Below are 113,690 nucleotides of genomic sequence, written 5' to 3' on the forward strand. Positions count from 1 at the left end.
CTATCAGCAGGGGAAAGTCGTGCGCCTTCAGCAGTGGCTGGCAGCCCATCCCGACTATTCGGGCGAGATAACCTTCTACACCGATTCAATCAACGACCTGCCGCTGTGCCTGCATGCCGATCGCGTACGGCTGGTCAATCCGTGCCCGCAGCTGGCGGCGGCGAACGCGCAGCACCGGTGGCCGGTGCTGACGTGGCGGCTGTGATTTTCCCCCGGGCGGCGGCGTAAACGCCTTACCCGGGCTACTTTTTCGTGCCGGTTGGGTAGCCCGGACAAGTGCGCAGTACCGTTTCCGGGAAAAAACTAATCAGCTTTAAACAGCGGCACCGCGCTGCCGCCGATATAGCGGCGGCGCAGCCAGGCGGACAGCGTATCCATCGCCATCACCACCGCCACCAGCAGCAGGGTAATAAACATCACCACGTCCCAGTTCCACAAGCGCATATTTTCCGCATAAATCAGGCCGATGCCCCCCGCGCCGACAAAACCGAGTACGGCCGCGGAACGGGTATTCGATTCAATCTGATACAGGCTGAGCGCCAGAAATGTCGGAAAAGACTGGGTAAAAATGCTGAAGCGATGCTTCTGCAAACCGTTCGCCCCCACCGCCGTCAGGCCGCGTCCCGGCGAACGGTCAACCGCCTCATGCCCCTCGGCATACAGACGGCCCAGCAGCCCGGTATCCTGCATGATAATCGCCAGCACCCCGGCCAGCGGCCCGAGCCCTACGGCGCGGACGAAAATCAGCCCCCAGATAGCCATATCGATGCCGCGCAGCACGTCGAACAACCGGCGCATCAGCAGGGCGATGATCCCCGGAACAACGCCGCGCATAATGTTGCGCGCCGCGAGAAAAGAGAGCAGTAGGGCGATAACCGTCGCGGTAAGCGTCCCGGCGAAAACAATCGCCAGGGTAATGGCGATTTGCGTGAAGTAATAGCGAAACGGCCAGTTGAAAAAGTCGTGCCAGACGAACATCCGCAGTAGGTAGCGACCCATCTGCTGCAGCCCGGCGGCGAGCTGCCCGCCGCTGATGCCGAACTGCATAAAGAACCAGACATAATAGAGCACGCTGGCCAGCGCCAGCAGGCCGACATAGCGCAGATAGCGCCCCTGGGCCTGATATAAATGCCGATGCTGGCGGCGGCTGGCGGCGATATCCGGTTGTTTTTGCCACTGACTCATTTTTTCCCCTCCAGAACCCACTGCCGCAGGCGGCCGGACAGCATATCCAGCAGCGATACCACGATAATAATCAGCAGCAGCGTGATGCTGACCTGATCGTAACGATCCAGTTTGATGTTGGTCATCAGCTCCTGGCCGATGCCGCCCGCGCCTACCAGCCCGAGGATCGTCGAAGAGCGGAAGTTAATTTCGAGCCGCATAAAGCCGTAGGAGAGAAAAATGGGTTTCACCTGCGGCCACAGGGCGAAGCGAATACGCTGCAGATGCGACGCGCCGCAGGCGGCCAGACCGCGCACCGGTTTATCCTGGGCGCTCTCCACCGCTTCATAGAACAGCTTGGTCAGGCTGCCGATAGTGTGCAGCATCAATGCCAGAAAGCCCGGTATCGCCCCGATACCAAAAGCCATCACGAAAATGACCGCCCACGCCAGCTCCGGCATGGTGCGCAGAAAAGCCACCAGCACGCGGACGGCAACCCGCAGCGGGGCAGGGGACCAGGCGTTGCTGGCGGCAACGAACCCCAGCAGGGTGGCTATCGCCACCGCCACCAGCGTGGACGCCAGCGCCAGCTGCAGCGTCTCCCAGATCAGCGGCAGCTGTATCGGCAGACGATAGCCCCAGTAAGCCAGCGAACCTTTGGTATGCGAATCGGCAAACAGGTCGGCGACGCGCAGCGTCGGCAGCGTCTCAAACATGTAATCGAAAAAGTTGGGCAGCGAGTGCCAGATAGTAAAGAGATTAAACTCGGCCATGCTGCCGGCGGCAAAATAGAGCGCCAACAGCAGCAGGGATCCGCTCAAGGTATCGCGCTTTTGCCGCGAGCGGACCTGCTGGTAATAGCGTTCGAATTCGGTATGGGTGTTATTCATGCGTCGTGGTGTCTTCAACGAGTCGCCGCTGCCCGCGATAGCCAGCGGGCGACGGCGTCAGGGGCGGGATTAACGCGCGCTAACCAGTTCGCGTTTCATATCGATGATCTGCTGAAAATCAGCCACGCTTCCCGGGCCGATGTGCTGAGTACCGCCCATCGCCTTGATAAAGCAGGCGTGATCGTCAGTATCGAGCTTTTTAATCGCGGTAACGACTTTGGCCTTAAAGTCCGCCGGCAGGGCATTGCTGACGAGGATCGGACCGTTCGGGATCAGCGGCGATTGCCAGATAATGCGAATTTGCTTCATCAAATCCGGGTGATCCATGCGAATCAGGCGGTTAAAGGCGCCGACGCTGTAGCCGCTGTTATAGTCGCCGACCATGGAGGTCCAGGTCACCGCGCCGGCAAACTGGCCGTTCAGCACCCCCAGAATGTCCTGCTCGTGACCGCCGGAGAAGGTCACGCTGGAGAAGAAGTTATTGTATTTGTTATCCGAGGTGCCGCCGAACTGCTGTTTAAAAGCGTGGTTCGGAATTAAAAAGCCGGAAGTGGAGTCCGGGTCGGCGAAGCCAAAGGCTTTGCCCTTCAGATCTTCTAACTTTTTATACGGACTGTCGGCTTTGACAATCACCACCGAGTGATAGCCGCGGGACTGGTCTTTATCATCTACGGCAATCCCGACAATATCGACGGCCTTAGGATTGTTAATATAAACCGAAGCGTATGATGACGGCGACATGCTTAATACGACGTCAACTTTTCCGCCCAGCAATCCCTGAATTACACCGGAGTAGTCGGAAGAGTTACGCAACTTCGTATCGACGTTCAGTTCTTTATCGAGGAACTGTTTAACGCACTGGTTATCACCAATTTGCTGCGTTGCGTTTTGGCCGCCAAGGATGCCCAGATTTAATTCCTTCGGCTGTTCAGCAGCGCCTGCCTGCCACGCCATCATAATGCCTGCAACCGCTGCGGATAAACGAACTGCGCCAGTGATGTACTTTTTCATTATTTTGCCCGTGTGAGTGAAATTTAATGCAATTGGCTAATTTCATCGCCGTACAGCTGGTGCAGAATTTCCTGATTCAGCTGTGCGGGATGGTCGTCAAAAATAATCTTGCCCTTGGCCACGCCGATAACCCGCGTGCAATATTCACGCACCAGCTCCACCGAATGCAGGTTTACCATCACGCTGATGCCCTGTTCGCTAATTTCGCGCAGGACATTCATAATTCGCTGCGTATTTTTCGGGTCAAGAGACGCGACTGGTTCATCGGCCAGTAAAATACCGGGGTTTTGCATTAATGCCCGGCAAATGGCCACGCGCTGCATCTGGCCGCCGGAGAGGTTTTCCGCCCGCTGTAGCGCTTGCGGCAGCATATTCATCCACTCCAGCAGAGAGATCGCGCGGGCGCGGTCGGCGTCGGGGAAGACTTTGAATAAGGATTTCAGGGTTGAGGTCTGGCTCAGGCGCCCCAGCAGCACGTTGGTCAAAACGTCGAGGCGCGGGACCAGGCAGAAATCCTGAAAGATCATGCCGCACTGGCTGCGCCAGGCGTTTAACGCGCGGCCTGACAGCTTTGATACGTCCTGCGGCGTCCCCACTTCCGGGAAGCTCAGGATCTCGCCGCCGCTGGCGCTATGGGTGCCGTTCAGCAGGTGCAGAAGCGTCGATTTACCGGCGCCGGAACGGCCAATCACGCCAACCAGTTCGCCCGCATGAAGATCGAAACTGATGCTATCCAGAACGGTTTGCTGCGCGTTCCAGGATTTGCTCAGGTTACGTACGCTCAGGACCTTGCGCTGCCGGTCGGTATAGGGGGGCGTAAACGGTTGAAAATCGGTTTCTGCAACCGCAGCCAGAGAACTGTTCATAAATGCGTCCAGGTTCGTCAGTCAACTGGGCACTATTAATGGTGTTTTATATGACTGTCGGATGACAGTAAGACGAACAAATAGTGAACGGACGCAAGATTTGAGGTAGCGGGTGGCGAAAAAGTCCGACAGCGGTCACACTTTTGTATCCACAAGCGGGAATCCGGTCAGGGTCTGCTACCTTTAATACGCTTTGGCAATGAGATTAATAATGATACGTATTTCCTCTGATAAATATAATGCGGTGTATGCGATATTTGCAGGGGAAATTTACCGCCTCGGGCGCAAAGGCATCATTCAGGATGTTCGTGCCTGGCTTCTTTCTGAGTCGGTTTTACCGAATAGTTAATCTTTTCGTGCTTGATTACGATTGGCCTCGATAAATTTTTAGTCGGCGACCAGGCCTTTTGTGCGGAGTGTAATTTCATTATTTACGCTAGTTAATGGAATTAACCACTGATTTTGTGTTGTTTATTGGTATTATGTTCTTATTTTTTGAATTTGTTCGACTTTTTTGCATTTCCGAATGAAACCCTCGTTAAGAATAGTCTTAACCAGTAATGGCTAAGATCCTGGAACATATAATATTCACTTAAGAATCCCCGTACGCAATGCTAATAACCATATGAAAATAAATGCTTTTTGTGTTTAACTCAATATTCTTATTTTTATTGTTTTGGCTTAAATTGACCTGTTCGGTAATTAGCACTCTGAGCACTTATTGACACACATGGAGAAAAATCCTAAATTTGATAACACAAGAAACAAGCAAGTCATTTAGCGTTCTTTGTCTCAAGCAATACTATTTTGAGTTTTAGGTTAGATATATTAAAGAGGGAATTTGCTGACTTAGACTTTGCAGGCCTGGGCTATCAGCAGTGTTGTGATACGTTCAAGATTTCCAGGACTATGGGGTTTAACTTTATATGGATTATAAATATTCTTTGGATCAGTGCATCTGGCCAGCGCATGACAGTTATTTTCTTAAAGGACTCGCTGAGCTAATTATTGATATCGATAACTTAATTTACCTGTCACTTGAAAAGGTACGCCGGGAATTTGTATTTATTAATCTTAGCGCCAGTTCGCTGAACTATTTTATCCGCCGCGATAATGAGTGGCTGGCTGAAATGAAAGGAAAACAGATCGTATTAATTGCCGCAAGGCGCTCGGAAGCGTTGGCCAATTATTGGTATTACAATGGCTCTATTCGGGGCGTAGTTTATGTCGACTTAGCGAAAGATATTCGTCAGGAGCTGGCATACGTTATTAATGGTCGTTTTCTACGCAAAGATATAAAGAAAGACAAAATTACCAACAGGGAAATGCAGATAATTCGTATGACGGCGCAGGGAATGCATCCAAAATCTATCGCCAAAATTGAAAATTGTAGTGTGAAAACGGTTTATACCCATCGGCGAAATGCCGAGGCAAAACTGTATTCAAAGATATATAAGCTCGCGCTGTAATTAGTAATGGACGTAATTTTTAAAATTGTGCACCAGGTCGTAACCCCAAAATAATTTGTGCCGCAATAAATATTATGCGGCCTGAATTATGGCGGGAAATGCACACAGACGTGGGACATCAGGTCCCTTAATAAACTCAGGATGAAAAAGCTATGAAAAAAAAGGTTCTTGCAATTGCTCTGGTAACCGCGTTTGCCGGTATGGGTGTCGCTCAGGCAGCTGACGTTACTGCTCAGGCAGTCGCTACCTGGTCCGCAACCGCCAAAAAAGACACTACCAGCAAGCTGGTGGTGACTCCGCTGGGCAGCCTGGCTTTCCAGTATGCCGAAGGGATTAAAGGCTTTAACTCACAGAAAGGCCTGTTTGATGTGGCTATCGAAGGTGACACCACCGCGACCTCATTCAAACTGACTTCTCGTCTGATCACGAACACTCTGACTCAGTTGGATACCTCTGGTTCAACCCTGAGCGTGGGCGTTGACTACAACGGCGTTGCGGTCGAAAAAACGGCTGACACCACCATGATCGACACCGCTGCGGGCACCCTGGGCGGCAACCTCAGCGCGCTGTCTAACGGCTATAACACCGCTGGCCGCACCACCGCGCAGGACGGTTTCACGTTCTCCATCATCAGCGGCACCACCAATGGTTCTACGGCTGTCACTGACTACAGCGCCCTGCCGGAAGGTATCTGGAGCGGTGACGTCAGCGTACAGTTCGACGCGACCTGGACCAGCTGATCCTCTCGTAGCACAAGGCAGGGGGAACGTCCCCCTGCCTTATTTCACGGACTGAATTCATATGAAAAAACACATTCTGGCCATCAGCCTGTTGCTCAGCACAATGACGCCAGCCCTGGCGCTGGATGTGGGCGATATCTCTTCATTTATGAACAGCGAAAGCAGCACGCTGAGTAAAGAGATCAAGAACACGACCGACAGCGGTCGCTTAATCAACATCCATATGGAACGCCTCTCTTCGCCGCTGGATGGCGGTAAGGTGATCCCGATGGATAAGCAGGACGAGATTTTACTGACCCCGGCTAGTCTGCTGCTGCCCGCGAAGGCCAGCGACGTGATCCGCTTTTTCTACAAAGGCCCGGCGGATGATAAAGAGCGCTATTACCGCATCGTCTGGTTCGATCAGGCGCTCAGCGATGCCCAGCGCAATGGCTCGACCCGCAGCGCGGTCGCCACCGCCTCGGCACGCATCGGCACTATCCTGGTGGTGGCGCCAAGGAAAGCAAACTTTCGCTATCAGTACGCCAACGGCACGCTGGTCAATACCGGTAATGCGACGTTGCGCATTCTTGCCTACGGCCCGTGTCTGAAGCCGGCTGACGGTAAAGAGTGCAAGGAAAATTACTTCCTGATGCCGGGTAAAGAGCGTCGCTTCACGCGCGTGAACGTTGCGGACAAAAAAGGACGGGTTGCGCTCTGGCAGGGCGAGCAGTTTGTTCCCGTGAAATAGACATTTCTTATGACGGATCAACATCATGGCTCAACCAGGGATCGCTCCAGGATTAAAAACACTCTTTGCCTCCGGCATGGTCATTTTGCTGGTTCCATTTAGCGTCACTGCCGCCTCCGACAAAGTACAGCAAATCGGCGGCGTGATTATCCCCCAGGCCTTCAGCCAGGCGCTGCAGGACGGAATGAGCATTCCTCTGTTTATTCACCTTGAAGGCAGCACCGGCACCCAGGACGATCAGCGGATCGGCAATGCCTTTATCTGGCTGGATAACGGCGTGTTGCGCGTACGGCAAATTCAGCTGGAAGAAAACGATAATAACGCCACCGTCAGCGATCAGACCCGCAAACAGCTCACCGCGCTGGCCAATGAAGCTTTCAGCAAAGAACTCAACATTAGCCTCACAGATGATGCGCAGCTACAGCTCAGCCTGCGCCAGCTGCTGCTGCAGCTGGTGGTGAAAAAAGAGGCGCTGGGTACGGTACTCCGCTCGCGCAGCGAAGATATCGGTCAGTCCAGCGTCAATACCCTCAGCAGCACGATGAACTATAACCTCGGGGTCTATAACAACCAGATGCGTAACGGCGGCAATAATACCTCCAGCTATCTGTCGTTGAACAACGTCACCGCGCTGCGCGAGCACCACGTGGTGCTCGACGGCTCGCTGTACGGTATTGGCTCCGGCAATCAGGACAGCGAAGTCTATAAAGCGATGTATGAGCGCGACTTTGCCGGTCACCGTTTTGCGGGCGGGATGCTGGATACCTGGAATCTACAGTCCCTTGGCCCAATGACCGCCGTTTCGGCAGGGAAAATTTACGGCGCTTCCTGGGGCAACCAGGCCAGTTCGACGGTATTTGATAACAGCCAGTCGGCCACGCCGGTGGTCGCCTTTTTACCCGCCGCCGGGGAGGTCCATCTGACCCGCGACGGGCGCCTGATGAGCGTGCAGAACTTTGCCATGGGTAACCACGAAGTGGACACCCGCGGCCTGCCTTATGGGATTTATGATGTCGATGTTGAAGTGATTGTGAACGGCCGGGTGGTCAGCAAGCGTACCCAGCGGGTCAATAAATTGTTCAGCCGCGGACGCGGCGCCGGCGCGCCGCTGGCCTGGCAGTTCTGGGGCGGTAGCTTCCATATGGACCGCTGGTCCGAAAGCGGTAAAAAGACGCTGCCGGCAAAAGACAGCTGGCTGGCGGGCGCATCGGCCTCCGGGTCGCTCAGCACCTTAAGCTGGGCGGCGACCGGCTACGGTTACGATAACAACGCCGTCGCCGAGACGCGCCTGACCCTGCCGATCACCGAGTCCATTAACGTGAACCTGCAGAATATGCTGGCCAGCGACAGCTCCTGGAGCAGCATCGGCAGTATCAGCGCCACGCTGCCCGGCGGCTTTAGTTCGGTGTGGGTCAACCAGGAAAAAACGCAGATTGGCGACCGGATACGGCGCAGTAATGCCGACAACCGGGCTATCGGCGGCACGCTGAACCTCAATTCACTCTGGTCAAAGCTGGGTACCTTCAGCATCAGCTATAACGACGACCGCCGCTATGACAGCCACTACTACACGGCGGATTACTACCAGACGCTTTACACCGGCTCATGGGGATCGCTGGGCCTGCGCGCGGGCCTACAGCGCTTTAATAACGGCGACAGCAGCGCCAGCACCGGGAAATATATTGCGCTCGATTTCTCGTTGCCGCTCGGCAACTGGTTCAGCGCCGGGATGACGCACCAGAATGGCTACACCATGGCCAACCTGTTGGCGCGTAAACAGTTTGATGAAGGCACCATCCGTACCATCGGCGCCAACGTTTCGCGGGCGATTTCCGGCGACACAGGTGATGATAAAACCCTCAGCGGCGGCGCGTATGCTCAATTTGATACCCGCTACTCCACCGGCACGCTGAATGTGAACAGCGGCGTGGATGGCTATGTGAACACCAACCTGACCGCCAACGGCAGCGTGGGCTGGCAGGGGAAAAATATCGCCGCCAGCGGCCGCACCGACGGCAACGCCGGGGTGATTTTCAAAACCGGCCTTGAGGATGACGGCAAGCTGAGCGCTAAGGTGAACGGCCGTATTGTTCAGCTCTCCGGCAACCGTAATTACCTGCCGCTGTCGCCGTACAGCCGCTATGAAGTGGAGCTGCAGAACAGTAAAAACTCGCTCGACAGCTACGACATCGTGACCGGGCGTAAGAGCCAGCTGACCCTTTATCCGGGCAACGTGGCGGTGATTGAGCCGGAAGTGAAGCAGATGGTGACGGTCTCCGGGCGTATCCGCGCGGAAGACGGCACGCTGCTGGCCAACGCGCGCATTAATAACCATATCGGTCGTACCCGCACCGATGAGAACGGTGAGTTTGTGATGGACGTGGATAAAAAATATCCCACCATCGATTTCAGTTACGGTAAAAACCAGAGCTGCGAAGTGGCGCTGGAGCTGAGCCAGGCGCGCGGCGCGGTGTGGGTGGGCGATGTGGTCTGTAGCGGCCTCTCCACTTATGCCCGCACGCAGCAGACAGGAGAAGGTAATGAAAGCTAAATGGCTGGCATGTTTAGTGATGTTCACGGCATCGCTGAGCGTGACGCGGGTCAACGCAGCGGTCACCAAAACCACCTGGCCGGATGCGGCGGCCATGCAGTTTGTGTTTGTCGAAAACAACTCGGATGATAACTTCTTCGTCACCCCCGGTGGGGCGCTGGACCCGCGAATGACCGGGGCCAACCGCTGGACGGGGCTGAAATATAACGGCTCGGGCACTATTTATCAGCAGAGTCTGGGATACATCGATAACGGCTATAATACCGGTCTGATTGCCAACTGGAAGTTTGATATGTGGTTTGATAACTCCCCCACATCTCATCCGTTACAGGGGCTGCGCTGTATCAACTGGTATGCGGGCTGCGATATGGCCACCAGCCTGATTCAGCCGCAAACTACCGACGCCAGCGGTTTCTATGGCGCGACGGTAACCAGCGGCGGGCAAAAGTGGATGCATGGCATGATGTCCGATGCTTTCTACCAGTATCTGCAGCAGATGTCGGTGGGCAGCAGCTTCTCAATGACCATTAACTCCTGTCAAACTTCTGTTAACTATGACGCTACCAGCGGCGCGCGTTGCAAAGATCAGGCTTCAGGTAGCTGGTATGTACGTAAAGTCACCCATACCAAAGCGGCAAACCTGAAGCTGATTAACACCCATGCGCTGGCAGAAGTGTTTATCAACAGCGACGGGGTTCCGACGCTGGGCGAAGGCAACGCCGACTGCCGTACGCAGACGATTGGCCCCCGTTCCGGTCTGAGCTGCAAAATGGTGAACTACAATTTGCAGCATAATGGCCTGAGTAATACCTCAATTCATATTTTTCCGGCGATCAGCAACTCGGCGCTGGCCTCCGCGGTCGGAAGCTACGATATGCAGTTCAGCCTGAATGGGAATTCATGGAAACCGGTGAGCGGCATCTCTCAGTACTACACGTTTAATGAGATGAAATCATCTGACTCGGTTTATGTATTTTTCTCCAGTAACTTCTTTAAGCAGATGGTCACGCTGGGCATTAGCGATGTGAATACCAAAGACCTGTTTAATTTCCGTTTCTATAACACCACCTCGCCGGAGTCAGGCTGGTATGAGTTTTCCACGTCCAACACGCTGATTATTAAACCGCGCGACTTCAGCATCAGCATTATTTCCGATGAGTATATCGCAACGCCGACGCGCGAGGGCTACGTGGGCACCGGCGAGCCGTCGCTGGACTTTGGCTATATTGTCACCACCAGCGGCAAAACCGCCGCCGATGAAGTGCTCATTAAAGTGACCGGGCCAACGCAGGCGATCGGCGGACGTTCATACTGTATTTTCACTTCACCGGACGGTACGTCGAGAGTGCCGTTCCCGGCGACGCTGGCGTTTACCACCCAGACAGGGGCTATCAAAACGTATGACGCCGGATGTGATGATACCTGGCGCGATATGACCGATGCCCTGTGGTTAACCACGCCGTGGACGGATATTTCCGGCGACGTGGGACAGATGGACAAAACGACGGTGAAGTTTTCCATTCCGATGGATAACCCGATATCGTTGCGCACGGTGGAAGATAACGGCTGGTTTGGTGAAGTGAGTGCTTCAGGAGAAATTCATGTTCAGGCGACGTGGCGTAACATTAACTAATTTGCTGCGGATGCTTATCTGTCTGCTGTCGCTCGGATTGGCGACCGCGGCACAGGCCATCTCGGTCGGTAATTTAACTTTCTCGCTGGCGGCGGAAGATAATTTCGCGTCTAAACGGGTCATTAATAACAATAAAAGCGCCCGCTTGTATCGGGTCTCTATTGTCGCTATTGACCGTCCCGGCGGCAAAGAGGTGCGCTCCCGTCCGGCGGACGGCGAGCTGCTGTTTGCCCCGCGCCAGCTGACCCTTCAGGCGGGGGAGAGCGAATATTTTAAGTTTTACTACCACGGCCCGAAAGATAACCGTGAGCGCTATTACCGGGTCTCCTTTCGTGAAATACCCACCCGCAATTACGTGATGCGTAATCAAAGCGGGACGGAAGTGAGTATGGATCCAGTGGTGGTAGTGGACACAATCCTGGTAGTACGCCCGCGCCAGGTACAGTTTAAATGGGCCTACGATCGTGCGGCGGGTACCGTCAGCAATACCGGGAATACCTGGTTTAAGCTGCTGATTAAGCCCGGCTGTGATACGACGGAAGAGGAAGGAGACGCATGGTATTTACGGCCGGGGGACGTTGTCCGCCAGGCCACGCTGCGCCAACCGGGGAACCACTACATCATCTATAACGATAAATTTATTAAAATGACCAAAGACTGCCCGGTGAAGTAACCGGGCAGCTTTTTTCGCACTTCGTCGCTAAGCCGCGCGCCCGGCATACCGGCGATTCGCCAGCAGGCTCAGGCCGCAGCACAGCAAATAATAAACCGCGCCGGTAAAGACAAAAATCGCCAGTGGGTAAATCTGCACCCGGTTATTCACCTGTCCGGCGACGGTGGTCAGTTCAGGCACGTTGACGATAAACGCCAGCGAGGTGTCTTTGAGCAGGCCGATAAATATCCCAACCAGCGACGGCTGAACGTTGCGCAGAGCCTGCGGCAGCAGAATCAGGCGCAGCGTCTGTCCGGGGGCAAAACCCTGGGTCAGCGCCGCTTCGTACTGCCCGCGGGGCAGCGATTGCAGGCCCGCCAGCACCGAGTGCATCACCGACGCGGCGGTAAACCACGCCAGCGCCACCGTGACGGTGACAGCGCCCGGTAGATCGCTGCCGGTGAGCATGGGTAGCAGATACCACAGCCAGAAAATCACGAAAATCAGCGGGATGCCGCGAATAATCTCCGCCCACAGAAATAATAATCGCCGCACGATGCCGCCGTAGCGCCAGGCGATACCCGCCAACAGCACCCCGCCGGGCAGCGCCAGCGCGGCGGCGCCGATAGCCATCAGCAGCGTTAACACCACGCCGCCGGGAATACCGTCCGCCAGTCGTCCCCACAGCAGATAGTCGAGGTTATCGACAATCACCGCCAGATTAGCGTTCATACCCGGCTCTCCTTTGCTGATTTTTTCCCGGGCCGAGACGCGTCAGCGCCACGCCCATCACCACGCCAAGCGCCAGATACAGCGCGGTGCCGATGGCAAAGGCCTCCAGCGCATGCGCGTTGTAACTCTCAATTTGCCGCACCTGATAGGTGAGTTCGGCAAAGCCGATGCCGCTCGCCAGCGAAGAGAGCTTCATCAGATTCAAATACTGGCCGATAATCGGCTGCCAGGCGTTTGCCAGCCCCTGCGGCAGCAGAATGTGGCGCAACTCCTGCCAGGGGGTAAACCCCTGCGACAGCGCCGCTTCCCGCTGACCGTGGCTAACGGCGCGCAACCCGGAAGCGATCTCTTCGATCAGAAACGCCGAAGTAAAGACCCCAAGCCCCCACATGGAGCAGAGAAACTCCGGCGTTAGCCACCAGACGTTGCCCGGCAGAATCGACCAGCTGTGGTCGTCGTTAATAAAATCGCGCGCCCCCAGCGGCAGCAGATTCCAGGCGGCAAAATACCAGAACAGCAGTTGCACCAGCAGCGGCGTATTGCGGAACAGCGATACCCAGGCCGCCACCAGCCAGCGTCCGGGCCGGCCGCCCCCGAGACGCAGCGCCAGCAGCAGGATAGCCAGCACGGTCGCCAGAATCATCCCGGCGACGCTGACCCAGACGGTGGTGAGAAAGCCGGAGATTATCCATTGCAGCGGCTGTCCGCTCAGCACGCCATGCCAGTCAAGATGCGGGATCACGCCTCACTCTCCTGGTGCAGCGGGTCGAGCACCTTCTGCAGGAAACGGCGGGTGCGGGCGTGCTGCGGTCGGGCGAAAAACTCGGCCGGCGGCGCGACTTCGAGAATATCGCCGCCGTCGATAAACACCACCCGATCGGCAATTTCGCGGGCGAACTGCATTTCGTGGGTCACTACCACCATGGTGATCCCGCTGTGGGCCAGGGTTTTCATCACCTGCAGCACTTCGCCGATCATCTCCGGGTCCAGCGCCGACGTAGGTTCATCAAATAGAATAATCTGCGGCGAGGAGGCGAGGGCGCGGGCGATTGCCACCCGCTGCTGCTGGCCGCCGGAGAGCTGGGCCGGCATCTGCCCGGCTTTATCCGCGAGGCCAACCTGGCTGAGCAGCGCCAGCGAGCGCTCGCGGGCGGCGCTTTTGCCCCAGCCGTGGACGCGTTCCAGCGCGAGGGTGATATTCTCCTGCGCCGTCAGGTGGGCGTAGAGATTAAACTGCTGAAAGACGAAGCCGACCCGGCTGCGCAGTTGGCGCAGGGCGCTGCCGGTAAGCTGGCGCGTCGGTTTGCCGTCGATCAAAATCTCGCCGCCGCTGAGGGACTCCAGCTGGTTGATCAGGCGGATCAGGGTTGATTTACCCGAGCCCGAAGGACCGAGGATCGCCACCACTTCGCCGGGTTCAACCTGTAAATTTACGCCGTTCAGCACCCGATGATCGCCGTAGCTTTTGGCGACATCGCGGAACTCAATGCTGGCGCGCTGCAGATGCGAAAAATCCGCGGACGATGCCGCGGAGCGTGAAAATAGAGCCGATAACATAATCTTTTTTCTGCTTATTTAGCTTCGATAGTAAAGGCGCGCGGCTGCGGGGTTTTGGTGCTCAGGCCAAACCAGACGTCGTAAATTTTTGCCGCTTCACCGGATTTTTCCAGCTTAACCAGCTCGTCATTTACCGCTTTCAGCAGGGCCGGTTCGCCTTTCTTCACGCCGACGCCAATCTCTTCTTTGCTCAGCAGATCGGGGATGATTTTGAAGTTGGCCTTGTCCGGCGCTTCCGCCAGCAGTCCAGCGAGGATGGTGCTGTCCTGAGTAATGGCCTGCACGTTGCCGTTGCGCAGGGCGGTCAGCGCCAGCGGAATGTCGTCATAGGAGAGTACGCGCGATTGCGGGAAACGCTGATGCAGCGCCTGTTCGCCGGTGGTGCCTTTTACCGCGCCGATGCGCGCTTTGCTGTAATCATCAAGCTTATCCGGGGACTTCGCCGGGACGAGGAACTGCTGGCCGGTCACGAAGTAAGGCGTTGAGAAATCAATCACCTGGGCGCGCTCCGGGGTGATGGTGATATCGGCGACGATCAGGTCGGCCTTACCGGACTGCAGCAGCGGAATACGGTTGGCCGGGTTGGTGGCGACCAGCTCCAGCTTAACGCCGAGAGATTTCGCCAGCGCTTCGGCGAAGTCCACGTCGTAGCCGACGATTTTATGCGTTTTCGGGTCTACCGAGCCGAACGGCGGGTTGGCGTCGAAGGTGGCGACTTTGACCACGCCGGCGGCTTTGATATCGGCTAATTGATCGGCCTGAGCCTGCGCGGCGAGCACCAGCATGCCCAGCGCCAGCGCGATTTTTGTTTTTGCAATGCGCATGGTTATTCCCCTGAATCCCTGTTTTGTTTTGTGTTTATCACGCTCCCACAAATCGCCCGTCGGCGGCAAAGAAGAAAAAGTTCTTATCTATAACGAAAAAGAACTTAACAAAATTGTGGATATTGTTTACCCGTTCACGGGTAACGGTGAGGCATTTTCTGCGGATTGAGAGTGAACGGAACCCTTGCGCACAGAATTACAAATCAGGCTCCGGCAAACGCTGCGGGTCCTTCCCAGCCTGCGCTGCGCTTGGTTGGGCTACGGGGCCTCAGTCGTCTGGGGTCGTGTAGCCCGGATAAGACGTTTGCGTCGCAATCCGGGAAAGGCCGCAATATGCATCCCACAGAATTACAAATCCGGAATTGATATTTCCCGTCCGTCGTCAACTGTGGTTGAAATAGACCCAGGCAAAAATGCTTCCCGACGGAGGAGAAAAATGAAAGTGGCGCTGTGGCAACGCATAACGGGCTGGCTGGCTTCTTTATCTGGATCTGGCGGAGAAGCCGGGCAGCAGGATACCCAACGCATTATGGAGGCAATATTACCGGTCGCCAGTCTCTATGGAATTGAACTTGGCAACGTAGAAACAAGGTGGTTTCGCCATGATAAAACATACTGAGCGGCGCAGGACGCGTGAAGCCTACTGGAACGAGGTGTGCTTTGTGTAGCGCGAGGCTGTTTGCGGTTGCGGCGACGCAGGAAGCGATGCCGCAGCCCTGAACAGCTTTATCCTCCAAGATACATCCGCTTAATCTCCGGATTCGCCAGCACCTCCGCCGCCGGACCAGAGAGCATAATCTTCCCATTTTCCAGCACATAGGCGCGATCGGCGATGGTCAACGCCGCTGTGGCGTTTTGCTCCACCAGCAGCACGGTAATATTCTCCTCCCGGAGCTGCTTAATCGTCGCGAACAGCTCACCGACAATTTTCGGCGCCAGCCCGAGGCTTGGTTCATCGAGCATCAGCAGTACCGGCTCGCTCATCAACGCTCTGGCGATGGCCAGCATCTGCTGCTCGCCGCCGCTCATGGTCCCCGCCATCTGGGTACGCCGTTCTTTCAGCCGGGGAAACAGACTGTACATGCGATCGCGCAGGCGGGGAAAGCCGGCGAGATTGTTGTAGGCCCCCATGCGCAGGTTTTCTTCGATGGTCAGATTGGTGAAGATGCGTCGCCCCTCGGGCACCAGCGCCAACCCCTTACGCACAATCTGGTGCGTCTGGCTGCGGGAAATATCCTCGTTGAGAAAATTGACCCGCCCGGTAGAGCGCACCAGGTTGACGATCCCGTTGAGGGTGGAGGTTTTTCCCGCGCCGTTGCTGCCGATTAAGGTCACGATCTCCCGGTCGTGAATATCAATATCCACCCCTTTCAGCCCCTGAATCACGCCGTAAAATACTTTTAACTCGCGCGCGCTAAGCATAACGAACGTCCCCCAGGTAGGCGGAAATGACGTCCGGATCCTGAATGGCTTCGGACATCAGGCCGCTAAACAGCGGTTTGCCGTACTCCAGCACCATCACCCGCTCGCACAGCTTGTTAACGAACGGCATGTCGTGCTCAATCAACAGCACGCTGAGCTGGTAGTCGTCACGCATACGGAAGATCAGATCCGCCAGATCTTCCGTTTCTTTCGGGTTCATTCCGGCGGCGGGTTCGTCGAGCAGCAGTAATTTTGGCGACGTCGCCAGCGCGCGGGCGATCTCCACCTTACGTTGGTTGCCGTAGCTGAGGTTGGTGGCCTGCACGTCGGCGAAATGGGCGATGCCGATGTCGTCCAGAATCGCCATCGCTTTGGCCTTTGCCGCCCGCTCGGCGGGAAAATAGCGGCCAATATGCAGCGCTGCTTCCAGCAACGAGTAGCGGCTGGCGCTGTCGAGGCCGACCATCACGTTTTCTAATACCGTCATTGAGTTAAACAGGCGGATGTTCTGAAAGGTGCGGGCGATCCCGGCGTTGACCACCCGGTTCGGCTTCAGCCCTTTTAGCGATTTTCCCGCCAGGGTCACGCTGCCGCTGGTCGGTTTATAGTTGGCGGTAATCACGTTAAACATGGTGGTTTTACCCGCGCCGTTCGGGCCAATCAGACCAAAAATTTCCGCCTCGTCGACGTGGAAACTGACGCTGTCGATGGCCCGCAGGCCGCCGAACTGCATGGTCACGTCCTGTACCTCTAAAATGACCTTATTTTGCGCCATAGCCGCGACCTCTTTTTCCCACTTGCCAAATCTCTTTTTTGCCCAGCAGACCTTCGCGAGCGAACAGCATGATGATCAGCAGCAGCAGCGAGAACACCACCATCCGCAGGCCCGGATACGCGCCGAGATCGTGACCGAAGAACTGGAGCGGCTGGTCGAGAAAGCGCAGCCACTCGCCGCTGCCGACCACCAGCACGGTACCGAGCAACGCGCCGGTGGTGCTGCCCAGGCCGCCGAGCACGATAATAATCAGCAGCTGAAAGGTGAGCATAAAGTCGAACAGGCCCGGCGAAATGGTGGTCAACAGCGAGGCCAGCAGGCCGCCGCCGATCCCTTCGAAGAAGGCGCTGGTGGCGAAGGCGCAGGTTTTAATGCGAAACGTGTTCACCCCCATGGCGATGGCTGCGTCTTCGTCGTCGCGCACCGCTTTCATCATTCGCCCGTACTTCGACCACACCAGCTGCAGAATCATCCCGGTCGCCAGCAGGGCGAACAGCCCGCACCAGAACAGCAGATGCGGCTGTTGCGGGATGTCGTTGAGGCCAATCGCGCCGTTGGTGATCTGCGGGTTGTTGATAGCGAGGATTTTAATGATAAAGCCGAAGCCGAGGGTCACAATCGCCAGGTAGTCGCCGCGCACGCGGAAGACCGGCAGGGCCAGGCACACCGCCAGCGCTGCCGCGCACAGGCCGCTGATCAGCAAGGCGGGCAGGAAACCGGCGTGCAGCACGAGGATCCACGGGCTGGGCGCGGCCATCTCAAACATATCCAGCTTACTGTCGCTGGAGAGGATCAGCAGGGCGGTGACGTAAGCGCCGACCGCCACAAAGCCGTTGGGCTCCAGCGACAGCTGCCCGGTCACGCCGTTGATCAGGTTGTAGCTGACCGCGAGGATCATAAAGACAAAAATGGTACTGATGACGCGAATAATGTAGTCGTTGAAGACGACGTTGATCCCGGCCAGCAGCGCGATGCAGAGAACAATAATGACCAGGTTGCGCAGCTGCGCCCCGGCGGTAGTCGTAGCGTTGAGCATCAGAAACGGCTCCTTTCCAGACGTTCATCGCCCATAATGCCAACCGGGCGGAACAAGAGGACCAGAATCAAGAACATAAAGGCAAAGGCGTCTTTGTAGCCGCCCAGCTCGGGAAAGAGGGCGACCGCCACCACTTCGGTAAAGCCGAGGATAAAGCCGCCGAGCACCGCGCCGGTGACGCTGCCGATCCCGCCGAGTACTGCGGCGGCGAACGCCTTCAGGCCAATCAGCACCCCCATCAGCGGATCGATGGTGGGGTAGCTGATGGAGTAGAACACCCCGCCCAGCGCCGCGAGGCTGCTGCCGAGGGCGAACACCAACGAGATAATGCGGTTGGCGTCGATGCCCATCAGGCGCACGGTATTGACGTCGAAGGCCACCGCGCGTATCGCCATCCCGTAGCGGGTACGGTACAGCAGCCAGAGGATCGCCAGCAGCAGCAGGACGGTGATCAGCGGCACGATCCACGCCACGTTGGTGATAATCACGTCGCCAAAGGCGCGGGTGTTGTTGAAAAAGTCCGGTGCGGAAAAGAAACGCGAGCTGCCGCCAAACAGCACGTTGAACAGGTTTTCGAGGAAAAAGCTGACGCCGATGGCGGTGATCAGCATTGAGATTTTGGAGGCCTGGCGCAGCGGGCGATAGGCCACCCGGTCGATCAGCATCCCGAACAGGCCGCACAGCGCGAGGGTCAGGAAAACGGCTACCCCGAAGGGTAGCCCAATGGAAGAAAACAAAAACAGGGTGGTAAACGCCCCGACCATCATCACGTCCGCATGGGCGAAGTTGATCAGGCGCAGCACCCCATAAACCATCGTATAACCGATGGCAATCAGGGCGTACATGCCCCCAAGGCTCATTCCATTGACCACTTGCTGGAGAAAAATGGCACCATCCATCTGATATCTCTCTTATTTTCCCTAAATAATTCGAGTTGCAGGACAAAACGGTTAACCGTTTTGAACAGTGCTTGCGCTGGCCCCGTAGGGGCGAGGCTCATGGATGAGCCGAGTAACACAGCCAGCGCACATGCAACTTGAAGTATGACGGGGTTAAGGATTAACCACGGTACGAAACGCCAGCTTGCCATCCTTCACTTCGTTGATGACCGCGCTGCGGATAGCGTCGCCGTTTTGTAACGTCAGCGTACCGGTCACGCCCTGGAAGTCCTTAGTGGCGCGAATTTTTTCGTTAACGCAAACCCGGTCGTGCGGGTCGCTGCACTGGTTCATGGCGTTGATAATGACGTTATAGGCGTCCGCCGCCATCGCGCCCCAGGTGTGGGTCGGCTGCTGGTATTTGGCTTCCCAGGCTTTAATAAACACCTCGCCCGCTGGCGTTTGCTCTTTGGCGTTAGGTGAGTAGTAGTCGGTGGTCATATAGCCGTTGACCGCGTCTTTACCGACGTCAAAAAAGACCTGATCCGCCGCCAGTCCGTCGCCGCCGACCACCGGTTTGCTCAGCCCCAGCTGTTTAGCCTGTACGGCGATGAGCGCCCCTTCGGTGTAGTAAATCGGCATATAAATCATGTCGACGTTCTTCGCCTTCACGCTGGCCAGCTGGGCCTTAAAGTCTTTGCTGCCGCCGGGGGCCTGAACTTCGATAGGTATGGTGCCGCCATTTTTCAGGAACTGCGTGCGGAAGGCCTTCGCCAGACCGACGGAGTAGTCGTTGCTGCTGTCGAAAACGATGGCGGCGGTTTTGGCCTTCAGATCGCGCGAGGCGAGGTTAGCGCCGACCACGCCCTGGAAGCTGTCGGAGAAGCAGACCCGGCTGACGTAAGGATGGTTGCGGGTGACGCGGTCGTTGGTGGCGGTTGAGGAGACCAGCGGCGTTTTGCTGTCGTCGGCGATTTTGGTCATCGCCAGGGTATTGGAGGAGGTGACTTCGCCGATCACCGCGTCGACTTTATCGCTGGAGACCAGGCGCTGCATGGCGTTAGCGGCTTCGACCTTGTCGCTCTTATCGTCAATCACGATAAGCTTCACGGTGTCGCCGTTTTTTAACGTCGGCGTAATGCTCTGGATAATATCCAGTCCTTTTTGCGACGGCTGACCGTAGCCGCTCAGCGCGCCGCTCAGTGGCAATACCACGCCGATTTTAATTTCAGCCGCCTGCGCGCTGCTGGCACCGACCCACGCGGCAACCAGCGTGGCCATTAAAGACGCTTTCCCGGAAAACTTGTTCATTGCTACCTCACCGTCGGTCGATTATTTATCTTTAACCATCAATGACTGCATAACATTGAGACATAATTCACCAGGATATCCGGCGAATTATTGGCTGTTATGTTGAATAGATAACGAGATATATTTAATGCGCAGAATTACCTTACAACGTCCGTTTCGTTTTTACTCATGCAATATTCTTATTACCTGCAGGAAAGGGCATAAGGCTGATGAAAATACTGTTTTTAGTACGGTGAGCGCATTTTGCCAGGTGGCGGCTGACGCCTTACCCGGCCTGGAAAATCCGCAATTTCAGCGCGCGCCCGAATATAATATCCAGGTGCGCTCGATAATATTAAAAATCTATTCTGCTGTTCGCGTGACTTATTATTTTAACTGGCTCAACGGTTTTATTTTTCCATGCAGCGCCGGATTATCGCTTTCATCTTTCAGGCGCACTCCGGTAAGCCGCCGCAAAAAGGCCTGCTCCAGTAGCCAGGCCAGCTTAAAAGCGGCGGCATCAAAGCTCAGCCCTTCCGGACGGATATTAGAAATACAGTTGCGCTCCGACTCCAGCCGCTGGCGATGCGGCTGCCAGGTTAAATACACCCCGAGGCTGTCCGGCGAGGAGAGCCCGGGCCGTTCGCCAATCAATATCGCCACCGCTCTGGCCTTCAGCGTTTCGCCTATATCATCGCCCAGCGCGACCCGCGACTGGTGCGCCAGCACCACCGGGGCCAGGCTCAGGCCGAGGGTTTTCAGATAGGGCAGCAGGGCGCGAATCAGCGGTACCGCCTGGCGCTGCACGGCGTACGACGACAGCCCGTCGCCAATCACCAGCAGCAGGTCGGCGGGGCGCGCGCCGCTGGTGGCGAGGTCGGCGCGGCTCTCTTCGTTCAGCTGTCGCCCAAGATCCGGGCGATTCAGATAGACATGGCGATCGCTGGCGGCGCTGCGCACGGTCAGCGTCGACAGCCCCAGTTCCGCCAGCGGCTGGACTAACTGGTCGCTGGCGAAAGGCTGGTGAATCGCATCGCGCGCCCGGGCGTGGGCGAGGCCGAAATTCAGCACTTCGCGGGTCGGCAGGCTGGCGCCGCTGCGCCCCAGCGCAATCCGCGCATCGGTAAATTCACGCAGCGGGTTCCAGGCGTCGGGAGGATTCATACCGGTTCTCCTTGCGGCAGGACGGAAAGCAGCGGATGGCGGGCATCGGTCAGACGCAGCGCGCCGTGGCGGTCAATAATCTGCATCTTCGTCAGCCAGTCGGCGAACTCAGGCGCATGCTGCAAGCCCAGCAGTCGGCGGGCGTAAAGGGCATCGTGGAACGAGGTGCTTTGGTAGTTGAGCATAATATCGTCAGCCCCCGGAACGCCGATCAAAAAGGTCAGCCCGGCCGCGCAGAGCAGCGTCAGCAGGGTATCCATATCGTCCTGATCCGCTTCGGCGTGATTGGTGTAGCAAACGTCGCAGCCGATGGGCAGCCCCATCAGCTTGCCGCAGAAGTGATCTTCCAGCCCGGCGCGGATAATCTGCTTACCATCGTACAGATACTCCGGGCCGATAAAGCCCACCACCGTATTGACCAGCAGCGGCTCAAAATGGCGGGCGACGGCGTAGGCCCGGGCTTCGCAGGTCTGCTGATCAACGCCGTGATGGGCGTTGGCGGAAAGGCAGCTGCCCTGGCCGGTTTCAAAATACATTACGTTGTTGCCCAGCGTGCCGCGGTTCAGGCTAAGCGCCGCTTCCCGCGCTTCCTGCAGCAGCGCCAGATTAATGCCGAAACCGCTGTTGGCGGCTTCGGTACCAGCCACCGACTGGAACACCAGATCCACCGGCGCGCCGCGCTCAATCAGCTGCAGGGTGTTGGTGACGTGGGTCAAAATGCACGACTGAGTGGGGATGGCGAAGCGCTGAATAATATCGTCAAGCATATGGTTTAGCTGCGCCAGCACTGGCAGGCTGTCGCTGGCCGGGTTAATGCCGATCACCGCGTCCCCGGCGCCGTACAGCAGGCCGTCGAGCATGCTGGCGGCGATGCCTTTCATATCATCGGTCGGGTGATTGGGCTGCAGGCGCACGCTCAGGCGCCCCGGCAGGCCGATAGTGTTGCGAAAACGGGTCACCACCCGGCATTTGCTGGCGGCGAGGATCAGATCCTGGTTACGCATCAGCTTGCTGACCGCAGCTGCCATCTCCGGGGTGATAGCCCTTGCGACCTCGCGCAGCGCTGCCTCGTCGGTGGCGTCATCGAGCAGCCAGTCGCGAAAATCGCCGACCGTCAGATGGCGAATCGCCGCGAAGCCCCGACTGTCGTGGGTATCGAGGATCAGGCGGGTCACCTCATCCTGCTCGTAGGGAATCAGCGGATTATCGAGAATCTCGGTGAGCGGAACCTCCGCCAGCGCCATTTTGGCCGCCATCCGCTCTTCGGCGGAGCCGGCGATAACGCCCGCCAGCGCGTCGCCGGAACGCGCTGGGGAGGCCTTCGCCATCAAGGTTTTCAGACTATCAAAGCGCCATACCTGGCCCGATAGCGTGGTTTTATACATGTGTCGCCTCCTCAGGAGACCGTACGCAGCTGCGGATCCACCGCCGCGCGCTGGCGGGCCGCTGCGGTCTTGCGAAACCACAGGTAGCCGCCGAGCATCATGGCGGCGAAAATCAGCGCCAGCAGCGTGTTGTACCAGACCATCGCCACCAGGCAGAGTACCGCCATGGCCAGGGCGAAGGCCGGCGCCCACGGATAGAGCGGCGCGCGGAACGGTCGAATCAGCTTCGGCTCGCTGCGGCGCAGTTTAAACAGCGCCGCCATCGAGGTGATATACATAACAATAGCGCCAAATACCGACATCGTGACGATACAGGCGGTCAGCGGCATCCCGCTAATGGTGATCAGCGAATCGGAGAAAATGGCGGCGATGCCCACCACGCCCCCGGCGAGGATCGCCAGATGCGGCGTGCGGGTGCGGCGGTTCAGCGTCGCCAGGTTGGCGGGGAGATAGCCCGCGCGCGCCAGCGAGTAAATCTGCCGCGAGTAGCCCATGATAATCCCGTGGAACGAGGCCACCAGGCCGAAGAGCCCCAGCCACACCAGCATATGCAGCCAGCCGCTGCTGTTGCCGACCACCATTTTCATCGCCTGCGGCAGCGGATCGTTAATATTGGCCAGGGTTCGCCAGTCGCCCACGCCGCCGGCAAAGATCATCACGCCGATCGCCAGCACGGTCAGAGTCAGGATGCCGCCGCCCAGCGCCCGGGGAATGGTGCGCTGCGGATCTTTAGCCTCTTCGGCGGCCATCGATGCGCCTTCAATCGCCAGAAAAAACCAGATAGCAAACGGGATGGCGGCAAACATGCCCGGTAGCGCCAGGCCGCTGAAGCTCTCCGCGCCCGCCCAGCCGTTAGCGGTAAAGTGGCTCCAGGAGAAACCCGGCGCGACAACGCCCATAAACACCAGCAGTTCGAAAATCGCTAATAACGTCACCACCAGCTCAAAGGTGGCGGCAATGCCCACGCCGAGAATATTCAGCGTCATAAAGATGATGTAGGCGCCGCAGGCCACCCATTTGGGGTCGAGCGCCGGAAACTGCACGTTAAGGTAGGCGCCGATGGCCATGGCGATGGCGGGCGGGGCGAAGACGAATTCAATCAGGGTCGCGAAGCCGGCGATAAACCCGCCGGTCGGGCCAAAGGCGCGGTAGGCGTAGGCAAATGGACCGCCCGCATGCGGAATGGCGGTGGTCAGCTCGGTAAAGCTAAAAATAAAGGCGCAGTACATCGCAGCGATGGCCAGCGCGACGATCATAAAGCCCAGCGTCCCGGCCTGGGACCAGCCGTAGCTCCAGCCAAAATACTCTCCGGAAATAACCAGCCCAACGGCGATCCCCCATAAGCGGAAACTGCCGAGCGTTCTTTTTAGCGTTGTGGTTTGCTCTGTCATGTTCGTTGCCTCGCCAGATAAAGATATCGGGAGGGTTGCAAAGAGAATGCCAGGGCATACCACCGATAAACGCGGCGGTTTACGCCAACGAGGATCAAAAAAGGGGCAGACCGCAACCGGCGGGAGAGCCGCCGTGGTGCAGTTGCCCGCAAATGTGGCGTTGCTGGTGCACGATGGCGCCAGCATCTTTTTTACGCCATCGCGCCAGGTCGCTTTGCAATTTAGCAGTGGTCGCGGTATAAGGAATCTCTTACTTGGATGTTTAGATGTCTATACGCCCATGAGGTCAAATGCAAACAACACAACAACAAGGTGGGCAGCTTAAGCGCACCATGAAGACCCGCCACCTGATCATGCTGTCGCTGGGTGGCGTTATTGGCACAGGGTTATTCTTTAATACCGGCTATATCATCTCCACCACCGGAGCGGCGGGTACGCTGCTGGCCTATCTGATTGGCGCGCTGGTGGTCTGGCTGGTGATGCAGTGTCTGGGCGAACTCTCGGTGGCGATGCCGGAAACCGGGGCGTTTCACGTCTACGCCGCGCGCTATCTTGGCCCGGCGACGGGATATACCGTCGCCTGGCTTTACTGGCTGACCTGGACCGTGGCGCTTGGCTCCAGCTTCACCGCTGCCGGGTTCTGCATGCAGTACTGGTTTCCGCAGGTGCCGGTATGGGTCTGGTGCGTGGTGTTCTGCGCGGTTATTTTCGCCCTCAACGTTATCTCTACCCGCTTCTTTGCCGAAGGTGAATTCTGGTTCTCGCTGGTGAAAGTGATCACCATTATTGCTTTTATTATTCTCGGCGGGGCGGCGATCTTCGGCATTATTCCGATGCAGGATGGCTCGCCGGCGCCGGGGCTGCGCAATATCACCGCCGAAGGCTGGTTCCCGCACGGCGGTCTGCCGATCCTGATGACCATGGTGGCGGTCAACTTCGCCTTCTCCGGCACCGAGCTTATCGGCATTGCGGCCGGGGAAACGGAAAATCCGCATAAAGTGATTCCGGTGGCCATTCGCACCACCATCGCCCGGCTGATTATCTTTTTTATCGGCACCGTCTTCGTGCTGGCGGCGCTGATCCCGATGCAGCAGGCGGGGGTAGAGAAAAGCCCGTTTGTGCTGGTGTTCGAAAAGGTGGGGATCCCCTACGCGGCGGATATCTTTAACTTTGTGATCCTGACGGCGATTCTGTCAGCGGCCAACTCCGGCCTCTACGCCTCCGGGCGGATGCTGTGGTCGCTCTCCAATGAAAACACGCTGCCGGCCTGTTTTACCAAATTGACCAAAAACGGCGTGCCGCTGACGGCGATTTCGGTGAGCATGCTCGGCGGCGTGCTGGCGCTGTTCTCCAGCGTCGTGGCCCCGGATACGGTATTTGTCGCGCTGTCGGCGATTTCCGGCTTTGCGGTCGTGGCGGTATGGCTGAGCATCTGCGCCTCGCACTTTATGTTCCGCCGCCGCCATCTGCAGCAGGGGAAGGCGCTAAGCGAACTGCACTACCGCGCGCCGTGGTATCCGCTAGTGCCGGCGCTGGGATTTGTGCTTTGTCTGGTGGCCTGCGTGGGTCTGGCGTTTGACCCGAGTCAGAGGATTGCGCTGTGGTGCGGGATCCCGTTCGTGGCCCTGTGTTATGGTGCGTATTATCTGACTCGTTCACGGAAACTCACCCAGGAGCCTCAACATGTCGCAGAATAATCCGTTAACCGCCCTCCTTGACGCAAGGCCCTTTATCCTGCTGGACGGCGCGATGGCGACAGAGCTGGAAGGGCGCGGCTGTAATCTTGCCGACAGCCTGTGGTCGGCGAAAGTACTGGTCGACAATCCGGAGCTTATCCGCGAAGTTCATCTCGACTATTTCCGCGCCGGTGCGCAGGTGGCGATCACCGCCAGCTATCAGGCGACGCCGGCGGGCTTTGCCGCCCGCGGGCTGGATGAAGCGCAGTCGAAAGCGCTGATCGGCAAAAGCGTCGAGCTTGCCCGTAAGGCGCGGGAGGCGTATCTGGCGGAAAACCCGCAGGCGGGCGCGCTGCTGGTTGCCGGTTCGGTCGGGCCGTACGGCGCCTACCTGGCGGACGGCTCGGAGTATCGCGGCGATTATCTCCGCAGCCATGAAGAATTTCAGGCGTTTCATCGTCCGCGCGTTGAAGCGCTGCTCGACGCCGGGGCCGATCTGCTGGCCTGTGAAACCTTGCCCAACTTCGCCGAGATTAAGGCGCTGGCAGAGCTGCTGACCGCCTATCCGCGCGCGCGGGCATGGTTCTCGTTTACCCTGCGCGATGCGCAGCATCTCAGCGACGGCACGCCGCTGCGGGAAGTGATTGGGGTGCTGGCAAACTATCCGCAGGTGGTGGCGCTGGGGATTAACTGTATCGCGCTGGAAAGCACCACCGCCGCGCTGGCGCATCTGCATAGCCTGACGGCGCTGCCGCTGGTGGTTTATCCTAATTCCGGGGAGCACTATGATCCGGAGTCCAAGACCTGGCATCACCACGGCGAAGCCTGTGAAACGCTGGCGGGATATTTACCTCAGTGGCTGGCGGCGGGGGCGAAACTGATTGGCGGCTGCTGCCGCACGACGCCGAAGGATATTGCCGAACTGAACGCACGGCGTTGAGTTTGCGCCGGGTAGCGGCTGATGCTTTACCCGGCCTACAACGTGCACGAACCGTAGGCCGGGTAAGCGCTACCCGGCATCAATCACCCAGCATCCGCTAACACAAACATCCCGTACGGATGGATTTCGAGATAATAGTGCTCGCCGACGTCCGGCTGCAGACGGGTGGCGTTAACCTGCAATAAGATCTCCTGCCCGTGCCACTCTACCGTCACCTCATACTGCGGCCCCATATAGGCCACGTGGCGGATCGTGCAGCGCTGGCTCTCCTCGCCGCGATCGCTCAGGGTGATCGCCTCCGGGCGGACGCCGACGCTGCCCTCGCCGTAGGCGGCAAAATGCGGCGGCCTCGGCAGCCGATAGCCATAAATATCGACGAAACCCTCGCTGAAGGCGGCCGGGAACAGGTTGGCGTCGCCCATAAAGCTCGCCATAAAGCGCGATGCGGGTTGGCGGTAAAGATCCTGCGGCGAGCCGATCTGCATGATATGCCCCTTATTCATCACCAGCACGGTATCGGAAACCGCAAAGGCTTCGCTTTGATCGTGGGTCACGTACAGCGAGGTAATATCAAACTGCTTTTGCAGTTCGCGGATCTTGTCGCGCATGCTGCGCCGCAGGTTGGCGTCGAGGTTACTTAACGGCTCATCAAACAGCAGCACCTTCGGCTTGAGGATCAGGGCGCGCGCCAGCGCTACGCGCTGCTGCTGGCCGCCGGAGATCTGATCGACATAGCGGTCTTCGAATCCTTCCAGATCGACCATCGCCAGCGCCTCTTTCACCCGTGCTTTGACGTCGCCGCGCGGCACGCCGAGCATTTTCAGACCGTAGCCGACGTTGTCCCCCAGCGACATATGCGGGAACAGGGCATATGACTGAAACACCATACAGATATCGCGCTGCTGAATGGAGCGATGGGTGACGTCTTCACCGTCGATGTAAATCTGCCCTTCGCTCGGTTTTTCCAGCCCGGCGACCAGGCGCAGGATGGTGGTCTTGCCGCAGCCGGAAGGGCCGAGCAGCGTCACCATTTGCCCCTGTGGGATGGTGAGATTGATATTGTCGATAACCATGTTGCTGCCGAATCGCTTGGTGACGTTGCGCAGCTCAACAAAATTTTTCTGACTCATAGAGCGCTCCATTACGCCTGGTTTTTGGCTTTTGAACGGGAGATACGCGCTTCCCCGATCAGCCAGTCAAAGAGGAAAATAATCGCCAGCATCACTACGATCAGAATCGATCCGTAGGCGATCGCCACGCCGTATTCGCCGTCTTCCACCCGGTTGAGGATATAGGCGGTAGCGACGCGGGTGTCCGGCGTCACGAGGAACACAATGGCGCTGACGGTGGTAATGGCGCGCACAAAGCTGTAGATCAGCGCCGAGAGGATCGCCGGGCGCAGCAGCGGTAGCAGAATGTGCGTGATGGTGCGCAGAGAACCCGCGCGCAGGCTGAGCGAGGCTTCGTCGAGCGATTTGTCGATCTGGCCTAAACCGGCAATGCCTGCCCGAATGCCCACCGGCACGTTACGCATCACCATCGAGATAATCACTATCGCCGCCGTTCCGGTGAGGTACACCGGCGCGCTGTTAAAGGCGAGAATATAGGAGACGCCCGCCACGGTGCCCGGCACCGCGAAGCACAGCATGGTGGTGAACTCGATGGTCTTTTTGCCTTTAAACTGCTGACGCACCACGATCCAGGCGATCAGCAGGCCGAAGGCGGCGGTGATCGGCGCGGCGATCCCGGCATACAGCAGGGTATCAAGCAGCGAAGGCCACGCACCGTCGCTCATCCCCTGGCCGAACAGCTTGATGAAGTTATCCAGCGTCAGGGTGTAGTCCACGCCCCAGTTAACGGTAAAGCTGCCGTAGAAAATGCTGCCGTAGAGCAGGGCGTTAAAGGCGATCCACACCGCCAGAATGGCGATCACGCTCCACACCAGGGTCACCGGCAGCGGCTGCACGTCGCCGCGATAGGACTTGCCGGAAACCGTGACGTAAGAGCGCTTGCCGATCCACATATACTGAATGCAGAACACCAGCAGCGAGAACAGCAGCAGGAATGCGCCGAGGGTACTGGCGGCCTGATAATCGAGCTGCGAACCGGTGATATAGAAGTAGATTTGCGTCGCCAGCACGTCGAAGTTGCCGCCGAGCACCAGCGGGTTGCTGAAGTCGGCCAGCGACTGAACGATGACGATTAAAAACGCGTTCGCCAGCGCTGGTTTCAGCAGCGGGACGAAGACGCCATTGAAGGTCTGCCAGCGGCTGGCGCGCAGGGTGTACGACGCCTCCTCCAGCGACGGATGAATGGTCTTAATCGCGCCGTCGAGGATCATAAACGCCATCGGGGTGAACGCCAGCACCTGCGCCAGCCAGATGCCGGTAAATCCGTACAGCCAGTTGGTGTTGGTTAAGCCGAACCAGTCGACCATCAGTTCGGTGACGTAGCCGGAACGGCCCATCATCAGGGTAACGCCGAGGCCGACGACAAAGGGCGGGGTGACGATTGGCAGAATCGAGAAAATGCGGCCGATAATCGCGCTGCGCTTCGCGATGCGGGTGGTGTAAATCGCCAGCACCAGACCAAAGAAAGTGCAGCCGATGCCTACCGCAATCGACAGGGCGATGGAGTTGAGGATCACCTGGACAATATGCGCCTGCGACAGCACGGCCATAAACGCCAGCGGGGCAAACTCGCCGGCGTCGTTGGTGAACATCGGGATAAAAATGGCGATGCTCGGCCAGACGATAAAGACGCCGATTAACGCCACGATGGTGACCAGCGAACCAATCACAAAGCGGTCGCCGCCCAGCCATTCCAGGCGGGTGAGCGCCAGGGTCATGATGGCCCCCAGCGCGACAAACAGCACGATGGTGGCGTAGCCTAACCCGCGGCCTTCCACGGTGGCGCTGACGACAATAAACGCCATACATAAAAATGCCCAGCCGGCATCAAGATAGTGGCGGCTGCGCTGCTCTCGTCTGGCTTCCTGCCATGGACGAATCAGCAGCAGGCTCGGCAGCAGATACCACAGCCAGCTGATATTGAACTGTGACCAGCCGTAGGCCGCGAGAATTTCATCGCGCGTGGACTCCAGCAGACCGTAATCCAGGCTCCAGCTCGGCAGCAGGGCGAACGCCAGCCAGCCGAATAAAACCCAAAGGAATATCGCATCCCGCTTTTTCACGGGATGGAGTGCAAGTGTGTGTGACATAAGTTTTCCGGTGTTGTATGTAGGCCCGGTAAGCGTGAGCGCCACCGGGCATTAACCGCAAAATGTGGGCTTATTTACCCATCTTCACTTCGCTAACCCATTTATTGATGAGCGCTTTACGCACGTCCGTTGAGCCGTATTTATCCATGTCGTAGTTGATAAGCTTCAGGTCGTCGAGCTTCAGCGAGTTCGGCGAGGTTTCGGCGGTGGTGTTGGTCAGGATCTGATAAGACTTACCTTTCTTCCACGCCAGCTCCTGGGCCTCTTTCGACAGCACCCAGTCGACGAACAGCTTGGCGTTGTCGAGGTTGCGCGCGCCCTTCAGAATGCTCACGCCGCCAATTTCGTAGCCGGTGCCTTCGCACGGCGAGATCAGCTCCAGCGGCGCGCCCTGTTCTTTTTCCAGCGAATAGTCGTGCAGGAAGCCGATGCCGATGGCCGTTTCGCCGCGGGCGGCGTTGCGCGCCGGGGCGATCCCGGATTTCGTGTACTGGGAGACGTTAGCGTTGAGCTGTTTAAGATAATCGAAAGCCTGATCGTCCCCCCACAGCTGGGCGAAGGTCGCCAGCGCGGTGTAGGCGGTACCGGAGCTCTGCGGGTCGGCGATCTGGATTTCGCCTTTGTATTCCGGTTTGGTTAGATCCTTCCAGCATTTCGGCACCGGCAGGTTTTTCTCTTTCAGGCGCTGGGTGTTAACGCCGAAGCCGAGAATGCCGACGTATACCGCCGAGGAGTAGTTGCCTTTCAGCTTCGCCGGATCGCGGAACTGCTCCATGACCTGCGTAAGATTCGGCGATTTATAGGGCTGCAGCAGGCCCATTTCGCCGGCCTGGGACTGCGGATCGAGCGTGCCGCCGTACCAGACATCCGCCTGCGGGTTTTTCTTCTCGGCGTCAACCTTCGCCAGCGTGCTGCCGGAGCCATTGCGAATAAACGAGGTTTTTACGTCGTATTTTTCGCCGAAGGCTTTGGTTTCCGCCTCACACATTTCGTTGGTGGCGCTGCAATAGACCACCAGACGACCTTTGGCGTGCGCCGCGCCGCTTAACGTCGCCAGCGCAATGCCGGAAGCAATCAGGGTTGTGACCAGCGTTTTTTTCATTATTTTATCCTTTGAGCAGCAGAGGTAGTAATGCTCGCCATCAGCAGCGGCATCAGTAATAAACCCATCAGTACCGCGGCGACGGAGAGTAAACTGAACATCCCCGACCAGCCGTAGCGTTCAATGACCAGCGACAGAGGCCAGCCCGCCAGCGCTGCCCCCAGATAGGCGAACAGGCCGAGAAATCCGCTGATGGAGCCCGCCGCCGCTTTGTGTCCGCACTCCACTGCCGCGAGGCCAATCAGCATTTGCGGGCCGAAAACGAAGAAGCCCACCGTAAAGAAACAAACCGCCAGCAGCGCGTAGTGGTGCACCGGCGCCAGCCAGAGCGCGGCGACGGAGACCATCAGCCCCAGCGTGAACAGTAAAATCATCGGCGCCCGCTGGCCGCTGAACAGCAGATCCGAGCCCCATCCGGCGAACAGCGCCCCGAGCAGACCGCCCGCTTCAAACAGCATCACCGTGGCGTTGGCGCTGAGCAGATTGACGCCGTGGCTCTCCGTCAGCCAGATGTTGCCCCAGTCGTTGAGCGCGATGCGGATCAGGTAGACCAGCACATAAGAGACGCCCAGCAGCCAGATCATCGGATTCTTCAGCATCGTGGTGCGCAGCATTTGCCACAGCCCCATCGGCGGGCTTTGCCGCTCCTGGCGTAGCTCCAGCGGGTCGTTACGCCAGGCGCCCACCGACGGCAATCCCTCTTCGCGGGGCGTTCCTTTCAGCTGTAGCGTTAACCAGATGCCTGATGCCATGCTGATCATCCCCGGTGCCAGCATCGCCGCCTGCCAGCCCCACCAGTGGGCGGCAAAGGCGCTAATCAGCGGGATAATCGCTCCGCCGATATTGATCGACATATTCCAGCAGCCCCACCAGAAACCGCGTTCGTTGCGCGAGTACCAGTGGGTTAGCAGGCGGGCGCAGGGAGGCCAGCCCCAGCCCTGAAAAAATCCGTTCAGCGTCCAGACCGCCAGCAGCAGCGTCAGCGACTCGCCGAAGGCGAACACCACGTTCAGCAGACCGGTGGCGAACAGGCCCGCGCCCATAAACCAGCGCTGTCCGTGGCTGTCGTGCCACAGTCCGGCGGCAAACTTTGACAGGCCGTAGGTCAGATAAAACAGCGACCCCAGAAGGCCGATATCGCCTTTATCCAGCCCCAGATCCGTTTGCAGCGCCGGCAGAACGTAGTTGACGCTTTTGCGCGTCAGGTAAAACGCCGCATACCCGATGACCATGTACATCAGCAGCTGCGGACGCAGCGTTCGGTAATGGTGATTAATGTCGGTTGCTGAGCGTGCGTGCATAGCCGTCTCCGTTTTGCTGACTATATGAAAGTGAAATCGAAAGAGGATGAGAGAAAGTCCGGAGTGACTAAGACTTTTTCCTGGTTAGCCGGCTGTTTGTTGCAAATTTGTGGGCAAGTTAACAATTACGCGTGTGCCGCGCTGCGACTCCAGCGTCAGTTCTCCGCCGAGGGCGCTGACCCGTTCGCGCATGCCCTGAATGCCGAAGCCGGCCATTTGGTCGGCGCGAAGGCCGATGCCGTTGTCTTTTACCTCCAGGCGCAGCAGCGCGCCCTGCTGAAACAGGGCAATGGCGACCTCGCTGGCGTCGGCGTGCTTACAGACGTTGTTAAGCAGCTCCTGAAGCAGCCGATAGAGGGTGAAGCGCACCGTTTCGCTCTCCGGCGTGGCGGTGAGCCGGTAGTCAAAGCGGCAGCGGATACCGCGCTCGGCAAAGGCAAACTCATTGAGCAGATGGTGCAGCGCCTCTTTAAACGACAGCTCATCGAGGGCCGGAGGGCGTAGCTGGCGCAGCAGCTGGCGGGTGGAGTGGTGGATGCGTCGGGCGAGATCGTTAATCTGACTGGCGGCGGCCTGGGTTTGCGCCGGATCGCGCGCCCGCTTCACCAGCTGCGACTGGATCTGAATGGCGGTGATGTTCTGGCCGATTTCGTCGTGTAGCTCGCGCGCCAGGTTTTTGCGCGTATCCTCTTCGGTATGGATCAGCTTTTCGGCCAGCGCCCGCCGCGCCGCCAGCTCCGCTTCCAGCCGCTGGCGGTAGTGGTGCAGGTTTTGCGCCAGGTGCTGCTGGCGGCTGATGGCAATGCCCAGCCCGATGCCGAGCAGCGCCTGGGTGGCCAGAAAAATCTCCAGCTCCACCAGATTGCTGAATCCAACGCCAACCTGGCGGGCGATAGTAATCATCATGCTGCCCAGCAGGCCGGAGAGGACGCCGCCCTGCCAGCCGAACTTCCACGCCATCACCACGTTAGGCAGAAATACCACAATCAGCAGCAGGCGCTCGATTTCCGGCGACAGCACCATTTGTGTGCCGATACCGATGATAAAGAACAGGCTGCACCAGATGATCAGCGAGGTGCGCAGCGGCGGATTGTTGGTATCCAGCCCCAGCAGATGGTAGCGGTGCTGCTGGCGCAGGAATTCAAAGATCAGATAGACAAACGGCGTCAGCAGCACCCCGCCGGTAAACGAGGCCAGGCCGAGCATCATCGCCGGGCTTTTCACAAACGGCGACAGCAGGGCGGTGTTGAGCAATGCGCTGGCGGTAACCGTCGCCAGCAGCAGCGTCAGCCGCTGCCAGTAAAGGGGAAAGCGGTGCCAGAACTGTTGGGCGATGCCGGCGGGAAGCAGGCCGATCAACGGCGCGGCCAGCAGAAGATAGCCGTTCAGCAGCTGTTCGCCGTGCAGCCAGAGCAGCATCAGCACCGGAGGCAGCGCCAGCGCGGGCCAGTAGCGGCGAGAAAGCAGGATCAGCAGCGCCAGATAGACGCCGTGCGGCAGGAACAGCGCCGCCTGCTGGCCGTTCTGGGTCAGATAAAACCCGAGCGTCCACAGCATTAGCCAGCCGCTTCCCCAGGCCAGCACGATGAACAGCGAAATCACCCCGTGACGAAGGCTGCGCGACATTAATGACCCGCCAGCAGCTGGTGGTCGAGGGCGAAATGGACCAGATCAATGGTGCTGTGACACTGCAGTTTTCCCAGCACGTTGGCACGATGGACGTGTACCGTCTTGTGGCTGAGCTCGAGCTTAAAGGCGATCTCCTTGACGCTGTCGCCTTTAACCAGCAAATCAAACACTTCGCGTTCACGCGGGGTCAGCACTTCCAGCACCTGCGCCGGTTGTTCTCCGCCACGCAGCGCCCGCAGCGCATCGGCGCACAGGTAGTGTCCGCCCATACCGACGGAACGCACCGCCTGGACCAACTCTTCCGGGCCGCAGCGTTTGGTCAGATAGCCGCTGGCGCCGGCATCAAGCGCGCTCTGTACGAAGGTGGGGGTGTCGTAAATACTGAGAATAATGGCGCGGAATTGCGGCTTTTGCGCGCGCAGGCGCTTCAGCAGGCTCAGGCCGTTCTCATCCGGCATGGCGATATCCATGACCGCCACGTCGACGTCGTCACGCAATAATGCCGGCCAGGCTTGCGCCGCGCTGCTGAACTGGCCAGCCACCTCGAGATCTTCTTCGAGGCTGAGTAACTGCGCGAAGCCTGAACGCACCACCACATGGTCATCGACCAGCACCACTCGAATCATGTTTCTTCTCTCTTAGCGCATCATGGTTCTATGATGCCTGCCGCCGCTGCGCTGGCAATCAATCAGGCGCAGTTATGCAATGAATGTAACAAAATCGCAATACACTTCATCCTTCAAGCTGCCTCTTTGTTGGCTTCGTTTGCCCGCCCCGGTCACTGACTTATGTCAGCTCCCGGGGACGAACAACCTTGCCGCCTCGATGCAGCATGAATGATTTTGTGTATAAGCATTGCCGATTTTTTTCTAAAAACGCTTTGTTCTTAGCAAGAATTTTTAATTACTTCATCAAACGCATCGCGCCGGAAATACTGCACCCATAACAACTATGGGAAGCAGACACTATGGCACTATCATCGCGTATCACACTCATTGCCGCGCTGGCGCTGGCGGCATTTCAGGCCCAGGCGGTCAACGTTACCGTGGCGTATCAGACCTCCGCTGAGCCGGCGAAAGTCGCCCAGGCGGACAACACCTTCGCTAAAGCCAGCGGGGCGACCGTCGACTGGCGCAAGTTTGACAGCGGCGCGAGCATCGTGCGGGCGCTGGCTTCCGGTGACGTCCAGATCGGCAACCTCGGTTCCAGCCCGCTGGCGGTCGCCGCCACCCAGCAGGTGCCGATTGAGGTGTTTCTGCTGGCTTCAAAGCTCGGTAACTCCGAAGCGCTGGTGGTGAAGAAGAGCATCACCAAACCGCAGGACCTGATCGGCAAACGCATCGCCGTTCCTTTTATCTCCACCACCCACTACAGCCTGCTGTCGGCGCTGAAACACTGGGGGATTAAACCGGGCCAGGTACAGATCCTTAACCTGCAGCCGCCGGCGATTATCGCCGCCTGGCAGCGCGGTGACATTGACGGTGCCTACGTCTGGGCGCCAGCGGTTAACGCGCTGGAAAAAGATGGCACGGTTCTCACCGACTCGTCGCAGGTGGGCAAGTGGGGCGCGCCGACGCTGGACGTGTGGGTAGTACGCAAAGACTTTGCCGAAAAGCATCCTGACATCGTCAAAGCCTTCGCTAAAAGCGCCATTGACGCGCAGCAGCCCTATATCGCTAACCCGGACGAATGGCTGAAGCAGCCGGAAAACATCAGCAAGCTGGCGCGCTTAAGCGGCGTACCGGAAGCCGACGTGCCGGGGCTGGTGAAAGGCAATACCTACCTGACCGCCGCCCAGCAGGCGCAGGAGCTGAACGGGCCGGTGAATAAAGCCATCATCGATACCGCGAAGTTCCTTAAAGAGCAGGGCAAAGTGCCCGCCGCCGGCAGCGACTACAGCCAGTACGTCACCGACCGTTTTGTGAAGTAAAAGGAGGTCATGATGCTGCAAATCTCGCATCTTTCCGCCGATTACGGCGGTAAACCGGCGCTGGCGGATATCAACCTGACGCTGGACAGCGGCGAACTGCTGGTGGTCCTGGGGCCCTCCGGCTGCGGTAAAACCACGCTGCTGAACCTGATTGCCGGATTCGTGCCTTATCAGCACGGCAGCATCACCCTCGAAGGCCTGCGGGTTGAAGGGCCGGGCGCCGATCGCGGCGTGGTGTTTCAGCACGAAGGGCTGCTGCCGTGGCGCAACGTGCAGGATAACGTCGCGCTCGGGCTGCAGCTGGCCGGGGTCGACAAAACGCAGCGCCGGGCAACCGCCGCGCGGATGCTGAAAAAAGTGGGCCTTGAAGGGGCGGAGAAACGCTTTATCTGGCAGCTCTCCGGCGGCCAGCGTCAGCGGGTAGGCATTGCCCGCGCGCTGGCGGCAAATCCGCAGGTGCTGCTGCTCGACGAGCCCTTTGGCGCGCTGGATGCCTTTACCCGCGAGCAGATGCAAACCCTGTTGCTTAGCCTGTGGCATGAGACCGGTAAGAAGGTACTGCTGATCACCCACGATATCGAAGAGGCGGTGTTTATGGCCACCGAACTGGTACTGCTCTCGCCGGGGCCGGGGCGCGTGCTCGAACGGCTGCCGCTCGATTTTGGCCGCCGCTTCGTCGCCGGGGAATCCTGCCGCAGCATTAAATCGGACCCGCGGTTTATCGAACAGCGTGAATACGTCCTCAGCCGGGTGTTTGAACAACGGGAGGCTTTCTCATGAGCGTGGTCATTAATGACAAACCGCGTCAGCGGGGACTGAAGTGGCGCTGGCCGCTCTCGCGTCAGCTCAGTCTGAGCGTGGCGACCCTGGCGGTACTGCTGGCTATCTGGTGGGCCGTTGCCGCCCTGCAGCTGATTAGCCCGCTGTTTCTGCCGCCGCCGGGACAGGTATTGCAGAAACTGATCGCTATTGCCGGTCCGCAGGGCTTTATGGACGCCACCCTCTGGCAGCATCTGGCGGCGAGCCTGACGCGTATCGTTATCGCGCTGCTGGCAGCGGTGCTGCTCGGCGTACCGGTAGGGATCGCCATGGGGCTGAGCCCCACGGTACGCGGGATCCTCGACCCGCTGATCGAGCTTTATCGCCCGGTGCCGCCGCTGGCCTATTTACCGCTGATGGTGATCTGGTTCGGTATCGGCGAGACCTCCAAGATCCTGCTGATCTACCTGGCGATATTCGCGCCGGTGGCGATGTCGGCGCTGGCGGGCGTGAAGAGCGCCCAGCAGGTGCGTATTCGCGCCGCGCAAGCTTTAGGCGCCAGTAAAGCGCAGGTACTGTGGCTGGTGATCCTGCCCGGCGCGCTGCCGGAGATCCTCACCGGACTGCGCATCGGGCTTGGCGTGGGCTGGTCGACGCTGGTGGCCGCGGAGCTGATTGCCGCTACCCGCGGGTTAGGTTTTATGGTGCAGTCCGCCGGTGAATTCCTCGCCACCGACGTGGTGCTGGCCGGCATCGCGGTGATTGCCATCATCGCCTTTTTACTGGAACTGGGGCTGCGCGCGCTGCAGCGTCGCCTGACCCCCTGGCATGGAGAAGTACAATGAGCGAACGTTTAAGTATCACCCCGCTGGGGCCGTATATTGGCGCGCAGGTATCCGGCGTCGACATCACCCGCCCGCTGAGCGACAACCAGTTTGAACAGCTGTATCACGCGGTGCTGCGCCATCAGGTGGTGTTCCTGCGCGAGCAGAACATCACTCCCGAGCAGCAGCGCGATCTCGCCCTGCGCTTTGGCGACCTGCATATTCATCCGGTCTATCCGCACGCGCCCGGCGTGGATGAGATTATCGTGCTCGATACCCACGACGATAACCCGCCGGATAACGATAACTGGCACACCGATGTTACCTTTATTGAAACGCCGCCCGCCGGGGCGATACTCGCGGCAAAAGAGCTGCCTTCAACCGGCGGCGATACCCTGTGGACCAGCGGCATTGCCGCGTATGAGGCGCTCTCCGCGCCCTTGCGCCAGCTGTTAAGCGGCCTGCGCGCGGAGCATGATTTTCGCAAATCGTTTCAGGAGTATAAGTATCGCAAAAACGAAGAGGAGCATCAGCGCTGGCTAGAGGCGGTGGCGAAAAATCCACCGCTGCTGCATCCGGTGGTGCGCACCCATCCGGTGACCGGGAAGCAGGCGCTGTTTGTCAATGAGGGCTTTACGACCCGCATCGTCGACGTGACGGAGAAAGAGAGCGAGGCGCTGCTGAGCTTCCTGTTTGCCCACGTCACCAAACCGGACTTCCAGGTACGCTGGCGCTGGCAGCCGAACGATGTGGCGATTTGGGATAACCGCGTCACCCAGCACTACGCCAACGCCGATTACCTGCCGCAGCGGCGCATTATGCACCGGGCGACGATTCTCGGGGATAAACCCTATTACCGGGCGGGGTAATGCTTGTAGCCCGGCCGCGCGCCGTGGAGAACATAGGAAGCGGTATTGCACGTGGCTTCCCGGAGGCGGCGCTTAACGCGCCTTGTCCGGGCTACCGGTCCGCAGAAAGCTGTAAACCCGTAGCCCGGCTAAGACGCAATGCGCCGCAAGCCGGGAAAAGGCTTTTATGCCGATTTTTGCGCGTCCAGATGTACCCCAATATAGCGCTGATAGCGGTTGGCCTTCAGATAGGTCAAGTCCACCAACACTAGCCCATCCACGCAGTTGTTGAAATCCGGGTCGCTGCCAAAATCGATAAACTGTACGCCGCCCGGCTCGCAGACTTCCGAATACTGCTTATACAGCGGCGGGATCGCGCAGCCGAGGTTGCCGAGCAGAGACTTCAGCCGCGCCAGGTCGTCGTTGTAATCTTCTCCGCCAAACTGCGCCAGCACATCGGGCAGCGAGGCCGGATAAGGGCGGCGCGACTCCGCCAGCGGATGCGTCGCCGGGAACCACAGTCGATAGAACGCGACCAGCAGATCGCGCGCCGACGGCGGCAGCCCGCCGGAAATCGACACCGGGCCGAACAGATAGCGATAGTGCGGATAGCGCGCCAGATACGCGCCGATGCCGGACCACAGGTAGTCCAGCCCGCGGCGGCCCCAGTAGCGCGGCTGGATAAAGCTGCGCCCCAGCTCAATGCCGTGTTGCAGAATATCGTCCATCCGCGCGTCGTAATGAAACAGGCTATAGCTGTAGATACCTGTCAGTCCGCGCTTTGCCAGCTGCATTGCGGTTGGCATAAAACGGTAAGCGCCGACGATCTCAAGATCTTCCTCATCCCACAGAATCAGATGCAGATAGTCGTCGTCATAGCCGTCAACGTCGCGTCGTTTGCCGCTGCCTTCCCCCACCGCGCGAAAGGCGATTTCCCGCAGGCGACCCAGTTCGCGCAGTATCGGCGCATCTTCCTGGTCGCGGCGCTGCCAGAGATAAATCACTTTGCCATCCGCCGTGCGCCCCAGGGTTTCCGCCCGACCCAGTTCGCGCTTGAGCAGGGCGCGGTCTTCGGGACGGGCGATAGCGCTTTCGCTTGTAAATACGCCCGGCATGCCTTTTCCAAGCAGTTCCAGATGGTGATAGCAGCGCTCGGTCAGCTCGCGCGTAGAGCGCTGGGGATCGAACCAGCTTGACCAGGCAATTTGTTGGCCGAAATTAACCGGCAGGCTGCCGTTGCGGCGACGAAACATTTGTTGCATCAGCAGCAGCAGCGGCAGGCTATCGGAAATCAGCGTGCTGGCGTAAAACAGCGCGCTGTTGCGCGCGCGGATCCACGCCGGCAGCAGCGGGGCGCGATATTTCGCCGCCAGCTTAATAAACCCAGAGTGCCATTTTTTATCGCGAATGCCGCGCCGGGTGAGGCGTGAAACTTCACCCGCCGGGAAGAAAATCAGCACGCCGCCGTTTTGCAACTGCTGGTCCATCTGCTGCAGCGCCGCTTTGGCGGTTCGGCCATTGATATTATCGACCGGAATAAACAGCGAGCTCAGCGGTTCAAGGTGGGTCAGCATGCGGTTGGTGACCACTTTAACGTCGCGGCGCACGCGGGACACCGCGTAGAGCAGGGCCAGGCCGTCAAGCGTACCGGTGGGGTGGTTGGCGATAATGACCAGCGGGCCATATTCGGGGATTTGTTCGAGATCGTGCGCCGGGATAGCACAGCGGATATTAAGATGTTCGAGCACCTGTTCGACCGTATCCAGTCCTTTCAGGTGATGATGACGCGCGGCAAACTGCTGAAACTCTTCCTCATGCAGGAGCTTTTTCAGCACCTTTTTCTGCCAGGGGGCTGGCTTTGCCTGAGGCCACAGGTCATCGATAACATTGTCGAGACTAAACATAGCGGCACCTCCTCCGTCCTGCCCAGACAGTAGAAGGCGCAGATGTCGCTCAGATTACAGTTGAGTGAAGATTTGGGATTGGCGGGAGTGGGTAGCCCGGACAGGCGCGTAGCGCCGCCTCCGGGAAGGCCACAGGTGAAAAGTTGCGAACGCTTTTCCAGATTGATCTCCGGTTTCTTGCCTTTCGGTCTCTCCCTCTTTTAACCTGGGGAACAGGCAAATATCTTCGGCAGGGAGCATCCGATGGTCGATTATCGTCGTTATTACCTCAAGGGTGGGAGCTGGTTTTTTACCGTCAATTTACGCGACAGAGAGAGTCGATTTCTGGTTCAGCATATTGATGCGTTACGACAGGCGGTGGCAATAGTCCACAAACAGAAACCTTTTCATATTGATGCTTGGGTGGTGCTCCCCGAACACCTTCATTGCGTCTGGACCTTACCTGACAACGACAGCGATTTTCCATCGCGCTGGAGAGCAATTAAAAAGCATTTTTCAGGTTTAACAGGCGCGCATGACGTGTGGCAACCGAGATATTGGGAACACGCCATTCGCAACCAGAAGGATTACCGAAGCCATGTTGATTATATTTATATCAATCCGGTTAAGCACGGGTGGGTAAGGCAGGTACGGGATTGGCCCTATTCAACCTTTCATCGCGATGTAAGCCGTAGTTTGTATCCTGTTGATTGGGGTGGGGAGGTGAAGGAATTATTGTGCGGCGAGCGTTGTTAAAATGATTTCCCGGAGGCGGCGCGCTGCGCCTGTCCGGGCTACCAACCCACAGATAGCTGTGAGCCTGTAGCCCGGTCGTATAGCCGCGACCGGGGAACGGTAAGAGCCGAATTAACGCAGGATTTTCTTTTCGGCCAGATCGAGAGCGAAGTAGCTGAAGATCAGATCCGCGCCGGCGCGTTTGATCGCGCCGAGGCTTTCCAGCACCACTTTCTCTTCATCAATAGCGCCGGCCTGGGCGGCGAATTTAATCATCGCGTATTCACCGCTCACCTGGTACGCGCCGAGCGGCAGGTCGGTGCGCTCGCGCAGATCGCGCAGGATATCGAGATACGGACCGGCCGGTTTGACCATCAGGCAATCGGCGCCCTGTGCTTCGTCCAGCAGCGATTCGCGAATCGCTTCGCGGCGGTTCATCGGGCTCATCTGATAGGTTTTACGATCGCCTTTCAGCGCGGTACCCGCGGCTTCGCGGAAAGGGCCGTAGAACGATGAAGCGAACTTGGTGGAGTAAGACATAATCGCCGTATCGGTAAATCCGGCGGCGTCCAGCGCCTGGCGAATGGCCTGCACCTGGCCGTCCATCGCCGCGGAAGGGGCGATAAAATCCGCGCCAGCGGCAGCGGCGACCACCGCCTGCTTACCGAGGTTGGCAAGGGTTAAATCGTTATCGACGCCGTGGTCGCACAGCACGCCGCAGTGGCCGTGGGAGGTGTATTCGCAGAAGCAGGTGTCGGACATCACGATCATCTCCGGCACCGTCTCTTTACAGATACGGGACATGCGCGCCACCAGGCCGTTTTCATTCCAGGTATCGCTGCCAACGGCATCGGTATGATGGGAAATCCCGAAGGTCATCACCGAACGGATACCGGCGTTGGCAATGCGCTCGATTTCGCGCGCCAGGTGTCTTTCCGGAATACGCATCACGCCGGGCATGGCTTCGATGGCTTTGTAATCGTCGATTTCTTCTTCAACAAAGATCGGCAACACCAGGTCGTTCAAACTCAGTGTTGTCTCTTCAAACATGGCGCGTAGCGAAGCGGACTTGCGCAGGCGGCGTGGGCGAGTAATTAAATCTGTCATGGTTTGCCTGATTTTGTGAAATGAGAAAAGCGAGTTTACCTCAATTGGCGGCGGGATGTTTCGCCAAAACGATCCTTATCTATCGTCGGCAAAACATCCCACAAGGCTACTGGCTGGCGGTTTCAATCCCGGGACGGTCGCCGCTTAATTCGCTGACCAGCTCGTTGATCCCATCGCTCATGTTGTTGAAACGCGTCAATGAAGAGCGGGTCACCACCACGAAGGCGCCGACGTTAGCCTGCGGGTTCATCGCCATGTAGGTGATAAAACCGCCGCCGCCGCCGGTTTTCTGAATAATGCCCGGCTGGCCGTTCTTCGGCTTCATGTAGACCCAGCCGAGGCCCAGCGCATCGGCTTTGCCCGGCACGTCCATCCCGATCACCTTCGTTAGCTGGCTGCGTTGATAAATCAGCGTCTGCATCCGGTCCGCCTGCTGCCCGCGGGTGAAGAAATCGGAAGAGAGGAACTGCTGCATCCAGCGCATCATATCGCCAGGCGTGGAGTAAACGCCGCCGCTGCCGATGGCCGCCAGGGTATTGTTGCACGGGCTGGCCCCTTTCTCCGGGATCATCAGGCGCCGGCACTGATCGGGAGAAGGCGTAAAGGTGGTGTCTTTCATCCCTAGCGGGCGGGTGATCTGCTCTTCAAACAGCTGCGGCCAGGGCTTGCCTGCGGCGGTAGAGAGCGCATCGGCCAGTAAATCGAACGCCAGATTGGAATAGGCGGCCTGCGAACCCGGCGCGGTTTTTAACGTTGCCGTGGAGAGCCAGTTCCAGCGCTGCTGGCGCGTCGGCCAGACGAACACCGGACGATGCGCCGCGCCGCCGGGCTGTTCGCGCGGCAGGGCGCTGGTGTGCGTCGCCAGATTCACCAGCGTGATGGGTGCTCCCTGGTATGTCGGCACTCGCGCGCCCGGCGGGGCGTATTTGCTCAGCGGATCGTTGAGCTTCACCACGCCCTGGTCGAGAAGTTTGACCAACATTTCGCTGGTCATTAGCTTGCTCAGGGAGGCGATGCGAATCACTGAATCGAGCTGCGGGTGCTCATTATTGCCCGGGCGCGTTTCGCCGAAGCTGCGGAATACGCGCTGGTTACCATCGATAACCACCAGCGCCATACCGATCGCGCCGCTGCCGTAATAGATATGGTTAGCGTAACGGTCGACAACATCCGCAGCGAATTCCGGGTCGACGCTCGGCTGCGCGGCCTGGGCCGATGTCAACGACGCCGCGCACAGCGCAGCAAAAATGAGCAGACTACGTTTCAACGGGGGCATCCATCATGGTGAAGAAAAATATAGAGCGTATTTATACTACGAAGCGCCGCCGAGCAAAGCGCTAATAACGCCATTCTGTGCGGAAAAACGTAACCTGGCGTAAAAAAACCTTTTTTAAGCTTTCGGATAGCGGCTTTCGCCTGCGGGCGCGTATGATGATCGTTTTGGCTTAAGATGGGTGGCAAGAGACGATGGCGGCGAAACGGGTAGTGATGGTAGTGGATATGCAAAACGGCGTTTTCGCGACGCCGCGTATTGAGCGCGAGCGCTGCGCGGCGCAAATTAACCGCCTGATAGATGCCGCGGATACCGTTATCTTCATCCAGCACTGCGAAGAGGGTGGTCTGGAGGAGGGGAGCGAAGGTTTTGCGTTGCTGCCCGAACTGCATCAACCCGCTGGCGCACTGTTTGTGACCAAGACCGCCTGCGATGCCTTTTACCGCACCCGCCTGGAAGCGGTGCTGCGCGAGCATCACATCACGCAATTTGTCATTTGCGGCTGCGCCACCGACTACTGCGTAGATACCACCATCAAAAACGGCGCCAGCCGGGGCTATGCGATTACCGTCGCTGAAGATGCCCATACTACCGCCAACCGCCCGGCGGCGCAGGCCGTCACCCTGATCGCTCACTACAACGAGGTGTGGCGTACGCTGACCGTTCCGGGCAATCCTTTACAGGTGAAATCGACAGAAACAATTCTGAACGGATGGTCGGCGAACTAAGCCGCTGATATCCGGTCTCATCATCCGCCCACTTTGCTTCGCTGCGACGACTTTGCGGCGGGCGTTTTTGTGGTACACAGCACAGCAAAACGAGAAAGAAGTTAGCAGGAGAGCATGATGTTTAAATCCTTTTTCCCCAAACCGGGGCCGTTTTTTATTTCTGCCTTTATCTGGTCGCTGCTGGCGGTGATCTTTTGGCAGGCGGGCGGCGGCGACTGGCTGCTGCGGGTCACCGGCGCATCCCAGGATGTGGCGATTAGCGCGGCGCGCTTTTGGTCGCTCAATTACCTGGTGTTCTACGCGTTCTACATATTCTGCGTGGGCGTTTTCGCCCTTTTTTGGTTTATCTACAGCCCCCACCGTTGGCAATACTGGTCGATCCTCGGTACCTCGCTGATTATTTTCGTCACCTGGTTTCTGGTGGAGGTCGGGGTGGCGATCAACGCCTGGTACGCCCCGTTCTACGATCTTATTCAGGCCGCGCTGGCGACGCCACATAAGGTCAGCATTAACCAGTTTTATCAGGAGATTGGCATCTTTCTCGGTATCGCGCTTATCGCGGTGATTATCGGGGTGATGAACAACTTCTTCGTCAGTCACTACGTTTTCCGCTGGCGTACCGCCATGAACGAACACTATATGGCGCACTGGCAGCATCTGCGCCATATCGAAGGCGCCGCGCAGCGTGTGCAGGAAGATACTATGCGCTTTGCTTCCACCCTGGAGAGCATGGGCGTCAGCTTCCTTAACGCGGTGATGACGCTTATCGCCTTCCTGCCGGTGCTGGTGACGCTCTCCGCGCACGTCCCGGATTTACCGATTGTCGGCCACCTGCCTTACGGTCTGGTGATTGCCGCTATCGTCTGGTCGTTAATGGGCACCGGCCTGCTGGCGGTGGTGGGGATCAAGCTGCCCGGGCTGGAGTTTAAAAACCAGCGCGTCGAGGCCGCCTATCGTAAAGAGCTGGTGTACGGCGAGGATGACGCCAACCGCGCGACGCCGCCGACGGTGCGTGAGCTCTTTGGCGCCGTGCGCCGCAACTATTTCCGCCTCTATTTCCACTACATGTATTTCAATATCGCCCGTATTCTTTATCTGCAGGTGGATAACGTTTTCGGTTTGTTCCTGCTGTTTCCGTCGATTGTTGCCGGTACGATTACGCTGGGCCTGATGACCCAGATAACCAACGTCTTTGGCCAGGTACGCGGTTCGTTCCAGTATCTGATTAGCTCCTGGACTACGCTGGTTGAGCTGATGTCCATCTATAAACGTCTGCGCAGCTTTGAACGTGAACTGGATGGCAAAGAGCTGCTGGAAGTGACCCAAACATTAAGTTAACCATCGCAAGGAAGAAATATGGCCGTAGCATCATCTCGTTTCGTTTCGCTCACCCTGACGCTAGTGGCCGGGATGGTTCTCAGCGCCTGTTCCAGCAAGCCGGAGCCGGAGTTGAAAAAGGGGGAAAAGGCGATTGATGTTGCCGCGGTGGTGCGGCAGAAAATGCCCGCCAGCGTGAAAGATCGCGAGGCCTGGGCGCAGGCCATCGCCAAAACGTTTGCCAGCCAGAAGCTGGCGCCGACGGAAGAGAACGTCTGTTCGGTGCTGGCGGTGGCGCAGCAGGAGTCCAACTATCAGGCCGACCCGGCGGTGCCGGGGCTGAATAAAATCGCCTGGCAGGAGATAGACCGCCGGGCGGAGAAAATGCACATCCCGGTTTTTCTGGTGCATACCGCGCTGAAAATCAAATCGCCCAACGGCAAAAGCTATAGCGAACGCCTCGATAGCGTGAAAACCGAAAAGCAGCTGAGCGCGATTTTCGATGATTTTATCGGTATGGTGCCGATGGGGCAGAAGCTATTCGGCTCTCTGAACCCGGTGCATACCGGCGGCCCGATGCAGGTCAGCATCGCCTTCGCCGAGCAGCATACCGACGGCTATCCGTGGAAAATCGACGGTACCGTGCGCCAGGAGGTGTTCAGCCTGCGCGGCGGCCTGTGGTTTGGCACTTACCATCTGTTGAACTATCCGGCGAACTACAGCGTGCCGCTGTACCGTTTTGCTGATTTCAACGCCGGATGGTACGCCAGCCGCAACGCCGCGTTCCAGAACGCCGTCGCTAAAGCGACGGGCGTGAAGCTGGCGCTGGATGGCGATTTGATTCGCTACGATAGCGACGAGGCCGGAACCACCGAACTGGCGGTGCGCCGGTTATCCTCGCAGCTGGCGATGAGCGATGACGATATCCATCGTCAGTTAAAGAAGGGCGATACCCTGGCGTTTGAAGAGAGCGATCTTTATAAGCAGGTGTTTCGTATTGCCGATAAAAAAGCCGGTAAAACGCTACCGCGGGAAGTGCTGCCGGGCATTCAGCTTGAGAGCCCGAAAATCACCCGTAATCTGACGACCGCCTGGTTTGCTAAACGCGTTGATGACCGGCGGGCCAGCTGTATGGCGCGCCGTTAGCGGCGGCTGCGCCAGCGGAAAATCAGCCCTGGTATACCAATTAATACGCAGCCTGCCAGAAAGGGAATTAGCCCGAACAGGGTACCGACCGTCAGGCTAATCTCGACCCGCGGGCGGCTGCTGTCCTGCATTTGAATCAGATGCTCAAACACTCCCGGCGCGTGGATCAGCATACTCAGCATTTGCGCACCGGCCCAGAAGCAAAACAGCACAAACAGAGCATAAGCGATGTTGCTGCTGGTGATAGAGCCCCTCTTTTTGCCGCCGTTGACGGTCTTTGCAAAGGTGAACTCTGCCATATTGACCTCCATACTTCACCTGCCTGCCGTTTTTTCTACGGCTACATAGAGGTTTATTCTGGCAACGAAGGAGATATCTCAGTATCAGATTGCTGGTAATTTCCGCCCAGGAATATTCCTGATTTGATCGGGTTGTGAGTTTGCTACAAATTTGTGAAATTTAGACCGATATCGCAATGTGCGACAATTCTCAACGCAGCTACAGACCCGCGGTGGCGGCTATGCGAAGATGCTTTTTTTGTTGTCGGAGTGGTTATGAAGCTCACTGAAAAAATTCGCCGCGATTGGCACTACTACGCGGTTGCGCTGGGGTTAATTTTTATTATGAATGGCGTGGTCGGGCTGCTCGGCTATGAAACCGAAGGCTGGCGTTCTTACGCGGTTGGGCTGGTGACGTGGGTGATTAGCTTCTGGATCGCCGGGTTTATTATTCGCCGCCGCCCGGCAGAGGAAGTGTAAAGTGAGAGAGGCCGCGTGAGATGTGCTTTCCCGGCGGCGGCGCTGGCGCGCCTGTCCGGGCTACCCGACCGCAGGCCCTGGTGAACCCGTAGCCCGGCTAAGCGCAGCGCGAGCCGTGGAGTGTGGCGAGCTGATACATCAACCCCGCACACTCCCCGGATCGCGGTGTAAACGCCTTACCCGGGCTACCGCCGGCAGACGACGGTGAACCCGTTACCGGGATTAATTCATCGATGTTTTCAGCGCGCGATCGGCGGCGTGACGCTCCAGCGCCAGTTCAATCAAGCGGCTAATCAGGCTGGTGTAGTCCAGACCGCTGGCCTGCCACAGCTTCGGGTACATACTGATATTGGTGAAGCCCGGCAGGGTGTTGATTTCATTAATCACCACGTCGTTATCGGCGGTCAGGAAGACATCGACGCGCGCCATGCCGCTGCAGCCGAGGGTCTGGTAGGCGCGAACGGCGATCTGGCGAATTTTATCGTTGACTTCGCTGTCAATGGCCGCTGGAACCACCACCTTCGCCCCCTGATCGTCAATGTACTTGGTATCGTAGGCGTAAAATTCGCTGTTGAGGACGATTTCGCCACAGGTGCTGGCCTGCGGATTATCATTGCCCAGCACCGCACACTCGATCTCGCGCCCTTTAATCCCCTGCTCAACCACCACTTTATGGTCAAATTCGAAGGCCAGTGCGACCGCCTGCTGATACTGCTCTTCGTTGTTGACCTTGCTGACGCCTACCGAGGAACCCTGGTTCGCCGGTTTAACAAATAGCGGCAGGCCTAGCTTCGCCTGCACGTCTGCAAAACTCACCTGATGACGGTTGGCGCGGGTCAGGGTAATAAAAGGCGCAATCGACAGCCCGGCATCGCGCAGCAGACGTTTGGTGACGTCTTTGTCCATGCAGGCGGCTGAGCCGAGGACGTCGGAACCGACGAAGGGCAGGTTGGCCATCCGCAGCATGCCCTGCAGAGAACCATCTTCCCCAAGGGTGCCGTGAACAATCGGGAAGATCACGTCAATGGCCGCCAGCGGCTGGCCGCTATCGGCGTTAATCAGCTGCTGCGCTTCGCGTCCGGGAATTTGCGCCAGCGTAATATCGGACGGGCGCAGGGCAATATGGGCGGGGTCCTGCGGATTGAGCAGATAGTTGCTGGCGTCGTTGATATGCCATTGCCCCTGCTTATCAATCCCCAGTAAAACGACGTCGAAGCGCGTGTTATCGATCGCTTCCACGATATTTTTCGCTGACTGTAGCGATACTTCATGTTCTGCCGACTTACCGCCGAAAACGATCCCAACCCTCATCTTAGCCATTTCAACTTCCATCATGATTACATCAAAGGGCATAACATAGCATGTGAAACAGCCGCCTGGCTGCCATAATATTCACCGGGTAAAGCATTGGGAGGCAGCGCGTGAAAGGAAAAGGGCTTATCGTTCTGTTGGCGCTGCTGGCGGCCGGATATTACGGCTATCGTTATCTTCCGGCGCACTATAACCCGCTGGCGCCGCTGCGCCTGGAGGATCCGCCGGGGTTCATCACCCACTATAAGCTGCGGCGACTGACCCCCGCGCAGTGCGCCGGCCTGCTGAAAGAAGCGAATCAGCGAAATCTCATCACCAGCCAGCCGGTGGCCGATAGCGGGGGAGAGTGCCCGCTGCAAAACGTGGTTCGGGTACGCGATTTTGGCGCGGTAAAGCTCAGCAGCAGCTTCCTCGCCAGCTGCCCGCTGGCGTTGAGCAGCGCGCTGTATCTACAACAGCAGGCGAAACCGCTGACCCACCGGATGCTGGGGCAGGAACTCCGCCAGGTTGACCATTTTGGCAGCTATGCCTGCCGCAATATTTACCATCGCCAGAACGCGCGGCGCAGCGAACACGCTACCGCGGAGGCGCTGGATATCAGCGGCTTTCGTTTGGCCGATGGCCGCCGCATCAGCGTGCTGAAAGGGTGGCCCGATGCGCAGTATCACCCCTGGCTGCAGGCGTTACTGACCGGCGGCTGCGGCTATTACGGTAACGCTTTAGGGCCGGACTACAACGCGGCTCACGCCAACCATTTTCACCTCGGCATGCGCGGCCAGGGATTCTGTTTCTGAGCATATCTCGCTGTCTTACGCGCTTTTCACCACGAAATTGTTCGTCATAACGAAATCACATGTCATAAAACACCAAACTCTCTGCCAGCGCACCTCTGGTAGTACGTCGGATGAGGGAAATTGCTAAGCTAGATAATAATTGTCGAAAAACTAATGAATACGCGTAGTTATGGAATCCTGGAAGGTTAATCTTATCTCCGTCTGGTTTGGCTGTTTTTTTACCGGACTGGCTATCAGCCAAATTCTCCCCTTTTTGCCGCTGTACGTTTCCCAACTGGGCGTGACCTCGCATGAAGCGTTATCCATGTGGTCGGGGCTGACCTTTAGCGTCACTTTTCTGGTGTCGGCGATTGTCTCGCCGATGTGGGGGAGCCTCGCCGACCGCAAAGGGCGCAAGCTGATGCTGCTGCGCGCCTCGCTGGGCATGGCCATCGCCATTTTACTCCAGGCGTTCGCCACCAACGTCTGGCAGCTGTTTATCCTGCGCGCGGTGATGGGACTGACTTCCGGCTATATTCCCAACGCCATGGCGCTGGTGGCGTCTCAGGTTCCGCGCGAGCGTAGCGGCTGGGCGCTGAGCACGCTATCGACGGCGCAGATCAGCGGCGTGATTGGCGGGCCGCTGCTCGGCGGTTTCCTGGCCGATCACGTCGGTTTGCGCGCCGTATTTATCATCACCGCGATTTTGCTGACCGTAAGCTTCCTGGTGACGCTATTTCTGATTAAAGAGGGCGCCCGTCCGCAGGTCAGCAAGGCGGAGCGGCTGAGCGGTAAGGCGGTGTTTGCCTCGCTGCCCTATCCGGGGCTGGTGATCAGCCTGTTTTTCACCACCCTGGTGATTCAGCTTTGCAACGGATCAATCGGCCCGATTCTGGCCCTGTTTATCAAGTCGATGGCGCCGGATAGCAATAATATCGCCTTTCTCGCGGGGATGATCGCCGCCGTGCCGGGCGTGTCGGCGCTGATTTCGGCGCCCCGTCTGGGGAAACTGGGCGACAGAATCGGCACCTCGCGAATTCTGCTGGCGACGTTGTGCTGCGCGGTAGTGATGTTCTTTGCCATGTCGTTCGTTACGACCCCATTCCAGCTTGGCGTCCTGCGCTTTCTGCTCGGTTTTGCCGATGGGGCGATGCTGCCGGCGGTGCAAACGCTTCTGCTCAAGTACTGCAGCGACAGCGTCACCGGGCGTATTTTCGGTTATAATCAGTCATTTATGTATCTCGGCAACGTAGCCGGGCCGCTGATCGGCGCGTCGGTCTCGGCCATGGCCGGTTTCCGCTGGGTGTTTATCGCCACGGCGATTATTGTTCTGATCAATATCTGGCAGCTGGCCATCATGCTGCGCCGCAGCCGCCGTACCGCGGCGTAATCCCTTCTTCTTCTGCCTGGCCGGTATTTGCATCACAGCGTCAATGCCGGCCTTTGTATTCCTTAATCTTCAAATGTATCACCGATCACAAAACGATCATTTTCCCTTCTCATCCTCTTCTATTCTTAACTGTTACGCGTATACAGTTACGCGTAACAGTTATTGAAAAAGAGGTTATATGCGAAATTTATTCGATTTGTCAGGGAAACGCGCGCTGATCACCGGCTCCGCTCAGGGGATAGGCCATCTGTTGGCCGGCGGCCTCGCCGAGTACGGCGCGGAGATAATCATTAACGACCGGACGCAGGAAAGAGCGGACCAGGCGGCGCAGGTGCTGGTGGCGCAGGGCTTTCGCGCGGTAGGGGTCGCCTTTGACGTCACCCAGGCGGCGCAGGTCGAGCAGGCGATAGCCCGCATCGAAGAGGAGGTCGGCGCCATTGATATTTTAATTAATAATGCCGGGATCCAGCGGCGTTTCCCTTTTACCGAATTTCCGGAGGAGGAGTGGGACAACGTTATTGAGGTCAACCAGAAAGGCGTTTTTCTGGTATCGCAGCAGGTGGCGAAATATATGATGAGCCGCCGCGCGGGAAAAATAATTAATATTTGTTCGATGCAGAGCGAGCTGGGACGTAAAACAATTACGCCTTATGCGGCCTCAAAAGGGGCGGTTAAAATGCTTACCCGCGGTATGTGCGTTGAGCTGGCCGAATATAATATTCAGGTTAACGGTATCGCGCCGGGATATTTTGCCACCGAGATGACGACCGCCCTGGTCAACGATGAGGCGTTTTCCGCCTGGCTGTATCAGCGCACGCCGGCGGCGCGCTGGGGAAAACCGGAAGAGCTGATTGGCGCCGCGGTGTATCTGGCTTCGTCGGCGGCAAACTTTGTTAACGGTCATTTGCTGTTTGTGGACGGCGGAATGCTCGCCGCTGTCTGAATCACTTCGCCTCCTTCAGGCAGCAGCGTGCCCGTACTGCCTGAAGGACGGCGTATTTAACCCGTGTGAAGATATTAATATCTGAGGATTGCTTATGCATATGCTCGCGAAATTACCCGCGCGTCGCTGGTGGTATTTAATGCCGATTATATTTATTACCTATAGTCTGGCCTACCTTGATCGCGCGAATTATGGTTTTGCCGCTGCGGCGGGAATCGAAAGTGATTTAGGTATTACGAAAGGAACGGCGTCGCTGATTGGCGCATTATTTTTTCTCGGTTATTTCTTTTTTCAGGTTCCCGGCGCGATATATGCGGTAAAACGCAGCGTGCGAAAAATGATTTTCTTTAGTCTTATTTTATGGGGATTCTGCGCGGCGGCTACCGGGTTCGTCAGCAATATTCCGATGCTGATGGCGATTCGCTTTACGCTTGGTGTGGTTGAGGCGGCGGTGATGCCGGCGATGCTGATTTATATCAGCAACTGGTTTACTAAAACCGAGCGTTCACGCGCCAATACTTTTCTGATCCTCGGGAACCCGGTGACGGTGCTGTGGATGTCTATCGTTTCCGGCTATCTGATTCAGGCGTGGGGCTGGCGCGAAATGTTCATCATTGAAGGCATTCCGGCGGTACTGTGGGCGATATGCTGGTGGATACTGGTGCGCGATAAACCGTCCGAGGTTTCCTGGCTGAACGCGCAGGAAAAAGAGACCCTGCAGAAGGTGATGGACAGCGAGCAGAGTCATATCAAGCCGGTGCGCAACTACGGTGAAGCGCTGCGCTCGCGCAATGTGATTATGCTCTGCGCCGTGCATGCGCTGTGGAGCATCGGCGTATACGGCTTCATGATGTGGATGCCGTCGATTCTGAAAAACGCCGCGCAGATGGATATCGTGGCGGTGGGCTGGCTGGCGGCGGCGCCGTACCTGGCGGCGATTATCCTGATGCTGACGGTCTCCTGGCTGTCGGATAAGTTCCAGAATCGTAAATTGTTTATCTGGCCGCTGTTGCTGATTGCCGCTATCGCCTTCTTTGGCTCGTGGATGGTGGGCAACCAGGCGTTCTGGTTATCCTACGCGCTGCTGGTTATTGCTGCGGCCTGCATGTATGCGCCCTACGGGCCGTTCTTCGCGCTTATTCCTGAACTGCTGCCGCGCAACGTTTCCGGCGTATCGATGGGGCTAATTAATAGCTTCGGCGCACTCGGCGCTTTCCTTGGCGCGTGGCTGGTGGGGTATCTGAACGGTATCACCGGCGGGCCGGGGGTATCCTATACCTTTATGGCCGTCGCGCTGTTGTCGTCCGTTGTGCTGATGTTCAACGTGCGCGCTAACCCGCAATCTTCTTCCCCGGCGGTGGCAAAAAGGGTTGTCGGCTAACATAAACCGCCGCTGCTGTGGTAAGGTTCTCTGCGAGCACATAAGTCGTTTGTCGTAGAGAACCTGATGAAAAACAACCGGATGACATTGCAGGATATCGCTAATCTGGCGGGGTTGAATAAAATGACGGTCAGCCGTTATTTACGCGACCCCGGCCAGGTTTCTGAGCGCAGCCGCGAGCTGATTTCAAAGGTTATGGAAGAAAACAACTATATCCCTAACCGGGCACCGGAAATCCTGCTTAACGCCCGCAGCAAAACGATTGGCGTGCTTATTCCTTCCTTTCGCAACCAGATTTTTGCCGATGTGCTGGCCGGCATTGAGTCGGTGACTTCCGCGCATCAGTACCAGACCCTGATTGCCAACTATGAATATGACCCGCAGCGCGAAGAGCGCGAGGTGCTCAACCTGCTCTCTTATAACATCGACGGGCTGATTTTGACCGGCAAGCAGCACAGCGATCGCATGGTGCAGTACGTGCGCGCCAGCGGTATTCCCGTCGCTGAACTGATGGACTTTGGCGGTCAGCAACTGGATATCCAGGTGGGCTTCGATAACGAAAAGGCGGCGTGGGACATGACCCACGCTTTTCTTGAGAGCGGAAAACGGGCGATCGCCTTTTTTGGCTCCATGGACGATCCCCGCGATTTAAGCCGTTTTCACGGCACTGAACTGGCGCTGGCGGAGCACGGTCTGAAGGCGTATCACATGGCGCCGAAGACGATCTCCTCGGTTGCGCTTGGTCGGCAGATGTTTCTGCAGATGCAGCAGTCGCGCCCGGATATCGACGCCATTTTTTGTACCAACGACGACCTGGCGGTGGGCGTGCTGCTCGAGTGCCAGGCGCAGGGGAAAGCCGTCCCGCAGGAGATTGCCATTGCCGGTTTTCACGGCCTCGAAATTGGCCGGGCGCGGTTACAAAAAATAGCCAGCGTCATTACCCCACGTTATGACATCGGTAAAACCGCGAGCGAAATACTTATTGCGCGCCTGGCCGGTAAAGACGCACCGGACAGCGTTAATCTGGCCTACCAGATATATTATGGCGATACGTTATAGTTATCGATAGAATAGCGATATTCCATTTTATTCTTATTTGTTAATTTTGGTTATGACGCTTATTAATCCCTCGTTGAGTAAATTCCTGGGGATTGGCAATGAGCAAAACGTTTCGCTTGTTATTCATTGACGTGTCGATCCTTTTTAAAAAATAATGGTGGAAACCGACGGCTAATCTATGACATAAATAGCAGACTACGGACCTCGCATAAGGATAAAGCGCTGTGAAGAATCTCATTGCTGAGCTGCTGGTTAAACTCGCCCAAAAGGAAGAAGAATCGAAGGAACTGACGGCACAGGTGGAGGCCCTGGAAGTGGTGGTGACCGCTCTGCTACGCCATATGGAGCAGGGTGCCCAGCAGGCGCTAATCAGCGATATTGAGCAAGCCATCGACGAGGCCAGCCCCGGCCCGCTGGTCGACGACCGCGATACCCAGCTATTGCAGCAATATATAAAGAAGCTGTTACGGCATCCTCGTAGTTAGTTTTGTGACAAGGTATGGATGCTGTCATTTTACTGTCACATCGCTTTTATACAGTCTCCCTCGTTTTGTTTTTTAAAGTATTTTTTACATGGAGACGATAAAAGTGAAATTAAGCGCCTTGTTTATTGCCCTGATACCTCTGCTGGGCTCCCCGATTATTCACGCGGAAACAACAACCGCACCGGTTCTGGAAAATCGTGCCGCGCAGGGCGATATCACCACGCCGGGCGGCGCGCGTCGTTTAACCGGCGACCAGACCGAGGCGCTGCGCGCTTCGTTAATCAATAAACCGGCTAAAAATATTATTTTGCTGATTGGCGATGGAATGGGCGATTCAGAAATTACCGCCGCGCGAAATTATGCAGAAGGGGCTGGCGGTTTCTTTAAAGGCATTGACGCGCTGCCGCTGACCGGCCAGTACACCCATTATTCACTGGATAAGAAAACCGGCAAGCCGGATTATGTCACCGACTCCGCCGCTTCCGCTACGGCCTGGACTACCGGCGTGAAAAGCTACAACGGCGCGCTAGGTGTGGATATCCATGAAAAAGATCATCAGACCATCCTTGAACTGGCGAAAGCGGCCGGTTTAGCTACCGGTAACGTCTCGACGGCGGAACTGCAGGACGCCACGCCGGCTGCGCTGGTAGCGCACGTCACTTCGCGTAAATGCTACGGTCCGAGCGTAACCAGTGAAAAATGCGCCAGCAACGCGCTGGAAAAAGGCGGTAAGGGTTCCATTACCGAGCAGTTGCTGAACGCCCGTCCGGACGTGACGCTGGGCGGCGGAGCGAAAACCTTCGCTGAAACCGCGACGGCCGGCGAATGGCAGGGCAAAACGCTGCGCGATCAAGCGGTAGCCCGCGGCTACCAGATCGTCACCGACACCAGCTCGCTGGCCGCCATTAGCCAGGCCAATCAGGACAAACCGCTGCTCGGTCTCTTCGCTGAAGGGAATATGCCGGTGCGTTGGGAAGGCCCAAAGGCGTCTTATCACGGCAATATCGATAAGCCGGCGGTGACCTGTACGCCGAACCCGAAACGTGACGCTTCGGTGCCGACGCTGGCGCAGATGACCGAGAAAGCCATCGATCTGCTGAGCAGCAGCGAGAAGGGCTTCTTCCTGCAGGTGGAAGGTGCTTCTATCGATAAACAGGATCACGCGGCGAATCCGTGCGGTCAGATTGGCGAAACCGTCGATCTGGATGAAGCGGTACAGAAGGCGCTGGAGTTTGCCAAAAAAGAGGGCAATACCCTGGTTATCGTCACCGCCGACCACGCTCACGCCAGCCAGATTATCCCGGCAGACACCAAAGCCCCAGGCCTGACGCAGGCGCTGAATACCAAAGACGGCGCGGTGATGGTCATGAGCTACGGCAACTCTGAAGAAACGTCGATGGAGCATACCGGCACCCAGCTGCGTATTGCCGCCTACGGCCCGCACGCGGCCAACGTGGTGGGGCTAACCGATCAGACCGACCTGTTCTATACCATGAAGGCCGCACTTAATCTGAAATAACCTGAAGCCGGTGACGAATTTTCGTTACCGGCTGGTTTTTTCTCCATCAGCGACCAGACTTACAGAGATCCACTCATAGAGGATGGTGCGATGAAAATAACATTACTTGTGACCCTACTTTTTGGCCTGGTATTTATGACAGCGGTGAGTGCCGCGGAAAAAGAGTTAACCCCCCAGCAGCAAAAGATGAGCGTGTGTAATAAAGAAGCGTCGTCGAAGTCGCTGAAAGGGGATGAGCGTAAAACGTTTATGAGTAGCTGCCTGAAGAAAGATGGCGCCACGCAGGACGGTAAGGGGCTAACGCCTCAGCAGCAGAAAATGCGCGAGTGTAACGCTCAGGCGACCCAGCAGTCTCTGAAAGGAGACGATCGCAGCAAATTTATGAGCGCCTGCCTGAAAAAACAGGTGTAAAAAATAAGCGGGTGAGGGAAACCTCACCCGCTATGCGTTATTCGCTATTCCAATCAGGAACGGCTGAGCTTCTCTGACTTCTCCATGCATTTCACCATCGCTTCGATGACGGACGAGCGGAAGCCTTTCTCTTCCAGCACGCGCACGGCTTCGATCGTGGTGCCGCCCGGCGAGCACACCATATCCTTCAGCGCGCCCGGATGCTCTCCGCTCTCAAGCACCATTTTAGCGGAACCCATCACCGCCTGGGCCGCGAATTTATAAGCCTGAGCGCGCGGCATTCCGCCAAGCACGGCGGCATCCGCCATGGCTTCGATAAACATAAAAACGTAGGCCGGCGCGGAGCCGCTGACGCCAACCACCGGGTGAATCATGGGCTCCGCAATGATTTCCGCCTGGCCAAAGCAGCGGAAGATGGTCAGGATTTCTGCGGTTTCTTCGGCGCTCACCAGCGCGTTCGGCGTGACCGACGTCATCCCCGCGTTGACCAGCGAAGGCGTGTTGGGCATCGCGCGGACTATTTTGCGATCGTGGCCCAGGGCGCGCGCCAGCTGATCGAGCGTCACGCCCGCGGCGATAGAAACCACCAGAGAGTCTTTATTCAGGCTGGAGGCGATGTCGCTGAGGACTTTAACCATCACGCCCGGCTTCACGGCGCCAAAAACGATATCCGCCACCTGGGCCACTTCCTGCGCGCTTTGCGCCGCATTAATGCCGTACTGGTCGTGCAGGGCCGCCACTTTGTCCGGCGACGGGGTGTAGACCCAGATTTGACCCGGCTGAACCTGTCCGCTGGCGATTAGGCCGCCCAGAATGGCCTTGCCCATATTGCCGCAGCCGATAAAGCCGATTTTCTTCTCCATCACCAATCCCCTTTGCTTGTTTTATCGTTAGCTACATAGCTTATCATCTTGTTGCTTTCGCGGAAGGCAAAAGCAGGTGACAATACGGTATCTCTTTTTGGTCGACAGGAGCCGCAATGGCTATTTGGGTTGATGCGGACGCGTGTCCGAACGTCATTAAAGATATTTTGTTCCGCGCCGCAGAGCGCACGCAAATCTCGCTGACGCTGGTCGCTAACCAGCCGCTGCGCGTCCCACCGTCGCGCTTTATCCGCACGCTGCGCGTGGCGCAGGGATTTGACGTGGCGGATAACGAAATCGTTCGTTTATGCGAGCCAGGAGATCTGGTGATTACCGCCGATATTCCGCTGGCGGCGGAAGTGCTGGAGAAAGGCGGGGCGGCGCTGAATCCGCGCGGAGAACGCTACAGCGAGGCGACTATTCGCGAGCGCCTGACGATGCGCGATTTTATGGAAACGATGCGGGCCAGCGGTGTGCAGACCGGCGGCCCGGATAGCTTATCCCAGCGCGATCGTCAGCAGTTTGCCGCCGCGCTGGAGAAATGGCTGCTAGAGGTCAAACGCCCGCAGGGTTAAACCCAGCTGTCGTCGTCGCTGCCAAAATCATCGTTGCCAAAACCGGCGTCAAAGTCGGAGTCATAGTCGTTGTTGTCGGCAAGGAACTGCCCGTCATCCTGGCGGAAGGTATCGTCAGCGACGCTGCTGTCCTGCGCCTGGCTGAGATCCGGCTGCGGTTTATCTTCGATAATATTGACGATCTCCTGCGGATGCGAGCCGCTAAACATATTGGTCAACATATTGCCCAACACTACGCCGCCCGCGACGCCTGCCGCCGTTTGCAGCGCGCCGGCCATAAAGCCGCCGCCGCTGCGCGAGGCCTGAGGCGCGTAGTTCTGCTGTTGCGCCTGTGGGGCGTACTGAGGCTGGGCGCCGGCCTGCTGTCGGCCATACTGCTCTGCGCCAGGAATCGGATCGGAGCCGCGAGACTGCCCGCCGCCAAACAGGCCGGAGAGAAACCCGCCGCTGCTTGGCTTCGCAGCCTGAAGCTGGGTGACCTGGCTTTCCAGCGCCTGAATACGGTCGTTAAGCTGTTTGATAGCCGCTTCCTGAATCAAAATTGTCTGCGCCATATAGTAAGGGGCGAACGGCTGCTCTTTGATGTGCCCGGCAATCCGCTCCTCAGCGCTGGCATCGCGCGATGCGCTGCGGCTCTCGGCCTCTTTTAACCGGGAAAACAGTCCATCAATAAGGCGTTGCTCTTCAGATTGCATACTACATACCTCTGTCATACTGATTGATTAGCTTCAGATTCGCTCCGAAGGACTCGTCTTGTAAATATGCGGCAGCGTAAAGCTGTGCAGAAATGTGTTACTGTTTACGCCAGACTGCGAACAAAAAATAACTTCTGTACAAAAGTAAAGCTGGCATAACACTAGATGCAATGATAAGTTTACATTTAAAGCCCTTTCTAATACTAAGGTGAAAGGGTTTGTAGATGGTGTGTAACGTTTATTTTACGGTTGGCGTCAGGTAAGTTTGCGGTACCATTGTTTTTCTTTTCGCTTTCATTTATCCGCAGTACGCGGAACCAAGGGGTCTTCGGTAATGACACAGCTAATATTTCTTGTCGGGCCTCGCGGCTGCGGTAAAACGACCGTCGGTCATGCGCTGGCGAAAGTTCGCAACTTTAAGTTCGCCGACACGGACCATGAGCTGCAGGAGCATGAGCAGCGCACGGTAGCGGCGATCGTCCAGCAGGAAGGCTGGGAACGCTTTCGTGCTCTGGAAACGCAGGCGTTAGAAAGAGTCGCGCAACCCGCAACCATCATCGCCACCGGCGGCGGCATTATACTCAGCGAATATAACCGTCAGTTTATGCGGGAGAATGGCGTAGTGATCTATCTTGAGGCTTCGGTTTCCGCGCTGATAGACCGTCTTGAAGCCTATCCGAAGGCTGAACAGCGCCCGACGCTGACCGGAAAGCCCATCCGCGAAGAAGTGGGTGAAGTGCTGGCGCAGAGAGAAGCGCTATATCGCGCGGCCGCGCATCATATTATTAACGCCACCGCGTCGCCGGATGAGGTCGTGGAACAGATTATGACGACCGTATGCGGTGCGAGCTATACCAGTTAAGACTTTACCTGGGGAAAACGGATCGGCAGCGCCTATACTTTAAAGCTCTTAAGGTAAAAAAGGAAACGCTATGCCGACCAGACCTCCATATCCAAGGGAAGCGCGTGTTGTCGCCGTTGAAAAAGGCCCGCAGGGCCAAACGGTCACCTGGTATGAACTGCGCGCTGACCATCCGACGCCAAACTCCCTCATCAGTGAACACCCTACTGAACAGGAAGCGCTGGACGCCAAACGGCGCTACGAAGATCCTGACAAATCTTAATTTCCCATTCATGTCCGGGATTGGCTCTGAAAAGGTCGCTACCGGACATGCATCACATTTTTAATTTATTAACCGTACTAATGATTACCTAAGTCACGGATTTTCTGGTGCGTTTTGACGCTTTTGGAATCTTTACATTCCAAAATAGCCGTAATCTGCTACGCTTCTCGACGGTTGCTTTGGTCACCAGGGGGCAGAAGTCGTCAAGAGAAGCCTGTTTTGAAACAGCGGTTGTGAAAAGGTACATGATATGAGTAGTGCATCGATGGCAATTTTGACCATTGGGGTAGTACCGGTGGCGGAGATGTTGCCGCTTTTAACTGAACATATCAGGGAAGAACAGATCGACCACGTTAGCCTGTTAGGCAAAATGGCGCGCGAAGAGGTAATGCGGGACTATGGCATTGAGCCCGGCGATGAGATGCTATTGACCTTGCTTAACGACAATGAAATCGCCCAGGTCTCGCGGCAGAAGGTTGAACGTGATTTACGTAGCGTCATTGCGGTGCTCGATAAACAAGATTACGACCTGATATTACTCATGAGTACCCATCCCTTTCGCGGATTTACGGCGAATAATGCGATCCTGCTTGAGCCGCAAAGAATTATCCCGCCGCTGGTTGCCTCGATTGTTGACGGTCATCAGGTAGGGGTCATTGTTCCGGTCGAAGAGATTTTGCCGCTGCAGCGGGATAAATGGCAGGTGTTAGAAAACACCCCGCTGTATGCCATCTCCAACCCGGTCAGCGGTAGTAAAGAGAATTTACTGGCCGCCGGCAGGGAGCTGATTGAGCAAGGCGCAGACGTACTGATGCTGGATTGTCTTTGCTACCACCAGCAGCATCGAGACATATTACAAAAGGCGCTGGATATCCCGGTTCTGTTGTCAAATGTGCTGGTTTCGCGACTGGCGGCAGAACTATTAGTTTAACCTGATATATCGCGTTAATTTTACGTGACAGGTGCAAGGAGCGCCCCCTATATTGTGCCTTCAACACAAGATCATAAGGGCGAGTTTATGCTTCAAAGCAATGAATACTTTGACGGAAAAGTAAAATCTATCGGCTTCACCAGCAGCAGCACCGGCCGTGCGAGCGTGGGCGTGATGGCGGAAGGGGAATATACCTTTGGCACCGCGCAGCCAGAAGAGATGAGCGTAGTCAGCGGCGCGCTGAACGTACTTCTGCCGGGGGAAACCGAGTGGAAAGTCTACGCCGCCGGGGAAGTATTCAACGTTCCGGGGAATAGCGAGTTTCATTTGCAGGTGGCTGAGCCGACGTCTTATCTTTGCCGCTACCTGTAAAGTCAGCTTCCTTCCTGCGCTGGCAGGAAGGAATTTACCGCCAGATTAGCGCTGCGCTTCGCCGCCTAACCCTTCCACCAGATTCTGTATCAGCGCGGCCAGTTCGCCGGTCATCAGAATAAAGTCCGCATCAAAACGCTGAGCGAAATCTTCCCGATCGATATCTTCATTCTGGTCCCGCAGTTCGTCGCAGAACTTCAGGCGTTTAATCGAACCATCATCGCACATTAAGAACTGAATGCGCTGCTGCCAGTCGAGCGCCAGCTTGGTCACGACCTTACCGGCTTCAATGTGCACGGCGATCTCGTCGCTGACCAGATCCTGTTTTTTCGCGCGGATCACGCCGCCGTCTTCCAGCATCGCTTTTAGCTCGGCTTCGTCCAGTAGCTGGAAGCCCTGGGCAACGGTACCGGAGCGCACCCACTCGGTTAGCGTCAGTTCGATCGGGGTTTCCAGCGCCAGCGGGACCACCGGCAGCGAGCCGAGGGTTTTACGCAGTAGCGCCAGGGTATCTTCCGCTTTTTTGGCGCTCGCGCAGTCCACCATGATTAGTCCGTTGACGGTATCGATCCACATCATAGTCTGGCTGAAGCGGCTGAAGGCGCGCGGCAGCAGAGAGTGCAGAACCTCATCTTTCAGCGAATCTTTTTCGGTCTTTTTCAGCTTGCGGCCCTGCTCGGCTTCCAGCTTGAAAATCTTTGCTTCCAGCGCCTGTTTGATCACCGGAGACGGCAGGATCTTCTCTTCTTTACGCGCGCAGATAACGATCTGGCCGTTTGACGTATGCGTCAACGCGTCGCTGTGCGATCCCATCGGCGGTACCCAACCGGTTTTGGCCATATCCTGGCTGCCGCAAGGGGTAAAGGTCAGCTCGGCCAGCTGTTTTTCCATCTCCTCGGCGCGCAGGGAAATGTCGCGGCTGAGACGATAAACCATTAAATTTTTGAACCACAGCATGATAATTTCCACGGCTTAGTCGTTAAATCCAGCGGGCATGATAGCGAATTGTCGCTATGCTTGCATTGTTAATCGGGGGAGGAATTCACGGTGCGCATTGGCATTGATTTAGGCGGGACCAAAACGGAAGTCATCGCGCTGAGCGACCAGGGAGAGCAGCTATTTCGTCATCGCCTGCCTACGCCAGGGGGCGATTATTGCCAGACGATAGAGACAATTGCCTCGCTGGTTGAGATGGCCGAGCAGGCCACCGGGCAGAGCGGCACGGTTGGCATCGGCATCCCCGGGTCGATTTCGCCCTATACCGGCGTGGTCAAAAACGCTAATTCAACCTGGCTCAACGGTCAGCCGTTTGATAAAGACCTGAGCCAGCGTCTACAACGGGAAGTGCGTCTGGCCAACGATGCCAACTGCCTCGCGGTGTCGGAAGCGGTAGACGGCGCGGCGGCCGGGGCGCAAACGGTGTTTGCGGTGATTATTGGCACCGGCTGCGGTTCTGGGGTGGCGCTTAACGGACGCGCCCACATAGGCGGCAACGGTACGGCGGGCGAGTGGGGGCATAATCCGCTGCCGTGGATGGATGAAGACGAACTGCGCTATCGCGCTGAAGTGCCGTGCTACTGCGGCAAGCAGGGCTGCATTGAAACCTTTATCTCCGGCACCGGCTTTGCTACCGATTACCGTCGGTTGAGCGGGCATCCGCTGAAAGGCAGCGAGATTATGCAGCGCGTCGGCGAACGGGATCCGCTGGCGGAACTGGCGCTGAGCCGCTATGAGACGCGGCTGGCGAAGTCGTTGGCGCACGTGATCAACATCCTCGACCCGGACGTTATTGTGCTTGGCGGCGGAATGAGCAACGTTGACCGGCTGTATCAGACGGTGCCGAATCTGCTAAAACCGTGGGTCTTTGGCGGCGAATGCGAGACGCCGATTCGCAAAGCGGCCCACGGCGATTCCAGCGGCGTACGCGGCGCCGCCTGGCTGTGGCCGCTGTAATCATCAACCCGCTGCGCGGCCTGAACGGCGCAGCGGGTAGCGGTTGATTACCGCTCCGGGATCTCCTCCAGGCCGTAGTAAATCGACAATCCCCTTTTTTTACCCTCCTCAATATCCAGGTCCGCTCCCCGGGATTCGCCCGGTATGCGCAAAATTGCATCGCAGCGGCTAATTAAACGGTGAGCGACGGGGTAGAGATACTCTTCGCTAATCGCATCGCCAATTTCTTTGGAGCCCGCCGCTTTAGCAACGGGTAACGCCAGCCATTCGCCGACCACGGGAATATGCCCTTTCTGGTAAACGCGTAGCGCAACCTGGGCCATATTGTGCAGATTAGCCTCGATAAGTTCCGCGCGATTGTCGGTGCCGCTGCGTACCGGGCCGGCGATCAAAATAAGTAAACTTTGCATATTTAAGACCTTCTTGATGCGTGAATGGGAATGCTATTGAAGGCTTCCTTCCCGTTGTACGTTCCGTCATAGACAATTTTCGATGCATGAGTTTGCACGAAAATAAATGAAAATGGCCGTTTATAGGTTAACAGATAAACTATCATGCACTTTCGTGCATAATCAAGATTATTCGTGAATTGTTTGGCAATGATTACTGCGCCGGGCAGCTGGAAGCACGTCATTTCTCAGGAGGCGGCGATCTCTCCCGGCGGGGAGAGATCTTCAGGTAAGGAGCGGAGGGAGGGAATTACTCAACGGCGAAAGCTTTATCGAGGCGGCTATAGCCCAGCCCGTTGATTTTTTTAACTTTAATTTGCACAGGAATGCGCTCTTTCATCGCCTCAACGTGGCTGATGACGCCGATAATCTTGCCGCTGGCGTTAAGCGCGTCCAGCGCATCCAGCGCGGTATCCAGGGTTTCGCTGTCCAGCGTGCCGAAACCCTCATCGAGGAATAGCGAGTCTATCCGCGTCTTATGGCTCACCAGATCGGAGAGCGCCAGCGCCAGCGCGAGGCTCACGAGGAAGCTCTCGCCGCCGGAAAGCGTCCGGGTATCGCGCACCGCGTCTGCTTGCCAGGTATCGACCACCTCCAGCTCCAGCGCGTCGCTGGCTTTGCGTTGCAGCAGATAGCGGCCGTGCAGGCGGTTAAGCTGATGGTTGGCCAGCCATACCAGGTTATCCAGCGTCAGCCCTTGCGCAAACTTACGGAATTTGTCGCCCTCTCTGGAGCCGATAAGCGAGTTCAGCCACCCCCAGTCTTCCACTTCCCGGGCCGCGTGTTCCATCTGCTGGCGTAACGACTGCTGACGCTGCTGGTTTTCGGCATTCTGCTTCAGCTGCTGGCGAATCTCTCCCTGGCGGGCGCTGTTTTCCCGCAGCAGCGCAGTCAGTTGCTGAAGCTTTTCTTGTAGCTGTTCAGGCGGCTGGTCGATGTCCATGTCCGCCGGCGGCTGCTGGCTGTGGTTCACCAGCGCCTCGCGGGCTCGCAGCGCCAGCGCCTGATTCTGCTGGAGCGCGCTTTCCAACGTCTGCTTCAGGCGTTCAAGGCCCTGGCGCGTCTCTTCATCGAGCAGGGCGGCGAGAAACGCCTGCCGATCGGCGAACGGGCTGGCGGCCAGCGCTGCGCTGAACTGCGCTTCGCTCTCTTTCAGCTGTGCCTGCTGCTGGCTTTCCTGCTGTCCCAGGGTTTGCCACTGGCTCTGGAGTGCGAGGCAGTCGTCATGGACCTGACGCCAGCCGTCCAGCGGCGCGGGTTCCGCCGCTAATTCCGTTTCCGGCAAAGCCTCCAGTAGCGGAGCCAGCTGTTGGATCTGTTCCTGAAGGGCGAGCAGTTCATTCTGTTTGGCCTGCCAGCCGCGGGTCTCTTCTTCCCGCTGCGCCAGCCAGCCAGCGGCCTGCCCGACAGCCGGTAAGTCCAGCGCAAATGCGCTCAGCTCCGTCGCCAGCGCGGCGCTGCGCTGCGCTTGTTCCCGCTGTAGCTGCTGGAGCTGCTGCTGGCACTCCTGCTGCTGAGCCTGCCAGGCCAGACGCTGCTGATGCTGATACAGCCGCTGTTCATGCTCCTGTTGCGCGTTTAGCCAGCCCGGAATGTCATCCTTTGGCGTCAGGTCGATATTTAATCCGGTGATGGTCTCATGCCAGCGTGATGTAAGCGCTTGCTCCTGCAGCAGAAGCGATGCTTTCTCAGCGACCTCTTTTTGCTGCTGCTTGATCAGAGCGTCAAGCTCGCCGCGCGCCTGCGCTCCGGCCTCCGCCAGCTGCTTAACTTCGCGCTCCAGCGCATCGCGCCGCGCCTGGTTTACGCCGGGAACCAGCGCCTGATATTCGGCGACGGCCGGATGCTGCGCGGAACCGCAGAGCGGGCAGGGTGAGCCAGGCTGCAGGCGGGCTCGCTCCGCCTCAAACCCGGCAATGCGGGCTTCCATTTCGCAAAGGGCTTTCACATCGCTGAACTGCTGATTCTTTTCTTTATAGGCCTGACGGCGCTGAGCCAGGGTGGCTTCCAGCCGTTCCTGCTCCTGCTTACTGGCCTGCCCGGCGGCATCAAGCTGCGATAACCGTTGGGCCAGCGGCTGCAGCTGACCATGCAGCGCAGCGAGCTGCTGACGCAGAGCGCGGGCCGCAGCGTGCTGCGCGAGTCCGGCGCTAACCTGTTCGGCATCCAGCGTCAGCCCGGCGGCCGGCAGTTCGCCCAGCCTGCGGTGGGTTTCCGCCAGGCGCTGTTGGACCGCGGATTGCTGCTGCGTATCGCGAGCCTGCTGCTGGAAAGCGGCCCGCCAGCCCGCCAGCGCGTTGCCCCAGAGCTGAAAGCGGTCATGCTCTTTAAGCCATGCGGACAACGCTTGTTGACGGCTGTGAAGTTGCTCAGACTGCTGCCGGGCGGCGAGGCGAATACCCGCCCGCAGCCGCAATCGTTCATGTAAGCGAGTATTTACTTCTTCTCTCTGGCTGCGGGTTTGCGCCAGCGCGGCGGTTTGCTCCTGCTGACGCGTCCACTGCGGGCGCAAACGCTCCGCCGGCTGGGAATTTAACAGCGCGCTAAGCTGCGGCTGGACCTGCTCCAGCGCAGATTGCGCTTCGCGTAGCGCGGTTTGAGCCTGCAGATCTTCTGCCGTCAGTTCTTCACGGCGTATTTGCCACTGACGGGCATTTTGCAACCGGGTTTGTTCGCTAACCTGCTGTTTTTCTTCAGCAGTAAGCGCTTGCAAACTTTGCTGAAGCGCCTGCTGTTGCTCCTCGCTCAGCAGCAGGACGCCGGAGGCCTGCGCCTGGATTTTTTCCAGATCGACGCGGGCCTGCTTATGTTTTTCAAAGACCTGGGCGGAAATCTGTCCGTAAATTTCGGTCCCGGTGAGCTCTTCCAGCAGCTCGGCGCGCTCCTTCGGTTTGGCGTTGAGGAAGGCGGCGAACTGCCCCTGCGACAGCAGCATTGAGCGGGTGAAGCGGCCATAGTCCAGACCGGTGAGCGAGGCGGTCAGTTCCAGCTTATCTTTGACCTTATCGGCGAGGATTTTACCGTCCTCGCAGCGCGCCAGCTCGACGCGCGGAACCTGTAAATTGCCGTCCGGCTGGTTTCGCGCCCGGTTCTGGCTCCAGAAGGCGCGGTAGGCGATGCCTTTGACCTCGAACTCCACTTCCGCCAGACATTCGGCGGTGTCGCGGGTCATCAGATCGTTTTGCGATTGCGACACGCTGCTCAGGCGCGGCGTTTCGTGATAAAGCGCGAGGCAGATAGCGTCCAGCAGGGTGGTCTTGCCGGCGCCGGTTGGCCCGGTAATCGCGAACAATCCGTTGCTGGCAAATGGCTCAGCGGAGAAATCAATTTTCCATTCGCCTTTGAGTGAGTTGAGGTTTTTCAGGCGTAAGCTGAGAATTTTCACAGGCGATCCTCACCGTTGAGACTATGCAGCGTTTCATTAAAGAGCTGTTCCAGGCGCTGCTGCTGCGCCTCTTCCAGCGTTTCCAGCGCCAGACGGCGGGCGAAGACCTCCTCGACCTGCAGCTCGCTGAGGGTGACCCGCTGAACGCCCGCCAGAATGCGATCGCGCTGGCTGCGGCTGCGGCGCACCAGCAACACTTCTACCGGCAGTGTTTCGGTCTGGGCCTGGATTTTCCTTTGTATATCATGCATATATTCATCGCTGGTGATTTCGATATCCAGCCATGCCGCGGACCGCTGGCCGTTATTCTGCCATTGGTTCAGCTGAGCGCTAACGCTGGCGAAATCGCCCTTTAAGACCGCCAGAGGCTGGGTGATGGGCACGATCAGCGGCGTGACGTCCGCCAGGCGGCCAGCGCTAAAGGTCACCAGATTGACGCTTTTGCTTTTCCCGGTCTCGTCAAAGCTCAGCGCAATTGGGGAGCCACTGTAGCGAATATGCTCGCAGCCGCCGACCACCTGCGCCCGGTGAATATGGCCGAGCGCGATATAGTCGGCAGGCGGAAAGCGGTTCGCCGGGAAGGCGTCGAGGGTACCGATATAAATTTCGCGGACCGCGTCGCTTTTGCTGGCGCCGACGGTGGTTAAATGGCCGCTGGCGATAATCGGCAGCGCCTGGTTGCCGCGCAGTTCGCAGGCCTGCTGGTATTGCTGTTGGTAGTAGTCGCTGATGGCATTGAGTAACTGCTGTTGCTTCTCGCCGCTGGAGTGCCCGGCCTGGCTGGTCACCAGCTCACGAGGACGCAGGAACGGTACCGGGCAAAAAACCGCCCCCGGGGTACCGTCGCGTAACGGCAGAATAAAGGGCGCGTGGCCGGCATTGGCCACCACCGTGGTTTTAAGGAACGCAAGAATGTCGCGCGACTCGTTGAGGGTAGCGACCGAGTCGTGGTTTCCCGCCAGCACCACCAGCCGACAGCCGGTCTGCTGCAGCTGAACGACAAAGCGGTTATACAGCTCGCGCGCGTAGCTCGGCGGCGAGCCGGTATCAAAAATATCGCCCGCGACAATAATGGCGTCAACATCATGCTCCTGCGCGCTGGCCAGCAGCCAGTCGAGAAACGCCTGATGTTCGGCGGCGCGACTTTTGCTGTAAAAATTTTGCCCGAGATGCCAGTCAGAGGTGTGAAGGATGCGCATAGTTGTTCCATAGCGAAAAAGCGTAAGCGGCATTATATACCCGTCATACGTCAAGTTGCTTATGTGTTGGCTACGTGCGCTCACCCCAGCCACCTGGTTACCAGGGGTTGTGGGGACTGACGCCCTTGCCGCCATTAAGCCACGTGAATTATTGAGGGGATAATGCTGTTCTTCGGTGAGTTAAGTCCGTGTCACAATTCGAAATCCGCGTTCATCTGGCGGTCATTTTTTTCATAAATCTGTCATAAATCTGACGCATAATGGCCGCGCACTTCTATACTGATGGCTAAAAAATACAGGGTAAATAATGGCGAGAAGAATTCTGGTCGTTGAAGATGAAGCTCCAATCCGCGAAATGGTTTGCTTTGTTCTGGAGCAAAACGGCTTTCAGCCCGTCGAGGCGGAAGATTTTGACAGCGCGGTCAATCAGCTCAATGAACCCTGGCCTGATTTAATCCTCCTTGACTGGATGCTGCCGGGTGGGTCGGGTCTGCAGTTTATTAAACAGCTCAAGCGTGAAGCGATGACCCGTGATATTCCAGTGGTGATGCTGACCGCCCGCGGCGAAGAAGAAGATCGCGTCCGCGGCCTGGAAACCGGTGCGGATGATTACATTACCAAGCCATTTTCCCCGAAAGAGCTGGTGGCGCGCATTAAAGCCGTGATGCGGCGAATCTCGCCGATGGCGGTGGAAGAGGTGATTGAAATGCAGGGCCTGAGCCTCGACCCTTCTTCACATCGCGTGATGACCGGCGAAAATCCGCTGGATATGGGGCCGACGGAATTTAAATTATTACACTTCTTCATGACGCATCCGGAGCGGGTCTATAGCCGCGAACAGCTGCTGAATCACGTCTGGGGCACCAACGTTTATGTAGAAGACAGAACGGTAGACGTGCATATACGCCGTCTGCGCAAAGCGCTGGAACATAGCGGCCATGACCGGATGGTACAAACGGTTCGCGGTACGGGATATCGTTTCTCCGCCCGTTTCTGAATGCTGACAGGAGTGTGAACCGTGCTGGAACGGCTGTCATGGAAAAGGCTGGCGCTTGAGCTTTTCTTATGTTGTATCCCGGCCCTGATCCTCGGGGCGTTTGTAGGTCATCTGCCGTGGTTTTTATTGGCGGCAGTGACCGGCCTTCTTATCTGGCATTTCTGGAATCTGATGCGCCTGTCGTGGTGGCTGTGGGTCGACCGCAGCATGACGCCGCCGCCGGGTAGCGGCAGTTGGGAACCCCTGCTGTACGGTCTGCACCAGATGCAAATGCGTAATAAAAAGCGCCGCCGTGAGCTAGGAAGCCTGATTAAACGCTTTCGCAGCGGGGCGGAGTCTCTGCCGGACGCGGTGGTGCTGACCACCGAAGAAGGCGCGATGTTCTGGTGTAACGGCCTGGCCCAGCAGATCCTTAATCTGCGCTGGCCCGACGATAACGGGCAGAATATCCTCAACCTTCTGCGCTATCCTGAATTTGCTAATTACATGAAATACCGCGACTTCTCCAGGCCGCTCAATCTGGTGCTGAATAATGGCCGCCATCTGGAAATTCGTATGATGCCCTATAGCGACAAACAGCTGCTGATGGTGGCGCGCGATGTCACGCAGATGCACCAGCTGGAAGGGGCGCGGCGTAACTTTTTCGCCAACGTTAGCCATGAACTGCGCACGCCGCTGACGGTGTTGCAGGGGTATCTGGAGATGATGCAGGAGCAGGTGCTGGAAGGTGGAACGCGCGAAAAAGCGTTACACACCATGCGCGAACAAACCCAGCGTATGGAAGGCCTGGTGAAGCAGTTGCTGACGCTGTCGCGCATTGAAGCTGCGCCGGTACTGGCGATGAACGATAAAATCGACGTGCCGATGATGCTGCGGGTCGTCGAGCGCGAGGCGCAAACGCTAAGCCAGCAGAAGCATGAGCTGCATTTTTCGGTCGATGACTCGCTTAAAGTGCTGGGCAATGAAGAACAGCTGCGCAGCGCGATTTCCAACCTGGTGTATAACGCGGTCAACCATACGCCAGCGGGAACGGTGATTACCGTAACCTGGCAGCGGGCGCCGCACGGCGCGTTGTTTAGCGTCGAGGATAACGGGCCGGGGATCGCGCCGGAGCATATTCCGCGGCTGACCGAACGTTTCTACCGGGTGGATAAAGCGCGCTCGCGGCAAAGTGGCGGCAGCGGTCTCGGACTGGCGATTGTTAAACATGCCGTCAGCCATCACGATAGCCGCCTTGAGATCGAGAGCGCGGTCGGCAAAGGCACCCGCTTTAGCTTCTTATTACCGGAACGTTTAATTGCCAAAAATTAAACCCGGACGGGTGAGTGTCAGCATTCCTTGCCAATGACCAGCTTCGGCTGGTCATTTTCGTTTGCAGCGCCATAACAGCTGCATAATTAACGAGCGTTAGCTGCTTTTTTGTTCGCATGATAAGCCAGATGTTTTCTATCATTCTGGCTAATGATGCTATTCATTAAAATAGAGTTAGCATAATCATCTGCTTTTGCGATCCCTCCTTGCTTTAAAACGTTATAAGCGTTTAAATTGCCCCCCTACGGTCGCAGACAGACTGTTTTTGCGTGGTAATACAAAAAACAATTCTTTTCCACGCCGCTTTGGGAGCATATCCCGCTGAGTTTACTGACAATGGCCGCTGTATCATCCCCAGGGGAAAGGCGCGGTATTAATCCGTTTTTACAACACCACATCCACAGGCTGTAATGAATTTATGACCCATCAGTTAAAATCTCGCGACATCATTGCGTTGGGCTTTATGACCTTCGCGCTGTTCGTCGGCGCAGGCAATATTATCTTTCCTCCGATGGTTGGCTTACAGGCCGGCGAGCACGTCTGGACCGCGGCTATTGGCTTTCTGATTACCGCCGTGGGTCTGCCGGTGCTAACGGTCGTGGCGTTGGCTAAGGTCGGCGGCGGCGTAGAGAGCCTGAGCACGCCGATTGGTAAAGTCGCCGGTATTCTGCTGGCGGTGGTCTGCTATCTTGCCGTTGGGCCGCTGTTCGCGACTCCGCGCACCGCCACCGTCTCTTTTGAAGTGGGGATTGCGCCGCTGACCGGCGACGGTCCGCTGCCGCTGCTGATTTATAGCGTTATCTATTTTGCGCTGGTGATCCTCGTTTCGCTCTATCCGGGCAAGCTGCTGGACACCGTGGGGAATTTCCTCGCGCCGCTGAAAATTATCGCCCTGATTATTCTCGCCGTTGCGGCGATCGTCTGGCCTGCCGGTCCGCTGAGCCACGCGATGGAAGCCTACCGCACCGCGCCGTTCTCTAACGGTTTCGTCAACGGCTATCTGACTATGGATACCCTGGGCGCGATGGTCTTTGGCATCGTGATTGTCAACGCCGCGCGTTCCCGCGGCGTGACCGAAGCCCGCCTGCTGACCCGCTACACCGTGTGGGCTGGCCTGATGGCCGGCGTGGGCTTGACGCTGCTGTACCTGGCGCTGTTCCGTTTAGGTTCAGATAGCGGCACGCTGGTTGAGCAATCCGCTAACGGCGCGGCGATTCTCCATGCTTACGTTCAGCATACTTTCGGCGGCGCGGGAAGCTTTATGCTGGCGGCGCTGATCTTTATCGCCTGTCTGGTGACGGCGGTGGGCCTGACCTGCGCCTGCGCGGAGTTCTTCGCCCAGTACCTGCCGTTCTCCTATCGTACGCTGGTCTTTATCCTCGGCCTGTTTTCGATGGCGGTCTCCAACCTCGGTCTGAGCCACCTGATTCAGATTTCGATTCCGGTGCTGACGGCTATCTATCCGCCGTGTATCGCACTGGTTGTATTAAGCTTTACCCGCGGTTGGTGGCATAATTCGTCCCGCGTTATCGCCCCGGCAATGTTTATCAGCCTGATGTTTGGTATCATTGACGGCATTAAAGCGTCGGCGTTTGCAGATATTATGCCGTCCTGGACCGCGCGTCTGCCGCTGGCGGAGCAGGGTCTGGCCTGGCTGATGCCAACCGCCGTGATGGTGATTCTGGCCGTTATCTGGGATCGCGCAGCAGGACGTCAGGTGACTTCCAGCGCGCACTAACCGACGCTTTACACAGGTGTTTAACCACGGGACTTCAGGTCCCGTGGTTTTTTGTTTTTTTGGTCACCCTCCCTGGTGCTTTGCCCACGCGAAGGTCAGAGGAGAAAAACGGCATGGAACACGATGGAAAGTAGTAACAAGCTTAAGCGCGGGCTAAGTACCCGGCATATTCGCTTTATGGCGTTGGGGTCGGCAATCGGTACCGGCCTTTTCTATGGTTCGGCTGACGCGATTAAAATGGCGGGTCCGAGCGTTCTGTTGGCTTATATTATCGGCGGCGTCGCGGCCTACATTATTATGCGCGCGCTGGGCGAGATGTCGGTGCATAATCCGGCCGCCAGTTCGTTCTCGCGCTACGCGCAGGATTACCTTGGCCCGCTGGCGGGCTATATCACTGGCTGGACCTACTGTTTTGAAATTCTGATTGTCGCCATCGCCGACGTCACGGCCTTCGGCATCTATATGGGCGTCTGGTTCCCGGCGGTACCGCACTGGATTTGGGTGCTCAGCGTGGTGCTGATTATCTGCGCCGTCAACCTGATGAGCGTGAAGGTCTTCGGCGAGCTGGAATTCTGGTTCTCCTTCTTCAAAGTCGCCACCATTATCATCATGATCCTCGCTGGTTTCGGCATCATTATCTGGGGTATTGGCAACGGCGGGCAGCCGACCGGCATCCACAACCTGTGGAGCAACGGCGGCTTCTTCAGCAACGGCTGGCTGGGGATGGTGATGTCGCTGCAGATGGTGATGTTCGCCTACGGCGGCATTGAGATTATCGGTATTACCGCCGGCGAAGCGAAAGATCCGGAGAAATCCATACCGCGCGCCATTAACTCGGTGCCGATGCGTATTCTGGTGTTTTACGTGGGTACGCTGTTTGTAATTATGTCTATCTATCCGTGGAACCAGGTCGGGACCAACGGCAGCCCGTTCGTCTTAACCTTCCAGCATCTCGGCATCACTTTTGCCGCCAGCATCCTGAACTTTGTGGTGCTGACCGCTTCGCTATCGGCGATTAACTCCGATGTCTTTGGCGTAGGGCGTATGCTGCACGGCATGGCGGAGCAGGGCAGCGCGCCGAAAATGTTCGCTAAAACCTCACGTCGCGGGGTGCCATGGGTGACGGTGATGGTGATGACCATCGCGCTGCTGTTCGCGGTCTATCTTAACTATATTATGCCGGAGAACGTTTTCCTGGTGATCGCCTCGCTGGCCACTTTCGCCACCGTCTGGGTGTGGATTATGATCCTGTTGTCGCAGATCGCCTTCCGTCGCCGTCTGCCGCCGGAAGAGGCGAAGGCGCTTAAGTTCAAGGTACCCGGAGGGGTAACGACCACGGTGATTGGCCTGCTGTTCCTGGTCTTTATTATCGGTCTGATTGGCTACCACCCCGATACCCGCATCTCGCTGTACGTTGGCTTTGCGTGGATACTTCTGCTGCTGATTGGCTGGCAGTTTAAAACCCGCCGCGAGCGAAAGCTGGCGAAAGCGTAGTCATTTGCTTCTCTTCTTGCCGGATACGCACAGGCTATCCGGCAAGCGATCCCTCCACCCCCGCCATCCTCCCCCAATAATTCTGCCGATGATGAGTCATACGCCAGTACGCTGTGGCAAGGTGTGCCCATTCTGCAAAGAGAGGAATAACAATGTTGAAGGCATGGCACCTCCCGGTTGCTCCGTTTATCAAGGAACAGCAGGAACGACTGATGATTACGCTATGGTTGAGCGGCGACGATCTGCCGCCGCGGGTGACCCTACGCGCGGAAGAGGATAACGAAGAGCTGTCGCTGCCGATGCACCGCCTGCGGCAGGCGCCGTATCCGGGCGTGGTGGCGTGGCGCGGGGAAATCAACCTCGTCAATGGGCAGCCGCGTCGGCGCTACAGCTTCAAGCTGCTGTGGGCCGATCGTCAGCTGTGGTTCACGCCGCAGGGATTCAACCGCTTTCCGCCGGCGAGGCTGGAGCAGTTTGCGGTCGATTTGCCAGACAGCGGGCCGCAGTGGGTGGCCGATCAGGTGTTTTATCAAATTTTCCCTGACCGTTTTGCCCGCAGCCAGTCCCGCGAAGCGGAACAGGATGTAACTTACTACCACCACGCCGCCGGTCACGATATTGTGCGTAAAGCGTGGGATGAACCGTTAACCGCCGAGGCGGGCGGCTCCACCTTTTACGGCGGCGATCTCGATGGTATCAGCGAGAAGCTGCCGTATCTGAAGCAGCTTGGCGTCACGGCGCTGTATCTCAACCCGGTGTTTGTCGCTCCCAGCGTGCATAAATATGATACCGAGGATTACCGCCGCGTTGATCCGCAGTTTGGCGGCGATGCGGCGCTGCTACGCCTGCGTCACAACACGCAAAAAGAGGGGATGCGTCTGATCCTCGATGGCGTGTTCAACCATAGCGGCGATTCGCATGCCTGGTTCGACCGCCACCAGCGCGGTAGCGGCGGCGCCTGCCATAACGCCGATTCGCCGTGGCGCGACTGGTATAATTTTTCCCCCGAGGGCGTTGCCCACGACTGGCTGGGATACGCCAGCCTGCCGAAGCTGGACTACCGTTCGTCGACGCTGATCGATGAAATCTACGGCGGGGAAGATAGCGTGGTGCGCCATTGGCTGAAAGCGCCATGGAGCATGGACGGCTGGCGCCTGGACGTGGTACACATGCTGGGCGAAGGGGGCGGGGCGCGCAATAACCTGCGCCATATCGCCGGCATTACCCAGGCGGCGAAGCTGGAGCGGTCGGACGCTTTCGTGTTCGGCGAGCATTTCGGCGACGCGCGCCAGTGGCTACAGGCTGACGTTGAAGACTCGGCGATGAACTACCGCGGCTTCACCTTCCCGCTATGGGGCTTCCTCGCGAACACCGATATCTCCTACGATCCGCAGAAAATTGATGCGCAGACCTGCATGGCGTGGATGGACAACTATCGGGCCGGGTTGTCGCACCAGCAGCAGCTGAGGATGTTTAACCAGCTCGATAGCCACGATACCGCCCGCTTTAAGTCTCTGCTGGGTAAAGATGTCGCACGCCTGCCGCTGGCGGTGGTGTGGCTATTTAGCTGGCCGGGCGTGCCGTGCATTTACTACGGCGACGAAGTGGGCGTGGACGGCAATAACGATCCGTTTTGCCGCAAACCGTTCCCGTGGGATCCGGCGTTGCAGGATGGCGATCTGCTCGACCTGTACAAGCGGATGTGCAAGCTGCGTAAGGCCAATCAGGCGCTGCGCTACGGCGGCTGCCAGGCGATTTATGCCGAAGATAACGTGGTGGTGTTCGTGCGCGTCTATAAGCAGCAGCGCGTGCTGGTGGCGATCAACCGCGGCGAAGCCAGCGAGGTAGTGGTAGAGGATTCGCCGCTACTCGACGTCAACGGCTGGCAGTTGAAAGAGGGCGTCGGGGAGCTACACGACGGCGTGCTGACGCTACCGGCGATCTCCGCCAGCGTCTGGTTTAGCCGCTAGTCGTAGAGCTGGCCCAGGCTTTCACTTTGCAAAATGGCCTCGCGCCACCAGCGCTGGGCCAGCCCGTCGTTGCCGCTTCGCCAGGCCATATAGGTGATATCTTTCTCACGGCAGGAGATAACGGCCTTTTCGACTAGCTCGCCTTTTTCCAGCCACGGCCGGGCAATATGGCGCGGTAAAAAGCCGCAGCCCAGCCCGGCGCGCAAGAGTTCGACTTTACTGGCGAAATCATCCACGCGAATTTGCGGCTGTTCGTCGAGCAGGTTACTGTTGAGCGGATGGCAGTAGCGGGCGCTGTCGCTGATGACCACCGCGCGATGCAGGCTGAGCTGCTTGTTGGTCAGCGGTTGGGTGGTTTCCGCCAGCGGATGCCCCGGCGCGATGACGAAGATATTGTCCATGGCGCCGAGCATTTTCCACGACCATTCGGCGGAGGTCGGTGGTTCATTGATCGCCCCGAGAATAATATCCGCGCCGTTGTGAGTGAGCTCTTCCCACGAGCCCGCAAGGGTATGGTGGGTAAAGTTAAGGCGGGTTTGCGGGTGCTGGGCATAGAACGCGTCGATCAGCGGCAGCAGCGCGCTGAACGGGAAAGAGTCATCCAGGGCGATAGCCAGATCCCGCTCCCAACCGGCGCTGAGCTGCACCGCCTGCTTTTCCAGATCTTTGGCGGCATTTAGCAGCAATCGGCCTTTCTCCAACATCATTCTGCCGGTATCGGTAAATTTAGCCCGATGTCCGGAGCGATCCAGCAGGGTGATATTCAGATCGTTTTCCAGCTTTTGAATCATGTAGCTCAGCGCGGCAGGGGTTTTAAATAGCGATTCTGCGGCGGTGGCAAAAGAGCCATGTTTGTCCAGCGCGTCGAGAATCAACAGGACATCAAGGTTCAGGCGCATGCGTCAGCTTCCGGTAAAAAAGAGTGCCCCCGTTTTACCGGAGCGTCCTGTTCAATTCCAGTGAATAATTTAGAACGGTTAACCGTAAAAATTTGATAAACATAATTTCGCGCATCTTGTAATGGTTAATTGAATAACCATAACTTTTCGCTTTGGAAATAAATCAGAAAAAAATCTTTAATAACTCGTTAGAAATTACTGACTATACTCATCATGCTTTATCAGTCAGGATCCAGACAGCACAACGGAAACGGTAGTATCTTTTTAACTCATTGATTAACAGGATATGTTATGTCTATTCGTGAACTGATCGATCCCTCAAACTCAGCGCTTATTTTTATTGACCACCAGCCGCAAATGTCTTTTGGCGTGGCCAATATTGACCGTCAGACTCTCAAAAATAATACGGTGGCTTTAGCCAAAGCGGGTAAAATTTTTAATGTTCCGGTGATTTATACTTCCGTAGAAACTAAAAGCTTCAGCGGTTATATCTGGCCGGAACTGCTGGCCGTGCATCCTGATGTGAAACCCATTGAACGTACCTCGATGAACTCCTGGGAAGATGCGGCTTTTGTGGCCGCGGTAAAAGCCACCGGGCGTAAAAAATTGATTATTTCCGCGCTGTGGACGGAAGTTTGCCTGACCTTCCCGGCGCTGATGGCGCTGGAGGCAGGCTATGAAGTTTACGTGGTGACCGATACCTCCGGCGGCACCTCGGTTGATGCCCACGAGCGCTCAATTGACCGTATGGTGCAGGCCGGCGCGGTGCCGGTGACCTGGCAGCAGGTGCTGCTTGAGTACCAGCGCGACTGGTCGCGTAAAGAGACCTATGACGCGGTAATGGATCTGGTGCGCGAGCACAGCGGCGCCTACGGGATGGGCGTGGATTACGCTTATACCATGGTGCACGGCGCTCCAGAGCGTAAAGCTTAAATACACTTCATCCTTCAAGCTGCCTCTTTGTTGGCTTCGTTTGCCCGCCCCGGTCACTGACTCATGTCAGCTCCCGGGGACGAACAACCTTGCCGCCTCGACGCAGCGTGAATGATTTTGTGTATTGGCATCATCCTTCAGCTGCCTCTTTGTTGGCTTCGTTTGCCCGCCCCGGTCACTGACTCATGTCAGCTCCCGGGGACGAACAACCTTGCCGCCTCGACGCAGCGTGAATGATTTTGTGTATGGTCATGTATAGCTAATGGCGGCGGACAACCCGCCATTCCCTGAAGCAAGGAACTCTTAATGGCGCAACAGAAATCGGTGACCCTGGTGATCAGCCATGTGCTCGACCCGGAGCATGGCCAGCGGTATGAAGCGTGGCTGGGCAAAATTATGCCGATTGCGGCAGAGTTTCCCGGCCATCTTGGCGCAAACGTCATTCGTCCGGCCCCCGGGCAGAATTTATGGAGCGTGATTATTCGCTTCGACACCATTGAGCATCTTTATGCCTGGACCCAGTCGGAGACCCGCCGCCAGCTGGTGGCGGAAATTGCGCCGCTGCTAAGCGAAGGCGATCGTACCGAAGTCCGGACTGAACCGGCCTTCTGGTTTACGCCGCCCGCGGCGAACGTGCGCCAGCCGCGACGCTGGAAGCAATTTTTAATCACCCTGCTGGTGATTTTCCCCAGTACTAACCTGGTGCCGTCGATAACCGGAATACTGTTGCCCTCGCTGAAGGGAAGCCTGTTGCTGCATCTGATCAATGATGCCTGTGTGGTCGCGCTGGTGGTCTGGTTCTGGATGCCCATCGTGACCCGTCTGTTTGCTGGCTGGTTAAAGAAAAACTGAGCCAGCCTCCTGAAGGAGTGCGTTATGTCGCAAACTGCCACACTGATCCTGACCCACGGTCGGGTTCATACTCTCGATCGTCAACACCCTCTGGCCGATGCGGTGGCGATCGCTGACGGTAAAATTCTCGCCGCCGGTAGCCACGATCGTATCATGAGCTTTGCCGCTGAAGGGACGCAAATTATCGATCTTAAAGGCCATACGGTGATCCCCGGCCTGAACGACTCCCATCTGCACTTGATCCGCGGCGGTCTGAACTACAATCTGGAGCTTCGCTGGGAGGGGGTTCCCTCGCTGGCGGACGCGCTACGGATGCTAAAAGATCAGGCCGATCGCACGCCGTCGCCGCAGTGGGTGCGGGTCGTCGGCGGCTGGAGCGAATTCCAGTTCGCTGAACGGCGGATGCCGACGCTGGAGGAGCTTAATGATGCGGCGCCGGATACCCCGGTGTTTGTCCTGCATCTGTACGATCGCGCATTGCTTAACCTCGCGGCCCTGAAGGCGGTGGGCTACACCAAAGAGACGCCGGATCCGGCGGGCGGCGAGATCGTTCGCGACGGCAACGGTAATCCTACCGGCATGCTGATCGCCAAACCCAACGCCATGATCCTCTACTCGACGCTGGCCAAAGGGCCGAAGCTGCCGCTGGAACTTCAGGTCAACTCAACGCGACAGTTTATGCGCGAGCTGAATCGTCTGGGGCTGACCAGCGCCATTGATGCCGGGGGCGGTTTCCAGAACTACCCGGAAGATTATGAAATTATTGAACAGCTGCACGCCAAAGAGCAGATGACCGTGCGGATTGCCTATAACCTGTTTACCCAGCGGCCTAAGCAGGAGCTGGAAGATTTTGAGCGCTGGACCGATATGCTCAAGCCGGGACAGGGCACCGATTTTTACCGCGCCAACGGCGCCGGGGAGATGCTGGTTTTCTCGGCGGCGGATTTCGAAGACTTCCTCCAGCCGCGTCCGGATCTGCCGGAAGGGATGGAAGATGAGCTGGAGCGGGTGGTGCGCCACCTGGTTGAACATCGCTGGCCGTTCCGCCTGCATGCCACCTATGATGAATCCATCAGCCGGATGCTCGACGTCTTCGAGAAGGTGAATCGCGATATTCCGTTCAACGGTCTGCACTGGTTCTTCGATCATGCGGAAACCATCACCGAGCGCAATATCGAACGCGTTAAAGCGCTGGGCGGCGGCATTGCCGTGCAGCACCGTATGGCTTTCCAGGGCGAATATTTTGTCGACCGCTACGGTAAAGATGCGGTCAAACATACGCCGCCGGTGGCGAAAATGCTCGAGCTGGAGGTTCCGGTGGGGCTGGGGACGGATGCTACCCGCGTGGCGAGCTACAATCCGTGGACCGCGCTCTACTGGCTGGTTTCCGGCCGTACCGTCGGCGGGATGGCGATGTATGACGACAGCAACCGCCTGCCGCGCGACGTGGCGCTGGAGCTGTGGACGGCGGGAAGCGCGTGGTTTTCCAGCGAACAGGGTAAGAAAGGGCGGATTGAACAAGGCCAGCTTGCCGACCTGGTGGTGCTCTCCAAAGACTATTTCAGCGTCGCGGAAGAGGAAATCAAGGGGATCGAGTCGGTGCTGACGGTGGTGGACGGCAAGGTGGTGTACGCCGCCGGACACTTCTCGCCGCTGGCGCCGCCGCCCATTCCGGTGCTGCCCGAGTGGTCGCCGGTGGTGAAGGTTCCGGGTCATTACCGTTCCGCGCCGCCGACGGCCGCGAAAATCGGTGCAATCGTGCAGATGCACCAGTGCTGCGGCAGCTGCGGCGTACACGGGCATCAGCATGATATTGCGCGCAAATCGTCGATACCGGTTGCCGATGAGCAGGCATTCTGGGGCGTGCTCGGCTGCTCCTGCTTTGCTTTTTAGCGCGACGGGCGCTTATCAGTACCGGTAGGCCAATGAGAGCATCAACGCCCTCATTGGCCTTTTTCATTTTCTCGGATAGCGCTGATAAGACAATGTGTGTCATTCTGCTCCCTCTTCAAACAGTGAAGGTGGGAACATGGACGATCTACTGATCTTTGGCGCCGTGATTTTATTCTGCGGGCTGGTGGTTGGGCCGCTCGTCGCGATTGTCGCTCTCAGGCGCAGCGCGGCGGTCCGTTTTGAGCTGGCGGCTTTGCAACGTCGGGTTGAGGAGCTTGAGCGATGCGGCGTCGCGCCTGCGGCAGAGACCACCGCCTTCGCGCCGACAACGCCAGAAGCCGCTATCGCTGCTGACGCGATGACGGTGAAGCTCAGTGAGCCTCGACCGGAGCCCGTGGCTGAAGCCATCGATCCGTGGCGCGCGCAGCCAACGCCGCAACCGCAGCCAGAGCAAAAGGCGGCCTCTTTCCCCGAAAGCAAGCCATCTTCCGCCTTTGGCGGAATAATATCGTCACTGGCAGGCTGGTTTATGCAGGGCAATCCGCTGGCGAAGCTCGGGATCCTGCTGCTGTTTCTTGGCCTCTCCTTTCTGCTGCGCTATACCGTGGAACACGCTCTGTTCCCCCTCGAATTACGTCTGGTCGCGGCGGCGCTGTTCGCGGTCGTCCTGCTGGCTGTCGGATGGCGATTGCGGCATAAGCAACCGGTGTACGCCCTGATCTTGCAGGGTGGGGCAACGGGCGCGCTCTATCTCACCGTTTTTGGCGCCTTTCGCCTGTGGCAGATGCTGCCGATGACCCTGGCGTTTGCGCTGTTGGTGGCGATCTGCGCGGCGAGCGTTGGGTTGGCGATTGTGCAAAAAGCGCTCAGCCTGGCCATGCTGGCGAGCCTTGGCGGTTATCTTGCGCCGCTGCTGCTCTCTACCGGCGGCGGCAGCCATGTGGCGTTGTTCTCCTTCTATCTTCTGCTGTCGGTCGGCATTCTTGCCATTAGCATCCGCCAGCACTGGCGCGAGCTTAATCTGCTTGGCCTGCTGTTTACCTTTGGCGTTGGCGGCCTGTGGGGGCTGAATGAGTATCGGCCAGCGTTTTACCTGAGCTGTCAGCTGTTTTTAATTGCCAATACGCTTATTTTTGGCGTGTTGAGCGTGGCGCTGTCGCTGCGGGCGCAGGAAAAAGGTCGTCAGATTATTGACGGCGTGCTGCTGTTTGCGCCGCCGCTGGTCGGTTTTGGTATGCAGTACGCCATTACCCGGCATATGGAATACGGCCCGGCGCTTAGCGCGCTGGGCTACGGCGGTTTCTATCTGGCCCTTGCCTGGCTGGCGCTGCGTCGCTACCCCTCTTTAGGGAAGCCGCTGGTGCTGGCGGCGCTGGCGCTCGGCGGCGCCTTTACCACGCTGGCCATCCCGCTGGCGCTGTCGGCTCGCTGGACTGCGATGGCCTGGTCGCTGGAAGGTCTTGGCATCCTCTGGCTGGGCGTGCAACAGCAGCAGCGGCGCATGAGTTACAGCGGTACGGCGTTACTTGTACTGGCAGTTGGCAGCGCGCTATGGGCGCAGGCGAATGGCGCCACGCCGCTCTCTTTGCTGCTGATTTTCGCCGTACTCAGCCTTAGCTGGCTGGTTGCCGCCTGGCTGTGGCGAACCGTCCAGGTGCAGGGCAGTTGGGGGCTGCTTATCGGCGGCCTGTTGTTCTGGATGGTGGCGCTTGTGGGCGCATCGCAGCTGGCGGTGAGTAAAGACACGCAGATTGTCTTTGGCGTGCTGGCGGCGCTGGCGGCGTCGGTGTGGTGCTGGCGCGCAGCCGCCGCGCGCTTAGCCTGGCAAGAGCTGGATGCGAGCAAATGGCTGCTGTGGCCAATGATGCTGATGGTGCTGTTTTACCAGCTGTCCCAGCAGCAGATTTTCGCTGCTGGCTGGAAAAATCTGGCCTGGTGCGCGGCGCTACCCGCGGCGGCGGCCCTGCTCTGGCGTGATGGGCATTCACTGCCGCCGCGCCTGAGTAAGCTTGCCCACCTGTCGCTGTTGTGGATGATTTTGCTGGCGCTGGCAATGGAGCTGTTTTGGTTTACCCTGGATTTGCCGTGGGGCATGTCGGCCTGGGCGAGCGGATTAATGATGGCGGCGGGCGGGATGCTGATTTTCCTCGTCTCGGAAGCCGTTCATCGGCAAGTGTGGCCATTCCGGGTATGGCCTGCGCTGTATGCTTCTCAGGCGATGATACCGGTGGCGGTGGCGCTGGGATGCCTGTTAATGCTGACGAATGTGCAGGATGGCACAGTCTACGGTCAGACCTATTTGCCGCTGATTAACCCGTTGGAAGAGGGCGCCGCTTTTGCGCTGCTTGGGCTGACGATATTTTACCGCGTTTCGCGGCGTTATTTTCCGCTGCAGCTATCGGTATGCCGCCCCTGGCCCGTCGTTGCTTTGCTGGCGCTCGGCTTCTGGTGGCTGAATGGTCTGCTGCTGCGCGCCCTGGCCTGGTACGGCGAGGTGGCCTGGAGTATCGAGCCGCTGTGGCATTCGCGTTTAATTCAGACCACTTTCGCGCTGGTCTGGACGCTGGCAGCGCTGACGATCATGCTGCGCGCGACGCGGCGACTTTCCCGCCGCGAATGGCTATGCGGCGCGGCGTTGTTAGGCGTTGTCATTGTGAAACTCATGCTGGTGGATAGCGCAGGCGGCGGCGGGCTGGCGCGGGCTGTTGCGTTTATCGGCGTGGCGATTTTGGTGTTGATCGTCGGGTATTTTTCCCCGTTACCGCCCAAAGCAGGAGAAGAAAAATGAAATGGATGAAAGCGGTGTTATGCGGCGTGCTGCTGGGCGTGACGGGCGCGGCTGTCAGCGGCAATGAAGCGCGAGAAAAACCACTGGATTATATGCAGGGGGTGATGCTGGAAACCAGCGGCGCGTCGCCCTGGTATCGCGTCGAGCTTTCCCCGTTGCTCTATCAGGGGACGGCATGGCCTGATTTGCGCGATGTGCGGGTATTTAACCATCAGGGAGATACGGTACCGTTCGCGCTGCAGGTGCAGAAGGCGCAACCCGTTACGCCTGAAGCGATGACGCTACGGCTTTTCCCTCTGCAGATGTCGCCGGTTCCGCCGCGTGAAGAGGGGCGACGCGGCGGAGAGTCGCTGGTCCTGCGTTCAACAACGGGGATCGAAATTCACCTGGAAACCGATGATGCGAAGGCGCTCGGGCAGAGCTATTTACTGACGCTGCCGGCGGATAAGACGGACGCTTTCGCGCTGGCTCAACTGCGGCTGAACTGGGAATCGTTGGCGGCTAACTGGCAGGGGAAAGCGTCGCTGTATTCCAGCCGCGATTTGAAGTACTGGCGCTCTGTTCAGGAGGATGCGCCTCTTATGGATCTGACGCGCGATAGCGATCGTTTGAAAATGGACACCATTAGCGCTGACCTGACGCTCTCCGCGGACGGGAATCGTTACCTGCTGCTGATCCTCGATGCGCAAAGCAAGGCGCCGGCGTTAAATAGCGTGACGGCTCTGGCGGAACGCAGAGAACCGGAGTCTACGCGCATTGAGCTTGATGCTCAGGCGGACAGGGTTTCAGATGAGGAGGCCGTTTGGCGCTGGGCCCGGCCTCAGCCGCTGACTTCGCTCAGAATATCGCTGGCAGGCGAAGGGGTTCTACCGGTCGAGCTTGCCTGGCGCAGCGGCGAAAATGAGCCCTGGCAGCCGCTGACGAAAACCGTGCTGTATCAGCTGGACGGCAAGCGTTCGGACGATATTCCTCTGTCAGGTCAACCGGTTGAAGCGGTTCGCATGAAGACGATTAATGCCCGCTTATCGGCGTCGCTGCCGGCGATAAGCGGCGCGCGCGATAAATACCAGCTGGTCTTTAATACCCAGGGAAAAGGGCCTTATATGCTGGCCTGGGGAAACCGGGCGGCGCAAAAGGCAGATGTCGCCCTGGACATGCTGATCCCGCCGTCGCTGCGTAAGACGCAGTCTGTGAATGATCTCCCTCTGGCGGTCGCGCAAGAAGACGTCATGCTGGGCGGCGAAGCGCGGTTAACGGCGACGTCTGCTGCCGAGCAGCAAAGCAGCTGGAAAACGCTGCTGGTATGGGGTGCGCTGATATTTGGCGTCGTTGTGCTGGCGTTGATGGCGTGGCGCATCTGGCGTGAAGTGAAAAAAAGCGGCTCCGTATAAAACAAAAAAGGCTCGCGTCTGCGAGCCTTTTGCCGAACGTACGCCGATTACAGGCTGGAAACGTTCTCGGTCAGGTATTTAGCCACGCCTTCCGGAGAAGCGGCCATCCCTTCTTTTCCTTTTTCCCACTGCGCCGGGCAAACTTCGCCGTGCTCTTCGTGGAACTGCAGCGCGTCAACCATACGCAGCATTTCGTCGATGTTACGGCCCAGCGGCAGATCGTTAACCACCTGGTGACGAACAACGCCGTTAGCGTCGATCAGGAAGGAACCGCGCAGGGCAACGCCTTCGTCCGGATGCTCGATACCGTACGCTTTCTGGATTTCGCGTTTGATGTCAGCAACCATCGCGTATTTAACCGGGCCGATGCCGCCCTGGTCTACTGGGGTGTTACGCCATGCGTTGTGGACGAACTCGGAGTCAAAAGAAACGCCAACCACTTCTACGCCGCGTTTCTGGAATTCTTCGTAGCGCTTGTCAAAAGCGATCAGTTCAGACGGGCAAACGAAGGTGAAGTCCATCGGCCAGAAGAACAGAACGGTGGCTTTACCGCTGGTGTGCTGTTTGAAGTTGAATTTCTCAACGATTTCGCCGTTACCTAAAACAGCTGCCGCGGTGAAGTCCGGAGCCTGACGAGTAACCAGAACCATATGATTCTCCTGTTAATACTAAGGTTAATTGGAACGCAACGCGGGCAAGTATAGGGAGCGGTGCGGAGGAACTCAACGTGACGCTGACAATCGATGAGATAGGTTTTGTCTATCAATCGTTATTTAAAAGCGCTTTTCAGAATAGCGTTTTCTGAAAAAAGCGCAATCTTTTACAGTTCGCGTTTTTTCGCCTGCGCCATCATCTGCGGGTAGAAGCGCCAGAACTGCTCCTCCAGCCGGTCGTAGTGGGTATCCAGATCCTGCCAGGAATCGCGCAGGGCATCCAGCCGCGGACGGCGGCTGGCCATCCCGTTCAGCACGCGCTGAATAAACTCCATATCCCGATAGCGTTCAAGCCAGCGCTCAGACCAAAGGTATTCGTTGAGATTGACAAAACGCGGCGGAGAATCGGGCAAAATAAACGTGACCTGGGCGTGGGCGTAGCGGACAAACTCCGGCAGCGGCAGTTCGGGCGACAGCTGCGCCCAGTGGCGTGACAAGAAATGGTCCCACATCACGTCCAGGGTGATGGGCGCGACCCGGCGCGTTTCGGGGCGAAACCACCCTTTGGCTTCGGCGACTTCGGGCAGGTTATCCGTCAGTACATCGATCCGCCGGTGCATAAAGATGCCCTCTACGACGTCAGCCGGCCATTCGCCGGCGGGGTCGCCGCGAACGAAATCGGCCAGTAAATTACCGGAAAGGGAGCTGTCAGCGAGATGGGCAAGGTGCAGGTGTGCGAGAAAATTCATGCGATTCGTTATCCGGATACGGCTAGTTGTTGCAGCGAAGAGGTGTGAGCACTAGACTAAGCCGCCTGTTTTTAAGTCATGAGTATATGCCATGCGCGTCGCCGATTTCTCCTTTGAATTACCCGAATCCCTGATTGCCCACTATCCCATGCCCGAGCGCAGCAGCTGCCGCTTGCTGTCATTAGACGGGCCGACGGGCGCGCTGACGCACGGTACTTTCACCGATTTACTCGACAAGCTCAACCCAGGCGACCTGCTGGTTTTTAATAATACCCGCGTGATCCCGGCCCGCCTGTTTGGTCGTAAAGCCAGCGGCGGCAAGATTGAGGTGCTGGTCGAGCGTATGCTCGATGATAAACGTATTCTGGCACATATTCGCGCGTCTAAAGCGCCGAAACCCGGCGCCGAGCTGCTGCTTGGCGACGATGAGAGCATTAAAGCAACGATGGTTGCACGCCACGACGCGCTGTTTGAAGTGGCTTTCGACGACGCGCGCAGCGTACTGGATATTCTCAACGCTATCGGCCATATGCCGCTGCCGCCGTACATTGAGCGTCCGGACGAAGAGGCCGACCGCGAGCTGTATCAGACCGTATATAGCGAAAAACCGGGCGCCGTGGCTGCGCCCACCGCCGGCCTGCACTTTGACGAGCCGCTGCTGGCGAAGCTGCGCGAAAAAGGCGTTGAGATGGCGTTTGTTACGCTACACGTCGGAGCGGGGACCTTCCAGCCAGTGCGCGTAGACAGCATTGAAGACCACATTATGCACTCTGAATATGCGGAAGTGCCGCAGGAGGTGGTCGATGCGGTGCTGGCGGCAAAAGCGCGCGGGAACCGGGTGATTGCGGTCGGGACGACCTCGGTGCGTTCGCTGGAAAGCGCGGCGCAGGCGGCGAAAAACGATCTGATTGAGCCCTTCTTCGGCGATACGCAGATTTTTATCTATCCGGGCTATCAGTACAAAGTCATTGATGCGCTGGTGACCAACTTCCATCTGCCTGAATCCACGCTGATTATGCTGGTCTCCGCGTTTGCCGGCTATCAGCACACCATGAACGCCTATAAGGCTGCGGTAGAACAAAAATATCGCTTTTTTAGCTACGGGGACGCGATGTTTATCACGTACAATCCGCAGGCTATTTTTGAACGTGTCGGGGAATAAGTCCGCGATGCGCGTGTTTAACGTCAGACTGTTTTTCTGACGCAGGAGTGATAATGAAATTTGAGTTAGATACTACCGATGGTCGCGCGCGTCGCGGCCGTCTTGTGTTTGAGCGCGGCGTCGTTGAAACGCCAGCGTTTATGCCGGTCGGCACCTACGGTACCGTAAAAGGAATGACGCCGGAGGAAGTTGAAGCGACCGGCGCGCAAATCATCCTCGGCAATACCTTCCACCTGTGGCTGCGTCCGGGCCAGGAAATTATGAAGCTGCACGGCGACCTGCACGACTTTATGCAGTGGAAAGGGCCGATCCTCACTGATTCCGGCGGCTTCCAGGTCTTCAGCCTCGGCGATATTCGCAAGATCACCGAACAGGGCGTGCATTTCCGCAATCCGATCAACGGCGATCCGATTTTCCTCGATCCGGAAAAATCGATGGAGATTCAGTACGATCTCGGTTCCGATATCGTGATGATCTTCGATGAATGCACGCCATACCCGGCGGACTGGGATTACGCTAAGCGTTCGATGGAAATGTCCCTGCGCTGGGCGAAGCGCAGCCGCGACCGTTTTGACGGTCTGGGCAATAAAAATGCGCTGTTTGGCATTATTCAGGGCAGCGTTTACGAAGATTTACGTGATATCTCTGTTAAAGGTCTGGTAGAGATTGGCTTTGATGGCTACGCTGTCGGCGGTTTGGCTGTCGGCGAGCCGAAAGAAGATATGCACCGTATACTGGAGCACGTCTGCCCGCAGATCCCGGCCGACAAGCCGCGATACCTGATGGGCGTCGGTAAGCCGGAAGATCTGGTCGAAGGGGTGCGCCGCGGGATCGATATGTTCGACTGCGTCATGCCGACGCGCAATGCGCGCAATGGCCACCTGTTCGTCACCGACGGCGTGGTGAAAATCCGCAACGCGAAGCACAAGAGCGATACTTCGCCGCTGGATGCAGAATGTGATTGCTACACCTGTCGCAACTATTCACGCGCTTACTTGCATCATCTGGACCGTTGCAACGAAATATTGGGCGCGCGCCTCAATACCATTCATAACCTTCGTTACTATCAGCGCTTAATGGCTGGTTTACGCAAGGCTATTGAAGAGGGTAAATTAGAGAGCTTCGTGACCGATTTTTACCAACGTCAGGGTCGAACCGTTCCACCTTTGAACGTTGACTAATTTTAATAATGAGGGAATTTCAATGAGCTTTTTTATTTCTGATGCGGTAGCAGCAACCGGTGGCGCGGCGCAGGGTAGCCCGATGTCTCTGATCCTGATGCTGGTGGTGTTTGGTCTGATTTTTTACTTCATGATCCTGCGCCCACAGCAGAAACGCACCAAGGAACATAAAAACCTGATGAACTCCATTGCCAAAGGCGATGAAGTACTGACCAACGGCGGCCTGGTTGGGCGCGTCACTAAAGTCGCGGAAAGCGGTTACATCGCTATCGCGCTGAACGATACCACTGAAGTGGTTATCAAACGTGACTTCGTAGCTGCCGTTCTGCCGAAAGGCACCATGAAGGCGCTGTAATTACCCATTTTCCCTAAGGGAACTGCCGTGTTAAACCGTTATCCTTTGTGGAAGTACGTCATGCTGGTCGTCGTTATTGTCGTCGGCTTAGTGTATGCGCTTCCCAACCTGTATGGTGAGGATCCGGCTGTTCAAATCACTGGCGCGCGCGGCGTCGCCGCCAGTGAGCAAACGCTGATCCAGGTCCAGAAAACACTACAAGAAGAAAAAATTACCGCGAAGTCTGTGGCACTGGAAGAGGGCGCAATTCTTGCGCGCTTCGACACCACTGATATCCAGCTGCGCGCGCGCGAAGCGCTGATGGGCGTGCTGGGTGACAAATACGTCGTGGCGCTTAACCTTGCTCCGGCAACCCCGCGCTGGCTGGCGGCCCTTTATGCCGAGCCGATGAAGCTGGGTCTTGATCTGCGCGGCGGCGTGCACTTCCTGATGGAAGTCGACATGGATACCGCGCTGGGCAAACTGCAGGAACAAAATATCGACAGCCTGCGCAGCGAACTGCGTGATAAAGGCATTCCTTACGCGACCGTGCGTAAAGAAGACAACTACGGCCTGAGCATCGCTTTCCGCGACAGCGCCGCGCGCGACCAGGCTATCTCCTACCTCAGCCCTCGTCACCGCGATCTGGTTATCTCCACTCAGGGCAGCACTGGCCTGAAAGCCGTGATGACCGACGACCGTCTGAAAGAAGCTCGCGAATATGCCGTTCAGCAGAACATCAATATCCTGCGTAACCGTGTAAACCAGCTGGGCGTTGCCGAACCTCTGGTTCAGCGTCAGGGCGCCGACCGTATTGTGGTTGAACTGCCGGGTATCCAGGACACCGCGCGTGCGAAAGAGATTCTCGGCGCGACCGCGACCCTGGAATTCCGTCTGGTTAACACCAACGTTGATAGCGCCGCGGCGGCCTCCGGTCGCGTTCCGGGCGACTCGGAAGTGAAATATACCCGCGAAGGCCAGCCGGTTGTGCTGTACAAGCGCGTCATCCTCACCGGTGACCACATCACCGACTCGACGTCGAGCATGGATGAGTACAACCAGGCGCAGGTTAACATCTCCCTGGATAGCGCTGGCGGCAACATCATGTCTAACTTCACCAAGGACAACATCGGTAAACCGATGGCGACCCTGTTTGTGGAGTACAAAGACAGCGGTAAGAAAGATGCCAATGGTCGTGCGATTCTGGCGAAAGAGGAAGAGGTGATTAACATCGCCAACATCCAGTCTCGTCTGGGTAACAGCTTCCGTATTACCGGCATCAGCAACCCGACCGAAGCGCGCCAGCTCTCCCTGTTGCTGCGTGCAGGCGCGCTGATTGCGCCGATTCAGATTGTTGAAGAACGGACCATCGGTCCAACCCTCGGTATGCAGAACATCAAGCAGGGCCTGGAAGCGTGTCTGGCCGGTCTGGTGGTCTCCATCCTGTTTATGATCTTCTTCTACAAGAAGTTCGGCCTGATTGCGACCTCTGCGCTGGTGGCTAACCTGGTGCTGATTGTCGGCATTATGTCTCTGATTCCGGGGGCGACGCTGACCATGCCGGGGATTGCGGGGATCGTCTTAACCCTTGCGGTGGCGGTCGATGCGAACGTTCTGATTAACGAACGTATTAAAGAAGAGCTGAGCAACGGGCGTTCCGTGCAGCAGGCGATTGACGAAGGTTATCGCGGCGCGTTCAGCTCCATCTTTGATGCCAACATTACGACGCTTATCAAAGTCATTATCCTGTACGCGGTCGGTACCGGTGCCATTAAAGGGTTTGCGATTACCACCGGTATCGGTATTGCGACCTCAATGTTTACCGCTATCGTCGGCACCCGTGCCATCGTGAACCTGCTGTACGGCGGCAAGCGCGTTAAAAAGCTGTCTATCTGAGGAGTGCGTTGTGGCACAGGAATATACTGTTGAACAATTGAACCACGGCCGTAAAGTCTGGGACTTTATGCGCTGGGACTACTGGGCTTTCGGCATTTCAGGTTTTCTGCTGATTTTGTCCATCGCTATTATTGGCGTGCGCGGGTTTAACTGGGGTCTGGATTTCACCGGGGGTACGGTGATTGAGATTACCCTCGAAAAACCTGTCGATATGGACCAGGTGCGCCAGTCGCTGCAGAAGGCGGGCTTTGAAGAGCCGCAGTTGCAAAACTTCGGTAGCAGCCGCGACATCATGGTGCGTATGCCGCCGGTGCATGACGCCAACGGCAGCCAGGAGCTGGGCAGCAAGGTCGTTACCGTCATTAACGAATCAACCAGCCAGAACGCGACGGTCAAGCGTATTGAGTTTGTGGGTCCGAGCGTTGGCGCCGATCTTGCGCAGACCGGCGCGCTGGCGCTGATCGCCGCGCTGGTGTGTATCCTGATCTACGTCGGTTTCCGCTTTGAGTGGCGTCTGGCGGCTGGGGTGGTTATCGCGCTGGCGCACGACGTGGTGATCACCATGGGCGTGCTGTCGTTACTGCATATCGAGATTGACCTGACCATCGTGGCCTCGTTGATGTCGGTGATCGGCTACTCGCTGAACGACAGTATCGTGGTATCTGACCGTATTCGTGAAAACTTCCGTAAGATTCGCCGCGGTACGCCGTACGAAATCTTTAACGTGTCGTTGACGCAGACGCTGCACCGTACCTTGATCACCTCCGGGACGACCTTGATGGTTATCCTGATGCTGTATCTCTTCGGCGGGCCGATTCTGGAAGGCTTCTCGCTGACCATGCTGATCGGCGTCTCCATCGGTACGGCTTCTTCTATCTACGTCGCGTCCGCGCTGGCGCTGAAGCTGGGCATGAAGCGTGAGCACATGCTGCAGCAGAAAGTCGAGAAAGAAGGGGCGGATCAGCCGTCAATTCTGCCGTAAGGGCATTGGCGTGTTGATAAACGAATCCCGGTCGCAAGGCCGGGATTTTTTTATTACAGCCGCTCGGATTTTGGTTACTCTCCGGTATCAGCGTTAAATGACATGGAGAAATGCCGATGGCTGTCGTAACTCTTTCCACCGTTCCTCAACCCCCTCTCTGGCGCGATGTGCCTTCCGTTACCCTCGATGACGACACGCTGCGGCAGCGCAAAGCCAAAGTACTGGCGAGGATGCTGCAGCGCGGTTTAGACACGCTTATCGTCTATGCCGATAAAGAGCACGGCGGCAATTTTGAGTATCTCACCGGCTTTATTCCCCGTTTCGAAGAGGCGCTGCTGGTGCTGCATCGGGACGGCGAGGCGGTGCTGGTGCTGGGCAACGAGAATCTCAAGCTCGCAGGCTATGCCCGGCTGGAAAACCGGGTCATTCACGCTCCGTGGTTTTCGCTGCCTAATCAGCCGATGGATACCCGCAAAACCCTGGCTCAGTTGCTCCAGGAGGCCGGCGTCGCCGCGGGAAAAAGTATCGGCCTGGCGGGCTGGAAGCTCTTTACCGGCGCGGCTGATGACCGCTCGCAGATGTTCGATCTGCCGGCATTTATCGTTGACGCTCTTCGCCAGACCGCCGGGCCGCAGGCGAAATTAAGCAATGCCACCGGTATTTTTATCGATCCGGCAGAGGGGGCGCGAATCACTAATAATGCCAACGAGCTGGCGCATTATGAGTACGGCGCTAATCTGGCTTCTACCGCGATTTTGACCGCGCTTAACGCCATTGCGCCGGGTAAAACGGAAAAGCAAATCGGCGCGCTGCTGGCGGCGGAAGGGCAGCCTAATAGCGTGGTGATGATTGCCGCCACCGGCGATCGCTTTGCCTGGGCGAATCTCTATCCGGGCGATAAGGTCATTCAGCGCGGAGATAAATTCTCGCTGACCACCAGCTTCAAAGGTGGCCTGAGCAGCCGCGCCGCTTACGTGGTGGCCGATGAGCGAGAGCTGGCGCCGGAAGTCGCCGATTATCTTGAGGTGGTGGCGAAGCCCTACTTTAAGGCGGTGGTTAACTGGCTGGAAAATCTGCGCATTGGCATGCGCGGCGGCGATATGTATGCGCTGATAGAACAGGTGTTGCCGAAGGCGGAATATCACTGGCACCTCAATCCCGGGCATCTGGTCGCGGATGAAGAGTGGCTCTGTTCGCCCATTGGCCCCAATTCAGCCGCCACCCTGCAAAGCGGGATGATATTGCAGATCGACATCATTCCTTCCCGCGCGGGCTACGGCGGCGCAAGCATTGAAGATACCGTGGCGCTTGCCGATGGCCCTTTGCGTCAGGCGCTGGCGCAGCGCTACCCTCAGCTCTGGCAGCGTATTGTCGCCCGCCGCTTGTACATCGGCGAGCAGCTTGGCATTGTGCTGCCTGAAGAGGTGTTGCCTTTTTCCAGTACCGTGGGGTATCTGCGCCCGTGGCTGCTGAGCCGCGAGCGCGCGCTGGTGTGCGCACCCTACTGACACAATGCTGTCAGTAGGCCTGTCATACACTCCTCCTGAACCCAAACAATGGACAGGAGGATGTATGAACAACGTAATTAACTGGTTTGAGATTCCGGTGGTGGAGATGGATCGTGCCGTGGCGTTTTACGAGCCGGTGATGCAGGTGACGCTGCGTCGGGAAAAAATGGATTGCATCGAAATGGCCGTTTTTCCGTATGAGGACCCGGCTCCCGGCGGCGCGCTGGCAAAGTTCGATGGCGTTAAGCCCTCCGATCAGGGATGTATTATCTATCTGCATACTGACAATCTGGCGGCCACGCTCGATCGCGTCAACTCGGCGGGCGGAAGCTGCGTGTTTGGCCCCCTTGAGCTGGCGGACGATATCGGCACGATTGCCCTTTTTAATGATAGCGAGGGTAATCGGATTGGCCTTCACCAACCTGCGTAAATGAGACAACAGAAATGAGCCGACGCGCCGACCGCCTTTTTCAAATCGTTCAGATCCTGCGCGGTAGGAGATTAACGACCGCCGGACTGCTGGCCGAGCGGCTTGGCGTATCGGAGCGCACGATCTACCGCGACATTCGCGATCTTTCGCTCTCCGGCGTCCCGGTTGAGGGGGAGGCCGGAAGCGGCTACCGGCTGCTGGCGGGCTACGACCTACCGCCGCTGATGCTGACAACCCAGGAATCGGAAGCGCTGGTAGCCGCTATTCGGCTGCTGCAAACCTGGGGCGGCGCGTCGCTATCCCTGGCGCTGGAATCGGCGCAGGAAAAAGTGCTGGCCATTTTGCCTGCCGAGAGCCGGCGCAAGGCGGAGCAGTCGCGGCTGTTTGCTCCCGACTTTGGCGCTCAGGGCTATAGCAAAGATCAATTTGATTTAGTGCATCGGGCAGTTTCCGCCCAGCAGGCGCTGGCGCTGCACTACCGCGATGAAGCGGGAAAGGTATCGCAGCGTGAAGTGCTGCCGCTGGGGCTATTTTTCTGGGGCGAGCGCTGGCTGCTGGTGACCTGGTGCGAGCTGCGGGAAGATTATCGCTGTTTTCGCCTCGACCGCTGCCTGGAAATTTCCGCAACCGGGCGTCATTTTAGCGAACGAGCCGATCGCTCATTGAGTGATTTTTTACGTAAGGTGAGATGCGAAGAGCGCTAGCTTTTTATATTTTCCCCGGCGTATTCGCCGGGGAAAATTCGCGCCGATTAGAAGTTGTAACCAACCACGAAGTAACCACCCCAGCCGGTCGAGCGAACGTTAAAGTCGCCGTCGCCGAAGTTCAGCTTCGCGTCGTCAGCCCACTGGCCGCCGTTGTGGAAGTAACGCGCCACGACGGAGTAGTGCCAGTGATCGTAGTTCAGCGCCAGGATATGGCTGGAAGCAATGGAGTTGCTGGTGCGTGAATGCTTACCGTTCAAATCATAAGAGTTGTCATCGCCCAGATCGGAGCCCCAGTCAAAGTTGGTGAAGCCGATATAGCTCAGTGAACCGCCCCACAGGTCGGTCAGCGGCACAAAGTATTTTACTTTGAAGCGGTAGCCGTCCCACTCGTTCTCGTTAGACGCGCCATAGTTTTGCCACTGGTATTTCGCATAGACGTTCAGCGACAGGCTCATCGGCAGGCCGGTATCGATATCGGTACCCAGACCCATATACCAGGTGCTCTGACGACCGGACTTGTTGCGGCCCATGTCGTAGATGTAGTTGTTGGCGAAATACCACTCTTTAAACGGGCCGAAGCTGAGGTCGGTACCGGTCAGTTTGTCGATAGAGAAGCGCGGCTCAATTTCCATAAACAGCGGCGAACCGTGGTTCCAGATGCCTTTCGCGTTGGTGTTACCGCCGAAGAAGACCGGCGCATCCATATAGCCATAGAAATCAAACCAGTCTTTCTTGGCGAACGCTTCATATTCCAGATAAGTATCGTTACGGATCTGTGGCCCAAAACGAGTGTGGTAGCTACCCACCACGTTCACACTCTGGTGCCACCAATCAGACAGATATTGCGGTTTGTCGTTTTCTGCCGCGCTGGCAGAGAAAGATGCGGAGAGCGCCAGAGCTGCGCCGGCGGCCAGTAATGTTTTTTTCATAATGATGCCACTGTTTAAATTAAGCCTGAAGGCGTTAAAAGAAGCGCCGAAGCGTTTCTAAATATTTCGTATTTCTGTGGCGTCTATTATAGGAATCATTGCTCACAAAAATATGTGTTGTTTCACATAACGAACATTAACGTAATCGATTGCGTTCACGATTTTATGCATTTCTTGACGGAATGCCACTGAAATTCATAAATCCTGTCAATTTTTAGTGAACTGAATGGAAAATCTGTAAGTGGATTGGCGCGAGAGGGGAAGCCGGATGTTCGCGACACCCGGCAGAAGGGAGTTACGGCAGGTTTGCGGGCTGGATATCGTGGATGCGGACAAAGCCAACCTGCTCGGGCGTTACGCCATTCAGGCGCAGCGGAATATCGACATCGCTCGGCGCCAGAACGCTTGCCGGGGCGCTAATCAGCTGATTTTGCACGTTAACTTCCTGATAGCTATCAGTGGTGCCGCTGATCTGCCCCGAGGCCACCGTCGCGCTAAAGGCCGGCAGCGGATCGTTTGATTCACCCTGGATGCGCAGCGTCAGGCGGGTACCGTCGCCATCCTGAGTGATATTGAGCAGAGACATGCGCAGGGTACCGATCTGGCTTTTCAGGCGGGCCGGCGTTTTCGCGGCCGGTAGCAGATAAACGCCGCTGCTCGATTTCGCATTCAGCACGTTTTGCTGGGTGATTTTGACCGTCTGCTGATTGAGTTGGGTCATCTCTTTGCTCAGCGTGCTCACGCTCTGGTTCATCTGGCGGATTTCGCTTTGCTGCGCGCAGGCGCTGAGGGTGAAAATGCTACCCACAATGGCCAGTTTTAAATAACGTCTTGTCATAGTTGGGATTCCGTTAACAGAGGATGCTTAATGGTAGATCGTTCGGATAATCGCACTATAGATCCTTTGTCTCAAAAGCTCTTTCTTTGTTGTCGGGTCACTTCGCGGTAAACTACCCGTTAGTTTAACTACATGTCAGGACGCGCCATGCATTGCCCTTTCTGTTTCGCCGTAGATACCAAAGTTATCGACTCTCGTCTGGTGGGCGAGGGCTCTTCCGTGCGTCGTCGTCGTCAGTGTCTGGTCTGTAATGAACGCTTTACGACGTTTGAAGTGGCGGAACTGGTGATGCCGCGGGTCGTAAAAAGTAACGACGTGCGCGAGCCTTTTAATGAGGACAAACTGCGCAGCGGAATGCTGAAAGCGCTGGAGAAGCGTCCGGTCAGCTCGGACGACGTCGAGATGGCGCTTAACCACATAAAAACCCATCTGCGCGGGACCGGCGAGCGCGAAGTGCCGAGTAAAATGATCGGCAACCTGGTGATGGAGCAGCTGAAAAAGCTCGATAAAGTCGCCTACATCCGCTTTGCTTCCGTCTACCGCAGCTTCGAAGATATCAAAGAGTTCGGCGAAGAGATCGCCCGCTTACAGGACTGAGCCCATGCAGGACGAAATGTACATGGCGCGAGCGCTGAAGCTGGCCGCGCGCGGACGCTTCACCACTCACCCCAATCCGAATGTCGGCTGCGTGATCGTTAAAGATGGCGAGATCGTCGGCGAAGGTTTTCACTATCGCGCCGGCGAACCGCACGCGGAAGTGCACGCGCTGCGCATGGCGGGCGAAAAAGCGCAAGGCGCGACGGCGTACGTCACGCTGGAACCCTGTAGCCATCACGGTCGTACGCCACCGTGCTGCGAAGCGCTGATTGCCGCGGGAGTAAGCCGTGTGGTAGCGGCGATGCAGGACCCGAACCCGCAGGTCGCGGGGCGTGGTTTGTACCGTTTACAGCAGGAAGGGGTAGACGTCAGCCATGGGCTGATGATGAATGAAGCCGAAGCGCTGAATAAAGGCTTTCTTAAACGCATGCGCACCGGCTTTCCTTATATCCAGTTAAAAATGGGCGCATCGCTGGATGGGCGTACGGCGATGGCCAGCGGGGAGAGCCAGTGGATCACCTCGCCGCAGGCGCGGCGCGATGTGCAGCGCCTGCGCGCGCAAAGCCACGCCATCCTGACCAGTAGCGCGACGGTGCTGGCGGATGACCCGGCGCTAACCGTACGCTGGGACGAGCTCAACGCCGACACTCAGGCGCTGTACCCGCAGGAAAACCTGCGTCAGCCTCTACGCATCGTTATCGATAGTCGGAATCGCGTCACCCCGCAGCATCGCATCGTGGAGCAGGCAGGTGAAACGCTATTTGCCCGTACCCGAGAAGATGAACGCCAGTGGCCGGAGAGCGTACGCACGCTGCTGGTGCCGGAGCATAACGGTCGCCTGGATCTGGTTGTACTGATGATGCTGCTGGGCAAACAGCAAATGAATACGATTTGGGTGGAAGCAGGCCCCACCCTTGCCGGCGCGCTGCTCGAGGCCGGGCTGGTGGACGAGCTTATCGTCTATATTGCGCCTAAACTGTTAGGCAGCGATGCGCGCGGATTATGTGTACTGCCGGGGCTTGAGAAACTTGAGCAAGCACCCCATTTCAAATTCAATGAGATACGTCATGTAGGCCCGGATATTTGCCTGCATTTAGTGAACGCTTGATTTCCCCGGACAAAAGGGAAAGCAGTGCGCCGATTATTATGATAGAATCCGCCCCCCTTGCGGGGCCAAATGAACTGAACCCGAAGGAAGAGTATGAACATTATTGAAGCTAACGTTGCTACCCCGGACGCTCGCGTCGCCATCACCATTGCGCGTTTCAACAACTTTATCAACGACAGCCTGCTGGATGGCGCGATTGACGCCCTGAAGCGTATTGGCCAGGTCAAAGATGAAAACATTACCGTTGTTTGGGTTCCAGGCGCGTATGAGCTGCCGCTGGCGGCTGACGCACTGGCGAAAACCGGTAAGTATGACGCGGTGATCGCGCTGGGTACCGTTATCCGTGGCGGCACTGCGCACTTTGAATATGTGGCTGGCGGTGCAAGCAATGGCCTGGCGCACGTCGCTCAGGACAGCGGAATCCCGGTAGCCTTCGGTGTTCTGACCACAGAAAGTATTGAACAAGCCATCGAACGCGCTGGCACCAAAGCCGGTAACAAAGGCGCTGAAGCAGCGCTGACCGCGCTGGAAATGATTAACGTATTGAAAGCCATCAAGGCCTGATTTTTGTAAGGGGAATTCCGTGAAACCTGCTGCTCGTCGCCGCGCCCGTGAGTGTGCTGTCCAGGCGCTTTACTCCTGGCAGTTGTCCAAAAACGACATCGCTGATGTCGAATACCAGTTCCTGGCGGAACAGGATGTGAAAGATGTAGACGTTCTGTATTTCCGCGAACTGCTGTCCGGAGTGGCGACTAACAGCGCGTATCTCGACGGCCTGATGAAGCCGTATCTTTCTCGTCTGCTGGACGAGCTGGGTCAGGTGGAAAAAGCGGTGTTGCGTATCGCACTGTTTGAGCTGTCAAAGCGTAGCGATGTACCGTACAAAGTTGCGATTAACGAAGCCATCGAACTGGCGAAAACCTTTGGCGCTGAAGATAGCCATAAGTTTGTCAACGGCGTGCTGGACAAAGCTGCCCCGGTAATTCGTCCCAACAAAAAGTAAACTCCAGGGCCGGTTTTTGTAGAGTCTCACTCTTGCAAACCGGCCTTATTCTTTTCTTTTTCTGAGGCATAACGTATGGCATGCGGCGAATTTTCCCTGATTGCCCGTTATTTTGATCGCGTAAAAAGCGCTCGTCTTGATGTTGAAACCGGCATTGGCGACGACTGCGCGCTCCTGAACATCCCCGAGAAAAAAACGCTGGCAATCAGCACCGACACCCTGGTGGCGGGAAACCATTTTTTACCCGATATCGACCCTGCCGACCTCGCTTATAAAGCGCTGGCGGTCAACCTGAGCGACCTGGCGGCAATGGGCGCTGAACCGGCGTGGTTAACCCTGGCCCTGACCTTGCCGGAAGCGGACGAAGCCTGGCTTGAAGCCTTTAGCGACAGCCTGTTTGTGCAGCTCAACTATTATGATATGCAGCTCATTGGCGGCGATACCACACGCGGACCGCTGTCGATGACGCTGGGTATCCACGGCTTTGTGCCGACGGGACGCGGCCTGAAGCGTTCCGGGGCGAAGCCGGGAGACTGGATTTACGTCACCGGCACGCCCGGCGATAGCGCCGCGGGTCTGGCGATTTTGCAGGATCGGCTGCAGGTTGAAGATGACGCCGACGCGGATTATCTCCTGGCGCGTCATCTGCGTCCGCTACCGCGGGTTCTGCAGGGGCAGGCGCTGCGCGATTTAGCGAATTCCGCCATCGATCTCTCCGACGGCCTGATTTCCGACCTGGGGCATATTCTTGACGCCAGCGGCTGCGGCGCGCGCGTCGATCTCGATGCGATGCCGTTCTCGGATGCGATGCTGCGCCAGGTTGAGACGGAACAGGCGCTGCGCTGGGCGCTCTCCGGCGGTGAAGATTATGAGCTGTGCTTTACCGTGCCTGAACTCAATCGCGGGGCGCTGGACGTGGCCCTTGCCAATCTCGGCGCGCGCTTTACCTGTATTGGACAGATACTTCCGCAATCGGAAGGTCTGCAGTTCATGCGGGAAGGTAAGCCCGTTACGTTCGATTTTAAGGGATACGATCATTTTGGCGCGGAGTAGAGATGCGGCGAAAAGCCGCCTGAAGATGAGCAATCCCTGGCATCTGCTGGCAACGGGCTTCGGCAGCGGCCTTAGCCCGGTAGTTCCCGGCACAATGGGGTCGCTGGCGTCGATCCCCTTCTGGTATCTGCTGACGTTACTCCCCTGGCAGCTCTATTCGCTGGCGGTGATGATGAGCATCTGCATTGGCGTCTATATTTGCCACCGTACGGCGAAAGATATGGGCACCCACGATCACGGCAGCATCGTCTGGGATGAGTTCGTTGGGATGTGGATTACCCTGATGGCTTTACCGACGATGGACTGGCAGTGGGTCGCCGCCGGCTTTGTGATTTTTCGCATCTTTGATATGTGGAAGCCGTGGCCTATCCGCTGGTTCGACCGCAATATTCACGGCGGGATGGGGATCATGGTCGACGATATCGTCGCCGGGGTGATTTCCGCCGGGGTGCTGTACGTGATTGGCCACCACTGGCCGATCGGTCTTTTCTAAATAAAATCCGGCCCGCCCCTGGGAAATCGAGCAGGCAGGCTTTCCCGGAGGCGGTGGTGAACTCGTCGTCCGCAGATGCTGGTGAACCTGTAGCCCGGCTAAGCGCAGCGCGAGCCGGGAATCAGGTAGGGAACCGTGCGTTACTTGAACCCGACGATCGGGTGCGGTTTATACGGCGTCTCCAGCTTTTCAATCTGCTCCGGCTTCAGCGTTAAATCGACCGCATGCAGCAGCTCATCCAGCTGCTCCTGCCTTGAGGCGCCGATAATCGGCACGGCAACGCCCGGTTTACTCAATAGCCAGGCCAGCGCGACCTGGGCGCGGTTGGCATCAAGTTCTTCCGCGACTTCAGCCAGGTTTGTCGCAATCTGTTCATCATTCTCATCCATGGCGTTGTAGAGCGATTTACCGACTTCATCTGATACCAGACGGGCGGTAGTTTCCCCCCACGGACGCGTCAGGCGGCCACGCGCCAGTGGGCTCCACGGCATCACCGCGACGCCTTCACGACTGCACAGCGGCAGCATCTCTTTTTCTTCTTCACGATAAATCAGATTGTAGTGATCCTGCATGGTGACGAAGCGGACCCAGTTATTCTGCGTCTGCAACGCCAGCGCTTGGGCAAACTGGCGGGCATGCATCGACGATGCGCCGATATAGCGGGCTTTACCCGCCTTGACGACGTCGTTTAGCGCTTCGAGGGTTTCTTCAATGGGCGTGGTGTAATCCCAACGATGGATCTGCAGCAGATCGACATACTCCATGCCGAGGCGACGCAGGCTGTCGTCGATGGAACGCAGGATCTGCGCGCGCGACAGCCCCTGCGGCAGATCGCCCACCTGATGGTAAACCTTGGTGGCGACGATAACGGAATCGCGTCGAGCGTATTCGCGCAGCGCGCGCCCGAGGATCTCTTCGCTGCTGCCGTCAGAGTAATTATTAGAGGTGTCGAAGAAGTTAATGCCGCCTTCGAGAGCGTATTTTATCAGCGGACGGCTACTCTCTTCCGGTAAGGTCCATGCATGGTTACCGCGGTCCGGTTCGCCAAAGGTCATGCAGCCGAGACAGAGTCGGGAAACGCGGAGATCGGTATCGCCAAGAGGGATGTAGTGCATAGTGCGCTCCTGCTACGGGTAAAGGGTATCCTTTAAGCATAGCAGGAGCGGTGACGGCAATTATGCCAGCCAGGCGTGGATTTTGGCTTCGATGCCGGCGGCGTCCAGGCCGAGGTCGGCATGCGCTTCTTCCTGGGTTCCCTGCGGGATGAAGAAATCAGGCAGGCCGAGATTCAGCACTGGAACCGCGCGGCGGCGCGACATCAGCAGCTCGTTTACGCCGCTGCCGGCACCACCCATAATGGCGTTCTCTTCCAGGGTGACCAGTACCTCGTGTTCTGCGGCCAGCTGTAGCACCAGCGCTTCATCCAGCGGTTTGGCAAAGCGCATATCCACCAGGGTGGCGTTAAGCTTTTCCGCGACTTTTGCCGCCTGCGGCAGCAGCGTGCCGAAGTTCAGAATCGCGATTTTTTCGCCTTCGCGTTTCACCACGCCTTTACCGATAGGCAGCGAAGCCAGCGGTTCAAACGCCGCGCCGGTACCGGAGCCGCGCGGATAGCGCACCGCGCTCGGGCCGTCGTTGTAGTGATAACCGGTATACAGCATCTGGCGGCATTCGTTCTCGTCGCTCGGGGTCATGATAACCATATCCGGGATGCAGCGCAGGAAGGAGATATCAAACGCGCCCTGGTGAGTTTGCCCATCTGCGCCGACAATACCCGCGCGGTCGATAGCGAACAGCACCGGCAGCTTCTGGATGGCGACATCGTGAATCACCTGGTCATAGGCGCGCTGCAGGAAGGTGGAGTAAATCGCCACCACCGGCTTATAGCCGCCAATTGCCAGACCGGCGGCAAAGGTCACCGCGTGCTGCTCGGCAATAGCCACGTCGAAATACTGGTCGGGATATTTTTTTGAGAACTCGACCATCCCCGAGCCTTCGCGCATCGCTGGCGTAACGGCCATCAGCTTGTCATCTTTCGCGGCGGTTTCGCACAGCCAGTCGCCAAAGATTTTCGAGTAAGAGGGCAGGCCGCCGCTGCTTTTCGGCAACACGCCGCTGGTGTGATCGAATTTCGGCACCGCGTGGAAGGTGATCGGGTCTTTTTCGGCGGGCTCATAGCCGCGGCCTTTTTTAGTCATAATATGCAGGAACTGCGGCCCTTTCAGGTCGCGCATATTCTTCAGTGTATTAACCAGACCGATAACGTCATGACCGTCCACCGGCCCAATATAGTTAAAGCCCAGCTCTTCAAACAGCGTCCCCGGGACGACCATCCCTTTGATATGTTCCTCGGTGCGTTTGAGCAGCTCTTTAATCGGCGGAACGCCGGAGAAGACCTTTTTACCGCCTTCGCGCAGCGTGGAGTAGAGCTTGCCGGAAAGCAGCTGAGCCAGATGATTGTTTAGCGCGCCAACGTTCTCGGAGATCGACATTTCATTGTCGTTGAGTACCACCAGCAGGTCGGGTTTAATATCGCCAGCGTGGTTCATTGCTTCAAACGCCATTCCCGCGGTTATCGCCCCATCGCCAATCACGCAGACCGCGCGGCGCTGCTTATCTTCTTTGGCAGCGGCGATGGCTATCCCGATGCCGGCGGAGATGGAAGTAGACGAGTGGCCGACGCTCAGGACGTCATACTCGCTTTCTCCGCGCCACGGGAAGGGGTGCAGCCCGCCTTTCTGGCGGATGGTGCCGATCCGATCGCGGCGTCCGGTCAGAATTTTATGCGGGTAAGCCTGGTGGCCGACGTCCCAGATTAGGCGATCGAAAGGGGTGTTATAGACGTAGTGCAGCGCCACGGTCAGTTCTACCGTGCCGAGGCCGGAGGCAAAGTGCCCACTGGAACGGCTGACGCTGTCCAGCAGGTAACGCCGCAGTTCGTCGCACAGTTTCGGCAGGCTATCTTTCGGCAACAAACGCAACTCCTGGGTGGAATCCACCAGCGCCAGGGTCGGGTATTTGGCAATATCAAAACTCATCAGAGACTCATTTATTGTTTATTTATCACGCTGAATTATGTAATTCGCGAGCGCTTCCAGTGCCGTGGTATCCAGAGATTGCGCAGCCAGCTCAGTTAACGACCGGCGGGCATCGGTAATCAGGTCATGGGCCTTTTTCCGGGCTTGCTCAAGTCCCAGAAGGGCGGGGTAGGTACTTTTGCCCAGCTGCTGGTCGGCTCCCTGACGTTTGCCAAGGGTGGCAGTATCCCCTACCACGTCGAGAATGTCATCCTGGACCTGGAAGGCGAGACCGATATTTTCGGCGTATCGATCGAGAGCGGGTAGCGCCTTACGCCCGGCTTCACCTGCGCTCAGCGCGCCCATTCGTACCGCGGCGCGAATTAATGCGCCGGTTTTATGGCGATGAATACGCTCCAGCGACGCCAGGTCAACCTGATGGCCTTCCGCTTCCAGATCCAGCGCCTGACCGCCGCACATGCCAGCGATGCCGCTGGCCTGCGCCAGTTCGGAAATCATCGCCAGGCGATCGCGATCCGGCACTTCAGCCATGGGCGCATCGCTTAGTATAGAAAACGCCAGCGTTTGTAGAGCGTCTCCGGCAAGAATTGCGTTCGCTTCGCCGAATTTAATATGGCAGGTCGGCTGGCCGCGGCGTAAATCGTCATCGTCCATCGCCGGGAGGTCGTCGTGCATCAGCGAATAGGCATGAATGCATTCAACGGCGGCGGCAGGGGCGTCCAGCGTAGCGCGGCTGACGCCAAACATGTCGCCGGTGGCGTAAACCAGGAACGGGCGCAGGCGTTTGCCGCCTAATAATGCGCCATACTGCATGGCTTCAACCAGCGGAGTGTTCTGAAAAGGCTGCGGGGCGATAAAACGGCGCAGCGCTTCGTTAGCCTGCTCAACGCACGCCTGTAGCTGTTGCGGGAAGTCCATTTATTCAGCGTCCGGCGTGAAAGGAGTAAGCGGCGCGTCTTCGCTATCCGCCAGTAGAATTTGTACGCGCTGCTCGGCCTGCTGCAGCTTTGCCTGCCCCTGGCGCGCCAGCTGGATCCCGCGCTCAAATTCGCCGAGCGCTTCTTCTAACGGCAGCGCGCCGCTTTCCAGACGATTAACTATTTGCTCCAGCTCGCCCAGGGCGGTTTCGAAGCTGGCCGGGGCCTCATTTTTCTTTGGCATAGTGAATATAGACTCTTGTAATGTCTCGATGGCTATCAATATGGTAACGAAGTCGCGCGGTTAATCAAATAACGCGCAATGCCAGGTGAAAAGCGCCCAATAGTGGTATACTCCGCGCCCTGGATGCAGACGCCGGTTGCGCCTGTACAACTTTTTATGCTTAAAGCCCCGTCGGGCTTGCCAACGAATAGTGTCGCCATGAAGTTTATCATTAAATTGTTCCCGGAAATCACCATCAAAAGCCAATCTGTGCGATTGCGCTTCATTAAAATTTTAACCGGGAACATTCGTAACGTTCTCAAAAACTACGATGAGACGCTTGCCGTCGTTCGTCACTGGGATCATATCGAGGTCCGGGCGAAGGATGAAAATCAGCGTCCGGCCATTCGTGACGCCCTGACCCGTATCCCGGGTATCCACCATATTCTGGAAGTCGAAGACGTTCCTTATACTTCCCTGCACGATATTTTCGAGCAGACGCTGCCGCTGTGGCGTGAAGCGCTGGAAGGTAAAACATTCTGCGTGCGCGTTAAGCGTCGCGGTAAGCATGAGTTTACCTCAATCGAAGTGGAGCGCTACGTCGGCGGCGGCTTGAACCAGCATATTGAAACGGCGCGCGTAAAGCTGACCGACCCCGATGTGACGGTTAACCTCGAGATCGAAAACGATCGTCTGCTGCTGGTGAAAGGGCGCTACGAAGGTATCGGTGGTTTCCCTATCGGCACCCAGGAAGACGTGCTGTCGCTGATTTCCGGCGGTTTCGACTCCGGCGTCTCCAGCTATATGCTGATGCGCCGCGGCTGCCGCGTGCATTACTGCTTCTTTAACCTCGGCGGCGCTGCCCATGAAATCGGCGTGCGTCAGGTTGCGCACTATCTGTGGAACCGCTTCGGCAGCTCGCACCGCGTGCGCTTCGTGGCGATTAACTTCGAGCCGGTGGTGGGCGAGATCCTGGAGAAAGTCGACGACGGTCAGATGGGCGTGGTGCTTAAGCGCATGATGGTGCGCGCGGCGTCAAAAGTCGCCGAACGCTACGGCGTGCAGGCGCTGGTTACCGGCGAAGCGCTGGGACAGGTCTCCAGCCAGACGCTAACCAACCTGCGCCTGATCGACAACGTCTCGGATACGCTGATTCTGCGTCCGCTGATTTCGCACGATAAAGAGCACATTATTGACCTCGCGCGTGAAATAGGCACCGAAGATTTTGCCCGCACCATGCCGGAATACTGCGGTGTTATCTCGAAGAGCCCGACCGTGAAAGCGGTGAAGGCGAAGATCGAGGCGGAAGAAGAGCACTTCGATTTCAGCATTCTTGATAAAGTGGTGGCGGAAGCGAGCAATATTGATATCCGCGATATCGCTCAGCAGACCGAGCAGGACGTGGTGGAAGTGGAAACCGTTAGCGGTTTTGGCCCTAACGACGTGATCCTCGATATCCGTTCTATCGACGAGCAGGACGATAAGCCGCTGAAGGTGGAGGGCGTGGACGTCGTTTCGCTTCCTTTCTATAAGCTGAGCACCAAATTTGGCGATCTCGACCAGAGTAAAACCTGGCTGCTGTGGTGCGAACGCGGGGTGATGAGCCGCCTGCAGGCGCTGTATCTGCGCGAGCAGGGCTTTGAAAATGTGAAGGTTTATCGCCCCTAGTTTCTCAGGAGCAAGGCGCAATCATCAAAAACGGCAACCCAGGGTTGCCGTTTTGCGTTTATTCGTAGTAGTTATAAATACCGGCCGCCATCACCAGTTGGGAGGCGACTTCATGCGCTTTTTCGCGTCCAACCAGCAGATCGATCATCTTGAGGGCGAAATCAATAGAGGTTCCCGGCCCCTGACTGGTGAGCAGCTTAACGCGAGCATCCCAAACGACGCGCTTATCCTGCCACTGCTCGGCGGGGATTTGCTCTTTCAGGGCCGGAAACCCGGTCATATTGCCAATGGGGAAGAGGTTATGCGGTACCAGCACGGTCGCCGCCGCGGCGCAAATAGCCGCTACGATGCGCCCGGAAAGATGAAACTGGCGTACTGTTTCAACCAGCAGCGGGCTGTCGCGAAAGTACTCCGCGCCTTTAATGCCGCCGGGCAGAACAAGGATATCGAAATCGCCGTCGGCCACTTCCACCAGCGGCGCATCGGCCAGCAGCTTAACGCCGCGTGAGCAGACGATAGTCAGGCTGCCATCGCCGGCGACGCTGGCGGTGGTGACCTTTATCCCGCCGCGAACGAGTAAATCAATGGTGGTGACCGCTTCGGTCTCTTCGCTACCAGGGGCGAGGCAAATCAGTGCCGACGCGCTCATATTCATTCTCCTTACGCTTTACCAGTTCAAACAGGCGGGTATTCTCAGGTACGGCGATACCGTGGGCTCGGGCGCGTTTTAACAGATAACCGGTGATATAGTCGATTTCCGTATGGCGCTGGGCGAGAATATCCTGCAGCATAGAGGAGGTATTTTCTGCCGTACTTTCAATAACCTGATGTACATAGAATAGCAGGTTTTCCGGTGAGGTATGCATCCCCTCGCGATCCATCACCGCCGCAACTTCATAACAAATCGCGGCGACCTCCTGCGGGTATTCGCGTAAATCGCCGTTCTGACAGTTTTTTAACGCCGTCAGCGGGTTAATGACACAGTTTACCGCCAGCTTGCTCCAGGTCGCGGGGTAGATATTGTTATGCCAGGCGACGTCGGGCAGCACGCCCTGCAGTACATCGGCGAGATAGCTATAATCCTCAGGATAGGCTTTCGCCGGGCCAATATGGCTGGTGCCGTTGGCGACGTGGACGATCACGTTGCCGTCGCGGCGGGCCGCCTGCGTTGTCGAAGCCAGTAGCAGCGGCTGCTTGAGGGTCTTAAGCTCGTCAACGGTACCCATACCGTTGTGCATGAGCAGAACAGGTACTGACGACGGCAGAATGGCGCTCAGGTTTTTTACCGCGTTAGAGACCTGCCAGGCTTTGAGGGTGACCAGCAGCAGGTCGCTGCTGGCGAGAAAATCAGGATCGTTAGCGGTAAAAGATTCATTAAACACGCTGCCGTCGGTTTCAATCACATTGACACTACAGAATGGCTGTGGGACGCGTAACCAGCCCTGGACTTCATGTCCGTGTTTGAACAGCGCAGTTAGCCATAACTGTCCCAGTGCACCGCATCCGAGTACGGTTACTTTCATTATTCCTCCTCACCTGTGAGTGCTGCATCAGGTGCTCATGGCTAAAGTATAGCGTTATCAGTTATCCTTTCGGGATAACAAGTTGAGTTATGTCGCGTTGCGGGTATTATGCAACGCAAAAGAAACGGAAGGAGAGGAAAAGATGCCATCTTTCGATATTGTCTCTGAAGTCGATCTTCAGGAAGTTCGAAACGCCGTAGAGAACGCGACCCGTGAAGTTGAATCGCGTTTTGATTTTCGTAACGTCGAAGCGAGCTTTGAGCTGAACGAAAAAAACGAGACCATCAAGGTCCTCAGCGAGTCTGATTTCCAGATTAACCAACTGCTGGATATTCTGCGCGCTAAGCTGCTGAAACGCGGAATCGAAGGCAGTTCTATTGAGGTGCCGGATGAGTTCGTGCACAGCGGTAAAACCTGGTTTGTCGATGCGAAGCTGAAGCAGGGCATTGAAAGCGCGACGCAGAAAAAAATCGTCAAGCTGATTAAAGACAGCAAGTTGAAAGTACAGGCGCAGATCCAGGGCGAAGAGATTCGCGTCACCGGTAAGTCTCGCGACGACCTGCAGGCGGTTATGGCGCTGGTGCGCGGCGGTGATTTAGGTCAGCCGTTTCAGTTCAAGAATTTCCGCGATTAGTCAGCATGTTCAGATAGTTTGCGCTTATCCGGCTCATGAGACCGGATAAGCCGCAGCTCATTTTCACTCACATTCTTAATCATGACTTTTAAATGTGAAATAAATGAGTTCAACTACACAATAATATTCACTTCAATTAATCAGTCCCCTCTCAGCCTTCAACTGGGCCCTGTTCTCAGGTATCAAACCCGCGTATCGAGTATGATTGGCAAGCGGTACAGAGTACGCCAGTTGCATAATGCTGGCGATAGGCAGCAAGGTTATGTCTTTAAACTTGCATTCAAATTTATAATTCATGTTCTGCCATGCTAACTCCTCAGTAGCCTATTCATTTACTTATTAGCGTTTTTATCGATTAAAAAGTCGGTTGGATTATTGGATACTCACTATTTTTCCGCTATGTAAAATTTGTACGATCGGGAAATATGAAGCTTTTTTATTCATCGTGATTATTATTTTCCTGGTTTTTATTATTATAATTTAATGTTCAACAACACATTGTATAGGGGGGCAAAGTGATTTCAGCAGAGTAATACTAACATCTGGATGCTTACAAGATTTCTCACTCTATTAATCTTGTGAAATGAGTTTTCTAGCGAATAGTACCTGGGTGAATGGTGATTTTATCTGAGGTTGAGATTTAAACCCAACAAAATCAAAGAGTTGGTGAGTGTTTTTAGACGGTGTTATTCCTTTGATTTGCAGGAGAAAAGAGTCATCACAGAGTCGAGGATGGTAAAACCCTGAGGATTATTTTTCAGGAAATATTCATTTTTGATCTTAGTCATGAAATTCTGGAAGTTAATATAATGGGTGATAATTCACTTTTATTTATAAAACTATTCGGGGAAAGTATAGCGAAGTCAGTAAAGTGTTGTATGAAATCGCTGTGGCCGATAAGGATAATATAAGCGGCCTTAACGATAAGGTGCAGTACAGGTATAAGCTTAAACGGGTAACAACCTCTGTAGAGGATGAATTTCGTAATTTCAAATTATAATCCGCAATACGTTTTGCTTAAAAAACATTAAAGTTTATGCTTCATATATTTCATAAATCATATTGGCTACTTTATACAAGATGTTGATGAATTGAATGTGATTTACACTCAAGGATCGGTACGCAAATTAGTGTACTAAAAATGGCCTAATGTGAATGATAATGCTGCACATTGTGTAATTCCATTAGGCCGTGCTCTATCAATACTATCTGAAAAGGTTTATATGAAACATTACGCGAATAAAAAGAGAATGCTAAAATTAAATCCTCTTGCTGCTTCTATATTACTGCTTTTGCCGGTAATAGCCCATGCTGATATCTCAATTATTAATGGGAACGTCACGTTAGCAAACGGTGTTCCTGTTGTGAATACTAAAGAAGCAAATAGCAAAGGTCTTTCACATAACGTTTATGAATCACTGAACGTGGGCAAAGAAGGGGTTATTTTCAATAACTCCGCCAGCGCCGTGCAAACGACACTGGCGGGGCAGATTGAGGGTAATGCTAATCTCGCGGGTGGAACCGCGAAAGTTATTTTGAACGAAGTAACTTCAAAAAATGCAAGTACCATTAACGGGATGATGGAAGTGGCAGGCGACTCAGCTCATCTGATTATTGCTAACCCAAATGGGATTACCACCCAAGGGGGCGGTTTTATCAATGCGGAAAAAGGGACGCTGACGACCGGTAAGCCAAATGTAAAAGATGGTGCATTAACAGGTTATACCGTGAAGGGCGGCAATATTGCCATTGGTAACTTCCAGAGCGAATCACCTACAGAAATTTTAGCCCGTAGCGTCAAAGTGAATGGTAGTCTGAGGGTTGATGAGCTATCAGTCATCGCAGGCAATAACGTTATTGATGTCGATGGTTCTATCACCGGCGCAGTGGAGGCCATCGATAAAGCAGCTTCCTATGGCGTGGATGTCTCTAAACTCGGTGGTATGTATGCCAACCGTATTAATTTGATTAGCACTGAAGGCGGCGTTGGGGTACGTAATGAAGGGACTATAGCCGGCGGTGCCAGTGGTCTTAATATCACTAGCAACGGTAAGCTAATAAATAACAGCGCTATGATCCAATCTAGTGGCGACATCGCTGTAAATACTAATGGTGCTCTGGATAATATAAGCGGTAAAATTAACAGTGGTAGAAGTATTACAATTGAGACTGCTAAAAACAGCATCAATAATACCAACGGGGGTAATATTTCAGCTGCATCAGACATCAACATTCTAAGCGGTGCACTGGATAATGCCAATGGTAAGATAGCGTCAGGAGGAATGTTAGCGGTTAATACCAATAATAATAAACTAAACAATTCTGGGATAAGCAAAAATGCTGGTATCGAAGCTGCCATTGTACTTATCGAGAGCGGAGAGCTCAGCAATAGTAATGGCCAAATGCATGGCAATTATATCAGTCTGAAGAATAGCTCTATGAACAATAACTCTGGTGTTATTGATTCCTACGGAAACGTAGAGGTTGATAGTGCTGGTAACATTGAAAATATAACTGGATTGATTCGGTCCAGCGTAGCCGATGTAAAAATAAAAACTACTAAAGCCGTTAAAAATAATAATAATAAATCACTCGATCCGGCCGGTGTAGAAGCCAAAGGAATAATTTCTGGACGCGCAACAGAGATCACTGCAGATTATATTTTTAATAATGCTGGAACAATCACCTCAGCAGGTGATATTAAATTAAAGACGGCTCGAGATATCGATAACTACCAGGGAAAAATGGAAAGTAGTCAGAATATCTCAATCGAAGGACGTGAACTGCGGACCAGCCAAACAGGTATCACTGGTGTAAAAGGTATTAATATCGAGCTTAGCGACAAATTTGATAGCCGTCTTGCTGTGTTAACTTCTACCGAGGGTGACGTATCTGTTAAAGCTAACAAAATTATTAATGACAGCTCATTGATTCTCGCCAAAAATATCAACGTTGAATCAGGTTCATATCTGGACAGCAAGTATTCAATGATGGTCTCCGATGAAAATTTGACGTTAAAGGCGGAGGGCGATATTAATGTGAGCGCTAGTAATATGTTCGGTCCTTACGCAGGACAATATTTAGGTTTCATGAACCAGGAAGGCGGCGTAATAGCTGGTAACAACCTGAATATTAGCGCAAAAAACGTCAACAATACCTCTGGGCGTATTGTCTCTCAGTCGGGAGATGCAAATATTAACCTTTCCGGTACCCTGACAAACAACAAAGGGCAGGTGGTTGCTAATTCCGGCAAAATGAACATCGCTGCCAAACATGTTGCTGCGAGTTATTCAACTATTTACAGTTCAGGCGACATGAATATCAATGTTGACTCTCTGTCTTTAGACGGTAATGGATCTATCGCTAAAAATACTGCAACTGGTATTATTTCCTCGGATAGAGATATTTTCATAAATGTTAATGGTGATTATTTCAATAATGGCTGGATTAGTGGGAAGAGGGATGTGACTGTAAAAACTACCGGCTATTTAAGAAATTCTCATACCATTAATGCTGATGGTAATCTGAACGTTAGTGGATACACTGTTGCTAACAATAAAGATATCGTTTCTGGTAAGCTATTGACGATTACTACCAATACTGATTTGACTAACAATGCAAATGGTAATATCACTGGGTATACTACCAGGGTCGATGCGAATAATATCTCTAATATGGGTAACCTGGTTGCTACATCGCAATTGAATTTGAATGTCGCAAATAATATCTACAATTATTTGAATATGTATACCGAAGGAAAAGCAGTAATCAATGCCAAAAAAGTTATTAATACTGGTTTTTGGGCCGTCTTTGGAGGGGCTCAGGGGATTCAGACAGATGCAAATATAACAAATATATTTGGCACTGTAGTTGGTAAATAAATAGAACGCTAAATATAAGGTAAAGGCAGCAAGGGATTGCTGCTTTTATCTGTTAGGATACGAAATGGATATTCGATATATTTTCAGTACGGCTCTGATATTAATGATCTTCAGCTCAAAGACATTTGCAGATATGCCGTTAGGGCGTATGATAAAAGAACAGCAGAGTAATGATAATACATCAATCAAAGAGCGGAAGATTGAAAAAAAAGATGTTTTTTCGCAAGCCGTAGAGAAAACAGCGGTGGATAGTGACTTTCCACCAGAGATGCCTTGCTATAATATTGATGAGCTTGTTCTCGAAAATGATTTCCTTGACGATCTCTGGATACATAAAATAAAAAAAAGAGTCGCCGGTATGTGTTTGGGGGTCAATGGGTTACAAAAAGCAGCTGTGGTTTTGCAAGATCACTTTATTAATTCTGGGTATATAACAACCCGAGTCGAAATACCTTCTCAGGATCTTTTAACTAAAAAACTAAAGTTAAGAGTTATTCCCGGGAAAATATCAAAGGTTATCATAGCTGATAATGATATAAGTACATGGGGGTTGCCCTTTAAAGAAGGTGATATTCTGAATATCAGAGATATTGAGCAGGGTTTAGAAAATATACAGAGGACGCCTTGGGTTGATGTAAAGATAAATATCATACCTGGCGTTAACAATGGCACCAGTGAAGTAGAAATCAAACCTCAGCGTACTAAAAGATGGAATTTAAGAACAACATATAATAACTTTGGTGACAAAAGTACTGGCACCCAACTCTTAGGGACAACTGGTTATCTTTATAATCTAACGAAATCTAGCGATCTTTTTTATTTGGCCGGTACGAGTAGTCAGACAGGTGGGTATAAAAATGTTAGTTCCTACTATAGTATTCCTTTTGGATACTCTGAATTAAGCCTTTTTTATAGTAGAAGTAAATCAAAACAGAGTATTGATATTGGTTACTATGATTTTGACTATGTTGGTGAGACCAAGTACTTTAGTCTCAAGGGAACAAGGATGCTGCATCGTGATTCGAGCTCAAAGCTTTACGCCAGTGCAGAACTCATCAGACGCAAGTATGATTATACATTAGGGGGAGAGGAATTAGTTTTACAAAAGCGCGATATGAGTAATTTGAAATTCGGAGTAAACTATAAGAAAAATTTTACCGGGGCCGTATTAGATTCTAGTTTAAGCTGGCAACGTTTTATCAAAGCATTAGGAAGTACAGAAACGCCAGATATGCGTAACGGAGATGTGAGTCGCCAGAGTCAGATCATGAATCTGAATGTGAATTATATAAAATGGCTCACTTCAGTACCGGTTAACGCTTATTATGAACTTAATCTCGGTGTACAGTATACACCGGATAATCTTACTCTACAGGATCAGCTTACTATAGGCGACCGATGGAGTGTTCGTGGCTTTGATGATAGCGGAGGAATCTATGGTAATAAAGGATTCTATATACAGAATACGCTCAATATTATTACTGGTTATAGAAACATAACTCCCTATTTTGGTCTGGATTATGGCCAAATCATCGGTAAGGTCCCGGTACAAGAGATTGAGAGTAAAAAAATAATGGGCGGAATAACAGGTTTAAAAGGAGTTGTTTATGGTTTGGAGTACGATTTATCATTATCGAGTCCTTTTGTCTACCCCGGAAATTTAAATGTGGATAAGTATAAGGTTAAGTTCAACTTTAATTATCAACTATAACTATTGTAGCGATAAATCATGCGTGTTGGCACGGATATTGTTGAAGTGGAAA

107 protein-coding genes (2 of these 107 cut by a window edge) are annotated in these 113,690 nt (G+C 56.4%); 63 read left to right on the top strand and 44 right to left on the bottom strand.

The genetic code is table 11. The features are described 5' to 3' along the window. Positions 1-205: the 3' portion of an HAD family hydrolase gene (locus IYV58_RS05540; protein ID WP_195729472.1), read on the top strand. 458 nt of this gene lie to the left of the window's left edge; only the last 205 of its 663 coding nucleotides appear in the window; the start codon falls outside the window, past its left edge; it ends in the stop codon at positions 203-205. 98 nt (positions 206-303) lie between these two features. Here IYV58_RS05540 and phnE (IYV58_RS05545) read toward each other — a convergent pair whose 3' ends face one another. From phnE (IYV58_RS05545) to phnC, 4 genes are all read right to left on the bottom strand, one after another. After that, positions 304-1,185 (bottom strand): phosphonate ABC transporter, permease protein PhnE, encoded by an 882-nt coding sequence (gene phnE / locus IYV58_RS05545; protein WP_087828299.1) that lies wholly within the window; start codon positions 1,183-1,185, stop codon positions 304-306. Beyond that, positions 1,182-2,054, bottom strand: a complete 873-nt coding sequence (phnE, locus tag IYV58_RS05550) for a phosphonate ABC transporter, permease protein PhnE (protein WP_004132516.1) — start codon at positions 2,052-2,054, stop codon at positions 1,182-1,184. Before phnE (IYV58_RS05550) ends, phnE (IYV58_RS05545) begins: the two co-directional genes overlap by 4 nt. Before the next feature lie 69 nt (positions 2,055-2,123). Further along, positions 2,124-3,065 carry a phosphonate ABC transporter substrate-binding protein gene (gene phnD / locus IYV58_RS05555; RefSeq protein WP_029669800.1) on the bottom strand — a complete coding sequence of 314 codons (942 nt, stop codon included), beginning with the start codon at positions 3,063-3,065 and terminating at the stop codon, positions 2,124-2,126. Positions 3,066-3,088: 23 nt separating this feature from the next. Continuing rightward, positions 3,089-3,931, bottom strand: a complete 843-nt coding sequence (gene phnC, locus IYV58_RS05560) for a phosphonate ABC transporter ATP-binding protein (protein ID WP_004129455.1) — start codon at positions 3,929-3,931, stop codon at positions 3,089-3,091. A gap of 926 nt (positions 3,932-4,857) precedes the next feature. Between phnC and ecpR the strand changes: the two genes are divergently transcribed. The 6 genes from ecpR (at position 4,858) to IYV58_RS05590 (ending at position 11,727) form a co-directional block, all read left to right on the top strand. Beyond that, positions 4,858-5,400, top strand: coding sequence for an ECP biosynthesis operon DNA-binding transcriptional regulator EcpR (gene ecpR, locus IYV58_RS05565; protein ID WP_004129457.1), 543 nt, complete (start codon positions 4,858-4,860; stop codon positions 5,398-5,400). 152 nt (positions 5,401-5,552) lie between these two features. Further along, positions 5,553-6,140 (top strand): common pilus major fimbrillin subunit EcpA, encoded by a 588-nt coding sequence (gene ecpA / locus IYV58_RS05570; RefSeq protein WP_004129459.1) that lies wholly within the window; start codon positions 5,553-5,555, stop codon positions 6,138-6,140. Positions 6,141-6,201: 61 nt separating this feature from the next. Continuing rightward, on the top strand, positions 6,202-6,870 hold the full coding sequence (locus IYV58_RS05575) for an EcpB family pilus assembly chaperone (RefSeq protein WP_004133761.1): 669 nt from the start codon (positions 6,202-6,204) through the stop codon (positions 6,868-6,870). 25 nt (positions 6,871-6,895) lie between these two features. Next, positions 6,896-9,421 (top strand): fimbrial biogenesis outer membrane usher protein, encoded by a 2,526-nt coding sequence (locus tag IYV58_RS05580; RefSeq protein WP_195729473.1) that lies wholly within the window; start codon positions 6,896-6,898, stop codon positions 9,419-9,421. A 19-nt stretch (positions 9,422-9,440) separates the two neighbouring features. Beyond that, on the top strand, positions 9,441-11,054 hold the full coding sequence (ecpD, locus tag IYV58_RS05585) for a fimbrial adhesin EcpD (RefSeq protein WP_227676925.1): 1,614 nt from the start codon (positions 9,441-9,443) through the stop codon (positions 11,052-11,054). Further along, positions 11,023-11,727 carry a fimbria/pilus periplasmic chaperone gene (locus IYV58_RS05590; protein WP_004129473.1) on the top strand — a complete coding sequence of 235 codons (705 nt, stop codon included), beginning with the start codon at positions 11,023-11,025 and terminating at the stop codon, positions 11,725-11,727. Before ecpD ends, IYV58_RS05590 begins: the two co-directional genes overlap by 32 nt. 27 nt (positions 11,728-11,754) lie before the next feature. Here the strand turns inward: IYV58_RS05590 and IYV58_RS05595 are convergent, their stop codons facing one another. From IYV58_RS05595 to IYV58_RS05610, 4 genes are read right to left on the bottom strand one after another with little or no spacing between them, the layout of a single operon-like run. Further along, a complete protein-coding gene (locus IYV58_RS05595) occupies positions 11,755-12,438 on the bottom strand; it encodes an amino acid ABC transporter permease (RefSeq protein WP_004129475.1) in 684 nt (227 codons plus the stop codon). Beyond that, positions 12,428-13,180: an amino acid ABC transporter permease gene (locus tag IYV58_RS05600; protein WP_004129476.1), complete on the bottom strand. Its 753-nt coding sequence runs from the start codon at positions 13,178-13,180 to the stop codon at positions 12,428-12,430. Before IYV58_RS05600 ends, IYV58_RS05595 begins: the two co-directional genes overlap by 11 nt. Next, positions 13,177-13,995: an amino acid ABC transporter ATP-binding protein gene (locus tag IYV58_RS05605; RefSeq protein WP_004133749.1), complete on the bottom strand. Its 819-nt coding sequence runs from the start codon at positions 13,993-13,995 to the stop codon at positions 13,177-13,179. The genes IYV58_RS05600 and IYV58_RS05605 overlap by 4 nt, the downstream gene beginning before the upstream one ends. Positions 13,996-14,009: 14 nt before the next feature. After that, positions 14,010-14,819, bottom strand: coding sequence for an ABC transporter substrate-binding protein (locus IYV58_RS05610; RefSeq protein ID WP_195729475.1), 810 nt, complete (start codon positions 14,817-14,819; stop codon positions 14,010-14,012). Between the two features lie 436 nt (positions 14,820-15,255). Between IYV58_RS05610 and IYV58_RS05615 the strand changes: the two genes are divergently transcribed. Next, a complete protein-coding gene (locus tag IYV58_RS05615; RefSeq protein ID WP_004129481.1) occupies positions 15,256-15,438 on the top strand; it encodes a hypothetical protein in 183 nt (60 codons plus the stop codon). 107 nt (positions 15,439-15,545) lie between these two features. On the opposite strand, the gene IYV58_RS05620 is transcribed toward IYV58_RS05615, so the two are convergent. From IYV58_RS05620 to IYV58_RS05640, 5 genes are all read right to left on the bottom strand, one after another. Next, complete coding sequence (locus IYV58_RS05620) at positions 15,546-16,241, bottom strand: ABC transporter ATP-binding protein (protein ID WP_004129484.1); 696 nt, start codon at positions 16,239-16,241, stop codon at positions 15,546-15,548. Next, complete coding sequence (locus tag IYV58_RS05625) at positions 16,234-17,016, bottom strand: ABC transporter ATP-binding protein (protein WP_004129487.1); 783 nt, start codon at positions 17,014-17,016, stop codon at positions 16,234-16,236. Before IYV58_RS05625 ends, IYV58_RS05620 begins: the two co-directional genes overlap by 8 nt. Further along, positions 17,003-18,052, bottom strand: a complete 1,050-nt coding sequence (locus IYV58_RS05630) for a branched-chain amino acid ABC transporter permease (RefSeq protein WP_004129491.1) — start codon at positions 18,050-18,052, stop codon at positions 17,003-17,005. The genes IYV58_RS05625 and IYV58_RS05630 overlap by 14 nt, the downstream gene beginning before the upstream one ends. Next, on the bottom strand, positions 18,052-18,951 hold the full coding sequence (locus tag IYV58_RS05635; RefSeq protein ID WP_004129493.1) for a branched-chain amino acid ABC transporter permease: 900 nt from the start codon (positions 18,949-18,951) through the stop codon (positions 18,052-18,054). Before IYV58_RS05635 ends, IYV58_RS05630 begins: the two co-directional genes overlap by 1 nt. Before the next feature lie 153 nt (positions 18,952-19,104). Then, on the bottom strand, positions 19,105-20,211 hold the full coding sequence (locus tag IYV58_RS05640) for an ABC transporter substrate-binding protein (protein ID WP_024359092.1): 1,107 nt from the start codon (positions 20,209-20,211) through the stop codon (positions 19,105-19,107). Here IYV58_RS05640 and IYV58_RS05645 point away from each other — a divergent pair. Further along, a complete protein-coding gene (locus IYV58_RS05645; protein WP_162626045.1) occupies positions 20,204-20,347 on the top strand; it encodes a hypothetical protein in 144 nt (47 codons plus the stop codon). The two genes, IYV58_RS05640 and IYV58_RS05645, sit on opposite strands and share 8 nt — an antisense overlap. A gap of 260 nt (positions 20,348-20,607) precedes the next feature. On the opposite strand, the gene eutC is transcribed toward IYV58_RS05645, so the two are convergent. From eutC to eat, 3 genes are read right to left on the bottom strand one after another with little or no spacing between them, the layout of a single operon-like run. Then, positions 20,608-21,384: an ethanolamine ammonia-lyase subunit EutC gene (eutC, locus tag IYV58_RS05650; RefSeq protein ID WP_004129497.1), complete on the bottom strand. Its 777-nt coding sequence runs from the start codon at positions 21,382-21,384 to the stop codon at positions 20,608-20,610. Then, positions 21,381-22,769 carry an ethanolamine ammonia-lyase subunit EutB gene (locus IYV58_RS05655; protein ID WP_087828302.1) on the bottom strand — a complete coding sequence of 463 codons (1,389 nt, stop codon included), beginning with the start codon at positions 22,767-22,769 and terminating at the stop codon, positions 21,381-21,383. Before IYV58_RS05655 ends, eutC begins: the two co-directional genes overlap by 4 nt. An 11-nt stretch (positions 22,770-22,780) precedes the next feature. Beyond that, positions 22,781-24,160 carry an ethanolamine permease gene (gene eat, locus IYV58_RS05660; RefSeq protein WP_195729476.1) on the bottom strand — a complete coding sequence of 460 codons (1,380 nt, stop codon included), beginning with the start codon at positions 24,158-24,160 and terminating at the stop codon, positions 22,781-22,783. 290 nt (positions 24,161-24,450) lie between these two features. On the opposite strand from eat, the gene mmuP reads away from it, so the two are divergent. Beyond that, complete coding sequence (mmuP, locus tag IYV58_RS05665) at positions 24,451-25,857, top strand: S-methylmethionine permease (protein ID WP_004129511.1); 1,407 nt, start codon at positions 24,451-24,453, stop codon at positions 25,855-25,857. Continuing rightward, positions 25,844-26,776: a homocysteine S-methyltransferase gene (gene mmuM, locus IYV58_RS05670; RefSeq protein ID WP_004129514.1), complete on the top strand. Its 933-nt coding sequence runs from the start codon at positions 25,844-25,846 to the stop codon at positions 26,774-26,776. The genes mmuP and mmuM overlap by 14 nt, the downstream gene beginning before the upstream one ends. 83 nt (positions 26,777-26,859) lie before the next feature. On the opposite strand, the gene fbpC is transcribed toward mmuM, so the two are convergent. The 6 genes from fbpC to IYV58_RS05700 all read right to left on the bottom strand — a co-directional run bounded on the left by fbpC (position 26,860) and on the right by IYV58_RS05700 (position 34,654). After that, positions 26,860-27,906, bottom strand: coding sequence for a ferric ABC transporter ATP-binding protein (gene fbpC, locus IYV58_RS05675; protein WP_004129516.1), 1,047 nt, complete (start codon positions 27,904-27,906; stop codon positions 26,860-26,862). 11 nt (positions 27,907-27,917) lie between these two features. Then, positions 27,918-29,996 carry an ABC transporter permease gene (locus IYV58_RS05680; RefSeq protein ID WP_004129518.1) on the bottom strand — a complete coding sequence of 693 codons (2,079 nt, stop codon included), beginning with the start codon at positions 29,994-29,996 and terminating at the stop codon, positions 27,918-27,920. A 70-nt stretch (positions 29,997-30,066) separates the two neighbouring features. Next, positions 30,067-31,098, bottom strand: coding sequence for an ABC transporter substrate-binding protein (locus IYV58_RS05685; protein WP_004133724.1), 1,032 nt, complete (start codon positions 31,096-31,098; stop codon positions 30,067-30,069). Next, complete coding sequence (gene uhpC / locus IYV58_RS05690; RefSeq protein WP_004129536.1) at positions 31,098-32,399, bottom strand: MFS transporter family glucose-6-phosphate receptor UhpC; 1,302 nt, start codon at positions 32,397-32,399, stop codon at positions 31,098-31,100. Before uhpC ends, IYV58_RS05685 begins: the two co-directional genes overlap by 1 nt. A gap of 84 nt (positions 32,400-32,483) precedes the next feature. After that, positions 32,484-34,025, bottom strand: coding sequence for an MASE1 domain-containing sensor histidine kinase (locus tag IYV58_RS05695; RefSeq protein ID WP_004129537.1), 1,542 nt, complete (start codon positions 34,023-34,025; stop codon positions 32,484-32,486). Next, positions 34,025-34,654 (bottom strand): response regulator transcription factor, encoded by a 630-nt coding sequence (locus IYV58_RS05700; RefSeq protein ID WP_004129541.1) that lies wholly within the window; start codon positions 34,652-34,654, stop codon positions 34,025-34,027. The genes IYV58_RS05695 and IYV58_RS05700 overlap by 1 nt, the downstream gene beginning before the upstream one ends. A 341-nt stretch (positions 34,655-34,995) precedes the next feature. Here IYV58_RS05700 and tauA point away from each other — a divergent pair, with 341 nt between their 5' ends. Genes tauA through tauD form a run of 4 tightly spaced genes read left to right on the top strand, consistent with a single transcriptional unit; the run spans position 34,996 to position 38,410 of the window. After that, a complete protein-coding gene (tauA, locus tag IYV58_RS05705; RefSeq protein ID WP_142467934.1) occupies positions 34,996-35,958 on the top strand; it encodes a taurine ABC transporter substrate-binding protein in 963 nt (320 codons plus the stop codon). Positions 35,959-35,970: 12 nt separating this feature from the next. Further along, a complete protein-coding gene (gene tauB, locus IYV58_RS05710; protein WP_142480769.1) occupies positions 35,971-36,738 on the top strand; it encodes a taurine ABC transporter ATP-binding subunit in 768 nt (255 codons plus the stop codon). After that, positions 36,735-37,562 (top strand): taurine ABC transporter permease TauC, encoded by an 828-nt coding sequence (gene tauC, locus IYV58_RS05715; RefSeq protein WP_004129553.1) that lies wholly within the window; start codon positions 36,735-36,737, stop codon positions 37,560-37,562. The genes tauB and tauC overlap by 4 nt, the downstream gene beginning before the upstream one ends. After that, complete coding sequence (gene tauD, locus IYV58_RS05720) at positions 37,559-38,410, top strand: taurine dioxygenase (protein WP_112165864.1); 852 nt, start codon at positions 37,559-37,561, stop codon at positions 38,408-38,410. The genes tauC and tauD overlap by 4 nt, the downstream gene beginning before the upstream one ends. A gap of 164 nt (positions 38,411-38,574) precedes the next feature. Here the strand turns inward: tauD and IYV58_RS05725 are convergent, their stop codons facing one another. Continuing rightward, entirely contained in the window at positions 38,575-40,293 is a 1,719-nt protein-coding gene (locus IYV58_RS05725) for a bifunctional ornithine lipid synthase OlsF (protein ID WP_049112617.1), read from the bottom strand. A gap of 243 nt (positions 40,294-40,536) precedes the next feature. On the opposite strand from IYV58_RS05725, the gene IYV58_RS05730 reads away from it, so the two are divergent. Then, on the top strand, positions 40,537-41,028 hold the full coding sequence (locus IYV58_RS05730; RefSeq protein WP_004129560.1) for an REP-associated tyrosine transposase: 492 nt from the start codon (positions 40,537-40,539) through the stop codon (positions 41,026-41,028). A 111-nt stretch (positions 41,029-41,139) separates the two neighbouring features. Here IYV58_RS05730 and hemB read toward each other — a convergent pair whose 3' ends face one another. Further along, positions 41,140-42,114: a porphobilinogen synthase gene (gene hemB, locus IYV58_RS05735; protein WP_004129564.1), complete on the bottom strand. Its 975-nt coding sequence runs from the start codon at positions 42,112-42,114 to the stop codon at positions 41,140-41,142. A gap of 106 nt (positions 42,115-42,220) precedes the next feature. Beyond that, positions 42,221-43,381: a D-alanyl-D-alanine-carboxypeptidase/endopeptidase AmpH gene (ampH, locus tag IYV58_RS05740; RefSeq protein ID WP_032742055.1), complete on the bottom strand. Its 1,161-nt coding sequence runs from the start codon at positions 43,379-43,381 to the stop codon at positions 42,221-42,223. A gap of 221 nt (positions 43,382-43,602) precedes the next feature. Between ampH and IYV58_RS05745 the strand changes: the two genes are divergently transcribed. From IYV58_RS05745 to IYV58_RS05755, 3 genes are all read left to right on the top strand, one after another. Further along, a complete protein-coding gene (locus IYV58_RS05745) occupies positions 43,603-44,115 on the top strand; it encodes a cysteine hydrolase family protein (protein WP_162626048.1) in 513 nt (170 codons plus the stop codon). A gap of 117 nt (positions 44,116-44,232) precedes the next feature. Next, positions 44,233-45,453, top strand: coding sequence for a peptide antibiotic transporter SbmA (gene sbmA, locus IYV58_RS05750; protein ID WP_004129571.1), 1,221 nt, complete (start codon positions 44,233-44,235; stop codon positions 45,451-45,453). 18 nt (positions 45,454-45,471) lie between these two features. Next, complete coding sequence (locus IYV58_RS05755) at positions 45,472-46,578, top strand: DUF1615 domain-containing protein (protein WP_004129573.1); 1,107 nt, start codon at positions 45,472-45,474, stop codon at positions 46,576-46,578. Here IYV58_RS05755 and IYV58_RS05760 read toward each other — a convergent pair. Beyond that, positions 46,575-46,877, bottom strand: a complete 303-nt coding sequence (locus IYV58_RS05760) for a DUF2755 family protein (RefSeq protein ID WP_004129576.1) — start codon at positions 46,875-46,877, stop codon at positions 46,575-46,577. The two genes, IYV58_RS05755 and IYV58_RS05760, sit on opposite strands and share 4 nt — an antisense overlap. 255 nt (positions 46,878-47,132) lie before the next feature. Here IYV58_RS05760 and IYV58_RS05765 point away from each other — a divergent pair, with 255 nt between their 5' ends. Beyond that, complete coding sequence (locus IYV58_RS05765) at positions 47,133-47,336, top strand: DUF2754 family protein (protein WP_004129579.1); 204 nt, start codon at positions 47,133-47,135, stop codon at positions 47,334-47,336. Positions 47,337-47,558: 222 nt separating this feature from the next. On the opposite strand, the gene ddlA is transcribed toward IYV58_RS05765, so the two are convergent. Then, complete coding sequence (gene ddlA / locus IYV58_RS05770; protein ID WP_004129581.1) at positions 47,559-48,656, bottom strand: D-alanine--D-alanine ligase; 1,098 nt, start codon at positions 48,654-48,656, stop codon at positions 47,559-47,561. A 101-nt stretch (positions 48,657-48,757) separates the two neighbouring features. Here ddlA and IYV58_RS05775 point away from each other — a divergent pair, with 101 nt between their 5' ends. The 8 genes from IYV58_RS05775 to psiF all read left to right on the top strand — a co-directional run bounded on the left by IYV58_RS05775 (position 48,758) and on the right by psiF (position 56,608). Continuing rightward, a complete protein-coding gene (locus IYV58_RS05775) occupies positions 48,758-49,441 on the top strand; it encodes an extensin-like domain-containing protein (protein WP_004129584.1) in 684 nt (227 codons plus the stop codon). Between the two features lie 169 nt (positions 49,442-49,610). Continuing rightward, positions 49,611-50,810, top strand: coding sequence for a multidrug efflux MFS transporter (locus IYV58_RS05780; RefSeq protein ID WP_004129587.1), 1,200 nt, complete (start codon positions 49,611-49,613; stop codon positions 50,808-50,810). A 178-nt stretch (positions 50,811-50,988) separates the two neighbouring features. Further along, positions 50,989-51,753: a gluconate 5-dehydrogenase gene (gene idnO, locus IYV58_RS05785; RefSeq protein WP_049113309.1), complete on the top strand. Its 765-nt coding sequence runs from the start codon at positions 50,989-50,991 to the stop codon at positions 51,751-51,753. Positions 51,754-51,847: 94 nt separating this feature from the next. Then, positions 51,848-53,134 carry an MFS transporter gene (locus IYV58_RS05790; RefSeq protein ID WP_004129603.1) on the top strand — a complete coding sequence of 429 codons (1,287 nt, stop codon included), beginning with the start codon at positions 51,848-51,850 and terminating at the stop codon, positions 53,132-53,134. Positions 53,135-53,200: 66 nt separating this feature from the next. Further along, on the top strand, positions 53,201-54,193 hold the full coding sequence (gene idnR, locus IYV58_RS05795) for a DNA-binding transcriptional regulator IdnR (RefSeq protein ID WP_004129606.1): 993 nt from the start codon (positions 53,201-53,203) through the stop codon (positions 54,191-54,193). Between the two features lie 224 nt (positions 54,194-54,417). Then, positions 54,418-54,678 carry an anti-adapter protein IraP gene (iraP, locus tag IYV58_RS05800; protein ID WP_004129608.1) on the top strand — a complete coding sequence of 87 codons (261 nt, stop codon included), beginning with the start codon at positions 54,418-54,420 and terminating at the stop codon, positions 54,676-54,678. Positions 54,679-54,766: 88 nt separating this feature from the next. Continuing rightward, positions 54,767-56,197, top strand: coding sequence for an alkaline phosphatase (gene phoA / locus IYV58_RS05805; protein WP_032742056.1), 1,431 nt, complete (start codon positions 54,767-54,769; stop codon positions 56,195-56,197). A gap of 90 nt (positions 56,198-56,287) precedes the next feature. Continuing rightward, positions 56,288-56,608, top strand: a complete 321-nt coding sequence (gene psiF / locus IYV58_RS05810; RefSeq protein ID WP_004129612.1) for a phosphate starvation-inducible protein PsiF — start codon at positions 56,288-56,290, stop codon at positions 56,606-56,608. A gap of 53 nt (positions 56,609-56,661) precedes the next feature. Here the strand turns inward: psiF and proC are convergent, their stop codons facing one another. Further along, positions 56,662-57,471 carry a pyrroline-5-carboxylate reductase gene (proC, locus tag IYV58_RS05815; protein WP_004129614.1) on the bottom strand — a complete coding sequence of 270 codons (810 nt, stop codon included), beginning with the start codon at positions 57,469-57,471 and terminating at the stop codon, positions 56,662-56,664. A 116-nt stretch (positions 57,472-57,587) separates the two neighbouring features. Between proC and IYV58_RS05820 the strand changes: the two genes are divergently transcribed. Next, positions 57,588-58,046: a YaiI/YqxD family protein gene (locus tag IYV58_RS05820; RefSeq protein WP_049113307.1), complete on the top strand. Its 459-nt coding sequence runs from the start codon at positions 57,588-57,590 to the stop codon at positions 58,044-58,046. Here the strand turns inward: IYV58_RS05820 and IYV58_RS05825 are convergent. Beyond that, positions 58,043-58,741 (bottom strand): DUF2076 domain-containing protein, encoded by a 699-nt coding sequence (locus tag IYV58_RS05825; protein WP_004129619.1) that lies wholly within the window; start codon positions 58,739-58,741, stop codon positions 58,043-58,045. The genes IYV58_RS05820 and IYV58_RS05825 overlap by 4 nt on opposite strands. A 334-nt stretch (positions 58,742-59,075) precedes the next feature. Here IYV58_RS05825 and aroL point away from each other — a divergent pair, with 334 nt between their 5' ends. The 4 genes from aroL to ppnP all read left to right on the top strand — a co-directional run bounded on the left by aroL (position 59,076) and on the right by ppnP (position 61,168). Then, complete coding sequence (aroL, locus tag IYV58_RS05830) at positions 59,076-59,603, top strand: shikimate kinase AroL (RefSeq protein ID WP_004129620.1); 528 nt, start codon at positions 59,076-59,078, stop codon at positions 59,601-59,603. 70 nt (positions 59,604-59,673) lie between these two features. Continuing rightward, positions 59,674-59,865 (top strand): YaiA family protein, encoded by a 192-nt coding sequence (locus IYV58_RS05835; RefSeq protein ID WP_004129622.1) that lies wholly within the window; start codon positions 59,674-59,676, stop codon positions 59,863-59,865. A 250-nt stretch (positions 59,866-60,115) separates the two neighbouring features. Continuing rightward, the gene (locus tag IYV58_RS05840; protein WP_170100633.1) at positions 60,116-60,796 is read left to right on the top strand and encodes an AroM family protein; all 681 of its coding nucleotides are present in this window, start codon (positions 60,116-60,118) and stop codon (positions 60,794-60,796) included. Positions 60,797-60,883: 87 nt separating this feature from the next. Further along, a complete protein-coding gene (ppnP, locus tag IYV58_RS05845; RefSeq protein WP_004129626.1) occupies positions 60,884-61,168 on the top strand; it encodes a pyrimidine/purine nucleoside phosphorylase in 285 nt (94 codons plus the stop codon). A gap of 45 nt (positions 61,169-61,213) precedes the next feature. Here the strand turns inward: ppnP and rdgC are convergent, their stop codons facing one another. After that, entirely contained in the window at positions 61,214-62,125 is a 912-nt protein-coding gene (gene rdgC / locus IYV58_RS05850) for a recombination-associated protein RdgC (RefSeq protein ID WP_004129627.1), read from the bottom strand. Positions 62,126-62,215: 90 nt separating this feature from the next. Between rdgC and mak the strand changes: the two genes are divergently transcribed. Further along, positions 62,216-63,121 carry a fructokinase gene (mak, locus tag IYV58_RS05855; RefSeq protein ID WP_049113301.1) on the top strand — a complete coding sequence of 302 codons (906 nt, stop codon included), beginning with the start codon at positions 62,216-62,218 and terminating at the stop codon, positions 63,119-63,121. A 47-nt stretch (positions 63,122-63,168) separates the two neighbouring features. On the opposite strand, the gene IYV58_RS05860 is transcribed toward mak, so the two are convergent. The 3 genes from IYV58_RS05860 to sbcD all read right to left on the bottom strand — a co-directional run bounded on the left by IYV58_RS05860 (position 63,169) and on the right by sbcD (position 68,154). Continuing rightward, positions 63,169-63,531: a hypothetical protein gene (locus IYV58_RS05860; RefSeq protein ID WP_004129631.1), complete on the bottom strand. Its 363-nt coding sequence runs from the start codon at positions 63,529-63,531 to the stop codon at positions 63,169-63,171. Between the two features lie 289 nt (positions 63,532-63,820). Beyond that, positions 63,821-66,955, bottom strand: coding sequence for an exonuclease subunit SbcC (sbcC, locus tag IYV58_RS05865; RefSeq protein ID WP_195729477.1), 3,135 nt, complete (start codon positions 66,953-66,955; stop codon positions 63,821-63,823). After that, positions 66,952-68,154, bottom strand: a complete 1,203-nt coding sequence (gene sbcD, locus IYV58_RS05870) for an exonuclease subunit SbcD (RefSeq protein ID WP_139529575.1) — start codon at positions 68,152-68,154, stop codon at positions 66,952-66,954. The genes sbcC and sbcD overlap by 4 nt, the downstream gene beginning before the upstream one ends. A 307-nt stretch (positions 68,155-68,461) precedes the next feature. On the opposite strand from sbcD, the gene phoB reads away from it, so the two are divergent. The 5 genes from phoB (at position 68,462) to malZ (ending at position 75,664) form a co-directional block, all read left to right on the top strand. Then, a complete protein-coding gene (gene phoB / locus IYV58_RS05875) occupies positions 68,462-69,151 on the top strand; it encodes a phosphate response regulator transcription factor PhoB (protein WP_004099401.1) in 690 nt (229 codons plus the stop codon). A 21-nt stretch (positions 69,152-69,172) separates the two neighbouring features. Continuing rightward, a complete protein-coding gene (gene phoR / locus IYV58_RS05880; RefSeq protein WP_195729478.1) occupies positions 69,173-70,462 on the top strand; it encodes a phosphate regulon sensor histidine kinase PhoR in 1,290 nt (429 codons plus the stop codon). A 418-nt stretch (positions 70,463-70,880) separates the two neighbouring features. Continuing rightward, positions 70,881-72,200 (top strand): branched-chain amino acid transporter carrier protein BrnQ, encoded by a 1,320-nt coding sequence (gene brnQ, locus IYV58_RS05885; RefSeq protein ID WP_004129638.1) that lies wholly within the window; start codon positions 70,881-70,883, stop codon positions 72,198-72,200. A gap of 123 nt (positions 72,201-72,323) precedes the next feature. Further along, positions 72,324-73,694 carry a proline-specific permease ProY gene (proY, locus tag IYV58_RS05890; protein ID WP_004129641.1) on the top strand — a complete coding sequence of 457 codons (1,371 nt, stop codon included), beginning with the start codon at positions 72,324-72,326 and terminating at the stop codon, positions 73,692-73,694. Positions 73,695-73,846: 152 nt separating this feature from the next. Further along, a complete protein-coding gene (malZ, locus tag IYV58_RS05895) occupies positions 73,847-75,664 on the top strand; it encodes a maltodextrin glucosidase (protein WP_112165852.1) in 1,818 nt (605 codons plus the stop codon). Here malZ and IYV58_RS05900 read toward each other — a convergent pair. Then, positions 75,661-76,563, bottom strand: a complete 903-nt coding sequence (locus IYV58_RS05900) for a LysR family transcriptional regulator (protein ID WP_004129645.1) — start codon at positions 76,561-76,563, stop codon at positions 75,661-75,663. The two genes, malZ and IYV58_RS05900, sit on opposite strands and share 4 nt — an antisense overlap. 291 nt (positions 76,564-76,854) lie before the next feature. On the opposite strand from IYV58_RS05900, the gene IYV58_RS05905 reads away from it, so the two are divergent. From IYV58_RS05905 to IYV58_RS05925, 5 genes are all read left to right on the top strand, one after another. Then, complete coding sequence (locus tag IYV58_RS05905) at positions 76,855-77,496, top strand: hydrolase (RefSeq protein ID WP_139529579.1); 642 nt, start codon at positions 76,855-76,857, stop codon at positions 77,494-77,496. A 306-nt stretch (positions 77,497-77,802) separates the two neighbouring features. Next, a complete protein-coding gene (locus IYV58_RS05910) occupies positions 77,803-78,348 on the top strand; it encodes an antibiotic biosynthesis monooxygenase (protein ID WP_004129650.1) in 546 nt (181 codons plus the stop codon). Between the two features lie 24 nt (positions 78,349-78,372). Next, positions 78,373-80,241, top strand: a complete 1,869-nt coding sequence (locus tag IYV58_RS05915; protein WP_087828311.1) for an amidohydrolase — start codon at positions 78,373-78,375, stop codon at positions 80,239-80,241. Positions 80,242-80,377: 136 nt separating this feature from the next. Beyond that, positions 80,378-83,029 carry a DUF2339 domain-containing protein gene (locus tag IYV58_RS05920; RefSeq protein WP_195729479.1) on the top strand — a complete coding sequence of 884 codons (2,652 nt, stop codon included), beginning with the start codon at positions 80,378-80,380 and terminating at the stop codon, positions 83,027-83,029. Further along, positions 83,026-84,420, top strand: coding sequence for a DUF3999 domain-containing protein (locus IYV58_RS05925; RefSeq protein WP_049115827.1), 1,395 nt, complete (start codon positions 83,026-83,028; stop codon positions 84,418-84,420). The genes IYV58_RS05920 and IYV58_RS05925 overlap by 4 nt, the downstream gene beginning before the upstream one ends. A 47-nt stretch (positions 84,421-84,467) precedes the next feature. Here the strand turns inward: IYV58_RS05925 and IYV58_RS05930 are convergent, their stop codons facing one another. Beyond that, on the bottom strand, positions 84,468-85,070 hold the full coding sequence (locus tag IYV58_RS05930; protein ID WP_004099418.1) for a peroxiredoxin: 603 nt from the start codon (positions 85,068-85,070) through the stop codon (positions 84,468-84,470). Between the two features lie 170 nt (positions 85,071-85,240). Then, on the bottom strand, positions 85,241-85,822 hold the full coding sequence (gene acpH / locus IYV58_RS05935) for an ACP phosphodiesterase (protein WP_004129663.1): 582 nt from the start codon (positions 85,820-85,822) through the stop codon (positions 85,241-85,243). 91 nt (positions 85,823-85,913) lie between these two features. Here acpH and queA point away from each other — a divergent pair, with 91 nt between their 5' ends. From queA to IYV58_RS05975, 8 genes are all read left to right on the top strand, one after another. After that, complete coding sequence (gene queA / locus IYV58_RS05940; RefSeq protein WP_004129664.1) at positions 85,914-86,984, top strand: tRNA preQ1(34) S-adenosylmethionine ribosyltransferase-isomerase QueA; 1,071 nt, start codon at positions 85,914-85,916, stop codon at positions 86,982-86,984. A gap of 53 nt (positions 86,985-87,037) precedes the next feature. Next, the gene (tgt, locus tag IYV58_RS05945; RefSeq protein WP_004129667.1) at positions 87,038-88,165 is read left to right on the top strand and encodes a tRNA guanosine(34) transglycosylase Tgt; all 1,128 of its coding nucleotides are present in this window, start codon (positions 87,038-87,040) and stop codon (positions 88,163-88,165) included. Positions 88,166-88,187: 22 nt separating this feature from the next. Further along, positions 88,188-88,520, top strand: coding sequence for a preprotein translocase subunit YajC (gene yajC / locus IYV58_RS05950; RefSeq protein ID WP_004099423.1), 333 nt, complete (start codon positions 88,188-88,190; stop codon positions 88,518-88,520). 27 nt (positions 88,521-88,547) lie between these two features. Then, positions 88,548-90,395: a protein translocase subunit SecD gene (gene secD / locus IYV58_RS05955; protein ID WP_071532289.1), complete on the top strand. Its 1,848-nt coding sequence runs from the start codon at positions 88,548-88,550 to the stop codon at positions 90,393-90,395. A gap of 10 nt (positions 90,396-90,405) precedes the next feature. Then, positions 90,406-91,377 carry a protein translocase subunit SecF gene (secF, locus tag IYV58_RS05960; RefSeq protein ID WP_004129671.1) on the top strand — a complete coding sequence of 324 codons (972 nt, stop codon included), beginning with the start codon at positions 90,406-90,408 and terminating at the stop codon, positions 91,375-91,377. Positions 91,378-91,493: 116 nt separating this feature from the next. Further along, positions 91,494-92,885, top strand: a complete 1,392-nt coding sequence (locus IYV58_RS05965; RefSeq protein ID WP_049115826.1) for a M24 family metallopeptidase — start codon at positions 91,494-91,496, stop codon at positions 92,883-92,885. A 64-nt stretch (positions 92,886-92,949) separates the two neighbouring features. Next, complete coding sequence (locus tag IYV58_RS05970; protein ID WP_004129676.1) at positions 92,950-93,315, top strand: VOC family protein; 366 nt, start codon at positions 92,950-92,952, stop codon at positions 93,313-93,315. 14 nt (positions 93,316-93,329) lie between these two features. Continuing rightward, positions 93,330-94,019 (top strand): helix-turn-helix transcriptional regulator, encoded by a 690-nt coding sequence (locus IYV58_RS05975; protein WP_004129678.1) that lies wholly within the window; start codon positions 93,330-93,332, stop codon positions 94,017-94,019. A gap of 47 nt (positions 94,020-94,066) precedes the next feature. On the opposite strand, the gene IYV58_RS05980 is transcribed toward IYV58_RS05975, so the two are convergent. Together IYV58_RS05980 and IYV58_RS05985 are read right to left on the bottom strand one after the other, a co-directional pair. Then, a complete protein-coding gene (locus IYV58_RS05980; RefSeq protein WP_004129680.1) occupies positions 94,067-94,951 on the bottom strand; it encodes a nucleoside-specific channel-forming protein Tsx in 885 nt (294 codons plus the stop codon). A gap of 295 nt (positions 94,952-95,246) precedes the next feature. Beyond that, positions 95,247-95,789, bottom strand: coding sequence for a SadB/YajI family lipoprotein (locus IYV58_RS05985; protein ID WP_195729480.1), 543 nt, complete (start codon positions 95,787-95,789; stop codon positions 95,247-95,249). 147 nt (positions 95,790-95,936) lie between these two features. Here IYV58_RS05985 and nrdR point away from each other — a divergent pair, with 147 nt between their 5' ends. From nrdR to pgpA, 6 genes are all read left to right on the top strand, one after another. After that, a complete protein-coding gene (nrdR, locus tag IYV58_RS05990) occupies positions 95,937-96,386 on the top strand; it encodes a transcriptional regulator NrdR (protein ID WP_004099449.1) in 450 nt (149 codons plus the stop codon). Between the two features lie 4 nt (positions 96,387-96,390). Continuing rightward, complete coding sequence (gene ribD / locus IYV58_RS05995; protein WP_049114422.1) at positions 96,391-97,494, top strand: bifunctional diaminohydroxyphosphoribosylaminopyrimidine deaminase/5-amino-6-(5-phosphoribosylamino)uracil reductase RibD; 1,104 nt, start codon at positions 96,391-96,393, stop codon at positions 97,492-97,494. A 93-nt stretch (positions 97,495-97,587) separates the two neighbouring features. Then, positions 97,588-98,058 carry a 6,7-dimethyl-8-ribityllumazine synthase gene (gene ribE / locus IYV58_RS06000; RefSeq protein ID WP_004129690.1) on the top strand — a complete coding sequence of 157 codons (471 nt, stop codon included), beginning with the start codon at positions 97,588-97,590 and terminating at the stop codon, positions 98,056-98,058. A gap of 19 nt (positions 98,059-98,077) precedes the next feature. Next, positions 98,078-98,497 (top strand): transcription antitermination factor NusB, encoded by a 420-nt coding sequence (nusB, locus tag IYV58_RS06005; protein ID WP_004099457.1) that lies wholly within the window; start codon positions 98,078-98,080, stop codon positions 98,495-98,497. Positions 98,498-98,572: 75 nt separating this feature from the next. Further along, positions 98,573-99,550, top strand: a complete 978-nt coding sequence (gene thiL / locus IYV58_RS06010; protein ID WP_004129692.1) for a thiamine-phosphate kinase — start codon at positions 98,573-98,575, stop codon at positions 99,548-99,550. A gap of 25 nt (positions 99,551-99,575) precedes the next feature. After that, entirely contained in the window at positions 99,576-100,043 is a 468-nt protein-coding gene (pgpA, locus tag IYV58_RS06015; protein WP_032721293.1) for a phosphatidylglycerophosphatase A, read from the top strand. 140 nt (positions 100,044-100,183) lie between these two features. Here the strand turns inward: pgpA and IYV58_RS06020 are convergent, their stop codons facing one another. The 4 genes from IYV58_RS06020 to xseB are packed head-to-tail and all read right to left on the bottom strand — an operon-like array spanning position 100,184 to position 104,242. Continuing rightward, positions 100,184-101,158, bottom strand: a complete 975-nt coding sequence (locus tag IYV58_RS06020; protein ID WP_195729481.1) for an aldo/keto reductase — start codon at positions 101,156-101,158, stop codon at positions 100,184-100,186. Between the two features lie 60 nt (positions 101,159-101,218). After that, entirely contained in the window at positions 101,219-103,081 is a 1,863-nt protein-coding gene (gene dxs, locus IYV58_RS06025; RefSeq protein WP_004129698.1) for a 1-deoxy-D-xylulose-5-phosphate synthase, read from the bottom strand. A gap of 18 nt (positions 103,082-103,099) precedes the next feature. After that, complete coding sequence (ispA, locus tag IYV58_RS06030; RefSeq protein WP_004129701.1) at positions 103,100-103,999, bottom strand: (2E,6E)-farnesyl diphosphate synthase; 900 nt, start codon at positions 103,997-103,999, stop codon at positions 103,100-103,102. After that, entirely contained in the window at positions 104,000-104,242 is a 243-nt protein-coding gene (xseB, locus tag IYV58_RS06035) for an exodeoxyribonuclease VII small subunit (protein ID WP_004129702.1), read from the bottom strand. It lies immediately after the preceding gene. Positions 104,243-104,440: 198 nt separating this feature from the next. Between xseB and thiI the strand changes: the two genes are divergently transcribed. Continuing rightward, entirely contained in the window at positions 104,441-105,889 is a 1,449-nt protein-coding gene (gene thiI, locus IYV58_RS06040) for a tRNA uracil 4-sulfurtransferase ThiI (protein WP_032742058.1), read from the top strand. 58 nt (positions 105,890-105,947) lie between these two features. On the opposite strand, the gene yajL is transcribed toward thiI, so the two are convergent. Further along, positions 105,948-106,538, bottom strand: coding sequence for a protein deglycase YajL (gene yajL, locus IYV58_RS06045; RefSeq protein WP_004129704.1), 591 nt, complete (start codon positions 106,536-106,538; stop codon positions 105,948-105,950). After that, entirely contained in the window at positions 106,501-107,412 is a 912-nt protein-coding gene (panE, locus tag IYV58_RS06050; RefSeq protein WP_004129706.1) for a 2-dehydropantoate 2-reductase, read from the bottom strand. Before panE ends, yajL begins: the two co-directional genes overlap by 38 nt. A 142-nt stretch (positions 107,413-107,554) precedes the next feature. Between panE and IYV58_RS06055 the strand changes: the two genes are divergently transcribed. The 4 genes from IYV58_RS06055 to acpS form a co-directional block, all read left to right on the top strand. After that, the gene (locus IYV58_RS06055; protein ID WP_004129715.1) at positions 107,555-108,046 is read left to right on the top strand and encodes a YajQ family cyclic di-GMP-binding protein; all 492 of its coding nucleotides are present in this window, start codon (positions 107,555-107,557) and stop codon (positions 108,044-108,046) included. A 1,223-nt stretch (positions 108,047-109,269) separates the two neighbouring features. Next, complete coding sequence (locus tag IYV58_RS06060) at positions 109,270-111,927, top strand: two-partner secretion domain-containing protein (protein ID WP_195729694.1); 2,658 nt, start codon at positions 109,270-109,272, stop codon at positions 111,925-111,927. A 64-nt stretch (positions 111,928-111,991) separates the two neighbouring features. Continuing rightward, positions 111,992-113,638: a ShlB/FhaC/HecB family hemolysin secretion/activation protein gene (locus IYV58_RS06065; RefSeq protein ID WP_195729482.1), complete on the top strand. Its 1,647-nt coding sequence runs from the start codon at positions 111,992-111,994 to the stop codon at positions 113,636-113,638. Between the two features lie 18 nt (positions 113,639-113,656). Next, positions 113,657-113,690, top strand: partial view of a holo-ACP synthase gene (gene acpS, locus IYV58_RS06070; protein WP_075208570.1) — the start only. Its footprint extends 335 nt past the window's final position; only the first 34 of its 369 coding nucleotides appear in the window; it begins with the start codon at positions 113,657-113,659; the stop codon falls past the right edge of the window.

This window comes from Klebsiella sp. BDA134-6 (assembly GCF_015601345.1).
Taxonomy (GTDB): domain Bacteria; phylum Pseudomonadota; class Gammaproteobacteria; order Enterobacterales; family Enterobacteriaceae; genus Klebsiella; species Klebsiella grimontii.

Coding starts and splice junctions, on each gene's coding strand:
- phnE (WP_087828299.1), bottom strand. CDS start 1,185: ATGAGTCAGTGGCAAAAACAACCGGATATCGCCGCCAGCCGCCGCCAG.
- phnE (WP_004132516.1), bottom strand. CDS start 2,054: ATGAATAACACCCATACCGAATTCGAACGCTATTACCAGCAGGTCCGC.
- phnD (WP_029669800.1), bottom strand. CDS start 3,065: ATGAAAAAGTACATCACTGGCGCAGTTCGTTTATCCGCAGCGGTTGCA.
- phnC (WP_004129455.1), bottom strand. CDS start 3,931: ATGAACAGTTCTCTGGCTGCGGTTGCAGAAACCGATTTTCAACCGTTT.
- ecpR (WP_004129457.1), top strand. CDS start 4,858: ATGGATTATAAATATTCTTTGGATCAGTGCATCTGGCCAGCGCATGAC.
- ecpA (WP_004129459.1), top strand. CDS start 5,553: ATGAAAAAAAAGGTTCTTGCAATTGCTCTGGTAACCGCGTTTGCCGGT.
- IYV58_RS05575 (WP_004133761.1), top strand. CDS start 6,202: ATGAAAAAACACATTCTGGCCATCAGCCTGTTGCTCAGCACAATGACG.
- IYV58_RS05580 (WP_195729473.1), top strand. CDS start 6,896: ATGGCTCAACCAGGGATCGCTCCAGGATTAAAAACACTCTTTGCCTCC.
- ecpD (WP_227676925.1), top strand. CDS start 9,441: ATGTTCACGGCATCGCTGAGCGTGACGCGGGTCAACGCAGCGGTCACC.
- IYV58_RS05590 (WP_004129473.1), top strand. CDS start 11,023: ATGTTCAGGCGACGTGGCGTAACATTAACTAATTTGCTGCGGATGCTT.
- IYV58_RS05595 (WP_004129475.1), bottom strand. CDS start 12,438: ATGAACGCTAATCTGGCGGTGATTGTCGATAACCTCGACTATCTGCTG.
- IYV58_RS05605 (WP_004133749.1), bottom strand. CDS start 13,995: ATGTTATCGGCTCTATTTTCACGCTCCGCGGCATCGTCCGCGGATTTT.
- IYV58_RS05610 (WP_195729475.1), bottom strand. CDS start 14,819: ATGCGCATTGCAAAAACAAAAATCGCGCTGGCGCTGGGCATGCTGGTG.
- IYV58_RS05615 (WP_004129481.1), top strand. CDS start 15,256: ATGAAAGTGGCGCTGTGGCAACGCATAACGGGCTGGCTGGCTTCTTTA.
- IYV58_RS05620 (WP_004129484.1), bottom strand. CDS start 16,241: ATGCTTAGCGCGCGCGAGTTAAAAGTATTTTACGGCGTGATTCAGGGG.
- IYV58_RS05625 (WP_004129487.1), bottom strand. CDS start 17,016: ATGGCGCAAAATAAGGTCATTTTAGAGGTACAGGACGTGACCATGCAG.
- IYV58_RS05630 (WP_004129491.1), bottom strand. CDS start 18,052: ATGCTCAACGCTACGACTACCGCCGGGGCGCAGCTGCGCAACCTGGTC.
- IYV58_RS05635 (WP_004129493.1), bottom strand. CDS start 18,951: ATGGATGGTGCCATTTTTCTCCAGCAAGTGGTCAATGGAATGAGCCTT.
- IYV58_RS05640 (WP_024359092.1), bottom strand. CDS start 20,211: ATGGCCACGCTGGTTGCCGCGTGGGTCGGTGCCAGCAGCGCGCAGGCG.
- eutC (WP_004129497.1), bottom strand. CDS start 21,384: ATGAATCCTCCCGACGCCTGGAACCCGCTGCGTGAATTTACCGATGCG.
- IYV58_RS05655 (WP_087828302.1), bottom strand. CDS start 22,769: ATGTATAAAACCACGCTATCGGGCCAGGTATGGCGCTTTGATAGTCTG.
- eat (WP_195729476.1), bottom strand. CDS start 24,160: ATGACAGAGCAAACCACAACGCTAAAAAGAACGCTCGGCAGTTTCCGC.
- mmuP (WP_004129511.1), top strand. CDS start 24,451: ATGCAAACAACACAACAACAAGGTGGGCAGCTTAAGCGCACCATGAAG.
- mmuM (WP_004129514.1), top strand. CDS start 25,844: ATGTCGCAGAATAATCCGTTAACCGCCCTCCTTGACGCAAGGCCCTTT.
- fbpC (WP_004129516.1), bottom strand. CDS start 27,906: ATGAGTCAGAAAAATTTTGTTGAGCTGCGCAACGTCACCAAGCGATTC.
- IYV58_RS05680 (WP_004129518.1), bottom strand. CDS start 29,996: ATGTCACACACACTTGCACTCCATCCCGTGAAAAAGCGGGATGCGATA.
- IYV58_RS05685 (WP_004133724.1), bottom strand. CDS start 31,098: ATGAAAAAAACGCTGGTCACAACCCTGATTGCTTCCGGCATTGCGCTG.
- uhpC (WP_004129536.1), bottom strand. CDS start 32,399: ATGCACGCACGCTCAGCAACCGACATTAATCACCATTACCGAACGCTG.
- IYV58_RS05695 (WP_004129537.1), bottom strand. CDS start 34,025: ATGTCGCGCAGCCTTCGTCACGGGGTGATTTCGCTGTTCATCGTGCTG.
- IYV58_RS05700 (WP_004129541.1), bottom strand. CDS start 34,654: ATGATTCGAGTGGTGCTGGTCGATGACCATGTGGTGGTGCGTTCAGGC.
- tauA (WP_142467934.1), top strand. CDS start 34,996: ATGGCACTATCATCGCGTATCACACTCATTGCCGCGCTGGCGCTGGCG.
- tauB (WP_142480769.1), top strand. CDS start 35,971: ATGCTGCAAATCTCGCATCTTTCCGCCGATTACGGCGGTAAACCGGCG.
- tauC (WP_004129553.1), top strand. CDS start 36,735: ATGAGCGTGGTCATTAATGACAAACCGCGTCAGCGGGGACTGAAGTGG.
- tauD (WP_112165864.1), top strand. CDS start 37,559: ATGAGCGAACGTTTAAGTATCACCCCGCTGGGGCCGTATATTGGCGCG.
- IYV58_RS05725 (WP_049112617.1), bottom strand. CDS start 40,293: ATGTTTAGTCTCGACAATGTTATCGATGACCTGTGGCCTCAGGCAAAG.
- IYV58_RS05730 (WP_004129560.1), top strand. CDS start 40,537: ATGGTCGATTATCGTCGTTATTACCTCAAGGGTGGGAGCTGGTTTTTT.
- hemB (WP_004129564.1), bottom strand. CDS start 42,114: ATGACAGATTTAATTACTCGCCCACGCCGCCTGCGCAAGTCCGCTTCG.
- IYV58_RS05745 (WP_162626048.1), top strand. CDS start 43,603: ATGGTAGTGGATATGCAAAACGGCGTTTTCGCGACGCCGCGTATTGAG.
- sbmA (WP_004129571.1), top strand. CDS start 44,233: ATGTTTAAATCCTTTTTCCCCAAACCGGGGCCGTTTTTTATTTCTGCC.
- IYV58_RS05755 (WP_004129573.1), top strand. CDS start 45,472: ATGGCCGTAGCATCATCTCGTTTCGTTTCGCTCACCCTGACGCTAGTG.
- IYV58_RS05760 (WP_004129576.1), bottom strand. CDS start 46,877: ATGGCAGAGTTCACCTTTGCAAAGACCGTCAACGGCGGCAAAAAGAGG.
- IYV58_RS05765 (WP_004129579.1), top strand. CDS start 47,133: ATGAAGCTCACTGAAAAAATTCGCCGCGATTGGCACTACTACGCGGTT.
- ddlA (WP_004129581.1), bottom strand. CDS start 48,656: ATGGCTAAGATGAGGGTTGGGATCGTTTTCGGCGGTAAGTCGGCAGAA.
- IYV58_RS05780 (WP_004129587.1), top strand. CDS start 49,611: ATGGAATCCTGGAAGGTTAATCTTATCTCCGTCTGGTTTGGCTGTTTT.
- idnO (WP_049113309.1), top strand. CDS start 50,989: ATGCGAAATTTATTCGATTTGTCAGGGAAACGCGCGCTGATCACCGGC.
- IYV58_RS05790 (WP_004129603.1), top strand. CDS start 51,848: ATGCATATGCTCGCGAAATTACCCGCGCGTCGCTGGTGGTATTTAATG.
- idnR (WP_004129606.1), top strand. CDS start 53,201: ATGAAAAACAACCGGATGACATTGCAGGATATCGCTAATCTGGCGGGG.
- phoA (WP_032742056.1), top strand. CDS start 54,767: ATGGAGACGATAAAAGTGAAATTAAGCGCCTTGTTTATTGCCCTGATA.
- psiF (WP_004129612.1), top strand. CDS start 56,288: ATGAAAATAACATTACTTGTGACCCTACTTTTTGGCCTGGTATTTATG.
- proC (WP_004129614.1), bottom strand. CDS start 57,471: ATGGAGAAGAAAATCGGCTTTATCGGCTGCGGCAATATGGGCAAGGCC.
- IYV58_RS05820 (WP_049113307.1), top strand. CDS start 57,588: ATGGCTATTTGGGTTGATGCGGACGCGTGTCCGAACGTCATTAAAGAT.
- IYV58_RS05825 (WP_004129619.1), bottom strand. CDS start 58,741: ATGCAATCTGAAGAGCAACGCCTTATTGATGGACTGTTTTCCCGGTTA.
- aroL (WP_004129620.1), top strand. CDS start 59,076: ATGACACAGCTAATATTTCTTGTCGGGCCTCGCGGCTGCGGTAAAACG.
- IYV58_RS05835 (WP_004129622.1), top strand. CDS start 59,674: ATGCCGACCAGACCTCCATATCCAAGGGAAGCGCGTGTTGTCGCCGTT.
- IYV58_RS05840 (WP_170100633.1), top strand. CDS start 60,116: ATGAGTAGTGCATCGATGGCAATTTTGACCATTGGGGTAGTACCGGTG.
- ppnP (WP_004129626.1), top strand. CDS start 60,884: ATGCTTCAAAGCAATGAATACTTTGACGGAAAAGTAAAATCTATCGGC.
- rdgC (WP_004129627.1), bottom strand. CDS start 62,125: ATGCTGTGGTTCAAAAATTTAATGGTTTATCGTCTCAGCCGCGACATT.
- IYV58_RS05860 (WP_004129631.1), bottom strand. CDS start 63,531: ATGCAAAGTTTACTTATTTTGATCGCCGGCCCGGTACGCAGCGGCACC.
- sbcD (WP_139529575.1), bottom strand. CDS start 68,154: ATGCGCATCCTTCACACCTCTGACTGGCATCTCGGGCAAAATTTTTAC.
- phoB (WP_004099401.1), top strand. CDS start 68,462: ATGGCGAGAAGAATTCTGGTCGTTGAAGATGAAGCTCCAATCCGCGAA.
- brnQ (WP_004129638.1), top strand. CDS start 70,881: ATGACCCATCAGTTAAAATCTCGCGACATCATTGCGTTGGGCTTTATG.
- proY (WP_004129641.1), top strand. CDS start 72,324: ATGGAAAGTAGTAACAAGCTTAAGCGCGGGCTAAGTACCCGGCATATT.
- malZ (WP_112165852.1), top strand. CDS start 73,847: ATGTTGAAGGCATGGCACCTCCCGGTTGCTCCGTTTATCAAGGAACAG.
- IYV58_RS05900 (WP_004129645.1), bottom strand. CDS start 76,563: ATGCGCCTGAACCTTGATGTCCTGTTGATTCTCGACGCGCTGGACAAA.
- IYV58_RS05905 (WP_139529579.1), top strand. CDS start 76,855: ATGTCTATTCGTGAACTGATCGATCCCTCAAACTCAGCGCTTATTTTT.
- IYV58_RS05910 (WP_004129650.1), top strand. CDS start 77,803: ATGGCGCAACAGAAATCGGTGACCCTGGTGATCAGCCATGTGCTCGAC.
- IYV58_RS05915 (WP_087828311.1), top strand. CDS start 78,373: ATGTCGCAAACTGCCACACTGATCCTGACCCACGGTCGGGTTCATACT.
- IYV58_RS05920 (WP_195729479.1), top strand. CDS start 80,378: ATGGACGATCTACTGATCTTTGGCGCCGTGATTTTATTCTGCGGGCTG.
- IYV58_RS05925 (WP_049115827.1), top strand. CDS start 83,026: ATGAAATGGATGAAAGCGGTGTTATGCGGCGTGCTGCTGGGCGTGACG.
- IYV58_RS05930 (WP_004099418.1), bottom strand. CDS start 85,070: ATGGTTCTGGTTACTCGTCAGGCTCCGGACTTCACCGCGGCAGCTGTT.
- acpH (WP_004129663.1), bottom strand. CDS start 85,822: ATGAATTTTCTCGCACACCTGCACCTTGCCCATCTCGCTGACAGCTCC.
- queA (WP_004129664.1), top strand. CDS start 85,914: ATGCGCGTCGCCGATTTCTCCTTTGAATTACCCGAATCCCTGATTGCC.
- tgt (WP_004129667.1), top strand. CDS start 87,038: ATGAAATTTGAGTTAGATACTACCGATGGTCGCGCGCGTCGCGGCCGT.
- yajC (WP_004099423.1), top strand. CDS start 88,188: ATGAGCTTTTTTATTTCTGATGCGGTAGCAGCAACCGGTGGCGCGGCG.
- IYV58_RS05965 (WP_049115826.1), top strand. CDS start 91,494: ATGGCTGTCGTAACTCTTTCCACCGTTCCTCAACCCCCTCTCTGGCGC.
- IYV58_RS05970 (WP_004129676.1), top strand. CDS start 92,950: ATGAACAACGTAATTAACTGGTTTGAGATTCCGGTGGTGGAGATGGAT.
- IYV58_RS05975 (WP_004129678.1), top strand. CDS start 93,330: ATGAGCCGACGCGCCGACCGCCTTTTTCAAATCGTTCAGATCCTGCGC.
- IYV58_RS05980 (WP_004129680.1), bottom strand. CDS start 94,951: ATGAAAAAAACATTACTGGCCGCCGGCGCAGCTCTGGCGCTCTCCGCA.
- IYV58_RS05985 (WP_195729480.1), bottom strand. CDS start 95,789: ATGACAAGACGTTATTTAAAACTGGCCATTGTGGGTAGCATTTTCACC.
- nrdR (WP_004099449.1), top strand. CDS start 95,937: ATGCATTGCCCTTTCTGTTTCGCCGTAGATACCAAAGTTATCGACTCT.
- ribD (WP_049114422.1), top strand. CDS start 96,391: ATGCAGGACGAAATGTACATGGCGCGAGCGCTGAAGCTGGCCGCGCGC.
- ribE (WP_004129690.1), top strand. CDS start 97,588: ATGAACATTATTGAAGCTAACGTTGCTACCCCGGACGCTCGCGTCGCC.
- thiL (WP_004129692.1), top strand. CDS start 98,573: ATGGCATGCGGCGAATTTTCCCTGATTGCCCGTTATTTTGATCGCGTA.
- pgpA (WP_032721293.1), top strand. CDS start 99,576: ATGAGCAATCCCTGGCATCTGCTGGCAACGGGCTTCGGCAGCGGCCTT.
- IYV58_RS06020 (WP_195729481.1), bottom strand. CDS start 101,158: ATGCACTACATCCCTCTTGGCGATACCGATCTCCGCGTTTCCCGACTC.
- dxs (WP_004129698.1), bottom strand. CDS start 103,081: ATGAGTTTTGATATTGCCAAATACCCGACCCTGGCGCTGGTGGATTCC.
- ispA (WP_004129701.1), bottom strand. CDS start 103,999: ATGGACTTCCCGCAACAGCTACAGGCGTGCGTTGAGCAGGCTAACGAA.
- xseB (WP_004129702.1), bottom strand. CDS start 104,242: ATGCCAAAGAAAAATGAGGCCCCGGCCAGCTTCGAAACCGCCCTGGGC.
- thiI (WP_032742058.1), top strand. CDS start 104,441: ATGAAGTTTATCATTAAATTGTTCCCGGAAATCACCATCAAAAGCCAA.
- yajL (WP_004129704.1), bottom strand. CDS start 106,538: ATGAGCGCGTCGGCACTGATTTGCCTCGCCCCTGGTAGCGAAGAGACC.
- panE (WP_004129706.1), bottom strand. CDS start 107,412: ATGAAAGTAACCGTACTCGGATGCGGTGCACTGGGACAGTTATGGCTA.
- IYV58_RS06055 (WP_004129715.1), top strand. CDS start 107,555: ATGCCATCTTTCGATATTGTCTCTGAAGTCGATCTTCAGGAAGTTCGA.
- IYV58_RS06060 (WP_195729694.1), top strand. CDS start 109,270: ATGAAACATTACGCGAATAAAAAGAGAATGCTAAAATTAAATCCTCTT.
- IYV58_RS06065 (WP_195729482.1), top strand. CDS start 111,992: ATGGATATTCGATATATTTTCAGTACGGCTCTGATATTAATGATCTTC.